General features: G+C 46.5%; 89 protein-coding genes, 1 pseudogene and 2 riboswitches (2 of these 92 only partly in view). Of the genes and pseudogenes, 81 read left to right on the plus strand and 9 right to left on the minus strand.

Annotation, left to right across the window (positions count from 1 at the left end):
• Positions 1-1,034, minus strand: the 5' portion of a protein-coding gene (locus V8Q34_RS06745) for a helix-turn-helix domain-containing protein (protein ID WP_335835111.1). It extends 169 nt beyond the left edge of the window; 1,034 of the gene's 1,203 nt are visible here — the first part of the coding sequence; it begins with the start codon at positions 1,032-1,034; its stop codon lies beyond the left edge, outside the window.
• Between the two features lie 194 nt (positions 1,035-1,228).
• Between V8Q34_RS06745 and V8Q34_RS06750 the strand changes: the two genes are divergently transcribed.
• The 7 genes from V8Q34_RS06750 to V8Q34_RS06780 all read left to right on the plus strand — a co-directional run bounded on the left by V8Q34_RS06750 (position 1,229) and on the right by V8Q34_RS06780 (position 9,932).
• Positions 1,229-3,505 carry a glycoside hydrolase family 3 C-terminal domain-containing protein gene (locus V8Q34_RS06750; RefSeq protein ID WP_335835112.1) on the plus strand — a complete coding sequence of 759 codons (2,277 nt, stop codon included), beginning with the start codon at positions 1,229-1,231 and terminating at the stop codon, positions 3,503-3,505.
• Positions 3,506-3,647: 142 nt separating this feature from the next.
• The gene (locus V8Q34_RS06755; RefSeq protein WP_227209904.1) at positions 3,648-4,631 is read left to right on the plus strand and encodes a Gfo/Idh/MocA family protein; all 984 of its coding nucleotides are present in this window, start codon (positions 3,648-3,650) and stop codon (positions 4,629-4,631) included.
• 26 nt (positions 4,632-4,657) lie between these two features.
• Complete coding sequence (locus V8Q34_RS06760) at positions 4,658-5,764, plus strand: lactonase family protein (RefSeq protein ID WP_335835113.1); 1,107 nt, start codon at positions 4,658-4,660, stop codon at positions 5,762-5,764.
• A 95-nt stretch (positions 5,765-5,859) separates the two neighbouring features.
• The gene (locus V8Q34_RS06765; protein ID WP_335835114.1) at positions 5,860-7,215 is read left to right on the plus strand and encodes an MATE family efflux transporter; all 1,356 of its coding nucleotides are present in this window, start codon (positions 5,860-5,862) and stop codon (positions 7,213-7,215) included.
• A 16-nt stretch (positions 7,216-7,231) separates the two neighbouring features.
• On the plus strand, positions 7,232-7,747 hold the full coding sequence (locus tag V8Q34_RS06770) for an O-acetyl-ADP-ribose deacetylase (protein ID WP_335835115.1): 516 nt from the start codon (positions 7,232-7,234) through the stop codon (positions 7,745-7,747).
• A gap of 185 nt (positions 7,748-7,932) precedes the next feature.
• Entirely contained in the window at positions 7,933-9,060 is a 1,128-nt protein-coding gene (locus V8Q34_RS06775; protein WP_103731448.1) for a ComEC/Rec2 family competence protein, read from the plus strand.
• Positions 9,061-9,296: 236 nt separating this feature from the next.
• A complete protein-coding gene (locus tag V8Q34_RS06780) occupies positions 9,297-9,932 on the plus strand; it encodes a GNAT family N-acetyltransferase (RefSeq protein ID WP_335835204.1) in 636 nt (211 codons plus the stop codon).
• 302 nt (positions 9,933-10,234) lie between these two features.
• On the opposite strand, the gene V8Q34_RS06785 is transcribed toward V8Q34_RS06780, so the two are convergent.
• Complete coding sequence (locus V8Q34_RS06785) at positions 10,235-11,590, minus strand: putative ABC transporter permease (RefSeq protein ID WP_335835116.1); 1,356 nt, start codon at positions 11,588-11,590, stop codon at positions 10,235-10,237.
• Positions 11,591-12,117: 527 nt separating this feature from the next.
• Here V8Q34_RS06785 and spoIIID point away from each other — a divergent pair.
• The 13 genes from spoIIID to V8Q34_RS06850 all read left to right on the plus strand — a co-directional run bounded on the left by spoIIID (position 12,118) and on the right by V8Q34_RS06850 (position 25,771).
• Entirely contained in the window at positions 12,118-12,375 is a 258-nt protein-coding gene (spoIIID, locus tag V8Q34_RS06790) for a sporulation transcriptional regulator SpoIIID (protein WP_033139152.1), read from the plus strand.
• Positions 12,376-12,459: 84 nt separating this feature from the next.
• Entirely contained in the window at positions 12,460-13,794 is a 1,335-nt protein-coding gene (locus tag V8Q34_RS06795) for an MATE family efflux transporter (RefSeq protein ID WP_052098778.1), read from the plus strand.
• Positions 13,795-13,867: 73 nt separating this feature from the next.
• On the plus strand, positions 13,868-15,169 hold the full coding sequence (gene guaA / locus V8Q34_RS06800; protein ID WP_335835117.1) for a glutamine-hydrolyzing GMP synthase: 1,302 nt from the start codon (positions 13,868-13,870) through the stop codon (positions 15,167-15,169).
• Positions 15,170-15,248: 79 nt separating this feature from the next.
• Positions 15,249-15,926 (plus strand): pentapeptide repeat-containing protein, encoded by a 678-nt coding sequence (locus tag V8Q34_RS06805; RefSeq protein WP_054350520.1) that lies wholly within the window; start codon positions 15,249-15,251, stop codon positions 15,924-15,926.
• Between the two features lie 75 nt (positions 15,927-16,001).
• Positions 16,002-16,096: riboswitch (NiCo riboswitch) on the plus strand.
• Between the two features lie 114 nt (positions 16,097-16,210).
• A complete protein-coding gene (locus V8Q34_RS06810) occupies positions 16,211-17,113 on the plus strand; it encodes a cation diffusion facilitator family transporter (RefSeq protein WP_033139148.1) in 903 nt (300 codons plus the stop codon).
• 165 nt (positions 17,114-17,278) lie between these two features.
• On the plus strand, positions 17,279-18,823 hold the full coding sequence (guaA, locus tag V8Q34_RS06815; protein WP_033139147.1) for a glutamine-hydrolyzing GMP synthase: 1,545 nt from the start codon (positions 17,279-17,281) through the stop codon (positions 18,821-18,823).
• Between the two features lie 1,132 nt (positions 18,824-19,955).
• Positions 19,956-20,402 carry a MarR family winged helix-turn-helix transcriptional regulator gene (locus V8Q34_RS06820; protein WP_335835118.1) on the plus strand — a complete coding sequence of 149 codons (447 nt, stop codon included), beginning with the start codon at positions 19,956-19,958 and terminating at the stop codon, positions 20,400-20,402.
• A gap of 3 nt (positions 20,403-20,405) precedes the next feature.
• Complete coding sequence (locus tag V8Q34_RS06825) at positions 20,406-22,361, plus strand: MATE family efflux transporter (RefSeq protein WP_335835119.1); 1,956 nt, start codon at positions 20,406-20,408, stop codon at positions 22,359-22,361.
• 33 nt (positions 22,362-22,394) lie between these two features.
• Positions 22,395-22,853, plus strand: a complete 459-nt coding sequence (locus tag V8Q34_RS06830) for a GNAT family N-acetyltransferase (protein ID WP_335835120.1) — start codon at positions 22,395-22,397, stop codon at positions 22,851-22,853.
• Positions 22,854-22,936: 83 nt separating this feature from the next.
• Positions 22,937-23,635 carry a gamma-glutamyl-gamma-aminobutyrate hydrolase family protein gene (locus tag V8Q34_RS06835; RefSeq protein WP_335835121.1) on the plus strand — a complete coding sequence of 233 codons (699 nt, stop codon included), beginning with the start codon at positions 22,937-22,939 and terminating at the stop codon, positions 23,633-23,635.
• Between the two features lie 164 nt (positions 23,636-23,799).
• Positions 23,800-24,213, plus strand: coding sequence for a hypothetical protein (locus V8Q34_RS06840; protein ID WP_335835122.1), 414 nt, complete (start codon positions 23,800-23,802; stop codon positions 24,211-24,213).
• 192 nt (positions 24,214-24,405) lie between these two features.
• Positions 24,406-24,627 carry a hypothetical protein gene (locus tag V8Q34_RS06845; protein WP_118743370.1) on the plus strand — a complete coding sequence of 74 codons (222 nt, stop codon included), beginning with the start codon at positions 24,406-24,408 and terminating at the stop codon, positions 24,625-24,627.
• Positions 24,628-24,934: 307 nt separating this feature from the next.
• A complete protein-coding gene (locus V8Q34_RS06850; RefSeq protein ID WP_335835123.1) occupies positions 24,935-25,771 on the plus strand; it encodes an MBL fold metallo-hydrolase in 837 nt (278 codons plus the stop codon).
• A 62-nt stretch (positions 25,772-25,833) separates the two neighbouring features.
• On the opposite strand, the gene V8Q34_RS06855 is transcribed toward V8Q34_RS06850, so the two are convergent.
• Positions 25,834-27,312, minus strand: a complete 1,479-nt coding sequence (locus V8Q34_RS06855) for a helix-turn-helix domain-containing protein (RefSeq protein WP_335835124.1) — start codon at positions 27,310-27,312, stop codon at positions 25,834-25,836.
• 6 nt (positions 27,313-27,318) lie between these two features.
• Entirely contained in the window at positions 27,319-29,112 is a 1,794-nt protein-coding gene (locus V8Q34_RS06860; RefSeq protein ID WP_335835125.1) for a sensor histidine kinase, read from the minus strand.
• A 276-nt stretch (positions 29,113-29,388) separates the two neighbouring features.
• On the opposite strand from V8Q34_RS06860, the gene V8Q34_RS06865 reads away from it, so the two are divergent.
• The 22 genes and pseudogenes from V8Q34_RS06865 (at position 29,389) to V8Q34_RS06965 (ending at position 60,887) form a co-directional block, all read left to right on the plus strand.
• Positions 29,389-30,324: a sugar phosphate isomerase/epimerase family protein gene (locus V8Q34_RS06865; RefSeq protein WP_335835126.1), complete on the plus strand. Its 936-nt coding sequence runs from the start codon at positions 29,389-29,391 to the stop codon at positions 30,322-30,324.
• 251 nt (positions 30,325-30,575) lie between these two features.
• Positions 30,576-31,484 (plus strand): carbohydrate ABC transporter permease, encoded by a 909-nt coding sequence (locus V8Q34_RS06870; protein WP_052098771.1) that lies wholly within the window; start codon positions 30,576-30,578, stop codon positions 31,482-31,484.
• A 12-nt stretch (positions 31,485-31,496) separates the two neighbouring features.
• Complete coding sequence (locus V8Q34_RS06875; protein ID WP_335835127.1) at positions 31,497-32,336, plus strand: carbohydrate ABC transporter permease; 840 nt, start codon at positions 31,497-31,499, stop codon at positions 32,334-32,336.
• Between the two features lie 22 nt (positions 32,337-32,358).
• Positions 32,359-33,693, plus strand: coding sequence for an ABC transporter substrate-binding protein (locus V8Q34_RS06880; RefSeq protein ID WP_103732628.1), 1,335 nt, complete (start codon positions 32,359-32,361; stop codon positions 33,691-33,693).
• 9 nt (positions 33,694-33,702) lie between these two features.
• On the plus strand, positions 33,703-34,944 hold the full coding sequence (locus tag V8Q34_RS06885) for an MFS transporter (protein ID WP_335835128.1): 1,242 nt from the start codon (positions 33,703-33,705) through the stop codon (positions 34,942-34,944).
• 242 nt (positions 34,945-35,186) lie between these two features.
• Positions 35,187-38,300, plus strand: coding sequence for an alpha-mannosidase (locus tag V8Q34_RS06890; protein WP_335835129.1), 3,114 nt, complete (start codon positions 35,187-35,189; stop codon positions 38,298-38,300).
• 250 nt (positions 38,301-38,550) lie between these two features.
• A pseudogene (locus V8Q34_RS27520) lies at positions 38,551-38,760 on the plus strand (DUF3786 domain-containing protein); the annotation flags it as partial.
• A gap of 240 nt (positions 38,761-39,000) precedes the next feature.
• Complete coding sequence (locus V8Q34_RS06895) at positions 39,001-39,624, plus strand: TetR/AcrR family transcriptional regulator (protein WP_158587253.1); 624 nt, start codon at positions 39,001-39,003, stop codon at positions 39,622-39,624.
• A 178-nt stretch (positions 39,625-39,802) separates the two neighbouring features.
• A complete protein-coding gene (locus V8Q34_RS06900; RefSeq protein ID WP_335835130.1) occupies positions 39,803-41,131 on the plus strand; it encodes an MFS transporter in 1,329 nt (442 codons plus the stop codon).
• A 56-nt stretch (positions 41,132-41,187) separates the two neighbouring features.
• Entirely contained in the window at positions 41,188-42,606 is a 1,419-nt protein-coding gene (locus tag V8Q34_RS06905; RefSeq protein ID WP_081960101.1) for a sodium:solute symporter family protein, read from the plus strand.
• Positions 42,607-42,732: 126 nt separating this feature from the next.
• Complete coding sequence (locus tag V8Q34_RS06910) at positions 42,733-43,671, plus strand: sugar phosphate isomerase/epimerase family protein (RefSeq protein ID WP_033139132.1); 939 nt, start codon at positions 42,733-42,735, stop codon at positions 43,669-43,671.
• A gap of 60 nt (positions 43,672-43,731) precedes the next feature.
• On the plus strand, positions 43,732-45,132 hold the full coding sequence (locus tag V8Q34_RS06915) for a trimethylamine methyltransferase family protein (protein ID WP_335835131.1): 1,401 nt from the start codon (positions 43,732-43,734) through the stop codon (positions 45,130-45,132).
• A gap of 207 nt (positions 45,133-45,339) precedes the next feature.
• Positions 45,340-47,121 carry a sensor histidine kinase gene (locus V8Q34_RS06920; protein WP_335835132.1) on the plus strand — a complete coding sequence of 594 codons (1,782 nt, stop codon included), beginning with the start codon at positions 45,340-45,342 and terminating at the stop codon, positions 47,119-47,121.
• Positions 47,093-47,839, plus strand: coding sequence for a response regulator transcription factor (locus V8Q34_RS06925; protein ID WP_291597833.1), 747 nt, complete (start codon positions 47,093-47,095; stop codon positions 47,837-47,839). The genes V8Q34_RS06920 and V8Q34_RS06925 overlap by 29 nt, the downstream gene beginning before the upstream one ends.
• A 214-nt stretch (positions 47,840-48,053) precedes the next feature.
• Positions 48,054-49,346, plus strand: coding sequence for a sugar ABC transporter substrate-binding protein (locus V8Q34_RS06930; protein WP_033139130.1), 1,293 nt, complete (start codon positions 48,054-48,056; stop codon positions 49,344-49,346).
• A gap of 118 nt (positions 49,347-49,464) precedes the next feature.
• On the plus strand, positions 49,465-50,370 hold the full coding sequence (locus V8Q34_RS06935; RefSeq protein WP_033139129.1) for a carbohydrate ABC transporter permease: 906 nt from the start codon (positions 49,465-49,467) through the stop codon (positions 50,368-50,370).
• A gap of 2 nt (positions 50,371-50,372) precedes the next feature.
• Positions 50,373-51,215 carry a carbohydrate ABC transporter permease gene (locus tag V8Q34_RS06940; protein ID WP_033139128.1) on the plus strand — a complete coding sequence of 281 codons (843 nt, stop codon included), beginning with the start codon at positions 50,373-50,375 and terminating at the stop codon, positions 51,213-51,215.
• A 37-nt stretch (positions 51,216-51,252) separates the two neighbouring features.
• Positions 51,253-53,298 carry a glycoside hydrolase family 31 protein gene (locus tag V8Q34_RS06945; protein WP_335835133.1) on the plus strand — a complete coding sequence of 682 codons (2,046 nt, stop codon included), beginning with the start codon at positions 51,253-51,255 and terminating at the stop codon, positions 53,296-53,298.
• Complete coding sequence (locus V8Q34_RS06950) at positions 53,286-55,235, plus strand: glycoside hydrolase family 127 protein (protein ID WP_306800658.1); 1,950 nt, start codon at positions 53,286-53,288, stop codon at positions 55,233-55,235. Before V8Q34_RS06945 ends, V8Q34_RS06950 begins: the two co-directional genes overlap by 13 nt.
• Positions 55,236-55,604: 369 nt before the next feature.
• Positions 55,605-58,880, plus strand: a complete 3,276-nt coding sequence (locus V8Q34_RS06955; RefSeq protein WP_335835134.1) for a UvrD-helicase domain-containing protein — start codon at positions 55,605-55,607, stop codon at positions 58,878-58,880.
• A 25-nt stretch (positions 58,881-58,905) separates the two neighbouring features.
• Complete coding sequence (locus V8Q34_RS06960; RefSeq protein ID WP_118743381.1) at positions 58,906-60,381, plus strand: bifunctional metallophosphatase/5'-nucleotidase; 1,476 nt, start codon at positions 58,906-58,908, stop codon at positions 60,379-60,381.
• 17 nt (positions 60,382-60,398) lie between these two features.
• Positions 60,399-60,887 carry a GNAT family N-acetyltransferase gene (locus tag V8Q34_RS06965; RefSeq protein ID WP_033139124.1) on the plus strand — a complete coding sequence of 163 codons (489 nt, stop codon included), beginning with the start codon at positions 60,399-60,401 and terminating at the stop codon, positions 60,885-60,887.
• A gap of 5 nt (positions 60,888-60,892) precedes the next feature.
• Here V8Q34_RS06965 and V8Q34_RS06970 read toward each other — a convergent pair whose 3' ends face one another.
• Positions 60,893-62,245 carry an MATE family efflux transporter gene (locus tag V8Q34_RS06970; RefSeq protein WP_033139179.1) on the minus strand — a complete coding sequence of 451 codons (1,353 nt, stop codon included), beginning with the start codon at positions 62,243-62,245 and terminating at the stop codon, positions 60,893-60,895.
• A 164-nt stretch (positions 62,246-62,409) separates the two neighbouring features.
• Here V8Q34_RS06970 and V8Q34_RS06975 point away from each other — a divergent pair, with 164 nt between their 5' ends.
• From V8Q34_RS06975 to V8Q34_RS07125, 31 genes are all read left to right on the plus strand, one after another.
• Entirely contained in the window at positions 62,410-63,063 is a 654-nt protein-coding gene (locus V8Q34_RS06975) for a TetR/AcrR family transcriptional regulator (RefSeq protein ID WP_335835135.1), read from the plus strand.
• 91 nt (positions 63,064-63,154) lie between these two features.
• Positions 63,155-63,871 (plus strand): ABC transporter ATP-binding protein, encoded by a 717-nt coding sequence (locus tag V8Q34_RS06980; RefSeq protein WP_033139122.1) that lies wholly within the window; start codon positions 63,155-63,157, stop codon positions 63,869-63,871.
• Complete coding sequence (locus V8Q34_RS06985; protein ID WP_335835136.1) at positions 63,868-64,584, plus strand: ABC transporter permease; 717 nt, start codon at positions 63,868-63,870, stop codon at positions 64,582-64,584. Before V8Q34_RS06980 ends, V8Q34_RS06985 begins: the two co-directional genes overlap by 4 nt.
• A gap of 3 nt (positions 64,585-64,587) precedes the next feature.
• Entirely contained in the window at positions 64,588-65,871 is a 1,284-nt protein-coding gene (locus V8Q34_RS06990) for an MFS transporter (RefSeq protein WP_335835137.1), read from the plus strand.
• 20 nt (positions 65,872-65,891) lie between these two features.
• Positions 65,892-66,719: an alpha/beta fold hydrolase gene (locus V8Q34_RS06995; RefSeq protein ID WP_118743387.1), complete on the plus strand. Its 828-nt coding sequence runs from the start codon at positions 65,892-65,894 to the stop codon at positions 66,717-66,719.
• Positions 66,720-66,850: 131 nt separating this feature from the next.
• A complete protein-coding gene (locus tag V8Q34_RS07000) occupies positions 66,851-68,770 on the plus strand; it encodes a sensor domain-containing diguanylate cyclase (protein ID WP_118743388.1) in 1,920 nt (639 codons plus the stop codon).
• Between the two features lie 36 nt (positions 68,771-68,806).
• Positions 68,807-69,139 carry a nucleotide pyrophosphohydrolase gene (locus V8Q34_RS07005; protein ID WP_033139117.1) on the plus strand — a complete coding sequence of 111 codons (333 nt, stop codon included), beginning with the start codon at positions 68,807-68,809 and terminating at the stop codon, positions 69,137-69,139.
• A gap of 18 nt (positions 69,140-69,157) precedes the next feature.
• Positions 69,158-69,985, plus strand: a complete 828-nt coding sequence (locus V8Q34_RS07010; protein WP_335835138.1) for an HAD-IIB family hydrolase — start codon at positions 69,158-69,160, stop codon at positions 69,983-69,985.
• Positions 69,986-69,999: 14 nt separating this feature from the next.
• Positions 70,000-70,524, plus strand: coding sequence for a ribonuclease domain-containing protein (locus tag V8Q34_RS07015; protein WP_054350652.1), 525 nt, complete (start codon positions 70,000-70,002; stop codon positions 70,522-70,524).
• On the plus strand, positions 70,521-70,769 hold the full coding sequence (locus V8Q34_RS07020) for a barstar family protein (protein WP_054350653.1): 249 nt from the start codon (positions 70,521-70,523) through the stop codon (positions 70,767-70,769). Before V8Q34_RS07015 ends, V8Q34_RS07020 begins: the two co-directional genes overlap by 4 nt.
• Positions 70,770-70,790: 21 nt before the next feature.
• Entirely contained in the window at positions 70,791-71,558 is a 768-nt protein-coding gene (locus V8Q34_RS07025; protein ID WP_033139113.1) for a hypothetical protein, read from the plus strand.
• 352 nt (positions 71,559-71,910) lie between these two features.
• Entirely contained in the window at positions 71,911-78,441 is a 6,531-nt protein-coding gene (locus tag V8Q34_RS07030; protein ID WP_335835139.1) for a discoidin domain-containing protein, read from the plus strand.
• A 40-nt stretch (positions 78,442-78,481) separates the two neighbouring features.
• Positions 78,482-79,282 carry an LPXTG cell wall anchor domain-containing protein gene (locus V8Q34_RS07035; protein ID WP_335835140.1) on the plus strand — a complete coding sequence of 267 codons (801 nt, stop codon included), beginning with the start codon at positions 78,482-78,484 and terminating at the stop codon, positions 79,280-79,282.
• Between the two features lie 132 nt (positions 79,283-79,414).
• Positions 79,415-79,951: an RNA polymerase sigma factor gene (locus V8Q34_RS07040; RefSeq protein WP_054350661.1), complete on the plus strand. Its 537-nt coding sequence runs from the start codon at positions 79,415-79,417 to the stop codon at positions 79,949-79,951.
• Positions 79,938-80,717 carry a hypothetical protein gene (locus V8Q34_RS07045; protein WP_335835141.1) on the plus strand — a complete coding sequence of 260 codons (780 nt, stop codon included), beginning with the start codon at positions 79,938-79,940 and terminating at the stop codon, positions 80,715-80,717. The genes V8Q34_RS07040 and V8Q34_RS07045 overlap by 14 nt, the downstream gene beginning before the upstream one ends.
• A gap of 11 nt (positions 80,718-80,728) precedes the next feature.
• Entirely contained in the window at positions 80,729-81,619 is an 891-nt protein-coding gene (locus V8Q34_RS07050) for an ABC transporter ATP-binding protein (protein WP_335835142.1), read from the plus strand.
• Complete coding sequence (locus V8Q34_RS07055) at positions 81,620-82,867, plus strand: ABC transporter permease (RefSeq protein ID WP_118743394.1); 1,248 nt, start codon at positions 81,620-81,622, stop codon at positions 82,865-82,867.
• A gap of 177 nt (positions 82,868-83,044) precedes the next feature.
• A complete protein-coding gene (locus V8Q34_RS07060) occupies positions 83,045-84,427 on the plus strand; it encodes an extracellular solute-binding protein (protein WP_103731841.1) in 1,383 nt (460 codons plus the stop codon).
• Between the two features lie 125 nt (positions 84,428-84,552).
• On the plus strand, positions 84,553-85,917 hold the full coding sequence (locus V8Q34_RS07065; protein ID WP_033139105.1) for an extracellular solute-binding protein: 1,365 nt from the start codon (positions 84,553-84,555) through the stop codon (positions 85,915-85,917).
• Positions 85,918-86,102: 185 nt separating this feature from the next.
• Complete coding sequence (locus V8Q34_RS07070) at positions 86,103-87,005, plus strand: carbohydrate ABC transporter permease (protein ID WP_033139104.1); 903 nt, start codon at positions 86,103-86,105, stop codon at positions 87,003-87,005.
• A 4-nt stretch (positions 87,006-87,009) separates the two neighbouring features.
• Positions 87,010-87,858, plus strand: a complete 849-nt coding sequence (locus tag V8Q34_RS07075; RefSeq protein WP_033139103.1) for a carbohydrate ABC transporter permease — start codon at positions 87,010-87,012, stop codon at positions 87,856-87,858.
• Between the two features lie 170 nt (positions 87,859-88,028).
• A complete protein-coding gene (locus V8Q34_RS07080; RefSeq protein WP_054350665.1) occupies positions 88,029-89,819 on the plus strand; it encodes a sensor histidine kinase in 1,791 nt (596 codons plus the stop codon).
• Entirely contained in the window at positions 89,812-91,377 is a 1,566-nt protein-coding gene (locus tag V8Q34_RS07085) for a response regulator transcription factor (protein ID WP_033139101.1), read from the plus strand. The genes V8Q34_RS07080 and V8Q34_RS07085 overlap by 8 nt, the downstream gene beginning before the upstream one ends.
• 345 nt (positions 91,378-91,722) lie before the next feature.
• The gene (locus V8Q34_RS07090; protein WP_335835143.1) at positions 91,723-93,843 is read left to right on the plus strand and encodes a glycoside hydrolase family 3 C-terminal domain-containing protein; all 2,121 of its coding nucleotides are present in this window, start codon (positions 91,723-91,725) and stop codon (positions 93,841-93,843) included.
• Positions 93,844-93,859: 16 nt separating this feature from the next.
• On the plus strand, positions 93,860-94,906 hold the full coding sequence (locus tag V8Q34_RS07095; protein ID WP_335835144.1) for a DUF4340 domain-containing protein: 1,047 nt from the start codon (positions 93,860-93,862) through the stop codon (positions 94,904-94,906).
• Positions 94,907-95,114: 208 nt separating this feature from the next.
• A complete protein-coding gene (locus tag V8Q34_RS07100; RefSeq protein ID WP_335835145.1) occupies positions 95,115-95,660 on the plus strand; it encodes an RNA 2'-phosphotransferase in 546 nt (181 codons plus the stop codon).
• A gap of 119 nt (positions 95,661-95,779) precedes the next feature.
• Positions 95,780-97,348, plus strand: coding sequence for a serine/threonine-protein kinase (locus V8Q34_RS07105; RefSeq protein ID WP_227209971.1), 1,569 nt, complete (start codon positions 95,780-95,782; stop codon positions 97,346-97,348).
• Between the two features lie 34 nt (positions 97,349-97,382).
• The gene (locus V8Q34_RS07110) at positions 97,383-97,529 is read left to right on the plus strand and encodes a hypothetical protein (protein WP_158587252.1); all 147 of its coding nucleotides are present in this window, start codon (positions 97,383-97,385) and stop codon (positions 97,527-97,529) included.
• Positions 97,526-98,083 (plus strand): hypothetical protein, encoded by a 558-nt coding sequence (locus V8Q34_RS07115; protein ID WP_033139097.1) that lies wholly within the window; start codon positions 97,526-97,528, stop codon positions 98,081-98,083. The genes V8Q34_RS07110 and V8Q34_RS07115 overlap by 4 nt, the downstream gene beginning before the upstream one ends.
• A 17-nt stretch (positions 98,084-98,100) precedes the next feature.
• Entirely contained in the window at positions 98,101-98,748 is a 648-nt protein-coding gene (locus V8Q34_RS07120) for a response regulator transcription factor (protein ID WP_033139096.1), read from the plus strand.
• Position 98,749: 1 nt separating this feature from the next.
• A complete protein-coding gene (locus V8Q34_RS07125) occupies positions 98,750-99,853 on the plus strand; it encodes a sensor histidine kinase (RefSeq protein WP_033139095.1) in 1,104 nt (367 codons plus the stop codon).
• A 74-nt stretch (positions 99,854-99,927) separates the two neighbouring features.
• Here V8Q34_RS07125 and gloA2 read toward each other — a convergent pair whose 3' ends face one another.
• The gene (gloA2, locus tag V8Q34_RS07130) at positions 99,928-100,308 is read right to left on the minus strand and encodes an SMU1112c/YaeR family gloxylase I-like metalloprotein (RefSeq protein ID WP_335835146.1); all 381 of its coding nucleotides are present in this window, start codon (positions 100,306-100,308) and stop codon (positions 99,928-99,930) included.
• A 214-nt stretch (positions 100,309-100,522) separates the two neighbouring features.
• Here gloA2 and V8Q34_RS07135 point away from each other — a divergent pair, with 214 nt between their 5' ends.
• Together V8Q34_RS07135 and V8Q34_RS07140 are read left to right on the plus strand one after the other, a co-directional pair.
• Complete coding sequence (locus tag V8Q34_RS07135) at positions 100,523-101,164, plus strand: putative ABC transporter permease (protein WP_081960097.1); 642 nt, start codon at positions 100,523-100,525, stop codon at positions 101,162-101,164.
• A gap of 247 nt (positions 101,165-101,411) precedes the next feature.
• A complete protein-coding gene (locus tag V8Q34_RS07140) occupies positions 101,412-102,065 on the plus strand; it encodes a CatA-like O-acetyltransferase (protein WP_033139093.1) in 654 nt (217 codons plus the stop codon).
• 84 nt (positions 102,066-102,149) lie between these two features.
• Here the strand turns inward: V8Q34_RS07140 and V8Q34_RS07145 are convergent, their stop codons facing one another.
• Positions 102,150-103,724, minus strand: coding sequence for a glycoside hydrolase family 43 protein (locus tag V8Q34_RS07145; protein WP_103733029.1), 1,575 nt, complete (start codon positions 103,722-103,724; stop codon positions 102,150-102,152).
• Between the two features lie 191 nt (positions 103,725-103,915).
• Here V8Q34_RS07145 and V8Q34_RS07150 point away from each other — a divergent pair, with 191 nt between their 5' ends.
• From V8Q34_RS07150 to pdxT, 6 genes are all read left to right on the plus strand, one after another.
• Entirely contained in the window at positions 103,916-104,479 is a 564-nt protein-coding gene (locus V8Q34_RS07150) for a manganese efflux pump MntP (RefSeq protein WP_033139092.1), read from the plus strand.
• Between the two features lie 32 nt (positions 104,480-104,511).
• Positions 104,512-105,702 carry a dicarboxylate/amino acid:cation symporter gene (locus V8Q34_RS07155; protein ID WP_033139091.1) on the plus strand — a complete coding sequence of 397 codons (1,191 nt, stop codon included), beginning with the start codon at positions 104,512-104,514 and terminating at the stop codon, positions 105,700-105,702.
• A 216-nt stretch (positions 105,703-105,918) separates the two neighbouring features.
• A riboswitch (glycine riboswitch) is annotated at positions 105,919-106,013 on the plus strand.
• A gap of 117 nt (positions 106,014-106,130) precedes the next feature.
• Positions 106,131-107,585 carry an alanine/glycine:cation symporter family protein gene (locus tag V8Q34_RS07160; RefSeq protein ID WP_033139175.1) on the plus strand — a complete coding sequence of 485 codons (1,455 nt, stop codon included), beginning with the start codon at positions 106,131-106,133 and terminating at the stop codon, positions 107,583-107,585.
• Positions 107,586-107,834: 249 nt separating this feature from the next.
• Positions 107,835-108,962, plus strand: coding sequence for a polysaccharide deacetylase family protein (locus tag V8Q34_RS07165; protein ID WP_033139090.1), 1,128 nt, complete (start codon positions 107,835-107,837; stop codon positions 108,960-108,962).
• Between the two features lie 208 nt (positions 108,963-109,170).
• Positions 109,171-110,043: a pyridoxal 5'-phosphate synthase lyase subunit PdxS gene (gene pdxS, locus V8Q34_RS07170; RefSeq protein WP_033139089.1), complete on the plus strand. Its 873-nt coding sequence runs from the start codon at positions 109,171-109,173 to the stop codon at positions 110,041-110,043.
• On the plus strand, positions 110,043-110,609 hold the full coding sequence (gene pdxT / locus V8Q34_RS07175; protein WP_103732503.1) for a pyridoxal 5'-phosphate synthase glutaminase subunit PdxT: 567 nt from the start codon (positions 110,043-110,045) through the stop codon (positions 110,607-110,609). Before pdxS ends, pdxT begins: the two co-directional genes overlap by 1 nt.
• 67 nt (positions 110,610-110,676) lie before the next feature.
• Here the strand turns inward: pdxT and adhE are convergent, their stop codons facing one another.
• Positions 110,677-113,295, minus strand: coding sequence for a bifunctional acetaldehyde-CoA/alcohol dehydrogenase (gene adhE, locus V8Q34_RS07180; RefSeq protein WP_103732501.1), 2,619 nt, complete (start codon positions 113,293-113,295; stop codon positions 110,677-110,679).
• Between the two features lie 247 nt (positions 113,296-113,542).
• Positions 113,543-115,343 carry the 3' portion of a translational GTPase TypA gene (gene typA / locus V8Q34_RS07185; protein ID WP_033139087.1) on the minus strand. It continues 29 nt past the right edge of the window, so only the last 1,801 of its 1,830 coding nucleotides appear in the window; the start codon falls outside the window, past its right edge; the stop codon is at positions 113,543-113,545.

Consider the following 115,343-nt stretch of genomic DNA (forward strand, 5'->3'; position numbering starts at 1 on the left):
TCCATAGGGCTCATGTCCATTTCCTCCCGAAAGAGGTGGGAGAAGCGGTCCCTGCTCAGACCGGCGGCGCAGGCAATGTCAGAGAGGTATACTTTTTCCTGCTGATGGTCATTCATGTAATTGATGGCTCTGCGGATGGCAGGGGAATGACTGGTCAGGCCTCTGGCCTTTGCCGCGGCAGCCGTAAATTCTCCGGTGGCCTGGTCCCGCAGGGAGAGAAGGCGTGTGACAGAGGTGCATTTTTCAGATGCCTGGATATAACTGTCACTCATAGCATAAGCCATATCTTCCTCCACTCCTGCCTCCATTGCGGCTCTGGTGATCTGAGTAATGTGAGCGATGAAAAGATTCTGGGCATGGCGCAGCGGGTTGAGGGAAAGGATTCCCGGTTTTCCTGTGAGGCTTAACTCGTTCATACATTCTTTTGCACGTATAACATCTCCTGAGCGCACCGCGTCCAGGAGATTTTTTTCGTATGAATAGGGTGTATGAAATGCGGCGGATTCTCTTCTGTGAAACAGGGTCTTCTGAACCGCTGCGGGAATAGGAGCAGACATTTTCAGATGATTTGCCTCCAGAATCTCTTCGGTATGAACTTTTTCCCGGAAGAACAGGCTGCAGGCCAGGGAAAGGAAATTGTAAAAGTATTCCTGTTCCATGACAGGCAGCGCTGACATGAGAGGAAAACGCATGTCAGGAGGCAGCACGGAGAAATCCGGAAAGCTCTGTTTAAACTCCCTGTCGGAGAGCCGGGAAAAGAGGCAGGGGCCGAAATAAAGGGTAAAATCTCTGTCGATCAATGCAAGGGGAAGAGCTGCACTGTAATATGCGTTGTTTTCCATGAAGAGAACAGGCAGGGGTACTGTATTTTTATGGGGCAGACTTTCCGGCAGCAGGGGGAAAGGGAAACGCTCCATGCCCTCCAGGTGCGGGAAGGTAAAACATATGCTGCTGTCAGGTGACAGGCAGCGTATGGGAATCTGTGTTAAATGATAAAGCAGACGGCAGTTATGGCGGATGCTCCGGATGTCCATTTTAAGTTCTCCTTCCATGGCAGCAGACAGTTTTTTTCAGTATACCAGAAAAAGAAAGTAGTGACAAGAAATTGATATAAACAGCATGATTTTGATATTCTCCGGAGCATATACGTGGTATTTTAAGGGTATAGCTCATCATGCGGCACAGCCGTTGGAGAGCATGATGAATTTATGCAAAGGAGCGAATAAGCATGAAACGTGATGTGAAAGCAATTGTAAAACAGATGACACTGGAAGAGAAGGCGGGGATGTGTTCCGGTAAGGATTTCTGGCATTTGAAAAGTGTGGAAAGGCTGGGGATTCCTGAGGTGATGGTCAGCGACGGACCTCACGGACTCAGAAAGCAGGATAAGGAGGCAGACCATCTCGGAGCAAATGAGAGTATCAAAGCCGTGTGTTTTCCTACTGCCTGTGCGACTGCCTGTTCATTTGACCGGGAGCTTTTAGAGACTTTAGGTGAGACGCTGGGAGACGAATGTCAGGCGGAGAATCTGTCTGTCATTTTAGGCCCGGCAGTAAATATTAAGAGGTCACCGCTGTGCGGAAGGAACTTTGAATATTTTTCAGAAGACCCGTATCTGGCTTCACAGATGGCTGCAGCGCATATAAAGGGTGTGCAGTCGAAAAATGTGGGAACATCCATCAAACATTTTGCGGCAAATAATCAGGAGCACAGAAGAATGTCATGTTCCTCTGAAATAGATGAGAGAACTTTCCGGGAGATTTATCTGGCAGCTTTTGAGGCCGCAGTGAAGGAGAGCAGACCCGATACCGTGATGTGCTCTTATAATAAGATTAACGGAACATTTGCGTCTGAGAACCACAGACTGCTCACGGAAATTCTGAGAGATGAGTGGGGATTTGAAGGATACGTTATGTCTGACTGGGGTGCAGTGAACGACAGGGTAAAAGGACTGGAAGCAGGTCTTGACCTGGAAATGCCGGCAAGCGGCGGACATACGGATGCGGAGATTGTGGAAGCTGTGAAAACAGGTGTGCTTGATGAAGCGGTTCTGGATACAGCGGTTGAGAGAATCCTAAATATTATCTTCAAATTCTCAGATAACCGTCAGCCCGGCAAATTTGATAAGGAAGCAGATCACAATCTGGCAGCCAGAATCGCGAGAGAGTCCATGGTGCTTTTGAAAAATGATGGAATCCTGCCTCTGAAGGGAGAAGGACAGAAGATTGCGTTTATCGGAAAATTTGCAGAGAAGCCCCGGTTCCAGGGAGGCGGAAGTTCTCATATCAACTCCTTTAAGGTGACAAGCGCGCTGGATGCAGTCAAGAAATACGCGGATGTGTCTTATGCACAGGGATATGACGTGAAAGAGGACAAAGTGGATGAAGCCATGTTTGCTGAGGCAGTGGAGACGGCTGAACATGCGGATATCGCTGTGGTATTTGCAGGTCTTCCGGATGCGTTTGAGTCTGAGGGGTATGACAGGGAGCATATGAGAATGCCGGAGTGCCAGAACAGGCTAATCGCGGAAATCGTAAAAGTACAGCCGAATACAGTGGTGGTTCTTCACAATGGTTCCCCTGTGGAAATGCCGTGGGCAGATGATGTGAGAGGAATCCTGGAGTCTTATCTCTGTGGACAGGCGGTGGGAGAGGCCCAGGCGGATATTCTCTTCGGCAGAGCCAATCCATGCGGTAAGCTGGCAGAGACCGTTCCCTATAAATTATCCGACAACCCGTCTTATCTGAACTTCCCGGGTGATGGGAAGACCGTGGAGTACAGAGAAGGAGTATTTGTGGGATACCGCTATTATGATACCAAGGAAATGGCAGTGCGTTATCCTTTTGGCTATGGACTTAGCTATACTACATTTGAGTACAGCGATCTGAAGCTGTCAGCAAAGGAGATAAAGGATACGGACACTCTGACGGTTTCACTTAAGGTTAAGAATACCGGAAGTATGGCCGGCAAGGAGATTGTACAGCTTTATGTGACAGATAAGACCAACGCTGCCAGCAGACCGGTTAAGGAATTGAAGAATTTTGCCAAGGTAGAGCTGGCGCCCGGCGAGGAAAAGGTTGTTGCTATGGAGCTGGATAAGAGAAGCTTTGCATGGTACAATACGGAAATTTCTGACTGGTATGCAGCCACCGGCACATATGAGATTCTTGTGGGAAGTTCCTCCAGGGATATTCTTTTAAAAGATGCGGTGCAGCTTACTTCTACAACGAAGATTCCTGTGAAAATCCACATGAACACCACCGTTGCGGAATTGCTCGCAGAGCCGAAGGCAAGAGAGATCATGAGCGGCCTGCTGAAAACCATGATGGCAAATATAGGTGCCGGTGATGAGGAAGGCAGTGCGGCAAGTGAAGCTATCTCACCTGAAATGTCTTTGAAAATGATGGAGAATTCACCACTCAGGACATTCAGAAGCTTTGCGGGAGTGAGCACACAGGAAGTGCAGGCACTGATTGAGAAGCTCCAGGCAGCCGTGGATCAGTGATGTGAGAACAGCAGCAAATATGAATTATAATTTTAACGGACAGGCGGGAAAGTATATTCCCGGCTGTCCGTTTGTGGTATACTGTATGTGGCATAATTATTGAGAAAAATAGCGGCAGTTAAACGGATGAGGAGGAATCAATATGTTTCGATGGGGAATTATGGGCGGCGGTTTTATATCATCCCAGTTCGCAAAAGGGCTGGAAGAAGTAGCGGATATGCAGGTGGAGGTACTGGCCTCCCGGTCCGGAAGGAATGATTACGGGATACAGGCAAAGAAATACTGCTGTTCCTATGAAGAACTGGTAAATGACAAAGATGTGGATGCTGTTTATGTGGGGACCATTCATCCTCAGCATCTGGCGTGCGTCAAAGCCTGCTTAAAAGCAAAGAAACCCGTGTTGTGTGAAAAACCGGTGACAATGAATGCCCGGGAACTGGAAGAGATCCTTGAGCTGGCAAAAGAGAATCATACCTTTTTTATGGAAGCTATGTGGACAAGATTTATCCCTGCAATGAGAGAGCTGAAAAAGGAAATACAGGCAGGTGTGTACGGAAAAGTGCATAATATGCATTTTACATTTGGCGGGCCGGCTAAGCCGGAGACAAGGCGTCTGTTTGAAGCTGAACTGGGAGGCGGTGCTCTTCTCGATGTGGGTGTTTATGGTGTAAGCATTGCACAGTATCTTCTGGGAGAAACACCCGATGTGATACACGCATGGTCTGAAAAGAATGCGGAGACAGTGGATTTGAATACCTGTATCCAGATGACTTATCCCTGCGGATGTCTGGCGGATATGGTATTTTCCATCAATAGAAAAGTGGACAACCGGGCAGTGATCATCACGGATAAGGCTGAACTGGAAATTCCGTATTTCTGGCGTCCCAATACGGTCTATCTGTTTGAACCAAATGAGGATTTCCGCACGGATACGCTGAAAGAAAAAAGAGTCGTCGAAGTGGCCGGAAACGGATACCATTACGAGGCACTGGAGGTAGAAAAAATGTTGAAAGAGGGCAGGACAGAGAGTCCGGTTATGCCCTGGGCGGAAAGCCTCCGGATCATGAGGGAACTGGATGAAATCAGAAGGATCTGCGGGATCTGCTATCCTCAGGATGCCAAGTAAAGTGAGCAAAAAGGAGAAGAGACAGGATGTCAGAAGAGAGACAGAAGTTTTTGATCGGTACATATACGGAAACCGTTATATTCGGTGACGGAAGCCGTTTTAACGGCAACGGACAGGGGATATATCTGGCTGAAATAGATATGACAGCAGGAAAAATGAAACAGGATCAGCTGATAGAAGGGATAAAGAATCCCTCCTATGTCTGTGCAGATAAAGCAGGAAAAAGGATTTACGCGGTGAGTGAGCTGGAAGAGTATGAAGGACTTGAAAGCGGAGCTGTCAGTGTTTATGAAACCGGGAAGGACGGCATGATGAGGCTGGTGGACAGAAAACCTTCCATGGGAACCAATCCCTGTCATCTTTATCTGGATGAGGAGGAGAGGATATTATATATCAGTAATTATGGCAGCGGTTCTGCCTGCGCATACAGGATAGGGGAAGACGGGCATTTCCGGGAACCGGCAATGGTGATACAGCATCAGGGACATTCCGTTGATGAGGAGCGGCAGGAGGGACCTCACGTACATTCTATCCATCCATGCCGTTTTGCGGAAGGTGTGCTTGTGTGTGATTTGGGGCTGGACAAAATAAGCCGTTGTGTGGTGCGGGAACAGAAGGGTGAATGGACTTTTACAGAGGTGGAGAGCTGGATGACAAAGCCCGGATATGGTCCGAGAATGCTGGTATACCATCCGTTTCTTCCCATGTTTTATGTAGTGCAGGAGATGGGAAACAGGGTTCTTGTATATGACTATGGAAGCGGCACACTTCAAGAAGTACAGGATGTTTCCAGCCTCATGGAGAAGGACAGAAAAATACCGAATACAGCGGCGGAAATCCGCATTAATTCTGCCGGGACAAAGTTATATGTTTCCAACAGGGGAGCTGACAATATCAGTGTATATGATGTGGACCGTGAGGGAAGGCTTGCGCTCACAGGCAGTATCTCCTCCGGAGGAAAGACACCGCGCTGCTTTGCAGCGGCAGAGGACAGAGATTCGGGGATTACATATCTGGTCATTGCAAACCAGGATTCCAATGAGATCATTTCGGTGAAGCATATGGATTTCAAAGAGGCGGCAGCAGAAGACAGTATGCAGGTGGGTAGTCCTGTTTGTATCTGGCTTCTGTAAGAAATGATGTCTGACGCAGTACGGCAGATTTAAAATTGTTTTGGTTTAAAACAGAGAGTAAGGCGGCAGAATTCCGCCTTAGAAGGAAGAGGAAAATGAAGAAGTCATACGAAATAGATATGTGCAACGGGCCGCTTTGGAGAAAGCTGCTGCTGTTTTCTGTGCCGCTTATTTTATCCGGTATTCTGCAGCTTTTGTTTAATGCGGCAGATATTGTGGTTGTGGGAAGGTTTTCTGGAAATCATGCTCTGGCAGCCGTGGGGTCTACCAGTTCTCTGATACAGCTTTTTGTCAATGTATTTATTGGGTGTTCCATTGGGACAAATGTTTTGGTCGGAAGGTTCTGCGGGGCGAAGGATTCTAAAAATGTAAGCGAGACAGTACATACATCTATTTTGTTCAGTATTGTCTGCGGCTGTATTCTTATATTTCTGGGTGTAGCGTTTGCCAGGCCAATGCTGGAGTGGATGGCAACACCTCCGGAGGTTCTGGGGCAGGCAGTGCTCTATATGAGGATTTTCTTTGTAGGGATGCCGGCTATGATGCTCTATAATTTCGGTGCAGCGGTGCTGAGAGCTACAGGAGATACCCAGAGGCCTCTTTATTATCTGCTTCTGGCCGGAGTCATCAATGTGGTGCTGAATCTGTTCTTTGTTATTGTCTGCGGTCTTGGCGTGGCGGGTGTGGCGCTTGCCACGATCATTTCTCAGGCAGTGTCAGCACTTTTGATTCTGCGCTGCCTTATGCATACAGAGGGAATGTGCAGGCTGGAACTTAGAAAGCTGAAAATACATAAAGACAAGTTAAAACACATTGTCCGCATTGGTCTTCCGGCAGGGATGCAGAGTGCCATTTTTTCCATATCCAATGTATTGATCCAGTCCTCTGTAAACTCTTTCGGAGCCATTGCCATGGCAGGAAATACAGCAGCATCCAATCTGGAGGGGTTTGTATATACCTCCATGAACTCTATTTACCAGGCTGCATTGAGTTTCACCAGCCAGAATATGGGGGCCGGTAATCAGAAACGGATTAGTCAGATTTTATGGAGGTGTCTGGTGCTTGTGACGGTCATCGGAGGAATCTTCGGATGTCTGATGGTATTATTTTCACCGCATCTTCTTGGAATCTACTCCTCGGATGCAGAGGTGATCGCTTACGGAATACAGAGGCTTAAAATCATATGTCTTCCCTATTTTCTCTGTGGTATCATGGAGGTGCTGGTGGGAAGTCTGCGCGGTATGGGATATTCGGTTCTGCCTATGCTGGTGTCCCTGACAGGGGCCTGCGGGCTTAGGATTGTCTGGATATTTACCATATTTGTATGGCAGCACAGTCTGTTTGTCTTATATCTGTCGTACCCTATAACCTGGGTGATCACTGCAGCGGCACACATGGTCTGCTGGTGCAAACTGCGGCAGATGATGAAAAAACGGCAGATGGCAGGATAGGAAAGGAGAGGTCAGTATGGGGATTTTTAAAATTGAAACAGGCGATATTACAACGTATCATGTGGATGCCATTGCAAACGCTGCAAATTGTTCTCTTCTGGGCGGCGGTGGTGTTGACGGGGCCATCCACAGAGCGGCGGGACCGGGGCTTTTGAATGAATGCAGAGCACTTGGCGGATGTGAGACCGGACAGGCAAAGATAACAAAAGGGTATCAGCTTCCTGCAAAATATGTGATTCATACTCCGGGGCCTGTCTGGAACGGCGGCGCTTTCGGAGAGGCGGAACTGTTGAAAAGCTGTTATGAAAACTGTATCCGGTTAGCTCATGAAAATGGCTGCAGGACTGTGGCATTTCCATCAATCAGCACAGGGATTTACGGATATCCTCTGGAGCAGGCGGCTGAGATCGCAGTGAAGACGATTTACGAGGGACTGGAAAAGTATCCTGATATAGAAGAGATTATTATGGTATGTTTTAGTGAGAGGGTGGAGAAGGCTTATAAAAAAGCGTGTTATGATTCAGCCGGTTGAATTGTTATGTGGATCAGCCCATTAAAATTGTTGTTTGATGGGGGATGTCCTGTTGCTGCTTTTTCGCACAGCCTGTGCAGGAAATGCGCAGAACTGATTGGATAGTTGCAAAAAACGTATGTATTGTGGAGAAAACAGACAGGTGAACAGGCACCAGGGATAAGACGGGAAAGGAATTAAGGGAAATGAAGAAATGGAAAAATTTATTAGCCGGGCTGGTGGTTCTGGCATTACTTTTGGTAGGATGCAGCTCCGTGGGGCAGACGGCGGATGGGAGCCAGCCGGAGGTCGGTGGTCAGCCTATAGGCGAAGCAGAAGGCAGCGGCCGGCTGAACGTACATTATCTGGATGTTGGGCAGGGAAATGCAGCGCTTCTGGAATCTGAAGGGCACTATATGCTCATAGACGGAGGAAACAGGAAAGCATCCTCCTTTGTGGTAAGTTATCTGAAGCGTCAGAATGTGGAGTCTTTGGATTACATATTGATATCCCACTTTGATGAGGACCACCTGGCGGGAGCTATTGGTGCGCTCTACCAGTTTCCGGCAGGAAAAGTCATCACGGCTGATTATGAGACAGATTCTTCCATTTATAAGTCCTATCAGGATGCCATGGAGAAACAGGGGTACGAGGAGACGCATCCGTCCCAGGGCGATGTCTTTTCCCTTGGAAGTGCTTCCGTGAGGGTCATTTCTCCGATTTCTTATGGCCACGAGGACGAGAATGAGGATTCAGTGGGAGTGATTGTGGAAAATGGGGATAATCGTTTCTTTTTTGGCGGTGATATGGGGAAAACCGGTGAGAAACAGGTAATGGAATCCGGTGCAGATATTGCGGCAGATGTATTTCTTTTAAACCACCACGGTTCCTACCTGAGCAGCAGATTTCTGGAACAGATTTCCCCTTCCTATGCAGTGATAAGCTGCGGAGACGGCAACAGCTACGGACATCCCAGGCAGGATACCATAAAGCTGTTGGAGGATGATGGGATTCCCGTATTCCGTACGGACAAACAGGGAACGATCATTCTCCACAGTGATGGAAAAACAATATCCTGGGAACAGGAACCCTGCAACGATTATACACCCGGTACCAGGACTGCGAGCGGCGATAAAGAAGAGCCGTATGTGGAGGAAAATAACAGTGACGCAGAGCACTGCGACTATGTTTTGAACACACATACAAAGAAGATTCACCTGCCTTCCTGCTCGTCGCTGAAAGGAATGAAGGAAGACAATAAAGCTTATTATAAAGGCAGCAAAGACGAGCTGATAGATAACGGATATGAGGCATGCGGGAATTGTAAGCCATGAGGCTGATAAAACAGTGTTGATTTCGGTATACTATAGACATTAATTTTACGGAAAATGTGCATGAATACAAGTGATTTTTTGTATGTGCAGATGGACAAGGTAATTAAATGCTGTTTAATCACTGTAAAAATGTCAGTTTGCAAGAAGTATTGAAATGTATGTCTGCAATAGGACCGCAGTGATGTTTTTAAACCGAAGATTGAAACAGTAATGGGCAGAGAAGGAGAGCAAAAGGCATAATGCAGATAAGAAATGAATTGCAATCTGATTACAGAGAAGTAGAGGAATTAACCCGTAAGGCGTTTTGGAATTTGCATTCCCCGGGATGTAATGAACACTATCTCGTGCACGTGATGCGTAACCATAAAGATTTTATACCAGAATTAGATTTTGTGGCAGAATTGGACCATTCCATTATTGCAAATATTATGTATACGAAAGCAATGCTTAAGGATGAAAACGGACGTGAAAAAAATATTTTGACATTTGGACCGCTAAGTGTACTTCCCGAATACCAGAGAAAAGGCTACGGCAAAATGTTATTGGAACACTCTTTCAAAAAGGCTGCAGAACTCGGTTATGACACAATTGTAATATTTGGAAACCCGGAAAATTATATAAGCAGTGGTTTCAAGAGCTGCAAACATTATAATATCTGCGTTGGTGATAATATTTTTCCGACAGCTTTATTAGTAAAGGAACTATGTTCAGGGGCTGTTCCTAAGGGCAGATGGACTTTTCACGAAAGTCGTGTTTATGAAATGGATAACCAGGCTGCGGAAGAATTTGATAAAACATTTGAACCCTGTGCAAAAGAGTATAGACAGAGTCAAGAACTTTTCTATATCTATAGCCACTCTCAAGTGTTTTGACAAAAGTTATTGGGAGCTGGTATAGGATGTTTTATCGGCTTAATCTGCGGATGAGAATAAGGGCAGTTTAAAATTCCCATCTACTCATATGGAGACGGTTTGTTATCCGGCCGGACTAAGTTTTTCGAAGCTCAGTATCATTCTCAAAGAGGTTATAGGCTGGTGCGGATATCGGGCAAAAAGTATAAGCATTGCTGTGGTAAGAAAAAAATAAAACGATGTTCCTTCAAGAATATAAGAAAGACAAGATGCGGAGGCAGTATCCCGAATCTTGTCTTTTTCTTTAGGCATTTATGGTGGGTTTAGTCATCGACTAATATAGCATTTGGATAGATATGTTCCATACGTTCATCGGTAAAATGTTTATCCAGAAAACGTGTAACTGCATTTTCGGCAGACGATATATTGGAGTGGCGTTCCGTGTACCGGTTAAGCGCAAGGCCTGACATGATCATGTTGAATACCATGAACAAGATCATAAGCCATGTGATGGGAACTCCGGCTTTTTTCGGGATTTTTTCTATCAGTGCGGACAGCCGCGGGTAAAGAATTTTCAGCCAGATGACTGCGGCAATGCCCCAGAAAAAACAGTAAAGCAGGTTGATACGGCCTCCCAGATTAAAAGGAATGTCACTGTAATCCCAGAACACAGTACCGAAAACCAGCTCTGTAAACACACTGCATATGTATTCATAAGCTCCGCCTAATACGGTACCGAAGATAAAAATATAACTGTCACTGCGATTGCGGTATTGATACAAAATAGCAGTCAGCAGTACACATCCCAGGCCCCATACAATGCTGAACGGTCCGTAAACGACACTGCTGCGGCTCATTAATTTACCGGTAGTTGCAAGGCAGAAAATGGTTTCCGTGATATCTCCAAGAAAAGCTCCGAGGAAAAACAGACAGACCAGCTTGTAGAACGAACAGCCGACGGCAAATACACCGGCGCGCTCTTTTGCTGCCTCAAGCTGTCGTTCCTTTTCCTGTCTGGCAGCTAATAATTCTTTCGCCTCCAGGTTGGGATAAGCCTTAGCCATATGCTTCTGTACCCATCCGGTCAGCCCTTCACCCATCATATCTGCAGCCTTTTGCAGATTTTCAGATACATCCTCAATGATAGAGAGTTTTCGCAGCCTGGAATGAACGGCTTTGATAGCCATAATCGTTCCTGCCAGATCGAGACAGAGAACCACGTACAGGACAATTAACAATATGGTTCCCAGGTTGGAGGGAATCAAGACAAGCAGTTCCTTCAGGGATGGGTTGATAAAGGAAATACAGACTACGGCGGAGATTCCCCACACAACCGTGTATGGCAGGTTGACATAACCTCCAAACTGAAATCTTTTCCGTGAGTAATCCCACCATTTCCGGTGGAATATTTTCTCCAGAACAAAACCGGTAGAAAACGTGATAACAGATGAAAGAATCACCCCGCCCAGAAAAAGAAAGAACAGGTGATTTCTGAGTTCGGGCAGAAAGACCGCAAACGCCACTGCCCCGAAACCATAAGCCGGACAATAGGGACCGAATAAAAAACCTACGTCAATGAACCGATGCTCCCTGACCGCCGCAACCGACGTACCGATTGCCCAGCCAATGAAAGAATAGAGTAAATAAAACCATAGAAGTTGGTATAGTGTGTAGTTCAAGTTATGCCTCCTTTTGGGTGATGCCGGATGATGAGGGTTTTAGTATACCATAAACGCGGGGGGAAGGGATGTCAAGTGTAAGTGGAGGGAGAATTTCCGGTGTGGATTGAGAGGGAGCATGGATTTATTGGGAGATTCGCACTTGTAGTGGGGCTGAAAATGGGGAGAAGGGTTGGTGGGGAGTGAGAGGAATCGGTGGAAATTAATTGTAAATATGAGGATAATGTGATATTATATACAAGATGTAGTGAGGATGTTTGTGTATTTTTGCTATCGCTGCCTGCGCGGTGGCGTGGATTGAAATAGGTTGACGTTAAAGACACCGGCATTGGAACCGTATCGCTGCTTGCACGGCAGCGTAGATTGAGTTAAACCTGCCCCCCCCCGGTGCCGATGTCCATATATGATCGCCCCTACGGCGAAATACAATCAAATAGCCTACACTACATTAACTAATAATTTGCATTGACATACAACCAAATTTCCCGGCATACATTGTAAAAACAACGTTTCCGGGAGATTTTTCCTTGAAAAGTTATATAGAAGAACGTGCTATATCCATAGCCAACTACATCATTGAAAACAACGCAACAGTCCGCCAGACCGCCAGGGAGTTCAAGGTGAGCAAGAGTACAGTTCACAAGGACGTAACCGAGCGTCTGCTGCAGCTTAATCCTTCACTGGCAAAGTGTGCCCGCAAGGTCCTTGACGTGAACAAGCAGGAGCGTCATATCCGGGGTGGAATGGCTACCCGGGAAAAATATCTGCACAAGGTGCAAAATTAACAAAAGAGACTCTTGTTTTGACAAAAATATGGGCGTATAATTGTTCCTATCAAAATACAAAAGCTTATTGTGAGGGGAAAACAAATGAATCGATTCTTTTCAAATGCGGATTTGCGGAAGCTGATCATACCGCTGATTATCGACCAGTTTCTGCAGGCGTTTGTAGGACTTGCCGATTCTATCATGGTGGCCAGCGTAGGCGAGGCTGCCGTGTCAGGTGTATCCTTGATCGATACGGTTATGGTATTGATCATCAACATTTTTACAGCACTGGCTACAGGAGGAGCCGTTATCGCAGGACAGTTCATCGGGAAAAAGAAAGCTGAGCATGCCTGCCTGGCAACCAACCAGCTGCTGTCCTTTACCCTGAAAGCATCCTGCATCATTATGGTGCTTGGATATCTTGGGAAGAACCTTATTATCAACGGAGTGTTCGGCAGGATTGAAGCAGACGTTATGTATAACTGCAATGTGTATCTGCTGATCGTATTTGCGTCTGTGCCCATGATTGCCCTGTACAATGCAGGTGCGTCTATTTTCCGTGCCATGGGAAATTCAACCATTGCAATGAAGACGTCCCTGCTTATGAACGCCATCAATCTGGGCGGAAATGCGCTGCTCATCTACGGATTCCACAGAGGTGTGGAGGGTGTGGCAATTCCCACACTTGTATCAAGAGGGGTTGCCTGTGTGGTAATGCTCTGTCTTTTAAATAATCAGAGCAGGATTCTGCATATCCACCATCCGTTTTCATTCAAAACAGACTGGATGCTTCTGAAGAAAATATTATACATTGGTATACCAAACGGTCTGGAAAACAGTATGTTCCAGCTTGGAAAAATTTTGGTGCTCAGTATTGTTACGGGATTCGGAACCGCGTCCATTGCGGCAAATGCTGTGTCCAACAATGTGGCTACATTTGCAGTCCTGCCGGGAATGTCCATAGGATTTGCGCTGCTCACAGTGGGAGCACAGTGTGTGGGAGCCAATGATTTTGAGCAGGTACATTATTATACGAAGAAATTGATGAAGGTCGCCTATATTTCCCTGATTGGAATCAATATACTGCTCATGCTTGTAATGCCCTTTATCATCAGGGCTTACGGACTGTCAGCGGAGGCCAGCGGCTACGCTTATAAAATACTGATATATCATTCCATATGCGTAGTGACCATATGGCCGTTGTCTTTTTCGCTGCCAAACACTCTGCGTGCAGCGGCAGATGTGCGTTTTACCATGCTTTTGGCCATTGTTTCCATGTGGATTTTTCGTATCGGATTCTCAGTGCTGCTGGGTGTAAAGCTTCACTGGGGCGTATTTGGCGTGTGGGTGGCTATGACGATTGACTGGCTGTTCCGCGCTGTCTGCTTTACCATTCGATATATCAGAGGAAAATGGCAGCATCAGTCACTTGTCTGAAGATATACATCTGTTTCGGATGCATTCATCCGCGGCAGTGTAATATATGAAAATACAAAAGGAGAAAATATCGATGAAACAGGATATGATTGTCATTCTTGACCTGGGAAGCACAGAGAACACCGTACTGGCGAGAGAAATCCGTGCTATGGGTGTTTACAGTGAGATTTATCCCCATGATATTACAAAAGAAGAGCTGGAAAAGCTCCCGAATGTGAAAGGTATTATCATTTACGGCGGGCCAAACCATATAGTTGACGGCGTTCGCATTGATGTAAGACAGGAGATTTATGAAGCTGGCAGTCCGGTAATGGCAATTGACCATGAACCGGCGGCCTGCAGTGAGAAATATCAGGACCTGAGCGAGGAACAGAGGGCTGAGATCCTGAAAAAGTTCGTTTTTGATACCTGTAAAGCGGAAGCAAACTGGAATATGAAAAATTTCGTCGCTGACCAGATCGAGATCGTCAGAGAACAGGTTGGCAATAAAAAAGTTCTTCTGGCATTATCCGGCGGTGTGGACAGTTCTGTAGTTGCAGCACTTCTGATCAAGGCTATTGGCAAACAGCTTACATGTGTCCATGTAAACCACGGCCTTATGCGCAAAGGAGAATCTGAGAGCGTAGTGGAAGTATTCAAAGACCAGATGGATGCGAATCTGGTTTATGTGGATGCCTCTGAGCGTTTCCTGACAAAGCTTGAAAATGTAGATGATCCGGAGCAGAAGCGTAAGATTATTGGTGCTGAATTTATCCGTGTCTTTGAGGAAGAGGCGAGAAAGCTGGAAGGTATTGAGTTCCTGGGACAGGGAACCATCTATCCTGATATTGTTGAGAGCGGAACCAAAACGGCTAAAATGGTGAAATCCCATCACAATGTAGGCGGCCTGCCGGAAGATTTACAGTTTAAGCTGGTAGAGCCTTTGAAACAGTTATTCAAAGATGAAGTGCGCGCATGCGGCATTGAGCTGGGACTTCCGGAAGAAATGGTGTACAGACAGCCGTTCCCGGGTCCGGGACTGGGCGTGAGATGTCTGGGCGCGATTACCAGGGAACGTCTGGAAGCAGTACGTGAATCCGATGCGATCCTTCGTGAAGAATTCAAAAATGCAGGACTGGATAAAAAAGTCTGGCAGTATTTTACAGTGGTTCCTGATTTCAAATCCGTCGGTGTGCGTGACAATGCCAGATGTTTTGAATATCCGGTAATCATCCGTGCAGTCAACACTGTGGATGCCATGACTGCTACCATTGAGGAAGTTGACTGGAAGGTACTTCTGAAGATCACAGACCGTATCATGAAGGAAGTTAAAAACGTAAACCGTGTCTGCTATGATATGAGTCCAAAGCCGAACGCTACGATTGAATGGGAATAATCCAAAACGCTGAGGTCAAATGTGGAGATATTTGTGGTTAAACTTACAAATTAAAACGAAAGAGAAATGTGGGTAAAATATGAACAGTAAAATGTTTCAAGAACCAAAGGCTCCTGTAAAACTGCCGGTCATGGAAGACGTGTCTTCTGTACTGGAAGCTGCGAAGGTTTCTGAGGAAGAAATTACAGGCTGCTGTTTTAAAGGAGTGTTTATCACTAAGTTTGATGGGAAACTGCTTCGTTTCAAAAGGGTAGCTTTTGAAAACTGTAAGTTTATCGGCTGTTTTTTCGATGAGGCCAGTTTCACTGATGTACGTTTTAAAAACTGCGATTTTTCCAACACCAGCCTCACGGATGTCTATTTTAAGAGATGTTCCTTTCAGTCCTGCAAGGCAGTTGGAGCTGATTTTTACGGCAGCCTTATGCGGCATGTGTCATTTCTGGAATGTAATCTTTCAGATATGAATCTGGACGCATCCAGAATGAGCTATGTTAAAATAAAGGACACGAATATGGAAGAGTCAAGCCTGAGCAAATGTGGGCTGGACAACATGGACTTACATCAGGTAAAGTTTGCCGGCACCAGCTTTTTCAAGACTGCGCTCAAGGGCGTGGATATGTCTGACTGTGATATGGACAAAATCATCATATCCGACGGCAAGGAGGAACTGAGAGGTGCTGTGCTCAATATGTCGCAGGCCATAGTCTGCGCAAAGCGGATGGGAATTGTGATCAAAGAATTCGAGACAGAAAACTAAATAAAAAATTAGCATTGACTAATGGGCCTGCTCTGGCATAAAATAACATAAACTTCTTTGCACTGCATTTATACTACAGTACAAACTGAGCAGGCACGGATGCTGGGCATCCGTATAGCCGGGTCACTTTTAGTGACAGCAGATGAGCATAGGGCATCTGTGGGACAGTAGATTACTTTATTGTTCCGCAGGTGCTTTTTAAATGGTTGGAAACAGCCCGGGTATTAAGAAGCAGCAGAGAAAGTTATGCAGTATCAAAGAAACAATACCGGGGAGGATTTAAAATGGAACAGGTAAGGAAAGAATTCGTTACGGATGAAAAGGCAAAGAAAATTGCACTTCATGTATCCGGAGTCAGTGTGGCAGGTAATGTGCTGCTCTCTCTCTTTAAACTGCTTGCAGGTATTATCGGTCATTCCGGTGCTATGATCTCTGATGCGGTACATTCTGCTTCCGATGTATTTGGAACTATCATCGCAGTTCTTGGAATCAGCATTTCCAAAAGAAAATCAGATGCCAACCATCAGTACGGACACGACAGACTGGAGTGTGTGGCTGCCATTGTGCTGGCTGTGATCCTGCTGGCCACGGGGCTTGGAATCGGGATCAGCGGTGTGGAAAAAATCATAAAGGGAAACAGTAAAGGGGCAGCGATACCGGGCGTTATCGCACTTGTGGCAGCTGTCGTTTCCATTGTGTTCAAGGAGTGGATGTATTGGTATACCAGAGCAGCAGCCAAGAAGATCAATTCCGGCGCTTTGATGGCAGAAGCCTGGCATCACCGTTCCGACGCGCTTTCTTCTGTCGGAGCATTTGCCGGTATTTTGGGCGCAAGATTGGGTTATCCTATTTTAGATCCCATTGCCAGTGTGATTATATGTTTATTTATAGGAAAAGCGGCTTATGATATATTTAAGGATGCCATAGATAAGATGGTGGATAAATCCTGTGATGATGAGACTCTGGAACAGATGCGCGGCATTATTTCAAAACAGGCCGGCGTGCTGCATATTGATATGCTGCATACGAGGCTTTTCGGAGCAAAAATGTATGTGGATATTGAAATTTCCGCGGATGGCACGCTTTCCCTTGAGGAAGGACATGAGATAGCCCAGAAGGTACATGATGCCGTTGAAAAGGAGTTTCCGCTGGTAAAACACTGTATGGTTCACGTAAATCCCGTATAAAATACAGTTAAGTAAGGTTCACGAAGAATGCGGCTTTGCAGGGGCGATTTTTGTCAGATATTCTGTTTTTAAGATATGGAAGGGAAAATTTCTTGTAAATTGAAGCGGGATATTTTATAATGAAATCTAGTTTTGAGGAATGCAAAAGAACAGGAGGGCACTTTTTTGAAGAGAGAAACCGTAATTGTACTTGATTTTGGCGGCCAGTATAACCAGTTGATAGCAAGACGTGTTCGGGAATGCAATGTATACTGTGAGATCTATTCTTACAAGACAGATATTGAGAAAATAAAAGAAATCCAGCCTAAGGGAATTATTTTTACCGGAGGTCCTAACAGCGTGTATCTGGAGGATTCTCCCACATATACAAAAGAAATCTTTGAGCTGGGAATTCCGGTTCTGGGAATCTGTTATGGTGCGCAGCTTATGATGCATCTGTTAGGCGGTCAGGTAGGCACAGCGCCTGTCAGGGAATATGGAAAGATCGAGGTTACGGTGGAACAGTCTTCCAAGATGTTTGAGAACGTGTCCGAGAAGACAATTTGCTGGATGAGTCACAATGACTATATTGCGAAAGAAGCACCGGGATTTGAGATCATTGCCCATACATCGGACTGTCCGGTTGCAGCAGTGCAGAATCCGGAAAAGAACCTGTACGCGGTTCAGTTCCATCCGGAAGTGCTGCATACACAGGAAGGGAAGAAAATGCTTTCCAATTTTGTTTATAATGTGTGTCAATGCTCCGGTGACTGGAAGATGGATTCCTTTGTGGAGGAGAGCATCAATGCCATCCGTCAGAAGGTTGGAGACGGCAAAGTGCTGTGCGCGCTTTCCGGCGGTGTGGACTCCTCTGTTGCAGCGGTTATGCTGTCAAAGGCAGTTGGAAATCAGCTTACCTGTGTGTTTGTGGACCATGGTCTTTTAAGGAAGAATGAGGGCGATGAGGTTGAGGCGGTATTCGGACCGGAAGGCCCTTATAACCTGAATTTCATCAGAGTAAATGCGCAGGAACGTTTTTATGAGAGATTAAAAGGTGTGGAAGAGCCGGAAGATAAGCGGAAAATTATCGGTGAAGAGTTTATCCGCGTATTTGAGGAAGAGGCGAAGAAGATCGGTGCGGTTGATTTCCTGGTGCAGGGAACGATTTATCCGGATGTTGTGGAGAGCGGAGTGGGCGGAGAGTCCACTGTGATCAAATCTCACCATAATGTGGGCGGCCTGCCGGATTACGTTGATTTTAAGGAGATTATCGAGCCGCTCCGTGACCTGTTTAAAGATGAGGTGCGCAAGGCCGGCCTTGAACTGGGGATTCCGGAGTATCTGGTGTTCCGTCAGCCGTTTCCGGGCCCGGGTCTTGGTATCAGGATCATTGGAGAGGTAACTGCGGAAAAAGTGGAAATGGTGCAGGAGGCTGATGCCATCTGGCGTGAGGAAATCGCCAATGCAGGACTGGATAAGGAGATTGGACAGTATTTCGCAGCATTGACGAATATGAAATCAGTGGGCGTTATGGGGGATGAGAGAACCTATGACTATGCAGTGGCGCTGAGAGCGGTTACTACTACGGATTTCATGACAGCTGAGAGCGCAGAGATTCCCTGGGATGTGATTGGGAAGGCGACAAGCAGGATTGTGAATGAAGTGAAGCATATTAACAGGGTTATGTATGATTGTACGGGGAAACCGCCGGCTACGATTGAGTTCGAATAGAGGGTTTGTTCTGATGTAACTTCTGTTATCCTGTTTGGGGCAAAAAACGTTAGCCTGATATAATAAGAAGAAAAAAGTCTCGAATCTTTAGAGAGAATCTAAAGTTCGGGGCTTTTTTGTTACGGCAAAAAGCTCCACAAACCCAGTAAATACGGGGGTTGTGACGAAAGTCGTTACGAACCTTCGAGACGAGATATGCTGGGAGAGGGATGGGGGTAGTAAGGGGTAAGGGAGAGGATGTAGAGGATGATGGAATTTACACATTGGAGGATAATGGGGAGTGCATGGGAACAGGGTTTGTTTTCGGGCAAAGGTGATTATCCTGTTTGGGGCAAAAAACGTTAGCCTGGTATAAAATAAGAAAAAAGTCTCGAATCTTTAGAGAGAATCTAAAGTTCGGGGCTTTTTTAGTTACAGCGAAAAGCGCTATAATCCTTGTAGAATCAGTATTTGTGGCGGGTATAAGTGCAACAAATTGAAGAACCCAGCCTTTATGCGGGTTTGAGGCATCTTGAAAAGTGGTTTGATAAGAAAATGATAACACTTTGCTAAATCTATTTGTTTAGGAAAAGCAAGTGGTTTTTAATAAAAAGTAACAATGCACACTCATCAGGTTTACAGATTTTCAGCTTTAACAAAGATGTGATTCCTGGCATGGTTTCATCAAGGCTATTTAAATATTTTACTATAGCATCCATATCCGAAAGGGAATGATGCATAATAAATGGTTTGGCACGTATGCTGCCATCTGAACGCTTCAAGGTCCATTCATATTTGCTAGTTAAACAGGAGCAGATAAACTGTCATAATTTGCTGAATCGAATGCAGGAATATGAAGGCTGGCTAACACATTTATCTTCGGGCGTGGTATCCCAATTTGAAATTCTGTTAGACAATCGCCTTCAATATAAAAGAAAAGTGAAGGCAGTTAAAACCCTCACTTATATATTACGAATTTGAATTTCACGAATTGCTGATATAGCGGACAGATATTCTTTTATGGCATAAAAACAGTCGTTGCGGTGTAAATCCAAAGAGGATGTTTTTGTTTGTAATATTTTTTACAAATCTATTGCAAGCAATAGATTTTTACAGTATAATCCCATTTGGGATTTGGATGGAGGTGTTGTTTATGAAAAATAAATCACTAAATCTTATCAATGATATTAACAGGGCAATTATTCAAATCCGTGGTATTTATTCTGCATGGTCTGCTGAGCATGGAATCAGCTATCACGAAATGCTTGTGATATACACCATTCGGGAGTTTGGATTTTGCACGCAAAAACAAATATGCGACAGTTATCTGCTTCCTCGCCAGACCATAAATAACGTCATAACCGGATTGCGAAAAAAAGGAGTGCTGGTATACAGTCGTGAACACTCAATCGGACGTGAAAAGGCCTTTATGCTCTCAGAAAAGGGAGAAGAATATGTGACACCGTTACTAGCTTCGCTGGATGCGATGGAATCCGGCGCTTTAGCACAGTTCGGCAGTGAAAAGCTGTCTGCTCTGACACATCTTTTGTTAGAATATAACAAAGCTTTGTATAAAACTATGGATGAAACGAAGGAATAAAATATGGATACAATTGAATTATACAAAAAAGAAAAAATCAGCAGAATCCTTCTGAAATTGGCACCTCCTGTAATGCTGGCACAGTTGATTCAGGCACTGTATAACATCATAGACAGTCTGTTCATCAGTAGATTCTCCGACAGTGGCTTAACGGCACTGTCCATCATTTATCCGCTTCAGCTGTTGATGATCGCTCTTGCGGTGGGAACCGGTGTGGGTATCAACACTGTCATTGCGGCTAAGCTGGGCGAAGGTCGGGAAAAAGAAGCCGATGAATATGCCGGTGTTGGAATGCCTCTTGCGATTCTGCTATGGTTTCTGTTTGCTCTGATTTCATGGCTCGTCATGCCTACCTATGCGAGAATGTCCACCGAATCTGAAGCAGTCATCCAGGATGTGATTGCTTATGGAAGAATTGTCTGCGTGTTCAGCTTTGGTTTGTTTTTGGAAAGCATCTGGACAAAGATTTTGCAGGCGGGCAGCGATATGAAAACGCCTATGGTGGCGCAGATTGCAGGAGCTGTGACAAATATCGTAATCGACTCGCTGTTAATCTTCGGTATGTTTGGTCTGCCCCGGATGGGCATCGCCGGTGCTGCGGTTGCCACTGTTGCAGGACAGATTGTTGCGGCGCTAATCGTTATGAAAAAAGGTTTTCATCCATCTCCGGCAAAAGAAGTCTATCCCCGCTATAGTGCAAGGATCTTCCGTTTGGGAACGCCCAATATCCTTATGCAATCCGCATACACCTTTTACATATTGGGGTTGAATTTGATTCTTGCAGGATTTTCTGATCAGGCCGTTACGGTATTAGGACTTTACTATAAGTGGCAGACCTTCTTTTTTATTCCTCTTAACGCAATGCAGACCTGTATCGTGCCCGTGATTAGCTTTAACTATGCCGCCAGAAATATTGACCGCTGCAAAAAGACCCTGACAACGTCTATTGGTTGCGGTCTTGCGTTTATGGCGTTGGGGGTACTGTGCTTTATGTCTATTCCGGAATCTCTATTGAGCGTGTTCACTTCGGATGCACTGGTCATTGAAATTGGGCGTGTTAGTTTTCGCATCATCGCAATCAGCTTTCTTCCGTTGGTCACTTCGCTGATTTTTCCGGTATTTTTTCAGGCGGTGGGTTATAGTCTGAAAAGCTCAGCGTTGACTGTGCTTCGTACCATGATACTGTTTGTGCCGTTGGGATATGTATTTTCACGATTTGGACTCAACTGGTTTTGGCTCACCTTCCCGGTTACGGAAATAGTCACAAGCATTGTTGGTTTTATTTTCTATCGACAGTTCCTGGAAGCAGACTATGTGAAGAACAGAAAGCCGGAGCTTCCTGTTCTCGGTTCTGTTCCAGCTTTGCAACCCTCCAGACCAGGGGTTATAATCACCATAGCAAGGCAGCATGGTTCCTCTGGCAAGCAGATTGGCAAGTTGGTAGCGCAGCAACTTCATATTCCTTTCTATTACAAAGAAATGATTGCCTTAGCAGCCCACGAAAGTGGATTGGATACGGAGTTTATTTCTGATATTCACAAGAATTCGCCAGATGTGCTTCGAGACTTGTACCTCAGCACCGGTGCAGTTCTTCATGCCATCGACGCACAGAGGAAAATCATTCGAAAGATTGCGGATAATGGCAGTTGTGTGATTGTTGGCAGAGCTGCTGACTATGTCCTATGGGACTATGACAATGTGATTCGTGTGTTTATACATGCACCGAAAGAATATCGCATTAAGCGAGTTATGGGGATATACAGCGATACCCCGGCAGAAGCAAAGCGAAATGTCAATCGTTCGGATAAGGCCAGAGGTGCCTATTATCGTCATATTTCCGGCAAACGTTGGGGTGATGGGAAAAACTATCAGCTTGTTCTGGATTCATCCGTTGGCATCGACAAGACGGTGGAAATGATTGTGAATTGTGTTGACAAACACACATCTGATAAAATGTAAAGCAAAATTGAAGTTGTGGAGGATAAGATCGTTTTGAGAATAGCTAATGGGATTGATTATATAGAACAAGTAAAAAATAAAATAGCAGAATATTCAACACATCTAGGCAGAGATTTATCATTTCAACATATTGATGAAGAACTTAGTAATCCAGCGATAAAGTATGCGCCACCACAAGGCGAACTTCTCGTTGCATTAGATGATGATGGGCAGGTAATCGGAATGGTTGCTTATCATAAACATACCGGTGAGAGATGTGAAATGAAAAGATTGTATGTTTCACCACAATACAGGGAAATGAAACTAGGACATAAACTTGTTGTTGCTATTCTTAAACATGCAAAGGATGCTGGATTTAAAGAAATGGTTTTAGATACTATTACACCATTACAAGCAGCAATTCATTTATATAAAAAAGTGGGATTTGAAGAATGTGAAGCATATTATGATAATCCTATGGATGATGTTATTTATATGAAGCGGTCATTATAGTTTTTCATTTGATAAGATGAATATGCACAGATAAGCATCAAACTTGTCGAGTTGGAAGATTGGATTTTTGAGGAGAAGATGTAATGAGAAAAACAGTTGGCATCATGCCACTTTATGATGATGAAAAAGAAAGCTATTGGATGCTGCCGGGGTATATGAAAATGCTGGAGGCAGAAAATGCGATACCGATGATGCTCCCCCTGACATCCAATGTGGAGGAATTGGATTATTTCCTTGAGATTTGCGGTGGCTTTCTGCTGACAGGAGGTCACGATGTTTCACCGAATTTTTATCATTGTGAGAAGAAAACTTGGTGCGGTGAATGCTGCGAATTACGAGATCAGATGGAGCATTATATCTTAACGAAAGCTGTGGAGCAAAATAAATCCGTTTTGGGGATTTGTCGTGGCATTCAATTTATGAATGCCTGTTATGAGGGAACCTTGTATCAGGATTTAGAAACTGAATATGCAAGCAATATCGACCACTATATGAAACCACCGTATGATAGGGCAGCGCATCAGGTTTTGATACAAAAGGACACTCCGCTATTCGATATTACGCACAAAGAAGAAATCGGGGTAAACAGTTACCACCATCAAGCTATTCATAGACTGTCGCCTGAGTTTCAGGTAACAGCAGTTTCCGAGGACGGTTTGATTGAAGGAATTTATATGCCTACTCACAAATTTGTGCTTGGCGTTCAGTGGCATCCTGAATTTTCTTATGAGAAAGACGATAATAGCAAAAGTTTAATACGGGCATTTGCGACTTCTATTTGACACTTTGTATTTTTTCAAAATAATAGTAAAATAAGACATAGTATGATAAAATTTATTATAACAAGCAGCAAATCAGAGTTCTGCCATCTCAAGATATTGAATTAAAAGCAATGTAGTTTAGGCTGCCCCAATTGGTCGCAGCGGTAGATAAGAAGGGAATTATAATGGAAATAAATAATAGAAAAAATCATATATCCTGTATTATAGTCTCTTTCATTACGCTTCTTTTTGCCATATGTTTTACTATGAATGTATTCTTTGGTGGTGCTGATAACCTATGTAAATTATTGGATAAAACAACTGCAATTGAGACATGGGCAATTTCAAAAGATATCGCTGCCAATGAAGATGGTGATAATACTACATATCTTAACGTTTCATATTTGAACGAAAATAATTCTTTTAATGAAACTATAACGAAGCATATATGTACAATACCCACGATTGCAGTTATCCCCAAAGGATTCAGCCTGCATCTGGTTCTTGTTATAGCTTTTCTCTTTTTCTTTTTAACCTTATTTAAGGCGTTACCGGATGAATGGACATTAGTTGATCAGAAGGTACGTTTGGACAATTGAATCAATTTCTTTCCCCTCGAACAAAGTATATATACTATCACAAGAATCCTTTACTGCAAGTGTGATAGTGTTCATAAGTCATTTTAAGATTCAAGGAATGGCTTTCTTTTTGTATGCAAACAGATGACCAATATAAATCGAATATTTATTGTGAGATTAAAGGAAAGCAGAGATTGAATTGGGGGAATGTAATTGAAAGAAAAATTATATAAATTATTTCTTGCCATAATGGTAAGCCTGTCCTTAACTTCAGGTCCCATAGCCCAAAATGAGATAGCTAAGATGCTTGAAGCTCTTTCAGGAACGAGTGATGCACAGGTCCGGGAACTGGATGAAGTAGGAAAAGAGTCTGAAGAAATAAAAAGAAGAAAATTCCAATACAAAATAATCTTCCGGTTTTTCCGTGGAAGATAAAGGAAAATTGGGTGAAGTCCAGGAACCAGGAAATTTTGGGTTCCCGGACTTTTTTATACACCATGACATTGGTATGCGATAAGCTTTTTTCATAAAGAGGTATATGATCATATGGGACGGTTCATCAGACAATCACATAAGTTGATAAAAAATGATAGAAATTTGATACAAAAGATATGTTTTATAAAGGCATGAATTGTTATACTTAAAACATGATGCAGGAGACAAAAAGTGTTATGATTTTTTTATAAGTATAAAAGCAAACATTTTAACTCAGGCATAAAACAATGTAAAGGAGAAGGAATCCATGAAAATTAAATATCTAGGTACCGCAGCAGCAGAGGGCATCCCGGCCTTATTTTGCAATTGTCCGATATGTACATATGCAAGAGAACACCGGAAGAAAGAAGTGAGAACGAGATCCCAGGCATTGATTGATGATAAGCTGCTCATTGATTTTCCGGCAGACAGTTATAAACATGCATTGGAAAATGAAATAGATTTGTCGGCAATTTCACATCTTTTGATAACCCATTCACATGATGATCATTTTTATCCTATGGATTTATTCATGCGTCATCCGGAATATGGAAAGAAATGGGGAGCTGAGCAGCTTCATATTTATGGAAACAGTGCGGTGATCTGTCTTTTAAAGGAGATGGCAGAAAGATTTTCCGTTGAAGACATATGGGAATATATTGTTCCCCACGAAATTAAACCATTTGACGTTCTGGAAATAGAAAATTACAGGATCACAGCATTGCCTGCCAGGCATATGCAGACAGAAGAGGCGTTATTGTTTTTGATTGAAAAAGAAGATACAGCCTTTTTATATGGCAATGATACCGGAATTCCGGGCGAGGAATTTTGGAAGGGATTAAAAGGCACAAAGTTAAATGGTGCCAGTATGGATTGCACGATGGGGAAGGAAAAATCAAAATACCATGGACATATGGGTTTTGGGGATATACTGGAAGTAAAGGAAAGAATGGAAAAAGAAGGGGCTGCCGATCAGGAGACTGCATGGGTAGTGACACATTTTTCACATAATGGCGGCTGGACATATGAAAGGATGATAGAAGACCTGAAAGATACTGTATTTCAGGCGGCTTTTGATGGTATGTGTATAGAAATAGGTAAGTAAAGCCAGGGTATTTCAGACAGGAAGTCTCAGATTTTATTCTGAGGCTTTCTGTCTGTAATGAATCAGGAATTATTACGAAAATGATTCGGAGAAACGCCGTACTGGGATTTGAATGCTCTTGAAAAATTAAACGCGTTTTCATACCCTACATTTGCTGCGATTTGCTGAATGGAGAGATTGGGATTCTTCAAAAACTCCAGTGCATGTTCCATACGGACCATACGCAGATATTCCTGAAACGGCATATGGAATGTCTTATGAAAAGACTTGCTCAAATAGGAATAACTCATAAAGAAACGGTCAGCTAAAGCTGAAAGCGTCAGTTCTTCCATGTAATGCGTATCCACATAATTCTTTACCATATCCAAAGAATTGGAAGACTCAGGATGCTGGGAAATTTGCTGTGAATACCTGATCAGTTTATTATGAAGGTAGTTTTCCAGACTCTCATAATCCGCAAAAGAAGAGAGAGGAGGACAGCGCTGGCTCAGTTCAAAATAGTTTAGTGTGGATAAGGCTGCACCCAGTACCTCGTTAAAGTAATGATAGAAAATGTTCAAATCTGGTATGGTGAGCTCTTCGATCTTTTTAAAAAAAGTAATGCGCTGTGCACTGTTGGCAATCAGGGAAGGTGTTTGGATAAACTGATTCATCATATGTTTAAGCTTTTGAGGAATACCCTGTTTTGCCATTGGCGTCATATCTGTAAAGAGATGTCCGTATCCCAGGGGAAGACGCAGACAGATATATTCCTGTGCCCTCTGAAAGTGCCGGGCAATACCGGAAATGTCGGAAGGAGACATCAGACACCCCACGCAGGAATCTTTGTTTGCATCAATAGTACCCAGAAGAAAATTTCTGAGGGGTTCATAACTTTCGGCAGCGCAGATCATAACAATTTCAAACTGTGATAACGTATTGCATAAAACATGGCCGATGGTATCATAAACCGCATTGATCTTATGATTCATTGCATCATAGGTCTGAGGGGAACGAAAAGCCAATATGGCAATACAACAGTTATCTTCAATTCCTTCATTGGCAAGACCGTCAAGAAAAGATGCGGGAGGAGTGCTGTTAGCGGGAAGCTGTGTCAGCTTTTGCAAAAGGTTTTCCGAAAGATGAAAAAGATTTTCCCGGAATTTGTGAGGTACATGAGGATAGCTTTGAAAAGCGGAGAAAGCTTTTGTGAGAACTTTGCACAGACTATCATTGAGAATCGGTTTTAGGAGATAGTCCATAGCCCCGTTTTGAAAAGCGCCTCTTACATAATCAAAATCATCATACCCACTGAGCACAATAAACTGAACGGGATGAAGTTTTTTGCTCAAAGCATGAATCAGGCTGATACCATCCATGCCGTTCATTTTGATATCAGTAAATACAATCTGAGGTTTGTAGGTACGGCAAATTTCCAAGGCATCTTCCCCGCTCAGGCAGGTTCGGATTTCGCCGGCTTCCGGAAAATTGAGCAGGCGAATCTTGTTATGCAGGCCCTCGCAGATATAATATTCGTCATCGACAATCAGGATATTGTACATAGTTCATTACTCCTCCTTTATTACGTCAGCCGGAATATGAATCATTATAGTAGTCCCATGGTGTTCCCGGCTTTCAATTGTAAGCTGAGCACGTTGGCTGTAAAAAAGTTTCAGTCGTCTATAGATGTTCTGCAGGCCGATAAAAGTACCGTTGGAAGAATCCAGTAAAGTTTCAGAAGGATGTTCCAGGCTGTATAATACCTCTGATAATCGGTCCGGTGACATGCCGTCTCCATCATCGCAAACCTTTATTTCCATAAAATCAGCCATTGGTTTAATGGAAATATGTATATGCAGGGAAGTGTTAGGCGATACCAATCCGTGTAGAATGGAATTTTCCAAAAGAGGCTGCAGTAAAAATTTAATAATCTGTATCTTTTGAACGGATTCAGGAACGTCCGTAGTCAAACGTAATTGATTAAAATAGCGGATATTGTACACGTTGATCAAAGAGACAGCGGTGCGAAGTTCAGATTCAATCGTCGCGTACAATCCGTCATTTTTTATGTTGTATCGGAGGATCTGTCCAAAAGATGCAATGGATTCTGCAAGTATTTCCTGGCCATGCTGGGAAGCGTATCCGGAAAAAATACTCAGTGTGTTATAGATAAAATGCGGATTGATCTGATATTGCAGAGCTTTTAGCTGAGCCTGAGTCTGAGTGGTTTCTTTCTCTACGGTTTCCTGTATCAGGGAATTTATCTTATCCAGTAAAATATTGTATCTGTGGGCAATCATACCGATTTCATCAGAACGCGTTTCCGGAATCTTTTCTTTAAACCCATGGGCAATGATTGCATCCATCAGATTCAGATCGGTGTGAAGCTGATGAAAAGATTTTCGGATAAAAATTGTTAACAGTATAAACTGAAGTACAGCAAATGAGGCCAGTACCAGGGAAAGACTGAACACAGGGCGGTTACTGGAATAAAAAGTAAGCGGCTGCGTGTTCATGATTATAATGTCAAAATGCTCCATCATACAGCAGATGTATTGTTCTTTGCCGGAGTTTATGAAAAACGGAGCGGAATTTGCATCATCATTAAGAAGCTCCTCCAGGTTTTGGGGTGGTTCTGCCCCGTAACCTTTTTGCGAGTCCTGAAACCAGGCAAAATAATTTCCGTTTTGCGAAGGACGAAACAGAGTCGGAAATATTTTGGACGGGGAGCATTCAAAAACAATATATCCCATACAGGAACCCTGGTATTCTGTATTGATTTTTTGTATGACCAGGATGATATTTTTGTCTGCAGAACTTGTGGAGTATCCGCAGGTATCATGAAAAACTTCAGTTTGTTTCGTATCGAGATAAAAAAGGCCAAATTCGCTTTCTGCTTCCTGAAACTGTTGAAAAAAATCCAGATTTACAAGCCGGTCTGCAGACCAGAAATAGCTGCCTTCCTCCTCCAGAGGAGTTGTTGTAAAAATGTTGGCTGTGTTGACACCCAGATTTCTGTATTTTAAAGAATATTTGATGGAAGCAATGATTTCGCCCAGATATTTTTCAGACCATACAGGAAATTTATTCAGCCCCATACGATAATGTTTTCCGAGATAATTATTCAGGGGTTGTGAGTAGGCAATATCTCTTGAAAGGTCTGAAATAGAAGTAAGAATATTATCCAGTGTTTTCGTTGTCTGTTCGATCGCTATGCCCTGTTCATGAATCAACTGTGTGTGTAATTCCCGTGTTTGTTTTTTATACAGATAGAAGGAAAAAAACAGTGTGGGAATCGTCAAAAAGAGCAGGGATAATATACATATTTTTTGAACCAGTGTTCGTTTGGTGAAAAGGCTCATAGGCACCTCCAATATATTGGAATAATGTAATAAATGATATAATTACTTCTAATATGTGGACATTATAACATAAGGCTTTTAATTTGTATGCATATCTATACCAAATGAACAAAAGAAGATATTCAATAGCAAAAGATGATATGTAGATTAAGAAAGAAAGATGCTATACTTCAAATATAAATTTTAGAATATAAACAATTGCAGTTGGATGTGCAAAAGCTAAGTCCAATTGCACAAAAAAGGCGCAGGCCAAAACAGCAGCTGGGGGAAAGATATATGTTGGAAACATCGGTTAATACAGACTATAACAATGACTTGCATGATTGGGCAAGTATGGAACATCAGATATGTTGTCTGGCGGAGGCGGGTTTTACGCATACACAGTGGATCCATGACTGGTCGGATGAATATATGTACAGTAAAAGTGAAATGCTTCAGGCAGGAGCAGTTCTGAAACATTACGGAGTAAAGGGACATTCTGTTCATGCAACGGAGGGGGGAAGCCGAAAAGATTACACAAACGCAAATGAGTATTTGCGGCTGGCGGGAGCAGACCTTTTAAAAAACAGGATTGATCTGTGTACGCATATTGGAGCAAATGTAATGGTTTTACATATGCAGCTTCCATTTCGGGAATTTGAGAAAAATGAAAGTAATATGAAAGATTATTACCGGCAGGTGTACCGTTCCTTCGATGAGATACAGGGCTATGCGAAAGCGGCGGGGGTAAAAATTGCTCTGGAGAATCTTCTTCTGACACCTATGAAGTACCAGATTGATAAGTATGAGAGAATATTTGACAGGTATGATGATGATTTTATAGGATTGTGTTATGATTCCGGTCATGCCAGTATTATGAGCCAGGATAACTATTATGTATTCCTGGAAAAATATTATGACCGTCTCTATGCGACACACCTTCAGGATACAGATTCCATTGCACCCGAAAAGTTGAATGACGAGCGGGCGGTGGTGATGGCAGATGCTCACAGAGTACCATTTACCGGAGTGCTGGATTGGAATCAGATTGCCCGCTGGGTGGCAAAAGCTCCAATAGATCTTCCTGCGGATTTTGAGGTAGGGCTGAAATATGGAGAAGCATTTGAGTCCCATGAGGAAGAGATAAGTCTGCTGAAAGACTGTCATGAGAGAGCTCTCAGATTTCATCAAATGGTACTGGATGCAAAAGCTTCGGAAAGTGTTTATGATTGATAAGAGAATTTGAAGGGACGGCGGGAACTGTATTAAAAAAGCAGTTTCTGCCGCCCTTTTGTTTTGTGTCAATCGGATATGAATTGTATAAAAATACCATATGGTATGGAGCGGGTCCCACATATGCCTGTACGAGATGAACAAAAGAAGACATTCATTGGCAAATAAAGATATGTAAATTGAATAATGCGGATGCTACAATTCAGATATGAATTTGAGTATGAACAGAAAAGGGAAAGGAAAGTGAAAATATGCAGAAAGAGGGAAAAAGAAAAGTAAAAGTGCATTATTCACGGAAAGAGAATCTCACAGGGGTTATGTTTGTGGTGCCGGCGTTGATTCCGCTGCTTATCTTTTGGGTAATACCGGTAGTATGGTCCGGTGGGCTCAGCTTTACGGACTGGGATATGATGTCCGAAAATATCAACTTCATGGGTCTTAAGAATTTTGCCAGTCTGTTGAGGGACCCTAAATTTGGGGACGTACTGTGGAATACACTGGTTTTTGCAGTGGGGAGCACCGTTCCGACGATTGTCTTAGGTTTATTGGTAGCACTGCTGATGAATGGTGCAAGAAAAGGAACCGGGGTGTATCGTACCGTGATCTTCGCACCATATATCACACCTATGGTTGCAGTCAGTGTTGTATGGTCCTGGATCTTTGAACCACGTGTGGGAATTTTGAACTATATTCTGGGTCTCTTTGGACTTCCCGGCAGTCAGTGGACACAAAGCAGCAGTACAGCGATGCTCAGTGTTTTGATTGTGACTGTATGGAAGGGTATCGGTTGGACCATGATCTTTTATATGGAAGCGCTTCGGAAGGTTCCGCAGAGTCTGAAGGAGGCAGCAGCCATTGATGGCGCCAATGGATTTCAGCAGTTTTGGAAAGTTACGCTTCCAATGATATCTCCTACAACATTTTTCCTGGTTATCATGTCCAGTATCAGTTCACTTCAGGCCTATGACCAGATACAGGTACTGACACAGGGAGGTCCGGCAGGTTCCACCCGTACACTGCTGTATTATTACTATCAGGAAGCGTTCAGAAATTTTGAAACCGGAAAAGCCTCAGCGGTGGCAGTGGTGCTGGTGCTTATAACTGTGGTTCTTTCCTGGGCTGAGACTGAAATTTCCAAGAAAACCGTATTCTATAACTAGGAGGTGACAACAGTGACGAGAAAAAAAGGAATAAAGAATAGTCTGGTTCATGTGATTCTGGTTTTGACAAGTTTTTTAATAGCATTTCCATTTCTATGGATGTTCACCAATTCCATAAAGACGAAAAATGAAATCTGGGAAGTCCCGCCAAAGGTTTTTCCATCAGTGGCTCAGTGGATCAACTACGGAGATGCTCTGGCAGACGGAACATTTTTTAAATATATGTGGAATAGTGCTTACACAGCGGTTATTATTACAGCAGTGATCTTAATTAATTCAGCAATGTTTGCATATGCGCTGGTTCATATCCATTTCCGCGGAAAAAATATTTTGATCGCATTGATCATGATTACATACATTATGCCGGCCAGTACAACTTATGTGCCATCATATGTGATTTTATCAAAATTAGGATTGATGAATACCCACGCCGGCTATGTTTTTTCCAGTTGTGCCAGCATTTTTAATATCTTTTTCTTAAGAACGGTATTTACACAAATCAGTCCCGGTATTGTGGAAGCGGCACGTATTGACGGGGCAGGCCATTGGAAGATTCTATGGAAGGTAGTTGCCCCCATGTCAGTTTCATCATTTGTTACCCTGGGATTACTTTCCTTCCTGGGCAGTTATAATAGTTTTATGTGGCCTTCCTTATTGATTCACGATAAGGAAAAATACCTGGTGAGCATGGGACTGCAGGCATTCTTTACATCAGAGGGTGCTTATGGATTAAAGTGGGGAACTATTATGGCAGCATGTTGTGTGATCGTATTTCCATTGTTGTTACTGTTCTTTTTCGGACAACGTTGGATTTTAAACGGAATTACCAGTGATGCTGCGGTAAAAGAATAAAAAAGTTAAGGAGAAAACGAAAATGAAAAAACGAACAATTGCACTGACACTGGCAATGCTGACAATGGTATCAGCAGTCGGATGCGGAAAGAATGATTCCGGAAGTACAGCAAAGGGCGGAAACGAAAGCGCTTCAGGCCCGGTGGAAATTGAATTCTGGTACGGGCTGGGGGGAACTCTGGGTGAGACTATGGAAGAGATGATTGTTGCCTTTAATGAGTCACAGGATGAGGTTGTTGTGAAAGGTGTGGTTCAGTCGAGCTATGAGGAGACCAGTAAGATGCTGCAGGCGGCAATTGCATCCGGAGAGGTTCCGGCCTGTTATTTGGGAAGCCACATAGATTCCACTACGTTTGCGGAAAAAGGGGTATTGGAATATATGGATGATTATATTGCTGCAGATCCTGAGTTTGACAAAGATGACATTATAGAAGCCTTCATGGATTATTGCCGTGACAGTGAAGGCCATGTGTACAGCCTTCCGGTATGGGGAACTACACAGGTAGTTTACTACAGAAAAGATATGTTTGAAGAAGTGGGTCTGGATCCGGATGAAGTATTTGCTACCTGGCAGAATGTTGCTGATGCAGCACGTACGCTGCAGGAACATTATAAAACAGAGGAACCCAATTTCTTCGGATTTGAGCCAATGTCCGGACCTGACTGTCTGGTTGACATTGCATGCAGTAATGCAGGAACCATTGTAAGTGAGGACGAGAAAACCGTTACCTTTAACAGTGACGCATTTGTGGAAGCAATGGAATCTGCCCGCAAATGGATCAATGAAGAGAAAATCATGGGAATCCACTTTGGCGGAGACGGCTGGGAATATTGGTATAAGACCATTGATGATGTAATGCAGGGAAGGGCCGGAGGATATATAGGTTCCAGCGGTGACCAGGGAGATCTGGATTTTAATATTATTGCGGCTCATGTGCAGCCCGGATTTAACGACAACCCGCCAAAACCTTATGTAGACCCCATTACAGCGGCTATTGTGAAGAAAGCACCGGATGTTGAAAAACAGGCAGCTTTCAAATTCCTCACCTATCTTAATAAAGTGGGAACAAAAAACTTCTCTATGAGTGCAGGATATGTACCGGTACGCAGCTCAGTTAAAGAAGATGAAGAATATAAAGCATATTTGGAAAAGAATCCACAGGCACTTGTGCCGATCGAACAGGCTGAACTTGGACGCAGAAAGTGGCATGATATTACCGGTGGTGATGTAATGACCGCATTGTCAGATGCATGTGACCTGATCGAGATTGAAAATGTACCGGCAAAAGAAGCGCTGGATGACGCGGCAGTCATTGCACAGCAGGCATTGGATGAATACTGGGCAAATCAGGAATAAATAAAAATTATGAAAAATGCAGGAAAAAACAGTGCAGCAGCATTGGGTATGGTATGTTGGATCGTATATTTTTCTATCTATCTTGGACGTTTGAATTTTTCTGCAAGTATGGGTGATATGACTCAGACAGGATTGTGGGGGAAAACAGAGCTGGGAAGTGTTGCGGCGGCATTTTATCTGGCATACGGACTGGCTCAGATTCCCTGTGGCATTCTGGGAGACAAAATCTCGCCTAAGAAACTGGTTTCCATTGGTCTGATTGGGACTACAGCGGCCAATTTATTATTTCCGTTTGTTGACAGTGTTACAGGAATGCAGATTCTGTGGTTTCTAAATGGTGTATCCCAGGCCATGATCTGGCCGCCGGTGGTAAAGATGGTGATAAATCTGACTTACGGACAGCAGTCGGTAAATATTATCTTAATGTTGTCATTTACAGCTCCGGCGGGAATGCTGGCGGCATATCTTCTGGATGCAGTTATGCTAAAGGCAGCAAACTGGAGATACTGTTTCTGGAGTGCCGGGATCTGGCTTGCTGCAGTTGTTTTGTTGTGGCAGATTGCAATTCCGATCATTGAGAAAAAAATTGAAAAAGTTCAGAAGCCAATTCAGAATACACAGCCCGGCAAAAGGCAGGTAAATAAAAAGGAAATATCTCTGGCAGCTTCCGGGGTTTTGTGGATGCTTGCTGCTACGTTTATCCATGGCGTATTAAAAGATGGACTGACAACCTGGATACCTACTTATCTGATAGAAAGATTTACCATCAGTTCGTCATTATCGGTTATTATTTCTATGGTGATTCCCATAGTGAATCTGTCCGGTGTCTATATGGCAGGATATGGGAACCGGACGCTTTTTAAGAATGAAACCAAGACCGGAGCAGTTTTCTTTGGGGTTTCTGTTGTATGTATTGTTTTGATGATGACAGGACTTTCCCTTCCGGGAAGTATGGTGGTATTTGCAGTGGTTACCAGTATGATGACAGGAGTAAATACATTGTTTGTCAGTTTACTGCCCATGCATTTCCGTGGTGAAGGTAAAGTATCTACCGCAACCGGGGTTTTAAATGCCATTACCCACCTGGGAAGTGCAGCTGCCAGTATCCTGTTCGGCGTGCTGACAGAAAAGTTTGGTTGGGGCGGAACAGAATTTGCCTGGTGTCTGTGTGGAATTGCCGGGATGTTCTGCTGTATAATCCCTATAAAACGCTGGGGGATAAACAGAAAGAATATTTATACGGAATACTGATAACAGTCCGATTAAAATTATGAGGAATCAGGAATAAAAAATTAAGGTGTACAGATCTGTGATAAAAATCTGTACACCTTTTTATCGGTGCAAGAGAGGAATGGAAAAAGCCACATAATACGGAGATAAATATTAAAATTTACACATAAAATTCACAGAAACACAAGACAAAAAGGAAGTTTTTGTTTAAAGTATAAATAAAAGAGTTGAGATAAACGAAATTCTATAAGGAGGAACAACAGATGTTTTTGACACTGGACAAGTTTGAAAGAAGAGTAAGCGAACTGGGCCGGCGCAGATACTTTAGCCATCAGTGCATCGCGCCGTTCATATCTATGGAGGGAAATCTTCCAAAAGACGAGAGCTATTGCGGGCTGCCGGAGAAAATAGAGGGTCCGGAGTTCGGAATCAACGATTCCTTTGTGGGAAGAGACCGTTATCTGTGGATCGAAAAAGAAGTGAAATTGCCGGAAGCAAAAGAAGGCTGTGAAGTAGTTGGTTTATTTGACTTTGGTGAGACCGGAGGCGGATACAACAGCGGATTTGAGTCCCTGCTGTATGTGGATGGACATCCTTATCAGGGTGTGGACACCAACCACAATGAAGTTATTTTCCGGGGGGAGGAGGGAAAAGCGGTACGTCTCACATTCCTTCTCTGGACCGGATTGGAAGGGGGCGGCGCGCACCGCACCTTTTTCCATCAGTGTAAACAGGCGGATGTGGCGTATCTGCATAAGACCACAGATGAGCTGTATTATTTTGCAAAAGCCATCACCGGTACACTGCGGCTGATGCCGGAGGACAACGAGCAGTATGTGAAGCTGAAAGCCGCTCTGGACCGGGTGCTTCAGTTTATCAACTGGGATGAGGAATATTTCTATGAGACAGTGGAGACCGCCTATGAGGTTCTGATGACTGAGCTTGACCAGATGGAGAAGCATACCGATGTGACAGTCAGCGTAGTAGGACATACCCATATTGACGTGGCATGGCTGTGGCGTCTGAAGCACACCAGAGAGAAAGCACAGCGATCTTTTTCTACTGTGCTCCGCCTGATGGAACTGTATGATGAGTTTATTTTCCTTCAGACCCAGCCTCAGCTTTACAAATATATCAAAGAGGACTGCCCGGAACTGTATACCAAGATCAAAGAAAAAGTGGCGGAAGGCAAATGGGAACCCGACGGCGGCATGTGGGTGGAAGCTGACTGTAACATTTCCTCCGGTGAAGCACTGGTGCGCCAGTTCCTCCACGGGACCCGCTTTATGGAAAAGGAGTTTGGAAAAAAATGTGAGTATCTGTGGCTGCCTGACGTATTCGGTTACAGCTGGGCGCTGCCTCAGATTCTGAAACAGTGTGAGATAGATACATTTATGACTACCAAGATCAGTTGGAACCAGTTTAACAGTATTCCTGATGACTTGTTCCGATGGAGGGGGATTGACGGCAGCGAGGTGCTGACTTACTTTGTAAATACTCCCAGTGAGGGACAGGACTCAGACACCAGATATGCCACATATAACGGAATGGTGACACCTCATGCAGTGATCGGAAGCTGGAAGAAATTTAAGAACAAGGAACTGAGCAGCGAGACGCTGATCTCCTATGGTTACGGCGACGGAGGCGGCGGTGTTACCAGGGATATGCTGGAACTGAGAAGAGCCATGGACGTGATTCCTGGTCTGCCGAAAGTAAAGGCTGTACAGGCGAAAGATTTCTTCCGCAGGATGCATGAGAATGTGGACAAAACGGATCGCTACGTCCACACCTGGGATGGCGAACTGTATCTGGAATACCACAGAGGAACGTATACATCCCAGGCATACAATAAGAAAACAAACCGCCGTCTGGAAAACAAACTGGCCCGGACAGAATGGCTGTCCTCTCTGTCTTACATCCTGGGCGGAAATTACGCACAGCAGGAACTGAATAAAAGCTGGGAGTGCGTGCTGCTTCACCAGTTCCATGATATTATCCCGGGCTCTTCCATCCATGAAGTTTATGAGGATTCCCATGTCAACTATGGTATCGCGGAGGAGAGGGCAGACCGGATAACAGATGATGTGCTTAAAATTGTTACAAAACCGGAAGCGCATATGTACAGTGTATATACCACCAATAGCTTTGGCGGAAAAGAGCTGGTTCTGATTCCTGAAGAAGGGACAGGAAGATTTGTGGATGAAAAGGGACAAAAGCTGGAAGCCCAGAAGACTGCGGGCGGATACGAAGTTCTGGTAGAAGCGGAACATTTTGGGGCGGCTGCCGTGAAGTTTGAGCCTGCCGAAGATGTGCATTTTGAAGCGGAAGATACTTCCGGCGACAGCTTTTCATTTGACGGAAATACACTGGAAACCCCAATCTACACCATTTCCTGGAATGAGGACGGACAGTTGACCGAGATTTTCGATAAAGAGGCGGACAGGTCTGTGCTGAAAGAGGGACAGCCCGGAAATGTACTGGAAATCTATGAGGATAAGCCCATTAATTACGATGCCTGGGATATTGATATTTTCTATACTCAGAAAAAAGAAACCGCAAAGCTGGCAGAAGCTGTAGAACTGGTGGAAAAGGGAGAGTTAAAAGCAGTGGTACGCTTTGTATTTAAGTACCACAAGTCCACCATCCGGCAGGATATGACAGTGTATAAAGATTCCCGAAGAATTGATTTTGTCACTCAGGCAGACTGGCAGGAGACCCAGAGACTGCTGAAAACTGCATTTTACACCAATATCCGTTCCACAAAGGCAGTCTATGATATCCAGTTCGGACATGCGGAGTGCCCCACCCACTGGAACACCAGCTGGGACTGGGCAAGATACGAAGTCTGCGGACATAAATGGGCAGACCTTTCAGAAAACGGATATGGTGTCAGCCTGTTGAATGATTGTAAATATGGATACAGCATCAAAGACAATGCTGTAAAGCTAAGCCTGTTGAAGAGCGCAGTTTATCCGGACACCACGGCGGATAAGGGGGTGCATGAATTTATTTATTCTCTGTATCCCCATATTGGAAATGTGACAGAAGGCGGGACCATCGAAGCTGCCAATCAGCTGAACCTGCCTGCACAGGTTGTTTCCGGTGTATTTACGGATTGGAGAAAGCTTGTGGAAGTGTCTTCGGACTGTGTGCAGATTGATGCAGTGAAGAAGGCGGAGGAGGAAGACTGCCTGATTGTAAGGCTGCATGAGTGCAGGGGCGGAAGAAGAAAAGTGACCCTTACTTCCCAGTTTGATGTAAAACGTATCGTGCCCTGTAATTTACTGGAGCATGACACCGGAGAGTCAGTGGAAGGCTCCAAAGTATCCTTTGAGGTTACGCCGTTTATGATCAAGACCTTTAAACTGTATCTGTAAAAGTGGAGAAAAAGGATTGTGAAAAACAATATATCTAACTATGAAAAGATGAAAAACCGTATGGCAGGCGTATTTTTGCAGTATGAACAGGAGAGAAGAAAAGGCAGATTATAATGAAGTCATGACCATATATGATGTGCTTTGTTATTCCAAGGAGAACTGTCATCTTGCGGATGAATGGGCAACAGTATTTTGACGGAAAAATAAATAAACTGGCCCGTGCCTGTGAGAAACTTGGGGGAAGAAAAATAAAAAAGGAAATGTAGGTTATGAACTTGCATTGTTTCCTTTTCTTCCCCTGTCCTTGTGTTTCTGGGAATCTGATGAGGACTTTCCCGTCAGTCTGCAGATTCTGACAGATAAGAATATCCTTGATTATATGCATTACGAAATGCTGATGTTTGCGATTACACATATGCTCAATTGCTGGAAAGAAGAATGTGAGCAGCATTTAATATAACAAAACATATAAAACTCTTGACAAAAATTGTAAACGCGTTTACAATCTAAATAAAAGTAAACACGTTCGCATTTTAAAAGAAAAACAATATTCCTTGACGCCCACCCCAAAGTAAGTTACTATTCATTATGAGTTAATGCGTTCACAATTTTAACTACAATGATATATCTGCAATTACAGAAAAATACATACGATATGGCTGTTTATGAAAAAGGTTATGAAACAAAGAGACGTTTGATCATGTCAATGTACAACAAATTAAAGGTACAGGATGCATCAGAAATTACTGTACGTGAGATCGCGAAGGAGAATCAATGTTCCCCGGCTGCGTTGTACCGGCATTTTGAAAGTCTGGAATATTTGATCATCCTTGGCTCCATGAGATTTTTTATCGACTACATGGTTGAATACGGTCATCTGATGGATTCCAACAATAATCTGATGGATTCCTACATTAAAGGATGGAAATTATTCAACAAGTATGCATTTGAGAGGCCCGATCTGTATTACCGTCTATTGTGGGGGCAGTATAACGCCATGTTTTCCGATGCGTTGGTGGAATACTTTGAGTTGTTTCCGGTGTCAGGTTCGGAACGGTATCCTGCGTATTTTTATACGCTGCTTTTTACTGAGGATATCATAGAGCGTGATTTTCTGATGCTGAGGCGGGCCGTGAATTATAATTTGTTATCTTATGAAGATGCTGTTTATTTCAGTAAATCCAATACACTGATCGTCAAGGGAATGCTTGAGATGTATATGGGGCGTGATTTGGAAAGCAGAAGGCAGGGAGAGCAGGAGTGCAATGAACTCCTTCTGAAAAATCTTGAAAAGGTTTATGTTCCATCTGAACATGGACTTTAAATGCGGGGAGGGATAAGAGTATTGATTTTAATTGCAGGCAGGTGAACGCATTGGCTATTTTTTTGAAATAAAAAGTGAACACATTTACAATTTATGGCGAACTGAGAATATCCTGTATAAATATTCGGTTGAAATGTAATGGGGAATACAGGCTTTAGGGAAAAAGGAGGAGGTTTCTATGGTAATTACAGGTAAGAAACGATGGTTTGTGCTGGTGATAGTATCTCTGATGGCGGGTGTTATGGTGTACGTGCCGTTTTTGCGCTACAGTTATTATGATCAGATGGTTATGCTGTTTTCTGAATATAAATCGGTTGCGTCTGCAGCCAACGTAAATGAATTTATCGGTGATTTTAGTTTCTGGTTTGGCCTTGTCTGTACGATCGGATATCCGATAGGCGGGATTCTGGTAGATAAGTTTGGTGAAAAATGGCTGCTGATCATCGGTTCCGTCATGATGGGGGCATGTTCTTTCTGGTTTGGTCTGGTCCCAGATAAACTGTCTATTATAATTATCCATGTGTTATATGGTGTGGGCACCAGCTTCTTCATCTGGAATGCTTATCTGAAGACCACACGTAAGATGGGAAATGCGTCCGAGCAGGGTTCCATGTTCTCGACTTCTGAATTTGTCAGAGCGATCATGGGCATGCTCCTCGGTTTTCTGGGTGTTGCCCTGTTAAACCGAGCGATTATGCCGGGCAATACAACAGACCTTCAGGTGCTGGGGGCACAGTGGAGAAATATGCTGTTTTTCAACGGCGCTCTGTTTTTAGTATTGGCTGTCATCGTATTTTTTGTGGTTCCCAATAACATTATTGGAGCAGAGGACGCGGAACTTGCCGCCTCCGGAAAAGCTGCGCTGACACAGGAGAAACTGACTGCGGCGTCTGTTCTCAAAGTGCTGAAAATGCCCGGTACATGGCTGTTGTCGCTGCTGATCTTTTTCTGCTTTTCTTTTACCTCAGCGGCAAACGGATACCTTGGTTCCTATACGGTAAATGTCCTCGGTATATCCCAGACACAGGCGAGTACATTTGCAGTTGTCCGAAACTACATCATCGCAGGTCTTGCAACTCTTGCCATCGGATTTATCGCGGATAAGATTGGGTCAAAAGTTAAAACACTGGGGTATTATCTTGCCATTGCGACTGTACTGACTGTGGCGGTTCTCGTTACCAAAAACGCTGCATTTCTATGCATTGGAGTTACCTTTGTATTCGCCGTTGTTTATACGGGCATGCGCGGTATTTATTTTGCGACTCTTGGCGAAGTTGGAATACCGCTGTCTCTTACAGGGGTTGCAACCGGGGTGATCTCGCTGATCTGTTATCTGCCGGATGTGTACTTTGCTAAACTGGCCGGTATCTGGCTGGATAAATACGGGAAGTTTGGCTATGACCTGATTTGGTATTGGGTGATTGGCTGTGGAATCCTGGGTATTCTGGTTGCGTTTATTTCGGTTCGTTATTCTAAGAAGCTGAAAGCAGAAGGAAAGGTTCAGTAATTTGGAAAGCGTATATCAGGAAATCAATAAAGTAAACTCATGAAAGGACGATACTTATGAGTACGACGCAAATGATTTTAGCGGGAGCTTTGATCGTCATTGACCTTCTGGTCTGTATGACAATCGGTATAAAAACGAGGGGCAAGGCGAAAAACGCTGAGGATTACTTTATTGGCGGGAAGAGGACAGGTACTTTTTTGCTTTTTCTTACTGCATGGGCAAGTTTCAGCGGTGCCGGTAATTTTATAGGTCAGGCCGGAAGGGGAGCATTGGAGGGAATCAGCGCTTACTGGCTTTGGCTTGGCGAAGGGCTGATGGGCGGAATCATCATGGGGTATATTCTGGCGCCTTATCTGGCCAGATTTAAATATCTGTCCATGCCTCATTTTGTGTCCGGCTATCTCTTTGGCGGGGACCACTATATCCGCAGGGTGGGCGGCCTGGCGGCTCTGATGCCCAATGTGGTCTGGCCCGGCGCACAGATTATGGGAGTGTCCTATGTTCTGGAGCAGGTGTTTGGGATAGATTACCGGATCGCGGTTATCGTGTGCGGAATTGTCTTTATCTTTTACACGGTAAGCGGCGGTCTGGAAGCTGTTATTTATGCGGATGCGCTCCATGGGACCATTCAGATGATCTTTGCTGTGGTCGTGATCTTCTTTGGTTTAAAGCTGTTTCATTTTGATTTCGGATATCTGCAGGATCAGATCATGCAGGTTGATCCTGCAAAATGGGATCTGTTCGCAGAGAAACCCACTGTTATTGTGACAGGATTTCTGACGGGTCTTGTGGGGGCTGTTTCCAATCCTATTTTCTGGAACCGTGCATTTGCTGCAAAAGATGTGCAGACGGCAAAACGCTCCTATGGGATTACTTTTTTTATGAATATCATTATGGTCTTTATTATGATCACCATTGGAATCGCTTCTCTCATGTATACCAATGCCGGAGACCAGGCACTTGTCTGGGTGATTTTAAATAAAATGCCGCCTGTCTGCGGTATCATCCTGGCGGAGAGTGTACTGGCTGCCTGTATGTCCTGCGCAGATACACATTTGAACTGCGCGGCAGCAAATGTGGTCTCTGATATCATAGATCCGGACTCGAAACTGGACGGGGAAAAGAGTATCAAATATGCGAAGGCAGCCACATTGGCAGCGGGAATTGTGGCCATTTTATCGGGACTGTATGCACCGTTTATTTACGCTTTGGGTACCTACGGATATACAGTCTGCGGCGGGGTTTTGATTCCCCTGTTTGTGATGGGATTAATATTCCGGGACCGTAAATCAGAAGAATTCAGTTCCAGACTCAGCATTAAGGCTGCCAGGATCGGTGTCACTCTGGGGATTGCCGCGGCAGTTGCATTTGAGGTGATACCTCCTCTTGCTGCAGTATTCGGAGGCGGTGTGATACCTGCTATTGCAGCAACGGTACTGGGTACTTTGATACCCAATGCTTTTATAAAAGAATGAAGTGTATGATGATTTATGCAGAAACGGAGGTGTATGTCAAAAAAAGTAAACTTGTTTGCAATAATGTGGTTTAATAAGAAAATGTTTTGACAGATTCAGAACAAAGAATAAAAGGAGAGTGGAAATATGACTGACAGGAACAGACCTTTAAGACTGGGAATGCATACCTATACGCTTCATTTCTTCGGTCTGGGAGAAAGCTGGGGATTTGGAAAGGATTATTATTTTGAGCAGACAATGTCTCTGTATGAACTGATGGATAAAGCAGTGAAATGGGAACTGGACGGGCTTCAGATCACAAAAGTGGACCTTTTAACAACTGCTGAAAAAGACCCATTTGGAACTGAGAATCTGAAAAAGGTGGCGCAGGCAGCCAAAGAGCACGGGCTGTTTTTGGAATTTAATTCATCCTTTCAGGCAGGGAGTGATTCCCGAGTGAACTGTACGGCAGAGGAAGCTCTTCGGATAGGGCATGATCTTGACGCAGAGCTGGTAAAATTCAGTCTTGATATTATACGGCCAAGAGAACTTTACGGCTCCTGTATGCACCCGGATGTTATGCGCCAGATGGCTGACCGGTACGATGAATTTAAAAGGACTATTCCCTTGATCGAAGAGTTCGGTATGCAGATCGCAATTGAAAATCATACGGATACCTTTGCAGACGAGATTCTATGGATCGTGGATAAGCTGAACCATCCGCTTATAGGTACCTGTGTAGATACCATGAATCCGCTCCAGGTTATAGAAAACCCGTATTATGCCATGGAACGTATGCTGCCCAAGGCATACTGCTGCCATTTCAGTGATGATATTATTGTCGTGGACCCATTGGGTGTACATGATATCGGAGCTGCGCACGGACAGGGCTCCATGGATTGTCCGAAGATGGTTTCCCAGATACGGGAGAAGTCACCAATGGATAAGATTATCTTTGAAAATGAGATTGCATTCAGGAGTATGGAGGAACCCATCGAGGAGGCCAGGGCAAGGGAACTGCAGGCCTGTGAGGAAAGCGTTCGGTACCTTCGGGATGTATTAAAACTGGGCGTAAGAAACAGATAAACATTCAATATAAAATATGGCGGGACAGAAGTTGTCCGTCAAAATTCAGGAGGAAATTATATGTCAAGAGAGCAGATGATACATGATGCGGCTATGGAAATTATGCGTGATGTGGGTGTGAGGATTCACAATCCGAAGGCAGTTGAAATCTTCAGGGAAAACGGAATCAGGGTGGAAGATAATACGGTATATTTTACAGAAGAACAGGTTATGCACTGGGTTAAAATGGCTCCGGAATCATTCACTCTTTATGCAAGAAATCCCAAATACAACATGACAGTAGGCGGGAATCATATCAATCCGGCTCCCACATACGGATGTGCATTTATTGATGACTGGAGCGGCCAGCGCCGCAGAGGAACCATGGAGGACTATATCAAATGCTTAAAACTTGTCCAGGCAGAGGAGAGTTATTCCATTAACGGCGGTATTATGATTCAGCCCAGTGATGTGCAGGAGGAGACCGCAGCAATAGAAATGTTTTATGCAACGCTTATGTATTCTGACAAAGCGATCATGCTGCCCACTGGTTTTAAAAACGAGATGGAGCTCATATTTGAGGCAGCCTGTGAACTCTTTGGAAGCAAAGAAAACATGGTTGAAAAACCGGGAATGATCGCGCTGATCAACACCGTATCTCCTCTGTCTCTGGATGAGAGAATGCTGGACTGCCTGATGCTGTTGGCGGAGTACGGACAGCCTGCCATTCTCTGCCCTGCCACAATGCTGGGCGCAACAGGATCACTCTCCATGGCGGGGACTCTTGCCAGCGGAACAGCGGAAAATCTTGCCGGCATTGCCCTTGCGCAGATGATTCGTCCCGGCACACCGGTGGTCTTTGGAATCCAGTCGACAGCCGCGGACATGAGAGGCGGTATTACCTTTGCCTGTGCAGCTCCGGAGGGAACTCTTATGCAGGGATTCGGAGCAAATATGGCCAGATTTTACGGGCTGCCGTCCAGAGGCGGCGGATGCCAGACCGATGCCCCGGTTATCAACTGTCAGGCCGGATATGAATCCATGCTGACGTTTGCTTCCGCTTATCGCCACGGTATCAATCTGGTTATGGAGGCAGGTGGTGTTATGGACAGTGTCAATGCCACTTCCTTTGAAAAAATGGTGATTGATTTTGAGATAATCCGCCAGGTCAAAGCCTCCTTTGCACCTATTGAGGTGAATGAGGAGACGCTGAATCTCGAAGAGATCAAGGAGATCGGGCATGACGGCAGCTTTGTGACTTCAGATTATACGCTGGAAAACTACAGGGATCTGTACTCCCCCCGCATCGGAGAGCGCAATGCCAAGAACGCGGATTACTTTAAGGAGAGCATTGACAAAGAGATTGCCAGACTGCTGAAAACTTATGACGACAGCCGTCCGGAGGCAGACGCGGAGACTATGGATAGAGTGAGAGCAGTGCTGGAGAAGTCGGGGACAGATATGAGTTATTTTAAGAAATGACACCAGGCTGTACTGGACTTAAAAGTTTCAGTATGCTTAATTTAAGAGAATGGAATATATAGGAAAAGTGGCATAAACACTGGGTTTATGTCATTTTTCTTTTTACCATGGAAACTATATTAAATATCTTGCCCTTCTCGGCATAAATGTCTATAATATTCATCAAAGCCCCCCAAAACACTACAAAATACAAAGGAAATCAACAAAATGCCCATACAAAAAAAGTTCCATAAAATATCCTGGACAAGACGTATGATCATAGCCCTGATCGTTGCCACCGTCATGCCTGCAGTCATTATTTCCTCTATAATTTTTAATGTGGCGGCAAAGAATCTTGAAAAACAGGCCTACGAGCTGACTGATTATAAGATCACCCAGCGTGTCCGTTTTCTTGAACTGGACCTGCGGCAGGTGTTTGATCTGATTTACCAGACAGTAGTGGACCCTGCGGTGGCAGGAGCCATGGACAGCCTCAACCGTGGCAGAGAGCCGGTGGAGAGCAAAACAACCCTGCGCAGTAAGTTCATATCCTATGGCCAGATGCTGGAGGCAGTCCAGAGTATGACATACATAGATAACCAGGGAGAAAACTACTATACCTACGAGAAATTCAACAGTGTCTATGACAATAATATGTGGTCTGACAAAAAGCGGCGTCTGGGACTGTGCAGTCAGACAAAAGAATCGGAATCAGCCGTATTTTTGCCCACAATCCAGGAAGAACTTGCCGGGGGCAGGCAGATCGATCTGTTTTATATAGCCATACCTGTTCAGGATTATGTTGCTGACAGTAATGTGGGAGTGCTTGTCATGGGAATCGGCATGGAATTTTTTCAGAACCTGGATACCGGCGATGATGAAGAGTCCCAGTGGAACGATATGGTGGAAGTTATAGACCCCCGGGGAAGAATCATATATTCCCAGGAGAAAGACAGAATAGGAAAAATATCGGAAGGCATTGATAAATCGGACAAGAACCAGTTGATAAAGGAAAATCAGATTGAAAAATCAAACTGGACACTGCGGTCTTATGTAAACCTTAAAGAAATAAAACAAAATCTATACGGTTTCCGGCAGGTGACTATATTGATTGGTATTATTTTCATTGTACCGTTTATCGCAGTGGTCTGGGCACTGAGCAAATACTTTACAAGAAATCTCAGCATGCTCTCCATGAACCTGAAGAAAATAGGGGAAGGGCAGGTGGGTATGCAGCTTGATGCCACCATTGAAGATGAGTTTTATCCCGTCATACAGCAATTTAACCAGATGTCAAAAAGTATTGAACGCCTGATAAAGCGGCTGAAACGGGAGCGCGCCCAGACAGAGGAGGCGGTGACGAGGCAGAAACAGGCAGAACTTCGCGCCCTGGAATCCCAGATTAACCCACATTTTCTCTATAATACCCTGGACAGTATTAACTGGAGGGCTATTGAAAATGAGGAATATGAAATCAGTGAGATGATTTCCTGCCTTGCGGATCTGCTCAGATACAGTATTACGGATATAGACGGGATGGTGCAGGTGAGAGAAGAAAAACAATGGCTGAACAAGTATCTTTTTCTGCAGCAGAAACGTTTTTCGGATAAATTCACCTTTATCATCCGTATACCCGAGGAGGCGGAAGATATCCTGATACATAAAATGCTGCTGCAGCCTATTATTGAAAATTGTGTGGTGCATGGCATTAATGAAATGAAAAAAGATGGAAAGATCACAGTTGAAGCAACCATGGAGGAGGGGAATCGGCTGCGGTTTGTTATTAAGGATAATGGAAAGGGAATAGGGGAAACGACGCTGGCAAGGCTTAACCGTAAGGACAGCAGAGGGGATATCGGCACGGATAATGTACGGGCAAGACTGGAGAGCTATTACGGGGGAGATGCGTTCATACGTTACTATAGTTCAGAGACGTCAGGAACAGTGGTAACTGTGGAAATACCTTATGGAGATGAAGTATATGCTAAAAGTAGTGATTGTGGAGGATGAATATATGGCCCAGACAGGACTGGGGCATCTGATTGAGAAGATCAATCCGGAATATCATATTGCAGGTTATGCAGATAACGGCTGTGACGGAATGGTCCTGGTTAAAGAGGTGAAACCTGACATCGTTATCACGGATATTAAGATGCCCAGGATGAATGGACTGGAAATGATTGAAAGCCTGAGGAAGATTCATATGGACTGTTTGTTCGTGATCCTGAGCGGTTATGCAGAATTTTCCTATGCGCAGCAGGGCATTTCTCTGGGCGTGACGGATTATCTGTTGAAGCCGGTGACTGTGCAGAAGATCAAAGATTTGATGGAGCGGCTGGAGAAAAAACTGAAGCCTGCCTGCCAGGAGACAAAAAAGGAGGAGGCGGTTTATTCTCTTCTTGTCACAAAGGTGATCGGATATATACATGAACACTATCAGGATAAACTGACACTGGATGATCTGGCAGAGAAGTATAAGGTAACACCTGAATATTTGAGCCGTATGTTTTCCAGGGAGGTTGGCCGTCCTTTTGTCAATTATCTGAAAGAGTACAGGATTGGCAAGGCCAAGGAAATGCTTCAGAAGGGAAACAGGAAAATTTATGAGATTGCTTTTGAAGCGGGATATTCGGATGTGAAATATTTCTGCAGGGTATTTAAAGAGGTTACGGGCGTATCCCCGAAAAAATATCTTCAGTATGGTGAAAACGGAGACAAAACAGAATAATTTGAAATTGGATAAAATGACCGGATATACATGGCGGGACGTGTATATTTGGTCATTTTTTTGTGCAAAAGAATCCACTTTTGTTAAAATCGTATAATTTTGCCTGAAAATGAAAACTGATATAATAAAATCATCTTAAAGAGAGCAGTAAAAATACCGGTATTTCAAAAAGTCAACAAGTTGTAACAAAAATACAGATTATTGGAGGAAAGAAATGAAAAAAAGATTTTTGGCGATGGCACTGACAGGAATAATGACGGCAGGTCTGCTGGCAGGCTGCGGAAGTTCAGGTGATACCCAGGCGGACACAGCAAAAGACGCAAAGGATGAAAAAACAGCAGATACAGGAAAAGATTCTGATGGTGGGGGAAAAACGGAGGTTGTACTGTGGCATAGTATGGTATCTCCTGAGGTAGAGCCATTCCAGGAGATGATAGATAATTTTAATGCACAGAGCGAAAAGGCAACTGTTGTGACAGAATGGGTTGCCAGGGATGAGCAGACAAAGCAGCTCACGATCGGCAATATGGCAGGTGAACTGCCGGATATGGTATTTGTGGACAACCCGGAAGTGATCAATTATGGAGAGATGGGGGTATTCCAGGATATCAAGAAACAGTTTGACGGATGGGATGAAAACCAGTTCCTGGACAGTATCACAAACTCCTGTGTATATGAAGGCAAAATGTACGGTGTTCCTTATATCGGTAATAATCTTGCCCTGTTTTATGATAAGGATATGCTGGCTGCCGCAGGCGTGGAAGCGCCGACTACCTGGGATGAACTGGTGGATGCAGCCCAAAAGACTACAAAAGATGGTGTCTACGGCCTGGGATTTTCAGCGATCAAAAATGCGGAGTGTACATTCCAGTTTATGCCGTTCCTCTGGTCAGCAGAGGGGGACTGGACGGATATGGGATCGGATGACAGCATAAAGGCCATGACTTATTACTCTGATTTCGTGAAAAACGGATTGGCCAATAAAGAAGTTTTAAACTGGTCACAGGCTGACGTGTGCAAACAATTTGCCTCCGGCAACTGTGCAATGATGGTAAACGGATCCTGGAACGTGGGGACACTCAGAAATGATGCGCCGGATAAGAACTGGGGAGTTGTACCCATTCCGCAGGACAAAGTACCTGCATCCTGTCTGGGAGGTGAAGCTCTTTGTATCACAAAAAATGCCGATGCTGACGCCTGCTTTGAGTTTATTGAATATCTTTGCGGAAAGGAAATTTCTGCTCCGTACGCAAAGAGCGTAGCAAAATTCTCTCCCCGTTCTGATGTGGATATTGATAAAGAGTTTGCAGATGATCCGGAGATGAAGGTATTTGCTGAACAGATGGAAAATACAAAACCACGCGGGCCCTATCCAAAATGGACAGAGGTGGACAATGTTATCATTGAAGCCTGCCAGAGTGCGCTGACAGAGGCAAAGACGCCGGAACAGGCATGCAAGGATGCCGCCGCAGCGATTGCGGATATTGAGGAATCGTTAAAAAAATAAAATGTTGCATTTGCCGGTAACAGGCAACTGACATTACCAGGAGTCTGCCGGGTTTTTCGGTCTTAAGAAATCCCGGCAGACTTTTTGACTCTAAATACCCTGAAAAGGAGCGGACATTATGGGCAGTAAATATTCCAGAAACAGCAGGCGGGAAATACGAAACGGATATGCATATATTATGCCGGCACTGATTTTCATGGTCGCCATGATCGGATTTCCCATTCTGTATAATTTTTATATCAGTTTTTTTGACATGACAGCACAAAGCGTAGGCATGGGTCATGCGGAATTCATCGGACTTAAGAACTATGAGGCGATTTTCAGTGACCCGACCATGTGGAAGGCTATTAAAAATACATTTTTCTATACGATTTTTTGTATTGTATTTCAGTTTATAATCGGATTTGCTTTTGCAATGTTTTTCAGCAAAAAATTTAAGGCCGCAAGGTATCTGAAGGGCCTTATGGTAATCAGCTATATGCTTCCCATGACAGTGGTAGGACTTATGTTTAAGTTCATGCTGAGCCCTACAAACGGTGTTATCAATGATATTCTTATGAATCTGCATCTTGTGAAAGCGCCCGTGGAATGGCTGCTGAACGAGAAAACAGTTATTTGGGGGCTTATCATAGCCAATACCTGGGTGGGAATTCCTTTTAATATGCTTCTGTTATCAACCGGTCTTGACAATGTCCCCCAGGACGTCTACGAGAGTGCATCTATTGACGGGGCAAATTCCGTACAGAGGTTTTTCTATATTACTGTGCCCATGATCAAGCAGTCTATTCTTTCTGTTTTGATATTGGGATTTGTATATACGTTTAAAGTCTTTGATTTGGTCTATGTAACTACAGGAGGTGGGCCGGTGGATGCCTCAGAGGTTCTTTCCACTTACTCGTACCGTCTTTCCTTTAAGACTTATTATTTCGGACAGGGGGCGGCTGTGGCAAATGTACTGTTCCTCTGTCTGTTTGTGGTGGCATTGGTATATTTGAAATTGATCGGAAAAGATGAGGTGAGTTGACTATGATGAAGCAGCGGACAAAAAATATAATCGATACCATAATAGCAGTTGTAATAGCGGCAATATTTCTTTTTCCCATGTATTGGATCATTATCAGTTCCCTGAAATCCGATACTGAGATTTTTGCGCAGGTGCAGACATGGTTTCCAAGGGAGATCCATTGGGAGAATTACATAGACCAGTTCCAGAATAAATCCAATACAGCTAACATTTTCGTCCAGTTTAAGAATAGCTGGATCATAGCTATAGGTTCCATGGTTCTCTCACTTGTCCTGTCTATTCCCGCCGGATATGGACTGTCAAGATTTAAGATTCCGGGGAAGAAACCGATTCTGATGATCTTTCTGACAACACAGATGCTTCCCTGTTCCCTGGTGCTGACGCCTCTGTTCCTGATCTATAACAAAGCGGGACTTTTGAATACATATCTTGCGCCTATCCTGGCTACAGCTACAATATCCATTCCATTTGTGATCATGGTGCTCAGGCCTATTTTCATGGAATGCCCCAAGGAGATAGAGGAGGCGGCAAGAATTGACGGGTGTAATTACTTTACGGCATTTCTCAGAGTTACACTGCCGATATGTAAGAGCGGTATCATAACGGCGGCGGCATTTTCTTTTATTTTTGCATGGAATGATTTGGTTTATTCCATAACCTTTAACAACAAAGGCGATCTGCTTCCCATGACATCCGGGATCTATCAGTTTCTCGATGCATACGGAACAAAATGGAATATGATCATGGCATATGGTGTGATCATTGTGCTGCCAATCGTGGTGTTGTTTGTATGCCTGCAGAAGTATATTGTGGGCGGACTCGTGGGCGGTGCCGTGAAGGGCTGATAGTTCAGGTGATTTTTGGAAAGGAGAGACACATCGGATGAAAGGTATTGTAAAAGGTGAACAGGAGCGCTTAAGCTGGCGGTATGATGATGAACTGCTGTACATTGAGGCATGGGGCAGGGACAGCCTGCGGGTCAGAAGTACACATTTGGAGAAAATGCCGGAAAAGGACTGGGCTTTGGAACCACAGGGTGAAGTGAAGCCCATCATTAAAATCTCAGAGGATTCTGCCAGTATAACAAATGGTAAAATATGCGCAAGAATCAATACATACGGTTATATTACTTTCTATAATGAGAAGAACGAGGAAATCCTGAAGGAACGCTGGGAAACCAGGGAGGTTCCGGTGGATATGATGGCTACGGAGAATTATGCACGCGTCCTGAAAGAGTGGGGCGGCACCGTACCGAAGGCGGTTATGACTTTTGAGTCAAATAAAAACGAAAAAATTTACGGCATGGGCCAATATCAGATGGAATATCTGGACTTAAAGGGATGTGAGCTTGAACTCTGTCATAAAAATTCTCAGACAAGTATTCCTTTTTACATTTCAAATAAAGGGTATGGCTTTTTATGGAACAATCCGGCAGTGGGAACTGTTAATTTCGCGAAGAACCTGACCCGATGGACAGCAGAGGCGTCCTGCGTAATTGATTATTGGATTACGGCAGGGGAGACACCAGCCGAAATTTTGGAAAATTATACGGCAGTTTCAGGGCGGCCGGGGGAATTTCCGAAGTGGGCGTCCGGCTTCTGGCAGAGTAAGCTGCGGTATCACAACCAGGAGGAGGTACTTGAAACTGCCAGGGAATATAAGAGAAGAGGACTTCCCTTATCTGTGATAGTTATAGATTTTTTTCACTGGAAACATCAGGGGGACTGGTCATTTGACCCGGAATATTTTCCTGATCCACAAGCAATGGTGGATGAGCTGAAAGAGATGGGCGTTGAACTCATGGTATCTGTATGGCCTACAGTGGAGCCGTACAGTGAGAATTATGCCAGGCTGAAGCAATTGGGATTTTTGACCAGGGCGGACCGGGGGGTGAGGACACAGTATCATTGTCTGGGCGCTCAGGTATTTTTTGATCCAACAACACAGGGAGCAAGAGAGTTTTTATATGAAAAGCTGAAAGAGAACTATGGGAAATACGGTATCCGCATTTTCTGGCTGGATGAGGCAGAACCGGAATATCAGCAGTTTGATTATGATATTTACCGTTACCAGGCTGGCTCTGCCAGAGAAATCGGCGGCATATATCCGCTTTGTTACAGTCAGGCCATCTATGACGGAATGAAAAAAGACGGGATTGAAGACCCCATGAATCTTACCCGAAGTGCATGGGCAGGCAGTCAGAAATTCGGGACACTTTTGTGGTCCGGTGATATATATTCCAGTTTCCGTTCCTTCCGTATGCAGATTCGGGCGGGGTTAAATGCCGGTATGGCCGGAATTGCATGGTGGACAAGTGATATCGGCGGTTTCTGGGGCGGAGATCCGGAGAGTGAAGAATTCCGTGAACTTCTTGTCAGATGGTTCCAGTTTGGCGTGTTCAGTCCAATATGCCGGCTTCACGGTCATCGCCGCCCCTCAGGAACCCTGCCGGAAGTTGTGGACAGCGGGATGTTCGACTTTAATACCTGCGGACCAAATGAGGTATGGAGTTACGGAGAGAAAAATTATGGGATTCTAAAAGAGCTGTTGATGCTGCGGGAGAGAATGCGTCCCTATGTGGAGGAAACAGCAGCCGAGGCCTCCGAAACAGGACTGCCCATGCTCAGAACCCTGTTCTTTAACTATCCGGAAGATGAAAACTGCTGGGAGACTGAAGATGAAATTATGTTGGGAAGGGATCTTCTGGCAGCACCGGTCACGTATCCGGGGATGACTTCCAGAGAGGTATATCTGCCAAAAGGAGACAGATGGATTGATTATTATAATGGGAAAGTGTATGAAGGCGGGCAGACATTGATGTACCCTACACCTCTGGAAGTGATACCGTTTTTTATCAGAGAGGGATCCGGGCAGTATGAGAAAATCAGGGGACAGGCAGAGGGAGGCTTATGCGGATGGAAAAATTAGATTCGCCAAAGCTGTCAGATGTGAAGATAGAGGACAGATTTTGGAGCAGATATATTAAACTGGTGCGGGAGAAGATGCTGCCGTATCAATGGGAAGTATTGAATGACAGGGTAAACGATGCGGCGAAAAGCCACTGTATTGAGAACTTTAAAATCGCAGCAAAGGAGAGTACAGGAAAGTATTACGGAATGGTTTTCCAGGATACGGATGTGGCAAAATGGCTGGAAGCCCTGGCCTACAGCCTGGAAGGGGAGAAGAACGGCGAACTGGAAAAAGAGGCTGATGAAGTTATAGATTTGATCGGAAGGGCCCAGCAGCAGGACGGATATCTGGACACATATTATACCATTCAGGAGCCTCTGGGAAGATGGAGCAATTTAAGGGAAGGACATGAATTATATACTGCCGGGCATATGATCGAGGCTGCAGCGGCATATTATCAGGCTACGGGGAAGGACAGTTTTTTAAAGATCGTATGCAGACTGGCAGACTGTATCTGTGATACCTTTGGCCCGGATGAAGGAAAGATCCACGGATGTCCCGGGCATCCTGAGATCGAGCTGGCACTTGTTAAGCTTTACCGTCTGACAAAAGATGAAAAGTATCTGAATATGGCAAAGTATTTCCTGGATATCAGGGGCAGTCAGAGTCCCAGCCACTTTGAGGAAGAGCAGAAGATGGACGGGTTCCATCACATTTTTCCTGAGTTTGAGCATCTGGGATATAATAATATACAGGCGCATAAGCCGATACGGAAGCAGAAGAAGGCGGACGGACATGCAGTCAGGGCTTTATATTTGTATTCAGCTATGGCTGATGTGGGATACGAATGCAGAGATGAGTCTTTATTGGATGCCTGCAGAATACTATTTGATAATATTACCGGCGCGCAGATGTTTATCACCGGCAGTGTAGGGGCAGCGGCTGACGGGGAATGTTTTACCTGTGATTATGACCTTCCTAACAATTATAACTATTCGGAGACGTGTGCTTCTGTAGCGCTTGCCATGTTCTCACTGAGAATGTTCCAGGTAGAGAGAGACGGAAAATACATGGATATCGCCGAGAGGGCGCTTTATAATACAGTTCTTGGCGGTATGTCGTTAAACGGGACAGAATTTTTTTACGTGAATCCTCTGGAAGTGGTACCGGAACAGTTAAAGGCAAACAGAACCCTTCATCATGTACTTCCCTCCCGGAGAAAGTGGCTTGGTGTTGCCTGCTGCCCTCCGAATATTGCCCGTACACTTACCGGCCTTGGGAATTATATTTATTCTGAAAATGAGGATACTCTGTTTGTCAATCTTTTTATCGCCGGAAAGTGCTCAGTAAAATTAAAGGAAGGCACCATATCTGTGTCTGTCCAGACAGATTATCCCTATGACGGCAAGGTGAAAATAACAGTGGAAAACCATGAAGGAATTCCGTTTTCCCTGGCAGTACGCGAGCCTGGATGGACAAAAGTAGAGCAGATGATCAGTAAGAGCGGAAAAGAAGTTTCAGTCAGACGGGAGAAGGGATATCTGTATACTGAAAAAACAGTTTGGGAGAGCCAAGCAGAGTTTATTTTTGAGATACCTTTAAAACCTGTCCTGATGTGTGCCCATCCCCGCGTTGCTTCGGATGCAGGGAAGGCGGCAATCGTACGGGGACCGTTGGTGTATTGTCTGGAGGAAGCCGATAACGGAAAAAATCTGGGAGCTGTCGTACTGGATGCCGGCGGCAGTATAGAACCGGTATTTCAGGAGGATTTACTGGGAGGGACTACCGCTGTTTTAGCGGATGCCTGGCGTGTTAGTGAAAAGGGATGGGAAGGGAAATTATATCAGCCTGTGACGGAGCGATTGGAGAAATGCAGGGTTAAGGCTGTGCCGTACTGTATGTGGAATAACAGGGGGGAGGGGGAAATGCGTGTGTGGCTGCGGGTACGTGAGTGACAAACCTGAAAGCCGGATGTGAGTATGTGCATTGAAAAAAGGATGGCGGACACCTATAGGGTATCTGTCATCTTTTTGTTACTGTTCACGGCCAATGTTCCGGGAGGTGTTTTCCCCAAGGGGATGCTGCGCGATGCGAAGCAAAATCCCGAGGCAGCCAGCGCGATATGGAGCGGAATGCTCCATATCTGTGCATCGCGAAGCGTGTTGCTGGGCACGCAGTGAACAGTAACATCCTTTTTACATCCATGAATAATAAGAAAAGGATATTATTGAAAGTTGAAAATTCAACTGATAAAATGTTATACTAATTGATACATGATAATCGTTATGACTTTTCAACATCAAAAAGGATAAGGTGATAAAAAAATGTACATCGCAGATTTACACATCCATTCCCGCTATTCCCGCGCCACCAGCAGGGACTGCACACCGGAATATCTGGATCTCTGGGCGCGCAGAAAGGGGATTCAGATAGTCGGCACAGGTGACTTCACACATCCTGCCTGGAGGGAGGAACTTCAGGAAAAGCTGGAACCGGCGGAGGATGGGCTGTATGTGCTGAAGGAAGAATACAGAATACAGGATTCCACAGCGGCCGCAGCTATGCAGCCGCGTTTTGTCATTACAGGGGAAATCAGCTCCATTTATAAGAAAAAGGATAAAGTCCGTAAAGTACACAGTCTGATTCTCCTGCCGGGACTGGAGGAGGCGGAAATTATATCCAAAAAGCTGGAAAGCATCGGCAATATCCATTCCGACGGACGTCCCATATTGGGATTAGACTGCAGGGACCTGCTGGAAATACTGTTGGAGCTGTGTCCCAATGCCGTCTATGTGCCGGCGCATATCTGGACACCTCATTTTTCTTTATTCGGGGCTTTTTCCGGTTTCGATACAGTGGAGGAATGCTTTGATGATTTATCACCATACATTCGGGCCATGGAGACAGGACTTTCCTCAGATCCCCCTATGAACTGGAGGATATCTGCCCTTGATAAATACCAGCTTATATCAAATTCCGACGCGCATTCTCCTGCAAAGCTGGGCAGGGAGGCCAATCTGCTGGACATAGAACTTTCCTATGAGGGGTTAAAAAATGCCATTCAGGAAGGAATCGGATTGGCAGGAACCATAGAGTTTTTTCCGGAAGAAGGAAAATATCACTTTGACGGACACAGAAAATGCCATCTCTGTTTAAGTCCGGCGGAGGCTGAGAAATACAATGGTAAATGCCCTGTCTGTGGAAGGAAACTCACGATCGGAGTGTCTCACAGAGTGGAACAGTTAGCTGACCGCCCGGAAGGATTTCTAAGAGCCGATGCGAAAGCCTTTGAAAGCCTTGTACCGCTGCCGGAAGTTATCGGCGCTTCTGTGGGCTATTCCTCGGCAAGCAGAAAAGTTGTAAGACAGTATGAGGAAATGCTCCGGAAACTGGGACCTGAATTTGAAATACTGCGGGTAATGCCGCTGGAAGAAATCAGAAACGTTTCCGGGCATTTGATCACTGAGGGAATCCAGAGGCTGCGGGAAGGAAAAGTGGAGAGAGTCCCCGGTTTTGACGGAGAGTATGGCACCATAAAATTATTTGAGCAGACAGAAATAGAAAACCTGGATGGACAGTTGAGCCTTTTTGACAACACGGGCAGCATCCAGAATACGAATAAAATATCAGGCAATACAGGAACTGTACAGAGAAATAGACAGCCAGATGATGTACAGGAAAACCCCCTTCCCCCTCTACCTGCCCCGCAGGCTCTGAACCCCAGGCAGCAGCAGGCCGTCCAGTCCATAGACCGGGCAGTGGCAGTCATAGCAGGTCCGGGTACCGGGAAGACTAAGACACTCATATCCCGTATCCTCTATCTTCTGGAAACCAGAAAGGTAAAGCCCTCGGAGATAACCGCAGTAACGTTCACGAATAAAGCTGCCGCCGAGATGCAGGAGCGACTGAAGCAGCAGCTGGGAAAAGGCAGATCAGCCAGGCTGATCCAGGTAGGAACCTTCCACTCCATCTGCCTTGATCTGCTGAAAAAACAAGGTATGCAGTTTACCCTTGCCGACGAGACGGAAACCCTGGATATCGCTGCAGATATAGTAAAGAGCAGGAATCTGGGAATAAAGCCCAGACAGTTCCTCCAGAAAGTATCCCGGATCAAAACAAACAGTGATGTGTTCTCAGACCTTTCAGACGACAGGAGTGAAGAGAAAGCTCCGTCAGACCATACACCGTTCATCGCCCTTGGCATAACAGAATCCGAATATGCCGCGTACATTGAATATTGTCAGATATTAAGATCCCTGCATATCCTTGACTTTGACGACCTGCTTACGGAAACTCTGAACCTCATAAAATCTGATCCAACCATTCCGGCACAGTGTTTCAGTTACCTACACGTGGACGAATTTCAGGATATCAGCCCAATCCAGTACCGGCTGATCATAGAGTGGACAAAGCAGGGCAGAGAGCTTTTTGTCATCGGTGATCCGGATCAGTCTATTTACGGCTTCCGCGGTTCGGATGACAAATGTTTTGAACATTTAAAAAATGATTTTACAGACCTGAGCATCATCCGCCTGACCGAAAATTACCGCTCAACACCTCAGGTGATATCCGGCGCGGTCAAGGTTATTTCCCAAAATCCCGGCATGGAGAGGGTTATCCATCCCAATCGGCCGGACAGCACACCTATCCGTCTCGTTACAGCCGGAAGTGAGATGGGGGAGGCTGTCTTTACCGCCAAAGAGATCAACCGCCTGATCGGCGGGATTGATATGCTGGATGTGCAGCAAACACAGGAAACGCAGAAAATGCATACAGAGCATAAGACAAGAAGCTTTGCCGATATTGCAGTCTTGTACCGAACACACCGCCAGGCTGAACTTTTAGAAAAATGTCTGCAGAGGGAAGGCATTCCATATGTGATCGCCGGACGCGAGGATTATCTTGCGGAAAAGACCGTCCGGGGATGTCTCTGTTTTTTCCGCTGTCTGACAGATCAGACAGACACAGTGAACAGAGATATTTGCCTGAAATTACTGTGGGACCTGGAACCCAACCAGATAAGCGGCAGTATTTTTGAAACCATGCAGGAAAAATATATTTCATTCCTGAAAAAAGGAAAACCCCAGAAAGTCCTGGCACAATGGATAGAAGATATGAATCTTACAGATGATATAGCTGTAAATAAGCTTCTCGGAATGGCCGTATTCTATAAATCCATGCAGGAATTCATGGATGCCGTCAGTCTTGGCGTGGAAAGTGATCTGAAACGCTGCGGCGGCAGGCAGTATACAGCCGACTGTGTCACACTTATGACACTCCACGGCTCAAAAGGCCTGGAATTTCCGGTGACGATCATCTATGGCGTCAGAAAAGGCGCTATACCCTTTGAGAGGGAATCCCATCCAAAGAAAGAAAACAGCTCTGGTATCCGGGAGACTTTCATCACGGACATAGAGGAAGAACGCCGGCTCTTCTACGTGGGAATGACCAGAGCAAAAGAGGAACTGATACTCACCACGTCCGGTGATCCCTCTGTCTTTCTGGAGGATCTGCCGGAGGAATCGCTGCTCAGGGAAAGCGCTGATAAAAGAAAGCAAAACGACGGGGGAGAGCAGTTAAACCTTTTCGACTTCCTGTAAAAGAAGCAGACTGAGAGGAAAAAGAATGGCACAAAAGAATTTAAAACATCTTACGCTCCTGCATTCCAATGACATGCACGGCGATTTTCTGGCAGAAGAAATTGATAATGAGCTGGTGGGAGGTGTCTCCCTGCTTTCGGGTTATGTAAACCAGGTCAGGAGAGATACCCCCAATACCCTTTACATGATCGCAGGGGACATGTTCAGAGGCTCTCTTATAGATACGGAATTCAAGGGAATCTCCACCATAGAGATTATGAATGTCCTGGGGCCTGATATTGTCTCCCTGGGAAACCACGAACTGGATTACGGCATTGCACATCTGCTCTTTTTGGAGCGCTGCTGCAAATTCCCCATTGTAAACGCCAATATCTACATCAGACCCACAGGCATGCGTCTGTTTCAGTCCCACAGGATTCTTCACGTGGACGGCATGAAGATCCTTGTCATGGGACTTTTGACGGAAGATATCATGAGCAAGGCAAAATCAGACATGCTTCTGGGGACTTTCGTGGATCTGTCCGACGCAGCCAGGGAAGTGGGAATTATCTGCAACAGCTATAAAAATGTGGACATTGACTTTACAATTCTTCTGACACACATCGGATTTGCGGAGGATTTAAAGCTTGCCGAACAGCTTGACCCCAAATGGGGTGTGGATGTTATCATCGGCGGCCACAGCCACACCTATCTGGATGAACCGGCAGAGGTGAACAATATCCTCATTGTACAGGCCGGAATCGGAACAGACCAGATTGGCCGCTTCGAGATAGAGGTGAACACAGATACCAATTCTGTGGACAGCTATACCTGGGAGACAGTCCCCATCGATGACGCACACTGTGAGAAAAATGAAGAACTGGAACACCTCATCTATGATTTTAAGAGAGTGACAGATGAAAAATACGGGGCGATCCTCACCAGCATGGTGAGAAAGGCGACACATCCCAGCCGCTATCAGTCAACAAGCGCAGGCAATCTGTTCTGCGATGCATTGAAAATGCAGTTCGAACTGGATATTGTCATGCTTGGCTCCGGAAGCCTGCGTGCGGAGGAAATCGGGCCGATCATCACCGTAGGGGATCTGCTCAACATGTATCCCTATGACGAGACCCTGGTACGCATTGAACTGACGGGAAAAGAACTGAAAAAGGGAATTCTCCACGCTATGAAAAAAAGTGTCAGCGTGGATGGCAGTGATTCGGAATATTACCAGTTCAGCAAAGGCGTCCGCATGGTCTATTCCACAGGCCGGCAGGTGCTGGCGGATGCAGTGTTTAACGGAGAGGAGATTCGGGACCAGGACGTATTTGCAGTGGGCCTGGAATTGTTCCATTACAATAACATTGACAGCTTTCTGGGGCTTGACCGGGAGATCATCGAACAGCGGAAACCATCCCGGACCGTAACGGGAAATATCCGCACAGCCATTGAGGAATACTTCAGGGAACACAACGCGCTGCGCCCTGTATATGAAAAAAGAACCATAACAACAGATTGAGAAAGGGAGACTATAAAATGCAGATAATCATAAGAAACGCACGGCCGGGGGAGGGAGAAACCCTGGCTCTCATTGAGGCGGCCTGCTTTCCGGCAGCGGAAGCAGCCAGCGCGGAGGCCATAAAAGAGCGCCTGAACGCATTTCCGGAGAAGTTTTTTGTAGCGGAAACAGAGGGAAAAGCAGTGGGATTTGTAAACGGAGGCGTGACAGACGAACCTCATCTGCCGGATGAAATGTATCACGATATAAGTTTACATAATCCAGACGGAGCCTACCAGACCGTATTCGGACTGAATGTTCTGCCTCAGTACAGAAGACAGGGAATCGCGGAAATGCTCATGAAAGCCCTGATCCAGTCTGCCCGGCAGGAGGGGAAAAAGGGAGTGATCCTTACCTGTAAGGACCATATGATCCATTATTACGAAAAGTTTGGCTTTGTCTGCCACGGCAGAGCGGATTCCTGCCATGGCAATGCAGTCTGGAATGATATGCGGCTGATTTTTTGACAAGACTAAGCACGCTCAAACCCATGTATCCAGTCTGCTTTCTTATAATACAGCACAAATACCACGGAGCTTAAAAACCACGTCAGAGGATAAGCCCAGAAGATGACATTGATGGACGGTATGTATTTAACGATCACAGATATGTATGACACACGCACAATGCACCAGAACACCAGCATGACCAGCATAGGCACAGAGGCCCGTCCGGAACCGCGCAGGATAGCCGCAATGCAGTGGGAGAGCGCAAGAAGGAAGTAAAACAAAGTGACAGTCCGCGCCTGGGCGGTTCCGAACCGGATCACATGGGCTTCATTGTTGAAGGCGGCAATGAGAACCGGGGCAAAGGTATAGATGAGCACCCCGATGGCCTCGGCGATCAGCATGGAGCAGAGCAGGCCGAACCTGGCCCCCTTTTTTGCCCTGTCATATTCCTTTGCCCCGAGATTCTGGCTGACAAATGTGGTCAGCGCCAGGGTAAAGCAGTTGATAGGCAGGAAGACAAACCCCTCAATCTTGGAGTAAGCGCCGCACCCGGCCACTGCCATTTTTCCGAAGGCATTGATGTTAGTCTGGACGATCACGTTGGCGAAGGCAATGATAGAATTTTGAAATCCGGCCGGAAGCCCGTTTTTGATAATACGGCTGAACATGGTTCTGTCGAATCGTATCTTATTTATGTAAACCCGATAGTCCTCCGGGCAACGTCTGAGCTTTCCGAAACACAGCACAGCGCTTAAAAACTGGGAGATGATCGTGGCAAGAGCAGCGGAGCCTACCCCCATGTGCAGGATAAGGATAAAAAATAAATCCAGCACGACATTTACCACAGAGGAGATGATCAGGTAAACCAGCGGGTGCCTGCTGTCTCCCACAGACTGCAGGATTCCCACGAACACATTGTACATAACAAACCCCAGGGAACCGGCAAAATAGATGCGGAAATATGTGGTGGACTGGGGAAGTACATCCGCGGGTGTTCCCATCCAGATCAGGATCTGAGGGGCCAGCACAACTCCCGCAAGAGTGAGCACAGCGCTTGCGGCAAGGCCGAGGGCTATGGTGGTGTGGATAGCTTTTTGAAGGCTTTCAATATTTCTGGCGCCGTAATATCTGGCAATCACCACGCCGGCGCCCATGGCAATGCCGTTGAAGAAGCCCACCATGAGGAAAATGAGATTCCCCGAGGAGCTTACCGCGGCCAGTGCATTGCTGTCCAGGAAATTTCCCACGATCAGGGAGTCTGCAGTGTTGTAGAGCTGCTGAAAGAGATTCCCCAGAAAAAGCGGGAGAGCGAACAGTATGATTTTTTTCCATATGGGACCTGAGGTCATCAGGGTTTTGGATTCTGCTGTATTCATGATAAGATAACTCCATTTATATTCAGTAAGAAAGTAAGGCCCGATAAACGGCCCTTTCATTATTTTACTCCTCATGTGGAAAAAAGCAACCGGAAAAGCTATTGACAAACATACCGTTGGTATGTTAACGTAAAGATAATCCAATGAAAATATGGAGGTATATTATGGCACGGAATAAATATCCGGAAGAGACAGTGAATCTGATCCTGGAGACTGCAGGCCGTCTTTTTGTGGAGAAGGGATATGAGCGGACATCTATCCAGGATATCGTGGATAATCTGGGAGGACTCAGCAAAGGCGCTATTTACCACCACTTTAAGTCCAAGGAGGAAATCCTTTCGGCTGTGACAGACCGCATGACAGAGGAATCAGAGGTTTTGTTAAGCCGGATAAGAGATGATAACACGCTCACGGGGAAGGAAAAGCTCAGGAAACTTTTCTATGAATCCCTCAACCGTCCGGAACAGAAGGATATGTTCCGTTCTGCACCGCGTCTCGGAGAGAATCCGCAGTTATTGGCCATGGTAATGCGGGAAACCATTGATATCACGGCACCTATTTATCTGACTCCGATCATGGAGGAGGGGATAAAGGACGGCACTATCCATACCAAGTATCCGAAAGAGTTGGGCGAAGTCCTGCTTCTGCTTGGAAATGTATGGCTGAATCCCATGACAATGGATTCCACACCGGAGGAGACATACAGGAAATGCCTGTGTTTTAAGGAAATCCTGGATGCCATGGGGCTTGATATTGTGGGAGAGGAAACTGTTGAGAAACTGCAGGAACTGACAGAGATTTATAATGACCATAAATGATTTTCGGCTGCCCGGCAGCATAGTCTGAACCGGCAGCCCATTTTTTTATCATTATACATACCTACGGTCGGTATTAAAAAGGAGAAAGACAATGGACGCAGTAATAGAAATCAGAGAAGTGTCAAAAAGCTTCCAGGGGCAGAGTGTGCTGGAGCGCTGTTCCCTGAATCTGCAAAAAGGAGAGATTTACGGTCTTCTGGGTGTCAATGGAGCAGGCAAGACCACACTGATGAAGATAACCGGAGGTTTTCAGCAGCCGGATGAAGGAGAGGCCCGGATAGACGGCAGGGACAGTTGGGAGCACAGGGAAAAGATCCAGAGCAGAATAGGTTCTCTGATCGAGACACCTATATTTTATGAACACCTGTCAGCCCGTGAGAATCTGGAGATCCATATGGCATATATGGGGCAGAACAGGGATATCACAGGTGCACTGGAACAGGTAGGGCTTTCCCGGACCGGCAGAAAGCCCGTGGCGAAATTCTCCATGGGAATGAAGCAGAGGCTGGGGATTGCAAGGGCCATGCTCCATAACCCGGACTGTCTGCTGCTGGATGAACCCATTAACGGCCTGGACCCTGTGGGGATACAGGAGGTGAGGGATATCCTGCTGGCCCTGGCAGAGAGAGGCACTGCAATCCTGATATCCAGCCATATTTTAAGCGAGATGGAACAGCTTGCACACAGAGTGGGAATCCTGGCACAGGGGAAAATCGTGGAAGAGTTCTCTCCCTCCATGATGAGAGCACAGTACGGAGAAGACTTTGAAAAGTATGTCATTGACATTATGAGGAGGAAACAGGTATGAAGCTGATCAAACTGGAATTAAAAAGAACGGATTTTAAGGGCTACCTTCTGGCAGCCGCGGGCATATCGGCCTTTTGTCTGATCATGGCCTTTGCCTTTCCCCTGATTCCCAAGATGGAAGAGAGAAGTGTGACCGGCGATGACGCGCTGCTGTTTGCCACGTGGAGAGGGCTGCTTCTTCCTGTCTCCGGTCTGATCATGTCCTGTTTTGCAGTCATGGGCGGAGCCATGGCAGCCAGAGTGGTGGTGACAGAATATACCGGAAAGAACGCACTTCTGCTGTTCTCCTACCCGGTGAAAAGAAAAGCTATTTTGAAGGCGAAATGTATCCTTATATGGGGATTTGTCTTCACAGCGACCTTCTTATGTGAGACGGTCTCCTTCCTAGTGGTGGGAGTCGCTGCCAATCTGTTTCATTTCGTTCCCGAGACCTTTGGTCCGGCGGAAATGGGAAGAGTGCTGGCAGCCGGCGCGGTTTTGGGAGTGATGGCAGCATCCATCGGGCAGATCTCCATGCGGGTCGGATTCTGGAAGAAATCACTGGTGGCGTCCGTGGTGGCTGCTGTCATTTTGATCTGCCCTGTGACGAACCTTTTTATGCTGGGGGCCGAAAGCGGGATGTGGGTCATGGTGGGAATCATGGTCATCACTCTGGCAGGCGGCATCGGATGTTACACGGGACTTGCAAATAAAATAGAAAATATGGAGGTATAAATAATGAAGAAAAACGGGTTTTCCAGAGATTTTACACTGGTAGTCATCGGGCAGATCATCTCTCTGTTCGGCAATGCGGTAGTCAGATTTGCCCTGCCGCTCCATCTGCTGAATATTTCCCAGTCCCCTGCTTTATACGGTCTGGTGTCAGCGCTGGCGTTTCTGCCGCTGCTTATCATGTCGCCGCTGGGCGGTGTGATCGCGGACCGGGTGAATAAGAGGAACATAATGGTGGTTCTGGATTTTACCACGGCGGGTATCATTCTCCTGTTTCTTCTGCTTTCCCGGCAGGTGAACCTTGTGGCTCTCATTCTTGTGACCCTGATTCTGCTGTTCAGTATATCCGGCCTCTATCAGCCGTCTGTACAGGCAAGTATGCCGTTCCTGGTGCCGGAGGAGAAGCTGGTGCAGGCAAATGCCATGATCAATACCGTGTCTTCCCTGGCCGGTCTGCTGGGACCTGTGCTGGGCGGCATTTTCTACAGTATGAAGGGGATTCATGTGGTGCTTGCGATCAGCATGGTCTGTTTTTTCCTCTCCGCTATGATGGAGATCTTCATCAGAATCCCCTTTGTGAAAAGGGAGACAGACAGGGGCGCATTCCGCATTATCTTCGGAGACCTGAAGGAGAGTGTGCGTTTTATTGCCAAGAGCCAGAAAGTGATAGGCAAAGTTACGGTCATTATTGCGTTTGTAAACCTATTCATCTCGTCCCTGCTGATCATCGGGCTTCCGGTTCTCTGTACACAGGTGCTGGAATTTCGGGGGGCTGACCCGAATCAGATGTATGGATATCTGTCGGGGATCATGGCCTTCGGCGGCATAGCAGGGGGAATTTCTGCCGGTGTCCTTGGCAGCAGGATCAAGATCGGGGATACCTGGAAGCTCATTCTGGGGGTGGCCCTGCTCATGTTCCCTATGGGCGGAATCCTGTCTTCCGCGGTACCGGATATGGGTAAATATATGGTATTGGCAGCAGGCGCATTTCTGATGATGCTGTGTGCGACTCTGTTCACGGTGCAGACCATGTCCTTCATCCAGATAAAAACACCGGGACATTTGATCGGAAAGGTGATCTCCTGGGTCATGGCCATTGCTACCTGTTCTCAGCCTCTGGGCCAGGCCGTATACGGTGTGGTCTTTGAACAGGCCAGGGGACAGGAATGGGCGATTTTCGCAGCAGCCGGTATCGCCAGTATAATCGTCAGTCTGTATCTGAGAAAAGTATGGATTGCGGAAGAAATGCTGGACGGGGGAACAGAGGTCGTGTCCGGTGCATATAAATAAAGAAAAAAGCAGATTTCTCTATGTTCTATGTAAGATCCAATGACGGCACCAGAATTGCTGTCTATGAATGCAACAAGGGCTGTCCGAAAACCGTGTTTCTGGTTCACGGATGGCCCCTTTCACACAAGATTTATGAATATCAGATCGAACTGCTTACAAGGTGCGGGTATCATGTGGTGGCAGTTGATCTGAGAGGATTCGGCGAGTCTGACACACCGGCCTGTGGTTATGGGTATGACCAGATGGCAGCGGATATTTACCATGTGGTAAAATCCATGGGACTGAAAAAATTTATTCTCACAGGATTTTCCATGGGAGGGGCCATTGTGCTGCGCTATATGCGGCTGTTCTGCGGCTATGGCGTGGAGAAGCTGATTCTTCTGGCAGCGGCTGCACCGTCCTGGACACAGCGGGAGGGATATCCCTATGGTCTTACCAGGAAATATGTGGATAGCTTGATCTGTCTGGCTGAGACGGACAGACCGCAGCTTGCCTGTAACTTCAGCTATGAACAGCTCTTCGCTGCGCCTCACAGAGAACCGGTGAAACAATGGTTTCGGGATATAGCTCTCTCGGCATCCGGATTAGGTACTGTCAGAAGCGCAATGGCACTCAGGGATGAGGATGGGCGCTGTGACCTTCCCTGTGTCCATGTTCCCACATGGATCATCCACGGGGGAAAGGATGTGGTGGTATCCAATGACCTGGCCCGTATCCAGAAGGAGGGAATCCCCTGTTCCTGTCTGGTAACCCTTGAAAACAGCGGACACGGTATCATGTATGATGAGCTGGCCCTGTTTAACAGGATATTTTTGCGGGCAGTCAGAACCAATCCCCAGGAACGATAGAGAAACGTTCGCATGGTTTTTAACCGCATGTCAGAAATGGCATGCGGTTTGTGCGTTTATATGCTATAATAGCTAAAAAAGCGTGAGGCCGCTTCCGAGGGCGGCGTACAGTTGAGGAAAGGGGAAATTTTGTGCAGAAAATTTTTACCAGGTACATCAGCTATGTTGTCGCTGTGGCTCTTCTGGCTATTTTAGTATTGAACTGGGGGCTGCAGGGGCGAAATGCCAGGAGCCAGATGGTACAGAACTCTACGCTCAAACTGGGACAGATATCGCAGACCATTGACAATAATGAGGTGGAGCTGCTGAACCTGAAGGAGAGCCTCAGTGAGGATTATTTGACAAGAGCCTATGCTTTCGCCTATATTATAGAACAGAATCCCAGTGTACTGGACAGCCAGCAGGAACTGGAGCGGATCGCGGAGCTGCTCAATGTGGATGAGCTTCATGTGATCGATGAAAACGGGATTCTCTTTGCAGGCAGTATTCCGAAATATTTCGGCATGGACTTCCATACCACGGACCAGACAGAAGAATTTCTCAGTATTTTAGATGATCCGAGTTCCTATCTGGTGCAGGATATAAGACCGAACGGCTACGAACAGAAGGTGTTCCAGTATATCGGTGTGGCGCGCCAGGATAAGAAGGGAATCGTACAGGTGGGAATGGCGCCGACCAGGATGCTGGAGGCCCAGAAGAGAAACCAGCTCGACTACATATTCTCCAGAGTTCCTGTGGATGCAGGGGGTGTGCTTTTTGCCATAGATAAGGAGAGTGGTGAAGTGCTGGCCCATTCTGATGAGAGTATGGCCGGCAGCAGTATGAAGAATCTGGGATTGACGGAGGAAGAAATCGCAGACTGCAGAGACGGCGGATTTATCCATCAGGAGGGGAAAAAGATATTTTGTGTCAGCCTGGAGAAGGATAACCTGATACTGGTTTCAGGTGAAAATGAGAAGGAGCTTTATGAGGAACGGAATACGCAGACGATCCTTACTTTTTGTTATCTGGTTCTGGTGTATCTGGTGACCATTCTGGTCATTAACCGTCTTCTGAAGCATCAGATCGTGGACGGGATACATACCATCATGGATGATCTGCATGATATTACAGACGGTGATCTGGATACTGTGGTGAAGGTGGACAGCAATCCGGAATTCAGGCAGCTCAGCCAGGGAATCAATAAAATGGTGCAGGGAATTCTGGATGCCACGGTCAAGATCTCAAAGGTCATTGACACGCTGGACCTGCCCATAGGTGTGTTTGAATTCAATGAGGACAGCGAAAAGGTAATGGCCACAGAACGTTTCCGGCTTGTGCTTGACTGGACAGAGGAGGAGATGAACCGGGCCTGCCGGGACAGGAATATCTTCCGGGTCATGCTGGAGAAGACTCTGAGGGCAGCTTTTGACAAGAGAGGCAGTGATTTTAAGATCAGGGAAAATCCCGAGAAGTGGGTCCGTATCTTTACCACCACGGAAAACGGAAGCACTTTTGGAATCATCTCAGATGTGACGGGAGAGGTACAGGAAAAGAAACGGCTGGAGCACGAGAGGGACTACGACTCCCTTACCGGGCTATGCAATCTGGATACCTTCAGAAAAGAAGTGGAGAATATCCTTACGGGCCGTGACATTGGTGAGTGTGCCATGGTCATGATGGATCTTGACAGCTTCAAGGGGATCAATGACCATTTTGGACATGACTGGGGCGATGAATATCTGCGCGTCTGTGCAGGATTTTTGACAGAGTTCAACGGAGAAAAGGGAATCGCGGCCAGGCGTTCCGGGGATGAGTTCTGCCTCTTTCTGCATCACTATAAGACAAAGCAGGAGATTGCCAATGATATGGAGGAATTTTACAGCAGGCTGCAGCAGAACCCTGTGGTATTTCCGGATAAGAGCAGCAGAATGCTGGAGATATCTTCAGGTCTTGCCTGGTACGGCGGCGGTCTGAAGGAGTTCCAGACACTTTTAAAAGCAGCGGATTATGCCCTGTATGATGCAAAGAACAGCGGAAAGGGAATCATGAAACAGTATTCCCTGAACTGACACTAATCATAAAGAGAAAGAGAGGAGACAGACAATATGGATAAAGATACAACTGTGGCGGACTTAAAAAGCAGAGTATTCGATTTTTGCGAGGAGAGGCATTGGAACAAATCCCATAATCCTAAGGATTTGTCCATCGGTATTTCCACAGAGGCCAATGAACTGATGGATTTGTTCCGTTTCAAGTCAAATGACCAGATGAAAGAAATGATGAAAGATAAGAAGAAGAGGGAGCGCATAGGGGAGGAGCTGGCAGATACCCTGATTTTTTCCTTGCGTTTTGCCCAGATGTATGCGTTTGACATTGACGATATCATCCGTGATAAGATGGTGAAAAATGCGGTGAAATATCCTAAGCCTGAGAAATAACGGCGGGAAGGAGTACGGATGGAGATCAGATGTATTGCCCTTGATCTGGACAGGACGACCCTAGACGGGGACGGATATCTGCCGGAGGAAAACAGAAAGGCCCTGGAGGAAGTTATGGAAAAGGGCGTGCAGGTAGTGGTGGCCAGCGGAAGGGCCCTTTCCACGCTGCCGGCGGCGATCAGGGAGATGGAAGGGATACGGTATGCCATTACATCAAACGGAGCCGCAGTATATGAACTCCACACAGGAAAATGCCTGAAACAATATAAGATGACAGAGGAGTCAGTGCGCCGCATTTTGACGCTCACAAGGAATTTTCCTGTGACCTATGAAGCATTTGTGGATGGCGAGGCTTATGCACCCAGGGCTTATGTGGAAAGCCCTGTGCAATTCGGCGCCAGTGTCCGGGCCATTCCTTATATCCAGGGAACCAGAAGGCCGGTGGAGGATATTCGGGCATTTATCTGTGACCATGCCTCTGTACTGGACGGCATGGACGTCATAACAGGGGACCGGGAGCTGAAGACCAGGCTGTGGCAGCTTCTGAACGCGGAGGGCCGGGATGTGTATATCACTTCTTCGGTGGCACAGCTTTTGGAAATTTCTTATAAAGATGCAGGGAAACATACAGGGGCAGCCTTTCTTCTGGACTATCTCGGACTGTGCAGGGAGGAGCTTGCGGCTTTCGGGGATGGAGATAACGATGCGGAACTTCTGGCGTTTGCGGGAATTGGGATCGCGATGGAGAATGCATCCGTAAAATGTAAGGAATCTGCAGACTGTATCACCCTGTCCAATGAGGCGTGCGGGGTTGCCCACGGCATCAGGAACATACTGAAATTATAAGAGAGGCAAAAAATATGATTCAAAATTGGAAACACAAGTTCAGATATATTGGCGGCATTCTGATACTGCTGCTCTGCCTGCTCACCGGATGCACCGGAACTGCGGACGGCACGGCAGGCCGGACAGAACAGGATTCTGCCAGGACAGTGCAGCAGGAGGAACAGGATGCAGAGGCATCGGCGCTGGAGGAATCGGGAACTTATACCTCGAAAGAGGATGTGGCAACTTATATCCATCGGTTTGGTCATCTTCCGGATAATTTTATTACCAAGAAGGAGGCCAAGAACGCCGGATGGGTCAGCAGTAAGGGGAACCTGTCTGAAGCCGCCCCGGGCAAGAGCATCGGCGGAGACAGATTCGGCAACTATGAGGGAATCCTGCCGGAAAAAGAGGGGCGGCAGTATTATGAATGTGACATTGACAGCGATGGAGGCTATCGGGGGGCAAAGCGGATCGTCTATTCCGATGACGGTCTTGTGTATTACACAGAGGACCACTACGAAACCTTTGAGCTTTTGTATGGAGAGGAGAATCCATGAGGATAGTCCTGGACGCGTTATGTATGGAAGAGAAGGAGACAGCACATACATATCTGAAAGAAAAACTGCGGCTGCCGGATTATTATGGGGGCAATCTGGACGCGTTGTACGACTGTCTTACAGATGAGGAAGAGATGGAGATAGAGGTGGAGAACAGAGAGCAGGCGGGGAAATATTTTCTGCGGATATGGAACGTTCTGCTGGATGCCGCCGAAGAAAATGAAGGTCTTCAGTTGATTGGCTAGTAAAAACACAGGAGAAAGAGTATGGGTAAAATGCAGAAAGACAGCAAAAAAGCATCTAAGAAATGGATATGGATTCTTCTGGCAGTTATAGCCGTAATATTGGCAGCAGCAGTTGTGATCTTCATGAAGGGCAGAACAGAGAAAGAAGTATTTTCCGTTGACGGACAGCCGGTCTACAGGGAAGAAGTGGCATGTATCGTCAATAAGATCAAATTATACCAGAGAGAAAAAACAGCAGAGAAGGCCGGGATTGATGTGTCAGAATTTACCTGGGAGACAGAGGCCGATGGAAAGACGGGATATGAATACCTGGCTGATGCAGTGGTGGAGGAGCTTAAAGAAATTAAGACCATGCAGAAAGAGGCCATGGATAACGGCCTTGCAGATGCGATTGATTATCCGTCCCTGATGAAGGCAATGGAAAAAGAAAACAAGGACAGGGGAGAGAAAAAGGGGAACAATGAAACCGTATTCGGAGTGACCCGGTACACGGCGGACCAGTTCTATGATTACTTCAACGAAAATCTGTCCCTTCAGAATAAACGGGAGCTGACCAATAAAGATGTACTTACCGCATCCGATGAGGAGGCAAGGGCTGTTTATGATGCAGACCCGGAATACTTTGACAATGAGGATTATGAGAATGTAAAGACATCTGCCCAAAATCTTGTGTTAGAGAACAAGTATCAGGAGCATTTAAAAGAAATGGCGGAAGGGGCCAAAGTAGAGATACCGGATGAACAGGCACTGTTACAGGCTGTGAAGGACGCACTGGAAGGAAAATCGTAAAACAAAGGTGATCAATCACTGTGCATATACTGCGCTGACCGTAAGAAAACATTTAACAGATAGATAAAAAGAGAGCTGTTTACACAGAAAGCTGGAAGTGTGAACAGCTCTTTTTTACCGGGAAAATGCCCCTAGTTTGTTTTATCTGTCATTTTTTTTGTATTATTAGTTTGCGATAAAATATAAATGGTCGAAAATGACGAAAAATAAGTAGAAATCGTAAAAATTTATGTATATATGTGGACTATAATAGAAGACACGGCAATGCAACACCTGTCAAAATGACGGAAGCGGATCAGCGCAGCGTGTTGAAGCTCATTGCGTAAATATTCTTTTGGAAGGAGAGCAATGTATGAAATCATGGAAGCGATGGAACAGGGCGTTTGGTGTTACTCTGGCGACGGCTCTTGTCTGTACTTCAGTTAATTTCCCGGTTTATGTGCAGGCAGCCACAGATAACCAGGGAAGTATACCTGAAGCAGCCACGGAGAGTATCCCGGAAGTATCCGGCACGGTCTACCATGTGGACAGCGAGAACGGCAGTGATGAGAATGGGGATGGATCGATCAGTAATCCGTTCAAAACCTTGGATAAGGTGAACACCATTGAATTACAGCCGGGAGACGGCATCAGCCTGAAGAAAGGCAGCATTTTTGACAACCAGCAGCTTGCACCGAAAGGCACCGGAACGGAGGAGAAACCCATTGTAATTGATACATATGGTGAGGGAAACATGCCTGTGATCAATGCAGGAGGATTCAGAAGAACCGGTGAAAAAAATGATGACGGCACACCTGAATATGCAGGCTACAAAGAAGCAGTCCTGATTCAGAACATGGAGTATACCTATGTGACTGGTCTGGAAGTTACAAATGACGACGCATTTAACGAGACAAGTGAAGCAAATGACCAGAACAACCTGAACTCCGGAAGTGATGATGTGATCCCGAGACGTCTCGGTATCCATGTTACCATTGACGAGAGAGAGACAGTTAACAAAACTCTGGAGGGTGACAGAGAATACAACACAGTTGTCATCGACGGCTGTTATGTACATGATGTGGACGGAAATGAGAACCGCGGTGTGAACAAAGTAGACGGCGGTATCGGCGTTGAGGTTATCTTCAGCTCAAAAGCAGGGGTATATCCTTACTTCAACGGCGTGACCATCCAGAACAACAGAATTGACCAGTGTGACCGTACAGGAATCAAGGCAATCCGCCTTTCTGACCTGGACAACTTCAGAAACAACACACCGGGTACTGACAATTATGACCCGAATAATGATGCGGATTATAATGGGGCCAATGATGGTGTGCGCCATGACAATATCCGTTATAAAGACCAGGCACAGAGAGGCCTTCATATTGTAGGAAACTATCTGAGCGATATCGGCGGTGACGGTATCCTTGTCTGCGAATCACAGGGCGCTTTGGTAGAGCACAATGTGGTGAACGGACAGGCCATGCGTGCGAAAGGCGCCAATGCAGGTATCTGGGCATGGAACTCTTTTGATACCTTATTCCGCTATAATGAGAGCTTTGACGGTCCTGCTTATAACCAGGATGGCTGCTCTTACGACAGTGATTACTGGTGTGCAGGTACTACCTTTGAGTACAACTACAGCCACGATACACCTATGGGCTTTATGCTTATGATGGGCAATAACAATACAGATATTATCCGTTATAATGTGAGCCAGAATGACGGCCTTGCATGGCGCCACGGGGCAGGAAATACCAGTTCAGAGAGCTACATTTATAATAATGTATTTTATTATGATGGTGCGGACTGGGTATTCAACCACAGCAACGGCGGCGGTTCTGCATTAGGTGATGCATACAACTGGTGTATGTATAACAACATTTACTATAACTACAATACAGAAGTTCCCAGTAAATGGGGCAGTGCTGAGACAACGGCTGAGAGCTGGAACAACTCTTACCTGAAACAGGCAGGAAACCTGGTATATGAAGCCAGCGGCATCCATGACCCGGGTGAGATTCCCAATGCCATCCAGGCAGATCCGCTCTTTGAAAATCCGGGCGGCGGCGAGAGTGCCACGATCAGTGAAGACGGAATGACAGCCACCTCCAACTGGGAATCTTTGAAGGCTTACGCCCTGAAAGAAGGTTCTGCAGCAATCGGTAATGGTGTGTATGTCAATGTCGTTCCTGCATCCAGTCCGGAAAATAAAGGACTCTGGGACTACACTTCAGACAGAAATGCCAAGACAGATTTCTTCGGCAATGCTCTTTACGACGGAGCACCTGATATCGGTATTATGGAGATGACAGGTGTGAAAGGTGCAGAATTTGCACTGGAGAGCAACGCGGCTTATAAAGTATACGATCCGGAATGCGGAGAATATCTTGCAAGCGGAGAAAACAGTCTGGAAGTAAATGCATCCGGAAGCCAGTTCGTAATGGAGAATGCAGGCGACGGATACAAAGTGAAGATCTGGGATACAGAGAACAATGCTTATCTGTACCTGAATGCCGACGGCGACAATGCGGTTCTGTCAGAGAAAGACACAACTGTATGGTCAGCCGTTGATATGAAGAACGGACTTCATCAGCTCAAATCAGGAGACAAATTCCTTGTCTGCAATAATGACGGAACGCTTTCTCTTGGCACAGCAGGTACTGACTGGCAGTTTGTCCTTCAGGAGCACTCCAAGTCCTATAATGTGGGCGGAGATGTCATCGACGGATTCAGCGCAGACCAGGCTTATGATGAAAATAAGAAATTATCCGGCTATGTTGGTGAGTACAGCAAGCTGACAGGAAGCGGCAGCGGTGTATACGCAACAGGTGTTACTGCCGACACGATTGAGTACAAGATCTATGCATCAGACGCTGCCCACAATCTGAAACTCTATGTTTCTGAGATGGAAAACGCTGCCGGACGTACATTTGACGTTCTGGTAAACGGTGAGGTGGCAAAAGAGAGATATACCTTAACAGGTGATACAGATGTGATTGAAATCGGTTCTGTATATCCGGCAGGTGGTGTCATTACTGTAAAACTGCAGAGTGCATACAGCGAGGAAGCCGGAACAATGACCAATCCGATTCTAAATGGTATTGCAGCAGACATGGCTGTTATGTCAGAAGTGAATATGAGACTGGATGCCGGTAATTCCGACACATCCAATATGGGCAACCATGACGGCCTGTTCGAGGATGCGGAATTTGAAGTTACAGGAAGCGGATGGTACGCAAACGGTGATACAGCCACTGAGGAGATCAACAGTTCTCTCGGCGGACAGAAACCGGTGCCGGATGCAGGCCTGGGAACCGCGCTGAAGAGCGGACGTGCAGGTGAGGACTTTGGCTATAAGTTCAAAGTTGCACCGGGACTTTACAGAGTGAAACTGTACTTCAATGACACAAGCGCAGATGATTTTACACCGGGAACATTTGATGTGAGCGTAAACGGTTCTGTAGTGGAAGAAGGATTTGCCATTCCGGAACAGAACAAAGCTTACGATATCACAGTTACCGCAGAGGCAAAAGACGGTCTGATCGATATCGGACTGAAAGCCACAGAGGGCAAAGCGATTGTCAATGCAGTTCTTGTTGAGCCTTATCAGGAGATCACAGGTGAGAATCTGGCACTGAATAAGACAACAGATACAAGCGGACAGGAAGCAGAGTCCATGGCAGCAAAATACGCAGTTGACGGCAGCCAGTCCACACGTTACAGCAGCGGTATGGGACAGAACCAGTGGATATCCGTAGATTTGGATAAGAAATACATGGTAGACACTGTAGCAGTTGACTGGACACCGGGTGCCTACGCTGCAGATTATGAAGTGCAGGTATCTGCAGACGGAGAGACATGGAATACTGTTAAAACGGTTAACAGTGCATATCCGGGACTTAACCTGGTTAAATTCGAGCCAGCCGAGGCACAGTTCGTAGCAATTGTTTCTATTAACAATGCAAACGAATGGGGAATGTCCATGACAGAACTGGGCGTATATGGTGAGGAGATCACAGGAAGCCCGGCAGCAACTGTCAATACTGAGGATAAAGGAAACCATAACTATCAGGTAAATGTAGGTCTTGAGAATATCTACAACAAGTACAGAAACACAGTTGTGGAGTATACCTATGACCCGTCTCAGATCACCTTGAACACAGACAGCGCAGCAGCAAATGAAGACGCACTTCTGAAGACTGTAGAGCCGACTGTGACAGATAATGAAGACGGAACACAGACCGTGCGTTTCACCTATGGAATCAAGAAACAGGATGCATTCAAGAAGGCTGCGGAACTTATGAATGTAACCTTTACGGCAGAAGAGGGAGCAACAAGGAAACCGGTAACTGTCAATGTATCCTTCAGCAACGCAGAGGGACATGTGACGAATCTGGAAAAAGTGATCACCTATGTACCGAATAACTTTACATATGAAGATTTAGGCGCTTTGATCCAGGATGCAGAAGCACAGATGAATGCAGCAGTGGTAGGACCGAAACCGGGCGAATACACCCAGGAAGCAGTCGATACCTTCAAAGCTGCTGTTGACGAAGCAAAAGCAGTTCCGGAAGGAAAAGACGCGGCAGAATACGAAGCCGCATATGTAAAACTGGAAGCAGCGATGAAGGCCTTCACCGAGGCAGTCAATGTGGCCCAGTACAACACTTATTATGAAGATTTTGCAGCAGCAGAGGAGATGAACTTTGATCTCAGCAATGCGTCCGGACAGCTTACGCAGGACGGCCTGTTATTATCTGTAAATGCAGGCGGAATCGCTAAGGACATGAACGCTGCAGCAATCAGCCAGGGTGTTTTCCGCATCCGCTTCAGCACAGACAGCGTGGAAGATCAGACACTGTTTACCGTTGGTAACGGAATCATGTTCGGATATGATGCAGGCGGCGGAAACTGGTTCTACGATAAGACGGCAGACGGAGGCTGGGGCAACTTTACTTACGGCTATGAGCTGACAGCTAACGAAGAGCATGAGATTATCTTTAAGTTTATGCCGAGTGCCGGCAGGGCAGCAGGGGCATATGACCTGACCTTATGGTATGACGGAACAGAACTCGGTCATGCTGAGGATGTTCTTTACAGCACAGAGCCGGGCCAGTATACACTGCAGACCAGAAGAAACGCACACAATATTACAGTAAAAGAAGTATACTACGGTGATGAGGTTCCGACACACACCGTAACAGTAACCGCCGGCGAAAACGGAACTGTCAGCCAGACAGGCGACGTATCTGTTTACAGCGAGACGAACAAAACATTTGTAATCAAACCGGATAAAGGCTATACTGTAGATACCGTAATGCTTGACGGTGCACCGGCAGTAGTCGAGAACAACAGAGTAACTCTTGAATATGTGATCGAAGACCATACACTGGACGTTACCTTCAAGAAGATCGAGACCTCCAGTCTGGAAGCACTCATCAATGAGATGAAGGAAATAACGGCTGACGGTTATACACCGGAAAGCTATCAGAAATTCCAGGATGCAATCGCGGCAGCGGAAGCTGTTATGGAAAATGCAACATCCCAGAAGGAGATCACCGATGCGATCGTAGCCCTGGGCAATGCAAAAGATGTTCTGGTTAAGATCCAGTTGGAAAGCATCACAGTCGATACAGAGAATGCCAAGAAGGAATATCTGTTAGGCGAAGAATTCAGCGCAGAAGGAATTCAGGTATTTGCTGTATACAATGACGGCAGCACCACAGAGCTGAGCACAGACGATTACACAATTACCGGATTTGATTCCAGTGTGATCGGACCAAAGGAGATCACAGTTACCTATACCGAAGGTGAGCTTGAGAAGACAGCAGTATTTACCGTACAGGTTAAGCTGACTGTAGATACTACAAGTCTGGAATTGGCCATCACAATGGCTGAAAAACTGGCAGACGGAAGCCAGTCCTTCTCACCGGAGAGCTGGGCAGCCGTGGAAGAGGCTCTGAACGAAGCAAACGCGCTTCTGACAACTCTTGAAACAACACAGGGACAGGTAGACGATGCGTTTACAAAACTCATCAATGCCATTGTTGACCTGAAACCGGGCGTACAGAAATACGGTCTGGAAGCGGCAATCGCGGGAGCAGAGGCAATCCTCGCAGATCCTGTGACAGAAGAACGCTATACGGAAGGCAGTGTGCAGGCAGTCAAAGATGCATTAGAGGCAGCCAAGACTGTATATGATACCGTGTACGGCGAAGATGAAGTAGAAGAAGGACAGAAAGCTGTCAATGAGGCAACCACAAACCTGCTTACTGCAGTATCCCAGATGTTAGATAAGGATTTTGCCCGTCTGCACGCGATCATTGCACAGGCAGAAGCAATCCTTCAGGATGCCGACAAGTACACAAGTGAGTCCGTGGAGAACCTTAAGACTGTACTGAGTGCAGCCAAAGAGACAGCAGCCAACACGGAACTGACAGGCCAGGAAGCAAGAGACGCCTATGCAGCTCTGGCAGAAGCCATTACAGGCCTTACATTCAAGGGAAATAAGGCGGAACTGGAATCTGTTATGGCAAAAGCACAGGAGATCCTGGATAATTCGGGCAGATATCTGGCAGCCAGCATTGACGGTCTGAAGGAAGCTCTTGACAGCGCAAAGGTAATTTACGACAAACCGGATGCAGTTCAGGATGAGATCAATGCAGCGATTGCTGCACTTGTGAAAGAATGTGAAGAAGTAAGGCTTCTGGGTGATGTGGACCTGAACGGCGTTGTGAATGCAGCCGACAGTGCACTGCTGCTGAAATACAGTGTAGGTCTCACAGAGCTGACAGAGGAGCAGATCCTGATCGGTGATGTGAATGTTGACAACCAGACCAACACAACTGACGCAACCAAGATCCTGCAGATGGCAGCAGAGAAGATCACCACATTTTAAATATCAGAGGAAAATCTAGGAGAACAGGCAGGTAACCTATATGAAAAAGAGAACCGGAAAAATTGCAATGTTATGTATGAGTGCACTTCTGTTTGTACAGGCAATGCCTGTCTGGGCCGCAGGTGAAACAGAAATAGCATTAAACCCAGGTAAGGCCCAGGAGGGCGGTCAGGTTCAGGTGGCCTGTGAGATCACGGATGGCCGGGAAGTGACCAATGGAAAAATCCGTATCCATTACGATGCATCTAAAATTACCCTCACTGCGGACAGCGCCGGAGGGGCGCTGTCCGGGGCCCTGTGTGAAGTCAACGACTGTCTGACAGGCAACAAGGAGGAAGGCGAGATTGTAGCGGCCTTTGCCTCATCATCACCACTTACGGAGGATGGCAGTCTGCTCGATATGACGTTCCAGCTTGCAGACGGTGTAAAAGCCGGCGATACAGCGGACATTCAGGTGGATATTGAGGAACTGGCAGGTGACAGCGGCGACATCGGTCACAATGAGACCCATGCAGCAGCTATCACAGTGGAAGCAAAGGGCGAGAATCCGGACCCTGGCGGAGACGACAAGGATCCGAGCGGAGATGACAACAAGAACCCCGGCGGAGATGACAATAAGACTCCGGGCGGTGACAAAAATGATGGTACGGATGGCGATGGTAATAAAGGAACCACACCAACCCCGACACCGGCTAAGAACAAAAAGTCCGGAACCACCACAACTTCAAAATCAGCAAAGACAGGCGATGATACGAATATGGTATTCCCGCTTCTCGGCGCTGGCGCAGCAGTAGCAGTGATCGCTGCAGTCACAGCTGCGAAAAAGAAAAAAGAATCATAACTGTAAGGGTAATGCCGGTCTGTATGAGAAATCATGCAGACCGGTTTTTTTGGTTATAATTAAAAATATGAAATCATTTTCCATATCCCGATACGTTATATAGAGTAGGGGACGCCCTGTAGGAGGAGTATCTTGACGCGTGAAGACAAACTGATAGAAAAACTGGAAAATGGAGATATGAGCGCCCTGGATGAGCTGATATCCCTGTATTACACAGACATTCTGCGGTACTGTATCTGCCACACAGCGGACAGGCAGACCGCGGAGGATGCCGTGCAGGAGACATTTCTGAAGACCGTGCGGTATCTGGACAGGTATATACACAAGGGGAAATTCCGCGCTTTTTTATACCAGGTGGCAGCGAATACGTGTGTGGACATGTGGAGAAAGAAACATCAGGAGGAGCAGATACCGGACACTCTGGAATGCCTGGAGCGGGGATTTCAAAGGGCTGAGACGGAGACAGACTTCATGCTGCTGGTCAGGGAACTTCCGGCAGAACAAAGGGAGATCATCTACCTGCGGTTTGCCCATGACCTGACGTTAAGGGAAATCGGGCAGATTTTGAACCAGCCGCTGAGGACAGTCCAGTCCAGGCTGCGGGCAGCACTGAAAACCATAAAAAAGGATTTGGAGAGAGGGGGGATTTCATCATATGAAGAAATCTGAGATAGAAAGCGGCCTCAGGAAGTGTTTTTCGGAGAATACCGTGCCGGATGCGGTCAGGGGAGGAAGAGAGAAGCTGATTCTGACAGCCAGGCAGACATACCGCACCGCTGTAAGAGAAAAAAGGATTTCCTTTTGGCAGTTTGTGTTATATCAGATCAAATTTACAGGCCGGAGTATATGGGGAACGCAGATCGCTGTGCTGGCAGCTATCTATCTGACACTCTATATTACTGTCAATGGGGATTTTGCTTACCTGTGGAACAGACGCCTTCCCGTGCTTTTATGTTTCAGCAGTGTGTTTCTTCTGTTGCCGGCCCTGCCCGCAATTGCAAGGTCTCTGCGTTATGGAATGGCAGAGCTGGAGCAGGCGTCCAGGTTTTCCTCGATCCATCTGCTGACTGCCCGGCTGGTGATCATCAGTGCCGGGGATATCCTGATGCTGGCTGTGCTGACTGCAGGCATTGTACTGGGAATGGGCCAGAGCCTGGGGGCCGTAGTCTTATACCTGCTGGTGCCCTTTTTTTTACTGGGCAGTATCTATATTACCATAGCTCTGCACGTGGATGTACAGCATGTACTTAAAATCTGTCTGGCTGTGGGAATGGGGGCAGCGCTGCTGTTCTGGCTGCTATTCCAGTATCATTACGGGTTTTACGAACATTCCTTTCAGACGGGCTGGGCAGCAGTCTGTGCGGCGGCTGTGATATGTGATATCATTCAGCTTCGCAGAGCGGAAAGAAAAGGAACAGCAAAAGCACTGTTGTGAGGAGGAGTAAAATGGAGCTTATAATAGACGATTTATCAAAAAAATTTAAAGACAAGGAAGCCGTCAGCCATGTGAGCTTGAAACTGACACCGGGGGTCTGGGGACTTCTGGGAGCCAACGGTGCCGGCAAGACCACTCTTATGCGAATGCTGGGCGGAACACTGAAACCTACGGGAGGCAGGGTTCTGTACGACGGCATCTCTATCCAGGTACTGGGGGAGAAGTACAGGGATATCTTTGGGTATCTGCCTCAGGAGTTTGGATTTTATCCTGAATTTACGGTCCGGGATTACCTGGAATATATGGCAGTGCTGAAAGGCCTGCCGAAAAGGAGAAGTAAGGAGAAGATAGAAGAACTTCTGGAGAGAATGACCCTTTTGGATGTGAGAAAGAAAAAGATTGCGAAGCTCTCAGGCGGAATGAAGCGCAGGGTGGGAATCGCCCAGGCCCTTCTCAATGAGCCGGAGGTGCTGATTCTGGATGAGCCTACCAGCGGTCTTGACCCGGGGGAGCGCGTCAGATTCCGTAATCTGCTCTCAGAGTTTGCCTCACACGACAGGATTGTGCTCATATCCACCCATATTGTCTCAGATGTGGAGTACATTGCAACCTGCAATGCGGTGATGAAGGGCGGTAAGATCCAGGCTGTGGGGACAACGGAAGAGCTGGTCACCCTAGTGAATGGGAAGGTCTGGAACGGTACGATTCCTGCCGGACAGCTTGCTGAGTATGAGAACAGACTGCAGATCGTGAACCTGAGAAATGAGGCGGACGGCCGCATCTCTGTGCGGTATCTCGCCGAGAAACCCGGGATCGAGGATTCTGTACCTGCTGTGCCGAGACTGGAAGACCTTTATCTCTGGATGTTCCCGGAGAGCCGGTTTGATAAGGAGGCGGATTAAATGAGACTTTTAAAACTGGAATTTAAGAGAATCCTGAAAACAAGATCTACCTGGGTTTTTCTGGGGGCAGCACTGTTTTTATCTGTTCTCATGGCCTGTATTCCCAGGACATTTGTACAATATTCCTACATGGATGACAGCGGTAAACAGATCACCATAAGCGGCAGTAAGGCCATGGAGATCATAAATGAGAAACAGGCGCCCTATGCCGGAGAGGTGACACCGGATAAAGTGCAGACCGCTTTGGAGACATATCAGGCATGCATCGCGGAATACGGGCCGACCAACAGCGAGGATTTCCCTCTGAATGTATATAATGAAAAGATTCTGCCTATTCAGCCTTATATCCACCTTTTACGTGAAGTGTATGCGGACAGCAGAACAGGTACTGCGGCTGACCTCATGAAGCTTGGTCCTGAAGATGCCGGCCGTATCTATGAACAGTGCAGAGAGCATCTGGACAGCCTCATGAAAATGGAGCAGAAGGACTACCCGGATGCGCAGAATAAAGCGGCTGCTTACTTTGCAAAAGTGGAGCAGCCATATGAGTATTATCCCGGCTATAATAAGGACGCAACCGATTATCTGGTCCTTTATCTGCTTCTTCTGGAGTTCATCTGCGTGCTTCTGGCTGCTCCGGTCTTTTCCTCTGACTACCAGACAAAGGCGGATGATATTCAGCGCTGTACCAGGCATGGAAGAATCAGGCTGGCGGCTGTCAGGACAGCAGTTATGCTGATTCTGGCCTCTGTTATAGTGGCAGCGGGTTCCGGCATTTTTCTGCTTCTGACAAGGGCTCTGTTCGGGGAAGAGTGTATGGGAAGTTCCATGCAGATGCTCTATTCGGCAGTGAGCTTATCTGATCTGGATTTGTGGCACCTGCTTTTAGCCGGGGCGGGTACCGGGTTTCTGACCATAACCGCTGCGGTTCTGTGTACACTTATGATATCGTCCCGATGCAGAAGTGTCACTGTGACAGCGATTTTTGGCATGGTGCTGTGTCTGCTGCCTGTCATCATCGGACAGGTGGGCAGCGGGAATCTTGCCGGCTGGATTCGCTGTATCCTGCCGACAGGAGGGCTGGGGCTTGGAAACTGCTTCCTGTACGAACTGTTTGATTTTAAATTCCTTCATCTGGGAGGACGATCCTTTTGGGTGCCCCATGCGATGCTTGCGGCGCTGGCCGTGGAGATTCCTCTCTTTTGGGGACTGACGGTTTGTTTCTATAATAGACATATGGCAAAATAACAGATTGCGGAGAGTGTATGAATCAGGCGCTCTCTGCAGTTGCCTTATAGGTAAAATGCACAAGAAGTAAGAAAATTATAGAAGGAGAACACTTTTTTTTATAGGTATTTCCCACAGAGAATGCTACTATTAATCCATAATCTTAGTTCATATTAAATAACATAAGGAGGAAAGAATATGAAAAAAAGAATGATGAAACTGGCGGCAATCTCTATGTCTGTGCTTATGGCGGCTTCCCTTGGTGCGTGCGGCTCCGGCGGCGGGGATGACAAAAGCAGCGGAAGTGATGACAGCAAAAAAGAAGAGAGCACAGCATCCGCAGATGAGAGCAAAGGCGGGGACAAGGAAATTGTAATGTGGGCCAACGGTACGGAAGATCCAGATAAAAGTATCTGGAATTATGCCATTGACAAGTATAATGAAGGTAAGGGAAAAGAGACAGGCTATCAGGTAAGCTATGTTCCCACACAGAATGATACTTACAAAGAGAAGCTGGTGGTTGCTGTCAGCTCAGGGGAATGCCCGGATATCTATCAGACCTGGTCCGGAGGTCCTATGATCGAATACGTGGAGGCAGGATTCGGCCAGCCTCTTGACGAATATATTGATAAGTACAATCTGAAGGATGTGCTCATGGACGCGGCCCTGGAACAGGGTACCTACAACGGCAAGGTGTACGGCCTTCCCGTGCTGAATGTGGCAATCTCAGGTATTTACTATAACAAAGAGATGTTTGAACAGTATAATCTGGAAGTTCCCACAACCATAAGCGATCTGGAGAAAGTCTGCGATACATTAGTGGAGAACGGCATCACTCCGTTTGCGCTTGCCAATGCCTCCAAATGGACAGGTTCCATGTATTTCATGAATCTGGCTACCCGTTACGGCGGACTGGAGCCTTTCCAGAAGGCAGTTTCCGGGGAGGGTACTTTTGAGGATGAGAGCTTTGTCTATGCCGGAGAAAAGATTCAGGAATGGGTGAAAAAGGGCTATTTCCCGGAGGGCGTGAACTCTCTGAGTGAGGATGACGGACAGGGCAAACAGCTTCTGTACCAGGATAAGGCAGCCATGACCTGTATCGGCTCCTGGTATACAGGCACGATCAAACAGGACAGTGAAGAATTCTACAACAAATTGGGCTGGTTCCCATTCCCGGCAGTTGACGGTTCCTCCGCAGATGCTTCCATTATCATCGGAACCATCGGTGACGGATTCCTGACCTTCAATTGTACAGGCGAGAAGCTGGATGCTGCATTTGAGATGGCAAGCTACTATTTCGATGATGAAGAGCTGGATTTCATGGTAGAAAACGGCAAGATTCCTCCTGTTAAAAAAGCAAAAGAGATGATCACTGATCCGGTAAGCCAGCAGATCCTGGAAGCTGCAACGAATGCGTCCTCTGTACAGCTCTGGTACGATCAGTATCTGCCGCCGGTAGTATCTGAGGCACATAAAGATACCTGCCAGGAATTATTTGGCCTTACCATGACACCGGAGGAGGCGAATAAAGAACTGCAGAAGGCAATGGATGAATACAACAGCAGCCACAATGAAGAATGATCATTTTATCTCCAGGTAAGAAAATTATATAATGTAGACACTTTATTTTATGGTTATCAGACAGAAAAAAATATATGATATCAGGGATAAAGTAAAAGCATATATATTATTTCAGGAGGAAAAGTATGAAAAAAAGGATGGCAAAACTGGTCGCTCTTTCCATGACAGCTCTCATGGCAGCGTCATTGGCCGCATGTGGCGGTGACAGCGGAAACGCAAGTTCAAGTGAAACCTCAGGAGAAGACAAATCAGCAAAAAAAGAAGCCGGTGATGATGGAAGCAAGGAAATTGTTTACTGGAACATCGGTACAGAAAGCCCGGACAAGGATGTTATTGCAAAGGCTGTTGACAAATTCAATTCCGAGACAGAATCAGGCTATACCGTTACGGTTGTGCCTACACAGAATGATACGTACAAAGAGAAACTGGTAGTTGCCATGAGTTCAGGCGAATGCCCGGATATGTATTCCAACTGGTCCGGCGGTCCTATGTACGAGTACATAGATTCCGGATTCGGTCAGCCCATTGATGATCTGTTCAATGCGTCTGAGATCAAGGACAAACTTATGGATGCAGCCGTTGCACAGGCTACATACAATGACCATGTATATGCGGTTCCTTACCAGAACGTTTCTCTTGCAGGTATATTCTACAACAAGGAAATGTTTGAGAAATACGGTCTCTCAGAGCCGAAGACACTTGCGGATCTGGAGAATATCTGTAAGACATTAAAGGACAACGGCATTACACCATTTGCCCTGGCAAACGGTTCCAAATGGACAGGTTCCATGTATTTCATGAGCCTTGCGGCACGCTACGGCGGACTGGAGCCATTCCAGAAAGCAGTTGCAGGCGAAGGCAAATTTACAGATGACTGCTTCATCAAAGCCGGTGAAAAAATCCAGGAATGGGTGAATGCAGGTTACTTCCCGGAGGGTGTAAACTCTCTGAGTGAGGATGACGGACAGGCAAAACAGCTCATGTATCAGGAGTCAGCAGGTATGCTTCTGTGTGGATCCTGGTATACAGGTACTTTCTCCTCTGACAGTGAAGAATTTTATCAGAAGATAGACTGGTTCCCATTCCCGGCTATCGAAGGTTCTGACGCAGATGCTTCTATCCAGATCGGTACCGTAGGTGACCAGTTCATCACATTCAACTGTGAAGGCGACAAACTGGCAGCAGCGTTTGAGTGTGCAGAGGCACATCTCTCTGATGAAGTTATAGATTTTGAGATTGAAAAAGGCAAGATTCCGCCAGTCAAGGGAATCGAAGAGAAGATCACAGACCCGGTTGCCAAGAAGATCGTGGAGACCGCCAACAGTGCTCCGGAAATCCAGCTTTGGTATGACCAGTATCTGCCGCCGGCAGTTGCAACTGCTCACCTTGACGGATTACAGGAAGTGTTTGGTCTGACCATGACTCCTCAGGAGGCACAGGATTCCATGCAGGCAGCAATGGATGACTATTTAAGCACAAAGGCCGAGTAAGGATCACAGATGAAAATACGCTCTGTCCCCTGGGACAGGGCGTTTTTTTCTATATTTTTCTGCGCTTTAAAAGACAAATATTTATAGATAATGCGTAGATTGTTCTATGTCCTTTCAGAAGTCTGTTTGTTAGTATATATAATAAGAAAAGAAAGGATTCAGAAACAAAAAGGAGGGCTTCTATTATGAAGGAAAATGGTATTTCTCTTGCCCAGATGAGGCAGAGGAACACACGGAAAGTTGCGGCGCTTTTCCTGGCACCGGTCACTGTTTTAATGGTGATATTTATTTTCTATCCCATTGTGGATACATTTATCACAAGCGGCTATCAGTGGAACGGAATTTCCGCAGCTAAGAAATTTATCGGAATCGGCAACTGGAAAAAACTGATTGCTGACACCAATTTTTGGATCGCGTTTAAGAACAATGTTCTCATTATGATCCTGTCTATCTGTATTCAGATTCCCATCGGTCTTGCACTGGCAACATTCCTGGATTTCGGAGGAAAGAAACTGACACCTTTTAAGGTGGTCTGGTTTATTCCCCTGCTGATGTCATCTGTTGCGATTGGCTTCCTTTTTACATATGCGCTGGCAACAAACGGCGGCCTGGTCAGCACCATCTCAGGCTGGTTCGGAGGCGGCAACATCGACCTTCTGGGCAATCCGAAAACTGCCCTATTGACGGTTATCATGGTTATCTGCTGGCAGTTCACCCCGTTCTACATGGTGTACTTCATGGCGGCATTTACCAATATTCCTTACGATGTATTTGAAGCGGCAAGGATAGACGGTGCCACCAGAGGCCAGTATTTCTGGAGAATAGCACTTCCCCTTCTGGTTCCTTCCATGAAAAGCGCGGCAATCCTCTCCATGGTTGGTTCTCTGAAATACTTTGACTTGATCTATGTTATGACCGGCGGCGGTCCCGGAACATCTACGGAATTGATGGCAACCTACATGTACAAACAGTCCTTTAAGACATTCAACATGGGATATGGTTCTGCAGTGGCCGGCGGCATGTTTATCCTCATCAGTATGGTATCCCTGATCACCATGAAGCTGTTAAATGGAAAGAAGGAGGACTGAAATAATGGATAATTATAAGAAGAGTAAAGCAAAAAGCATCACAGCCTGGACCGTTGCCTTTATCCTGGCAATCTTCTGGTTGGTAGTATCCTTTATGCCTTTCGTATTTATGGTTCTGAACTCCTTTAAAGAGAAGTTTGAGATGCTGACAAAAGGCGTGTTCCAGCTTCCGGACAGTCTGAACTGGAACAACTACACAGAAGTGTTAAAAGGCGGATTCGGCACTTACTTCAAGAACAGTGTGATCGTTCTTGGCATCTCCCTGATACTTCTGCTGTTTATCGCTGCCTGCGCGTCTTATCCGCTGGCAAGATTTAAGTTTAAACTGGCGAACCCCATCTATGCGCTGATCGTGGCATGTATGTCCATACCGGTTCATATCACCTTGATCCCGGTGTTCAAGATGGCAAAAAGCACAGGTCTGTATGACAGTATCTGGGCATTGATTGGTCCTTATATTGCCTTTGCGGTACCGATTTCCGTGTTCATTCTGACCAGCTTCATGAAAGAGATTCCGCGGGAGATTGAAGAGTCTGCCGAGATAGATGGCTGCGGCAAGATTCAGATGTTTTTCTCCATGATCCTTCCTCTGGCAAAACCCGGCCTGGCCACACTGGCGATCTACAACGGTGTAAATATGTGGAATGAGTTCTCCTTTGCCTACACACTGACACAGTCATCCGCAAACCGTACCCTGCCTCTGGCAATCTGGGAATTCCAGGGCCAGTATTCCATGAATACGCCCATGATCATGGCAGTCCTGACGCTGACACTTCTTCCCATGATCATTATGTTCATTATCTTCCAGGATAAACTGGTAAAAGGTATGACAGCCGGAGCCGTAAAAGGCTGAGTTTGCGTCACCGTACAGCTTGTCTGAACAGTAACGGGGTTACTGTGATTTTAGAGCTGCTGCCGGATTTATATCCAGGCGGCAGCTTTTTCCAACTGATAAAAATTGCCGCACTGCTGCATGGCATGGTATGATAGAGAGCAGAAAACAGAAGAAGGGCGGGAACATTTATGAGAAAGTGGATGGAGAAAGTAAGCCGATGGAAGTTTGACAAAAAAATGCAGCTCCTTGTGACAGTGTCCATTATAGCCACCACCCTTATTGTGCTGGTGGTATCCACCATATCCTCTGTCACATCCATGAAGCAGCAGTCCATAGAGCTTCTGCAGGCACAGAACAGCACAACTGCGGAAAACTTTAAAAGCTCCCTGGACAATTACAAAACCCTTGCCATTGCTACGGTCATGGATACTTCCATACAACAGTACCTGAAGGCAGTCAATTATAACAAAGAGGCAGGCGGGCTGAAGAGCAGTGCCTTCAACATTCTGGCAAGCATATCTAACATGCATTCGGATATGAATTTCATCGCTGTTGTGGGAAAATCCCCGGATGACTACATATACAAGGGGCAGATCGCCATCTCAGCCGCACAGTTCTCCCAGGTATATACTTTTGATGCCCAACAGTGCAAGACCGTGCAGGACAGCTCCATTAAGATGTGTTTTAACAATGCGTATTTCAACGGCAGCAAATACACCCTGAACATCTATTTCCCCATCTACGACACCAACCGTGTACTGGGAGAACTGGGGCTTCTCTGCATGAACTTTACGGACCCGAGCCTGCTGCAGATCCTGGAATACGACAGCTCCAATAAGCTGGAATCCATGGTAGTTGACACAGACGGCATGATGATTTCTGCCAGGGATAAGGATAAGATCGGAACCAATGTGGACTTTATTCCCAAGATGAAAGAAAAATCAGGCACCTTCAGCATGGGCGGCAGGCTGTACATTTACCAGAAGGTTTCTGACTGGCGGTTCTATGTGGTGAGCAGTGTACCTATGATGGAGCTTTACAAATCCAGCATCCGGACGATCTTCCTCATGGCATTTATCCTGCTGTTCCTGCTCACCATCAGCCTTCTGGTGGTCAAGCGCATCATCAGCAAAGTCTACCGCCCTCTGGACAAGGTGGTGCGGAAGATGGATGATGTGGCTTCAGGTTCCCTGAAAACCCGCATCAACGTGGAACACATGGGAGAGGATTTCACAAAACTGGCAGTCGGTTTCAACTCCATGATGGAGGAGATCCTGGTGCTCATGGAGCAGGTGAAAATGGAACAGCATCAGATTGAGCAGATTCGTTTCAATGCCCTGCAGTCCCAGATACAGCCCCATTTTCTGTATAATACCCTGGAGTGTATCCACTGGCAGGCCATGGTGGACGGCAACGGGGAGATATCCACGCTTGTGAAGGCACTGGCCAAGTATTACCGCATCTGCCTCAGCGGCGGCCATGATGTGATTCCGCTGAAAATGGAGCTGGAACATGTGCGGAATTATCTGATCATCCAGAATATGCGGTACGATGACATTATCGGAAGTGAGTTTGACGTGGAGGAGGCAGCATCAGATGTAATGATTCCGAAGCTGACCCTGCAGCCCTTGGTGGAGAATTCCATCTATCACGGAATCAAGGTGAAGGAGGGTAAGACGGGAAGTCTGTTCCTGAAGGTGAGAAAGCGCAGCAGTGATGTTCTGATCACTCTGGCAGATACGGGAACCGGTATGAGCCAGCAGCAGATTGATGAGATGAACCAGCATCTCTCAGAGTACGACGATTCTTTTGGCTACGGTGTGAGGAATGTAAATAAGAGAATAGAGCTTCTCTACGGTGAGGAGTTCGGGCTTTATTACCTGAGAAATGAATCAGGCGGCGTAACCGTGGAGATACGCCTGCCTTACGTGACACAAGTGGAAGACGGTATCATACGGGGAGAGATGATTCATGTATAAAATATTGATTGTAGATGACGAGAAAATGATCCGCCTGGGCATGAAAAAAGTTCTGCCCTGGGAGAGTCTTGGAATCAGTGAAGTTTACGACGCGGCTTCAGGCAGGGAGGCCCTTGGGATCATCCGGGAGAAAAAGCCGGAGATCATGATCTCTGATATTCAGATGACAGAGATGACAGGCCTTGAGCTCATTGAGGCGGCCCGGAAGATTGTGCCGGAACTCAGAGTCATTGTGCTGACCGGATACGATAATTTTGAGTATGCAAGGCAGAGCCTCCGTCTGCAGGTACAGGACTTTTTTCTGAAGCCCATCGAGGAGGAGGAGCTTGCCCGGGCTGTGAGCAAGCAGGTGAATTACCTGGAGGAGCTGAAAGCGGAGGAAAAGAATCTGAGGCTTCTCCAGAGGACCCAGGGAACCGCGGAACAGACAGAGCTGGAGCATTATATGAGAAATCTGGTGCACAAGCGGGAGGACAAGGGACAGCTTTTGAGCAATCTGAAGGAGTATTACCACTTTGATATAGAGCGTGACTTAAAGCTCATGCTGATCGTGCCCACCCTGTACATGAACCAGCAGCCCACAGAGGAGAATTTTCAGGCCATGTCCGTGAAGAATGTGTGTATGAGCATGGTGGACGCCCAGGAGAGGGGGATTACCTTCTCCGATGATGACGGAACCATTGCCATTACCTGGTTCGAGGCAGAGACCGGGGATGTGGTGCTGGATGCCATTGAGGAGCTGTCTGATATTCTGAAGGATGAATTTGACGCAAAGCCCAAGATGGTGGTGGGAAGTACCGTGCACGGGTTTTCCAATCTGTTTATCTCCTACAATGATGCCCGTTACCTGCTGGACAATGAAAAAGAGGGAATACGCGATATTGTACAGACCTTTGGTGCCCAGAACAAGGCGGATATTTTCCGCGACATCTATGCGGAGTTAAAGGGCATCATGTGTGCCAATGTGGGGAATACAGACTATGTCATGAAGGCGTTCAATACATTTTCAAAAGCTACGCAGTCCTATAATCTGTCCCCGGCCATGGTGCGCAGAAACTGCTTTGAGATCGCTTCAGCTCTCTATTTTTCCTATCTGGGAGATTCCGGGGAGGTGGAGTCCGGACGTCTTGATTCCCTTTCCAAAAGTCTGATCTGTGCGGACAGGGAGGAAGCGTGTGATGTAACACGCATGTTTATCTCTCAGCTTTTGGGCAGCGAGGAGGAGAATGTCCACGAGATCATTACAAAGGCAAAGCATTACATCGACGAACATCTGACGGAGGAGCTGTCTGTATCCAATATTGCGGCAAGCCTGTACATTACGCCAAACTACTTTTCCAGGCTTTTCAAGCGCGTGACAAAGGAAGGGTGCAACGAGTACATTGTGAGAAAGCGCATTGAGAAGGCGAAATCCCTGCTGGAGACCACCAGCATGAAGACCGGTAAGATCGCCATGATGGTGGGATATCGGGACACCAATTATTTCTCTCTGGCATTTAAGAAACATACAGGGAAATCCCCCACAAAATACAGGGAGGAGATACAGCATTCCGTATAAACAGCATTCCGGCATGCGGCTGTCACGGGATTTCCCTGTAATTGCATGGCACACCCCGCGGGACAGCAGAAAGCGGAATCGCAGCGTGACATTTACAAAAGGAAGAATTTTATAGAAGGAAGTAACTTTTTTTTATTACGGTTGGAATGCAGGTATGGTACACTATGCTTAAAGGTATAAGTACCATACCTTTTTGCTGTGGATCCGCAGGTAAAAACGCAAAAATTGAGGAGGAAACAGCAAGGAAATACATGCGCATCAGGCAGGTATGGTGTAAGATAAAAGCAGAAAACGGGAAACTGTGAAAACAGTTCCGGAAAATAGAAAATAAAAGGAGAAAAACGGATGAGAGACCACAAAAAAGAGAGGGCGGCAGCCAGAGAAAAAGCAAAAGAGCTGGTATCCAAAATGACACTGATGGAAAAGGCATCCCAGTTAAAATACGATGCATCTCCGGTAGAACGCCTGGATGTGCCGACTTATAATTACTGGAATGAAGCCCTGCACGGCGTGGCAAGGGCCGGTGTGGCTACCATGTTCCCCCAGGCTATCGGTATGGCTGCGGCTTTCGACGATGAGGAAATGAAAAAGGTGGGCGATATCATAGCCACAGAAGGCCGCGCAAAGTACAATGAGTATTCCAAACATGGAGACAGGGATATTTACAAAGGACTGACTTTCTGGTCTCCCAATGTGAATATTTTCCGTGACCCCCGCTGGGGAAGAGGCCATGAGACTTACGGTGAGGACCCGTATCTGACCTCCAGACTCGGTGTGAAATTCGTGGAGGGCATACAGGGTGACGGGGAAGTGATGAAAGCAGCGGCCTGCGCCAAACACTATGCTGTGCACAGCGGCCCGGAATCTATCCGTCACGAGTTCGACGCTGAGGTGACCATGAAGGATATGTGGGAGACATATCTGCCGGCTTTTGAGGCTTTGGTCACAGAGGCTGATGTGGAATCCGTCATGGGTGCCTACAACAGAACAAACGGAGAGCCATGCTGCGGCCATACCTATCTGATGGAGGAGGTCCTCAGAGGAAAATGGAACTTTGAAGGGCATTTTACCTCTGACTGCTGGGCAATCAAGGATTTCCATGAAAACCACAGGGTTACGAAAAATGCCAGGGAGTCCGCTGCCCTTGCCCTGAAAAAGGGATGTGACGTAAACTGCGGCAATACTTATCTGCACCTGCTGGGAGCCATTGAGGACGGCCTGATCACAGAGGAAGACATTACACTGGCGGCTGAGAGGCTGTTCACCACCCGTTTCCTGCTGGGCCTTTTTGACGGAAGCGAGTACGACAGCATTCCATACGAAGTGGTTGAGTGTAGGGAGCATGTGGAGAAAGCCCTGGATATGGCCAGAAAAGGCTGTGTCCTTTTAAAGAACGACGGTGTTCTGCCGCTTGACAAATCCAAATTGAAGACCATCGGTGTCATCGGACCAAACGCAGACAGCCGTGCTGCCCTGATCGGAAACTACCACGGAACCTCTTCCAGATATATTACGGTTCTGGAAGGCATCCAGGATGAGGTGGGAGAGGATGTGCGTGTGCTCTATTCCGAGGGCTGCCATCTGTATAAAGATAAAGTGGAAAGTCTAGCCTGGAACCAGGACAGAATCTCCGAAGCTGTCATCACGGCAGAGCACAGCGATGTGGTAGTTCTCTGCGTGGGCCTTGACGAGACGCTGGAAGGCGAAGAGGGAGATACGGGAAATAGTGACGCATCCGGTGATAAACACGACCTTCATCTGCCAAAAGCACAGGAAGAGCTCATTGAGAAGGTAGCTGCTGTGGGCAAACCCACCGTTGTGGTCCTCATGGCAGGCAGTGCCATTGACATGAACTATGCAGATGAAAACTGCAATGGAATCCTGCTCGCATGGTATCCGGGAGCAAGGGGAGGAAAAGCAGTGGCAGACCTGCTGTTCGGAAAGGTTTCACCTTCAGGAAAGCTTCCCATCACATTCTACAGGGATTTGGAGGGAATGCCTGCGTTTACAGATTACAGCATGAAGAACCGTACATACCGTTATATGGAAAAAGAGGCACTCTATCCCTTCGGCTACGGACTGACATACGGTGACGTGAAGGTCACAGATGCAGAGCTTACAGGCAAAGTAGATGCCCAGTCAGATTTGGAAGTGAAGGTCACAGTCAAAAATGAGGGCAGCGCAGCCACAGAGGATGTGGTAGAAATCTACATCAAGGACATGGAATCACCTCTGGCAGTGCGCAACTACAGCCTGTGTGCATTCAAACGTGTCTTCCTGGAAGCAGGGGAGAGTAAAACCATAACTATGACAGTCTCAAACGCAGCAATGTGTGTGGTGGACGAGGCAGGTGAGCGCCATATTGACAGCAGACATTTCAAACTGTTTGCAGGAACCTCCCAGCCGGATAGCAGAAGTGAGAAGCTGACAGGTGCAAAACCGGTGGAGCTGGATGTGATCTTATAAGACAGGAGAGATGAATATGAGGAAAATTTTACGGAAACTGATGCTTTTGGGTATTGTCACGTCCCTGACGGCCGGGGGGCTCTCCGGCTGCGGCCAGGAGACGAAAGCGGAGGCCGAATCCCAGGAAAAGATGGAAAAAGCAGAGACGGAAAAGGGAAAAAGTGAAGCAGAACCGGCGGAAGATAAACCGACAGCAGCAGTGACGGAACATCCTCAGTTCATCCCGGACGGTGTCCGCAGGCTTGTGCTGACAGAGGACGGCAGCGAGATCTTCGACCTGTCCAAAGAGCCTGCTGACTACAAGATGGATTTTGATTATTGGGAGATCTTAAACCCCTATGATGAGATCGTTACAGTCAATACAGAGACCATGTATACGCTGTTTGATATGCTGAAAGAAATGGATCTCACCACTCCGGCGGCAGTGGAGGACGGTGTTGATACAGGAGTGGCGGACACCACCACCACAATGACCATTGATTTTGTAAACACCCAGGATGCGGATACCGCAAAACAGACAAAGTATGCGGACAGTACGGCAACTCTTTTGATCGGCAGCGCCGACGGGCAGGGCAGCCGTTACGTGGCAGTCAAGGGATATGAGGATGCTGTGTACAAAATTCCCTCCGCTTTGCTGGACGCTGTTTACGGGCTGAATCCCTTTGACTATATTCTGAAAATTCCTGCTCTTATCAACATTGATACGGTTAAGAGCGTGGAGATCCAATCCGGTGGGAAGACATACACCATGGAGCCGGATGGGGACCGGTATAAAATGAATGGAAAGAAGGCGGAAAAAGAGGATTTCACCGCTGTCTACCAGGCGCTTTTAAATGTAATGCTGGATTCTGAGATAGAGGAAGGCAGCCTTCCGGAAGGTGACAGGGAGGAGAAACTGCGCGTTGTCTATAAGAGAAACACGGACGATGCCCCTGAGGTAGAGCTGGTATATTATCCTTATGACGATACCTATGACAGTGTTTCCATAAACGGCAGGGAGCGTTTCCTGGTGAAAGCGGCGGATGTGGATGCATTGACAGAACAGATACAGAAGGCATTTTAACAGAGAGGAAGGATCATACTGCAGACAGATGCGGTGTGGTCCTTTTTTGGTTACTGTTCACACACCCTTGTCCCGCGAAGCGTGTTACTGGGCACGCAGTGAACAGTAACCTTTTTGAACGGTCAAAGAAAAATAAACTTCGGATTTAAATTCTGTATAATAAAAGTAATCAGTATTTTCTAATATTATCATGAGGGAGAAGGAGAATATGACGAAAGAACAGATGAGCCGGAAGCTATCCTATCTGCTTCGGCATGATGAACAGATGATCAATGAGTATGGATGGGCTGATGTATCAGAGATTATCAGGAAAATGCAGGAAGATGTTCCCGCGTTTGACAAAACGCTTCTTTCGGAGATTATAGCGGAAGACAAAAAAAAGAGATACAGTTACGGGGCTGATAAACGGACTATACGGGCAAATCAAGGGCATTCCGTGCCAGTGAAAGTGGAAATGAGGGAAGCCGCTCCGCCGGACTTTCTTTACCATGGAACCGCGCAGGGATTTCTGCCTCGGATTTTTACGGAAGGACTCACACCGCAGAAGCGCAACTTTGTACATTTATCAAAGGATATAAAAACTGCCGGGAGTGTAGGTGCACGTCATAAAAAAGAAGGGGATACAGTGATACTTCGGGTAGGTACAGGAAGTATGTACCGGGACGGGTTTAAATTCTGGATTTCTGAAAATGAAATCTGGCAGGTAAAACACGTGCCTCGTGAATATCTTTCCGTGGCATCCTGGCTTCTTTGACAAAGTATTTTCCTGTAATAACCCGGCAGCATGGGAAACTAAAAAATCCTGCTAAAAGTTAAATTTTTATTGTATAATAAATCTGACATACTCTAGACTTAAAAAAGAGGTGAACCGGAATGTGGGAAGAAAATATCTGCAGCAGTGAAACGGGTGAATTAAAACCCGGGACTATTTTAAATTTCAAATATATCATTAAAAAAACCATTGGCAGCGGAGGCTTTGGCATTACATACCAGGGGTGGGATACCATTCTCAACATGCCGGTGGCTGTAAAAGAATATAGATGTCAGATGTATACTTCAGAAAAAGAAAAACAAAATTTTTGGAATGAAGCCAGAACCATGGCTAAATTTTCAGGCAACGAAGGCATCGTAAATGTAAGGGATTTTTTTGAAGAAAATAAGACGGTGTATATCGTTATGGAATATCTGGAGGGTATTACCCTGAATCAATATATTGAAGCAAACGGAAAGCTGTCCCCATATGAAACATTTACCTATATGAAACCGGTTATGGAGGTATTGAGCAAAATACATAAAGAAGGATTCATACACCGGGATATCAGCCCTGACAATATTATGATGGTGAAAGAGGGGAAAATAAAGCTGCTGGATTTTGGAGCAGCGAGAGATGTCAAAAATACTGATGGGACGATTACCGTTATCTTAAAACAAGGATATGCGCCCGAAGAACAATATTGCAGGGAAAATAACCAGGGACCATGGACAGATGTCTATGCCGTCTGCGCCACTATATATAAATGCATAACAGGAAAAACGCCGGATATCAGTCTGCACCGCCTGAGCGTTGACAACCTCAAAAAGCCATCGGAAATGGGAATCCCCGTTTCGCAGGAGTTTGAGCAGGTATTGACGGCCGGACTGGAGGTGCACAGACAAAACCGTATTCAATCTATTGACGAACTCATAAGAAGAATGGAGTTTGCATTAGAATGGGGGAATGACGGATATCGGAGAACAGATAGCAGACATATAGTAAAAGAAGCTTTATTCCTCCGGGGCAGAAGTAAAGGAGTGACACCTCTGATTGGGAGAGATGAAGTGCTGCCGGCAGTGAAGAGGAAAGTTTTTACCACTACCGCCGATAATCAGAATTTTCTGGAATTCTGTGTGGTAAAAGAGACCGCCCCTTTTGCGTCGGAGTATCTTATGGTCAGAAAATTTCGAGTGTATGGAATAAGACCAAAGAAACGGGAAGTTCCCAGAATAGAAGTGACATTTTATATAGATGAGCAAAAACATCTCGAAGTAAAAGCCATGGATCTGGAAACCAACAGGCGTCTGTATATTCAGGATTTATTCCGCCGTGACAGGCCTCAAAATACAGGAAAGCATGCAAGCCGTACATTGTCCCTGGAGACAAGCGGTGGAGTGGCTACACCTGTTATCAGAAAAGGAGAAGTGCTGCCTGCCGTTAAAAAGCAGATTTTTTCCACTGCAGCGGATAATCAAACAGCAGTTGATTTATGTATTTACCTGGGGGAAGGGGCTTATGTAAAAGAGAATGAACTTGCCGGACAATTCAGGCTGGATAAGATTTCGCCGGCAAAGGCAGGGGAGCCACAGATAGAGGTTCTGTTTGAGATGGACAGGGATGAAAAAATAAAAGTAAGCGCCAAAAACCTGGATAGCGGAGAGATGCAGAGTATAACTATAATAAAGTAATCAGCATTTTATAATATTGATGTGGGATACGGTGATGATTCGGACAGAAACAGAAAGATTTAACAAAAAATTTTCCTGTAATAACTCTGCAACATGGGGAGCTTATGCTGTAGCTGTAAAAGAGAAACGGCTGGCAGCTATTTGTGCCGGCAGCTTTCAGGAAGAGGAGGAACAGTTATGATGCGGAAAAAGTTAAAACAGCATAAGGCAGCAGCAGTGGCTGCTGCAGTTACTCTGTGTATCACCGCGGCAGCGGGAACCATGGCGGTTTACGGACAGAACGCAGCGGAGAAGCAGGTGAAGGAGGCAGCAGAGGAGAAGCTGTCCCGGGATGAGACGGTGTCCTACATGCCCTGGGATGAAGACACACTGTACAAAGAGGTGGTGGAAAATCAGGATATTGTAAAGCAGGTATGCGAAAAATACGGCCTGGATTACGACAGCGCTGCCATGAAAGATGTGACCCGGGAGATGAGAAATTATGAGGAGGCACTCTGGCTCCTTGACGAGATGGGGGATAAACCGCTTCTGTCTGCAAAGGGAGAGGGAATGGATTCTCTGGAAACGTATATCTGTGATATTTACGCCTTTGAAGGCGGTAAGCAGGTGATTGAGTCCTATTGCCGGGAACACGGAGTGGACGCGGGCAGTGCCAGCATAAAGGATTTGACAGCGGAGGATCTGACAGCTATAGGAGAGAATGCCTATCAAACCTCAGACCATCCGAAAAACTGACAGAAAGGCAGATACAAATGGCAGATATTTTGATAGTGGAAGATGAGCCGTCCATAAATGAATTGATGAAGAGAACCCTCACCATGACAGGTCACAGATGCTGTCAGGCATATACCGGCCGGGAGGCCCTGAGAGCGGCAAAGCAGGAAAGGCCCGACATCGTCCTTCTGGACATTAACCTTCCGGATATGGACGGATTTCAGGTGATGGCACAGATCGGTACGATACCGGTCATCTACGTGACAGCCAGGGATGAAGTGACTGACCGGGTAAGGGGCCTGAACAGCGGGGCAGAGGATTATATTGTGAAGCCCTTTGCCATGGAGGAGCTGGTTGCCAGGGTTCAGGTGGTGCTCAGAAGATTTCACAGGGAAGAGAAGATATTTGCCATTGACGACGTGAGAGTGGATGTGGAGAGACACCGGGTCACCAGAGCAGGGGAGGACGTGGAGCTTACCAACCGGGAGTTTGAGCTTCTGCGTGTGCTGCTGGTCAACCGGAATATAGCCCTTTCCAGAACCCAGCTTCTGGACCTGGCCTGGGGGATGGACTTCTTCGGGGATGACAGGACTGTGGATGTCCATATTCAGAGAATACGGAAGAAGCTGGGCCTGGAGAATTATATCAGAACCGTTTTCAAATACGGATACAGACTGGAGATATAGTATGCAGCTTTGGAAGAAAAATTATCTGGCAGCGTATATTCTGTTTCTGGTGATTCTCAACCTGTCTCTGCTTCTCTTGTCCACCATGGGATTTAAGAACGACCTGGAAACCCGTATGGATGAAGTGATAAAGAGGCAGCAGCAGTTAGCCTATACGGTGGAAGGCCTAAACGGCACAGAGGACGGGGAAGACAAGCTGCGTTATCTGGGACAGGGATATTACAGGAGCAGAATTTTCATCAATGTGAGCCATGGCGGCAAAACCATTGTGAATCACCTTCCGACAGGAGTGGGGATTTCCGGAAACGCGGATATCGTGAAGTATAAAGGGGAACATTATGCTGCCGTTATCGGCCGGGCGGGGAACGGGGACGAGATATGCGAAGTGGTGTATATGGAGAATATCCAGGATCTGTACCGGGCACAGAACAGAAGACTGTTCTCCTTCTTGGCTACGGGCCTGCTCCTGGAGGCTGTGATCGGCACCATGCTTTATATGACCATGAAGAAGATATACATGCCGGTCAATAACATTGCCCATGAGCTGCGGAATCCACTGACGGTACTGCAGGGATACGGCCAGTATATCCAGATGGGAAATATTACGGAGGAGGACCGTTTCTTCGCAGGGGAACAGATTGTAAAGGAAGCCGGGAGCCTGAGGGAGACTGTGGACAGACTGCTGGTCATGGGAAATCTGAGAGAAGGAAATGTGAAATACCAGCGGTTAGATGTGCAGGAACTGTTTGCGGAGATGAAAAAATTATATCCCGGCATTCATGTGGAAAATCATATGGATGCCATAGAGGGAGACGCGTCTCTGGTCAGGTGCCTTTTTAAGAACCTGCTTGGCAATGCGGTGAAGGCAGGAAGCCATGTGACAGTGACAGCCTCTGACAACTGCGTGAGCATTTGGAATGACGGGAAATACATAGAGAAACAGAAACTGAACTATCTGAACCGGAACCATGAATTTCCCAGGGCGAAAGCAGAGCGGAACGGCTACGGGATCGGCCTCTGCTATGAGATCGTAAAGCTTCACGGATGGAAAATGGACTATGCGTCCTCTGAGGAGAAGGGTACAACCGTTAAAATAAGAATATGACAGGGTATTTTCATAAAAGGAACCGATCCGGCGTCTGTACAGGGCCGGATAGGTTCCTTTTTGTATGGTATAAACTATTCGTGCAGTTCCAGCGGAAGGCCGTCCGGGTCGAAGAAGAAGGTCATTTTCTTTCCGGTAAAATCATCGGTGCGTACAGGCTCCGTCTCGATTCCTTTTGCGCTCAGCCACGCAACAGCCTCTTCCATATTTTCAACTGTAAAGGCCAGATGGCGGAGTCCGCAGGCTTCCGGGCGGTTTACACGGGCCGGCGGGTTCTTTACTCCGAATATCTCCAGCTCACAGTCACCCAGCCGCAGGTCCAGCTTCCAGTCATCCCGCTCAGCCCGGTAATTTTCGCGGATGATCTCAAATTCCAATTGGTTTACATAAAAATCTTTGGATTTTTCATAGTCAGATACAATAACGGCTACGTGATGTATTTTATTAAGCTTCATGCAAAGGCTCCTCCTCAATGTTAAAGTGAAATACAGTCCGGTCCGGACTGATTTTCGCCGGACCTGATGCTGGAATTATACCATAGATGCAGAAACATTTGGAATTTTTAAATAATATCTTTATAATTTCTTTCGGAATTTTACAATTGCTTCTTATTTTTTCGTTGGTAAGATAAAGCCATAATAAAGAAGAGGAAAGAAGGAGGGGAAAGATATGGCTAGAGACATGGTAGTAAGGATTTCAGAAGGTGTGAGAAGACAGTTTGCGCAGGAAAGATACCTGGAAGCAGAATATGACAGGGCCTATTCCCTGACCAGTTTGATCTTATTTTTCTTTTCTGCATCAACCGTCGGATGGCTTTGGGAAGTATTTCTTCATATTTTTATGGACGGAGCACTCATCAACAGAGGCACCACATGGGGACCGTGGCTTCCCATTTACGGTGTGGGCGGTGTGATGACACTGGTTCTGCTCAGAAAGTTTGCCGACAAGCCGGCTCATGTATTTGCATTTGCATATCTGGGAAGCGGTATTCTGGAATATACGACAGGCTGGGCACTGGAACAGTTCAGAGGTGTAAAATACTGGGATTACAGCGAAAGCCTGTTTAACATAAACGGCCGTGTATGTCTGGAAGTCCTGGCACTGTTTGCTGTGGGCGCATGCTTTATCCTTTACATAGCGGCACCTGCCATGGATAACCTGTACAGAAAAATCCCGCAGACAGCGAAAGTGGTTTTGTGTGTGGTACTGATCACCCTGTTTGCAGCGGATCTTGTATTCTCTGCCTTATATCCTAAGATGGGGCCTGGTATTACCATGGATGTTTCGGAAACTACAAAATGGATATTTTAACGCCGGGGGCGTAGACTAATAGATTTGACAAAAGGAGAGGGCTTTCACCCTTGCGAAAATTCGGCATAGTTGGATAAATTCCGGCTGTGCCGATTTTTCTGTATATGTCCTGTCATGCCGTGTGTTGTGTGATTGTAAGTGCGATTAAAATCGTTTATAATATGATACATAGGATGCGCAGTTTCCGGCGAAAACAGTCTGAATGAGCTGCGCTGTACAAATAAGTGCGGACTGTAAGGAGGAAATTATGTTTCATACGATCGATTACGAAAAGTGGGAGAGAAAAGAAATATTCGAACGTTTTGCAGGATATACCTATAATCTCACCGCAGAAGTTGATGTTACACAGTTTTTGGAAAGGATTCATGGAAATGGATATAAATTTTACCCGTCTGTCTGCTGGTGTATTGCCGATACGGTAAACAGTGATAGGGATTTCCGCTATGCAAAAGTGGACGGAGCCATAGGATATTATGAGAAGCTGAACCCCTGCTATACACTTATGCGGAAAGGGGAAGGAAATCTGTTCACTCATATGGTCACAGATTTCAGCAAAGATTTTGACTGCTTCTATAAGACTTTTCTGGAAGATAAGGAGAAAGCGGAAAACGGCAGCTCTCTGTATTATTACGGAAACCCTGTTCCGGGGTGTGTGGACATTACCATCCTGCCGAACACTGCATACCAGTCCATATGTTACGTGCGTCCGGCTTCTTTTGTAAATCCGGAATCGGGCAGCGAGAGCTACATACCCTTCATCACTGTGGGAAAATACCGGGAGATTGATGGAAGAATGAAAATGGCGGTGACAGGAAACTTTAACCATGCGGCAAATGACGGATATCATGCGGAAAAATTCTTCCGCCTGCTTCAGGAGAAACTGGATGCATTTTCCGCATAATGACAGGAAAGGACTGTAAAAATAAAGAAATCAGGCCGGGGTGCAGATCAATGCGCCCCGGCCTGTGTCTTTGATAATATAAAACTATTCTCCCTGATACTGGAACCAGTCAAAGTCAGCGCAGCCGCTGCCTGCCTGGTGGTTGGAGCTGGCATACATTCCTATGTAGACGCCGGTAAAGCCGTTGTTTATAACAGAGCTTAGAAGTGAGGCATCCACACCGGACAGGAAAGGTATCATCTCAGATTCCCTGTATCCATAGTAAAAATCATAGTCCGTGGTATTCCCCTGAACACTTAAATAAAGGCGTCTGCAGTCCTTTATCTCTGTTTCCTTTACCAGAGTGCGGCATCCGTTCTCTGTTTTGTAGAACTGCAGGTAAGGTGTGCTGCCCTTTTTCCTCATGACCATCAGATAATGGAAGCGGTCATCTTGTACCAGCGCGATTCCGGCCTCCTCATAGTCTGCGGCCGGACAGAATTCCATGGCCGTTTTAGCCAGAAAACTCTTATGGCGCTGTCTGCGGCCCACGAAAGAAGGGGTACAAATCTCCTCCATGACCTGCGGCCTTGTCATAAGGCGCAGATATCCGGGACGCTCCGTGAGGGAATAGAAAGGCTCAACCGGCGGATGAATGGTGTTCCACTGCATCTGAAGCGTGTCATCCTCAAAGTTGTCCCATTCCGGCATGAGCGGATATATGGTGCGGGGCAGGTTCGGAAGGCGTTCTTCCTCCTGTACAAGCCCGGTCTCATTGTCGATCATCGGCCAGCCGTCCTCTGCCCATACAAATGGTACCATGAAGGTCTCACGGCCCAGGTTGTAGTGTCCCCCTTTATAAGGGCGCACTGCCAGCAGTACCATCCACCATTCTCCGTTCTGTGTCTCCACAATATCGGCGTGTCCGGTAACTGAAATGGGATTGAGAAGAGGCATATGCCTGTGCGTCACAATGGGATTTCTGGGGCATATCTCGTAATCCCCGTCAATGGTACGGCAGCGGGCCATCTGTACACTGTGGGTGACAAAGGTACCGCCCTCTGCCACTAACAGATAGTAATAACCGTCCTTTTTGTAAATGTGGGGTGCTTCGATCCACTTACTTCTTGTCTTCTTTCCGTCCCAGATGACAGTTCTGGGGCCTTTGAACTGCAGTGTTTCAGGGTCCAGCTCATTTAAGTAAATGCCATGGTGTCCTTCGTAGAGCTTCTCCTCACTGATAAAGTTACCCACGTACCATACAGAACCGTCGTCATCGAAAAACAGACTGGAGTCAATGCCGTCAGCGCCCTCCACAACTACAGGGTCACTCCACGGGCCGGCAGGATTTTTGGCTGTAATGATATAATTATCGCGTTTTGCTTCACGTCCTTCGGATACGAACGTATTAATAATATAAAAGGTCCCTTCATGGTAACGGATGCTGGGTGCCCACAGCCCCTCGCTGGTTTCGCAGTTTTTGTAGTTAAGCTGTCCGGGTCTGTGGATGCCGTGGCCAATCTGCTCCCAGTGAACCAGATCTCTGCTGTGGAACACGGGCAGTCCGGGATAATATACAAAAGATGAGGTTACCATGTAATAGTCATCTCCCACACGGCAGATAGATGGGTCCGGATAAAAACCGGGAAGAAGCGGATTGTGAAAAGTGTCTTTTGTCATATCATATTCTCCTTTACAAAATTTCTCCATTTTCTCCATTATAGGCAGAGAATCCGTATTGGTAAATAGAAAAAAACGCCTTTTCCCTGGAAAAAAACATGATAAAAACATTTTTACAAAACCTGCTCCGTATAGTATAATGGGCAATGCAATGAAAAGCACAACACAATACATAGGAACAGGAGAAAACTATGGATTTATTTACATTATTTACACTGGCGGTTGGCCTGTCCATGGATGCGTTTGCTGTCTCCATCTGCAAAGGGCTTTCCATGGAGAAGCTGAGTATAAAGAACATGGCAGTGGTAGGTCTCTGGTTTGGGGGATTCCAGGCTCTGATGCCGGTCATCGGCTATCTGCTGGGAGTACAGTTCAAGGATAAAATAACTGCAATTGACCACTGGATCGCATTCATCCTGCTGGGATTTATCGGTGTCAATATGATTCGGGAATCCCTGGATAAAGAGGAATCCTGCCCCGTGGCAGGAGTGGATGCAAAGACCATGTTTCCTCTGGCTGTGGCAACCAGCATTGATGCACTGGCGGTGGGGATCACCTTCGCCTTTTTGGATGTGGCGATTGTGCCGGCGGCCAGCTTCATCGGTATTGTCACATTTGTCTGTTCCGTCTTTGGGGTAAAGGCAGGAAATGTCTTCGGCATGAAGTACAAATCCAAAGCGGAACTTGCCGGTGGTATTATCCTGGTACTTCTGGGGCTCAAAATACTGCTGGAGCATCTGGGAATACTGGGGTAAACAAAAAAGGAAAAAGAGAGAGGAGAAATGAGATGAAAAAATTATTCAAAAGCCTTCCTGTGCGTCTGCTGATCGGAGTAGTCCTGGGTATGGTCATCGGCCTTATTGCCAATGAGGCTGTCATGAATGTGGTGGTAACTGTCAAATACATTCTGGGGCAGGTCATCACCTTCTGTGTACCGCTGATCATCATCGGATTTATTGCGCCTTCCATTACCAAGATGGGAAACAATGCCTCCAAAATGCTGGGGGTGGCACTGGCAATCGCCTATATTTCCTCCATCGGAGCCGCGTTTATGGCTATGGGAGCGGGATACGGGCTGATTCCCCATCTGTCCATACAGTCTGAGGTGGAAGGACTGAAGGATCTGCCCGGCGTGGTGTTTCAGCTTGATATCCCGCAGATCATGCCGGTTATGAGCGCGCTGGTGTTCTCCATTATGCTGGGACTGGCGGCAGCGTGGACGAAAGCCCGCTACACAACGGCCATTCTGGATGAATTCCAGAAGATCGTGCTGAAGATTGTAACCAAATTTATTATCCCCATTCTGCCGTTCTTCATCGCTTCAACCTTCTGCGGACTGGCATATGAAGGGACGATCACAAAACAGCTCCCTGTTTTCCTGAAGGTCATAGTCATCGTTATGGCAGGACATTACATCTGGCTTACACTGCTGTACGTCATAGCCGGTGCATATTCGGGAAAAAATCCGCTGGAAGTGCTGAAATATTACGGCCCCGCGTATCTGACTGCCGTAGGTACCATGTCAAGCGCAGCTACTCTTGCAGTAGCGCTTGAGGGTGCCAGAAAATCAAAGGTTCTCAGAAAAGATATGGTGAACTTCGGTATTCCGCTATTTGCCAATATCCATCTGTGCGGCTCTGTCCTGACCGAGGTGTTCTTTGTCATGACAGTGTCAAAAATACTCTACGGCGAGCTGCCGTCTGTGGGTATGATGGTTCTGTTCTGTATGCTTCTGGGCGTATTCGCCATCGGAGCACCGGGTGTGCCGGGCGGTACGGTTATGGCGTCCCTGGGACTGATCACAGGTGTCCTTCTCTTTGACGAGACAGGTACCGCGCTGATGCTCACCATCTTTGCTCTGCAGGACAGCTTCGGAACCGCCTGCAATGTAACAGGCGACGGTGCCCTGACCCTGTTTTTGACAGGATACGCTGAGAAACACCATGTGGAGGAGCAGGAGCTGAATATAGAATTCTGATAAGTATCTCCCCGGAAAAAATCCGGTTCTGCGCGCGGGCTGTATATCATGCAGTCCGGCGCATGAAACCCCGGAGAAAGCAGAAAGGACTGCAGTCGCCGCATAGTACATGCAGTTCAGGTACTGTACTGAAAAAAACACATAGAAACGGATGTCTTTTCGGAAAAAACACTTGTGTTTGCAGGGCGAATATGATAAAGTATAAAACGTTGTGAAAGCAACGGCTCTGGAGAGTCTCAGTAAGAGCGCCGAAGGTGTACAGCAGTTTCATCAGCTGCCAATCTCTCAGGCAAAAGGACAGAGTATACACAGATAATATCTTGTATATGTTTTGTCGTACTCTTATGGAGACTGTGGGAAGCCACAGTCTTTTTTTGTTTCGTTATAAACGGAAGAAAACAGAAAAAAAAGAGAGGACGGAAGAAAAAATGTTACAGGTAATTTTGCAGGAATTGAATCGCTTTATCACTTGGTTTGATCAGGTAGTGTGGGGACCGCCACTGATCATTTTGATCCTCAGCACAGGTATCTATCTGTCTGTGAGGATGGGTTTTTTACAGATTCGCCATCTGGGAAAAGCACTGAAATTCATGGTTAAGAATGAGAATGGCGGAAACGGCGAGGTGACCAGCTTTGGTGCTCTCTGTACAGCCATGTCAGCTACTATCGGAACAGGAAATATTGTAGGAGTGGCAACAGCTCTTGCGGCAGGCGGGCCGGGGGCACTTTTCTGGATGGTACTGGCAGCCTTTTTCGGAATGGCAACCAAATACGCGGAGGGTGTGCTTGCCATCAAATACCGCACCATTGACGGGGACGGCCATGTGCTGGGCGGACCATTTTATTATATAGAAAACGGCATGGGAGTCAAATGGAGGTGGCTGGCCAAAATCTTCGCGTTCTTCGGAGCCGGCGTGGGCCTTCTGGGGATTGGTACCTTTACCCAGGTAAACGGTATATCCTCTGCTGTGTGCAACTTTTTTGACCCGGAGAAAACAAACACCATATCTGTATTCGGCGGCAGTTATTCCATAGCAACCGTCATTGCAGGGCTGATCCTGACCGTGTGCGTTGGTCTGGTGATCATCGGCGGGCTGAAAAGGATCGCGCAGGTTTCGCAGATTGTAGTGCCTTTTATGGCTGTATTGTATTTTGGATTTGCATTCATTATCCTTGTGACACATCTGGGAGCAATCCCGGCGGCGGTTGTGTCCATTGTGAAAAGCGCCTTTTCCGGCAGTGCGCTGGCAGGGGGAGCCATGGGTACCATGATCGTTGCCATGCAGAAGGGAATCGCCAGGGGTATCTTCTCCAACGAGGCAGGCCTCGGAAGCGCGCCTATAGCTGCAGCGGCAGCACAGACAAAATCACCGGTGCGCCAGGGTCTTGTATCCATGACAGGTACCTTTATTGACACCATTGTAATATGCACCATGACAGGTCTTTCCATCGTTGTGACCGGAACCTGGAACACCGGACTGGAAGGGGTAGCGATCACAACAGCGGCATTCCAGAAGGGGCTGCCGTTTCCGCCGGTTGTGGCGTCAGTGGTCCTCATGGTATGTCTGGTATTCTTTGCGTTTACCACCATCCTGGGCTGGAATTATTATGGGGAACGCTGTATTGAGTATCTCTTTAACAGAAACAGAAAAGTAGTCCGGGGATACCGCTGGCTGTATATCCTGGCAATCTTTATCGGGCCTTACATGACTGTGCAGGCTGTGTGGAATATTGCGGATATATTCAATGCCCTCATGGCCTTCCCGAATCTGATTGCGCTGGCGGCTCTGAGCCGTGTGGTGTTCGCGGAGACAAAGGCTTATTTCGGAAATGCAGATGATGTAAAAGAAGATTTGACGCCGGAGGTGCCGGCAGAATCATAACATAATCCGGAGGAAAAAACAGGTGCCCGCTGCTCAGGCAGGCATGATTTTTTTCCTCCGGACTTTTTATACAAAATAATTGGATAAAAATAGTAAAGATTAGGCTATGCAAACTCACAGAAATGTATTATAATAAGAACAAGATGATTTATCCGGTTTAAGGAAAATTAAGAGATTTGCTGTTGCAACTTGTCGAGAAAAAAGGTATCATGAAATGGAATATCTAGTGTAAGTGGAGATGGGAGTATAATGATGGAAGACGAAAGAGATCTGGAGTACGAGCGGCGGAGACAGGAACGCATGCGCAGACGAAGACTCGAAAAGAAACGGCAGATGCGCAGAAGAAGGATCATGCGCCTGGTAGCCATGGCAGCAGTGCTGGTGTTGGTGATCGGACTTGTGGGAACGGGCATACATAAGCTGATTTCGGGCAAGACAGGGGTACCGAAAGAGGGAACAGTGGAGGTGAAAGCCCAGACTACCACCCAGGAAGACACATCAGCGGCAACGAAACAGCCGGTCATGAGCGCGGCAGATTTGTCGAAGATGACATCCTCCGGTGTGATGGGCTGGCAGCAGGATGACAAGGGCTGGTGGTACCGCGACACGGACGGAACCTTTTTCAAGAACGGCTGGAAGGAGATTGACGGTTCCAAGTATTATTTTGATGAAAACGGCTACATGAAGACCGGATGGCTGGAACTTGACGGGGAAGACTACTTTTTTGATGACAGCGGAAAATACGACGAGACTAAGAAGCGTCCCATGGTGGCTCTGACTTTTGATGACGGTCCGGGGGAATATACGGAAGCCCTGCTGGATTGTCTCACAAAAAACAATGCGAAAGCTACCTTTTTCATGCTGGGGCCTCAGGCGCAGGCATATCCTGAGATTGTGAAGGATTTAAAGGATGCCGGAATGGAGCTGGGCAACCACACATGGAGCCATGAGAATCTGACTACCTTAGGCGCCAGCGGGGTAACAGAGGAAGTGACAAAGACCAATGAGGCGATCAAAAACGCAGCAGGAGAATCTGCAACGGTTATGCGTCCGCCGGGAGGCGCGTATAATGAGGAAGTCCAGGCTGCCATCGGAATGCCTCTTATCATGTGGAGCATAGATACAAAAGACTGGGCAACCAAGAGCGAGGACCAGACGTATCAGGTGACTGTGGACAATGTAAAGGACGGCTCTGTAGTCCTGATGCATGATATCCATGAATGGTCTGTGAACGCGGCAATCCGCGCGATTCCGGAACTGGTGGAACAGGGCTACAAGCTGGTGACCGTAAGCGAACTGGCAGAGGCTAAAGGCGTGAAACTGGAAAACGGTGCGGCTCATTACTTCTTTGGGGAAGGCGAGCAGCAGGTAGAGTGATACATAACCTCTCAGGCAGTAATGTCTGGGAGGTATTTTTTTCTCTTTTGACAAAACTGGTATGGTTAAAAATATTAAAACTGGCATTTGTAAAAAGGACAGATGACGGCTATAATTCATAACAACATAAATTTACAAAAGGTTTTCCCGAAAAGCAGCATAAAAGGCTGTCAGGATACTCTGTGGGAAGACGGAAAGGGAGTTAAAAATGGAAGACAGATACCAGTTAAATAAGGAGCTTGCACAGATGCTGAAGGGCGGTGTCATCATGGATGTGACCACACCGGAGCAGGCAGAGATTGCGGAGAAGGCAGGGGCCTGTGCTGTCATGGCGCTGGAAAAGATACCTGCGGATATCAGAGCAGCAGGCGGTGTGGCAAGGATGAGTGATCCCAAGATGATCCGGGGAATCCAGGCCGCTGTATCCATACCGGTTATGGCAAAATGCAGAATCGGACATTTTGCGGAGGCACAGATTCTGGAGGCTATAGAGATTGACTACATAGATGAGAGTGAAGTCCTCTCCCCGGCAGATGATGTGTATCATATAGACAAGAGAAAGTTTAAGGTGCCTTTTGTGTGCGGGGCCAAGGATCTGGGTGAGGCACTGCGCAGAATCAATGAGGGCGCATCCATGATCCGCACCAAAGGAGAACCTGGCACAGGCGATATTATCCAGGCTGTGCGCCATATGCGCATGATGCAGTCAGAAATGCGCCGGATCACTTCCATGGAGGAGGATGAACTGTACGATAAGGCAAAGGAGCTGGCAGTTCCCTATGATCTGCTGATGTATGTGAGGGAGCATGGAAAACTGCCGGTAGTGAACTTCGCGGCAGGCGGTGTGGCAACTCCCGCGGATGCCGCGCTGATGATGCAGCTCGGCGCAGAGGGGGTATTCGTAGGTTCCGGTATCTTCAAGTCCGGCAATCCCGAGAAACGGGCAGCAGCCATTGTGAAGGCCGTCACAAATTATAAAGACGCAAAAATGATCGCGGAACTCTCCATGGATTTGGGCGAAGCCATGGTGGGAATCAATGAGCAGGAGATTGCGCTTCTCATGGCGGAGAGAGGCAAATGATGCGGGCAGGTATTCTGGCACTTCAGGGTGCCTTTGCAGAACATAGAAATATGCTGGAACGTCTCGGAGCAGACTGTGTGGAGATTCGGCAGCGGACTGACTTCCGTGAAAATCTGGATGCGCTGGTCCTTCCGGGAGGAGAGAGTACAGTCATGAAGAAACTGCTCACAGAGCTGGAGCTTCTGGAACCGATCAGGAAAAGCATAGAGGCTGGCATGCCTGTCATGGGGACCTGTGCCGGGCTGATTCTGTTGGCAGAAAACGTGGTGGGAGGGGAGCCCTGCTTCGGAACCATGCCGGTCACTGTCAGGCGGAACGCCTATGGCAGACAGTTGGGAAGCTTTCAGACAGTGGAGGAGATGAAGGGTGCAGGACAATTTCCCATGACCTTTATACGGGCGCCTTATATTGAAGAAGTCCGTGATGGTGTGGAGGTCCTTGCAGTCACAGGAGGTAAGATTGTGGCAGCCCGTTATGGCAGACAGTTAGGTCTGGCCTTTCATCCGGAACTTACCGACAACCCGGATATACACAGGTATTTTATAGAAGAGATCTGCAGAAAATAACATGCCTGCAGGGGAGTTTAGGAAGGGGAGGTCCGTTTGCGGACCTCCCTTGTAGATTCAGGATTTCTTATTCCCCGTAATAAGCCTTGAGATAGAGTTCTTTCATCTCAGACATCAGCGGATATCTGGGGTTGGCGCCGGTACACTGGTCATTGAAGGCGTCCTCCACCATTGCGTCCAGAGTGGCCAGGAAAGCTTTTTCTTCCACGCCGTATTCCCGGATCGTCCGTTTGATCCCGACTCTTTCTTTCAGCCGGGCAATGGCTTCGATGAAATTTTCAAACACTTCATCATCGTTTTTGCCCTTGATGCCGATGAAGCGGGCAACCTCGCAGTATCTCTCCTTTGCGTGAGGATAAGGATACTGGGAGAAGGTTCCCATCTTAACGGGAGCCGGGTCCGCGTTGTAGCGCATGACAAGCTCGATCAGCAGGGAGTTGGCGATGCCGTGCTGGATATGGTGGTAGGCACCAAGTTTATGCGCCATGGAGTGGCAGATGCCGAGAAATGCATTGGCAAAGGCCATACCTGCCAGGGTGGAGGCATTTGCCATCTTCTCCCTGGCCACCGGGTCGGCAGCGCCGTTCTCGTAAGCGGACGGCAGATAATCAAATATGAGCTGGACAGCTTTCAGTGCAATACCGTCCGTATAATCTGTAGCCATGATGGACGCGTATGCTTCCAGGGCATGGGTCAGCGCATCAATACCGGAGGAACTGGTCAGTCCCTTTGGCTGGCTCATCATGAAATCCACGTCTATGATCGCCATGTTGGGAAGAAGCTCATAGTCCGCGATGGGCCATTTGGTTCCGGTGGTCTTGTCTGTGATGATGGCAAAGGGTGTTACCTCTGAACCTGTACCTGAAGAGGTGGGGACAGACACCATCATTGCCTTTTCTCCCATTTTCGGGAATTCGTAGACTCTCTTGCGGATATCCATGAAATCCATAGCCAGATCCTCAAAGCTGCATTCCGGGTGTTCATACATAAGCCACATGATCTTGGCTGCGTCCATGGCAGAACCGCCGCCCAGGGCAATGATCACGTCAGGGCCGAAGGCATTTAACTGCTCCAGGCCTTTCTGGGCGCACTGCAGGGTGGGGTCAGGTGTTACATCGAAGAAGCAGCTGTAAGGAATGCCCATCTCATCCAGTTTGTCCGTAATGGGTTTTGTGTGGCCGTTCTGGTAGAGGAATGTATCAGTTACCAGGAAGGCTTTCTTTTTGCCGTATACATTCTTCAGCTCATCGAGAGCCACCGGCAGACAGCCTTTCTTGAAATATACCTTTTCCGGGACTCTGAACCAAAGCATGTTCTCTCTCCTTTCGGCAACGGTTTTGGTATTCAGCAGGTGCTTCACACCCACGTTTTCGGATACAGAGTTGCCGCCGTAGGAACCGCAGCCCAGGGTCAGGGACGGAGCCAGCTTGAAGTTGTAAAGGTCACCGATTCCTCCGTGTGAGGACGGGGTGTTGACCAGGATGCGGCAGGCCTTCATGCGGTCTGCGTGCTGTGCCATCTTCTCCGTCTGGGACGGATGGATGTACAGGGATGCAGTATGTCCATAGCCGCCGTCTTTGATCAGCTGGTCAGCCATGTCAAGTGCAGTATCAAAATCCTTTGCCTTATAGAGGGCAAGGACAGGTGATAATTTCTCATGTGCAAAAGGTTCTGAGACATCCACAGAAGTCACTTCGCCGATCAGGATCTTTGTCTCTTTCGGTACTGTGACACCTGCCATCTCAGCAATGACTGCCGCGGGCTGGCCCACAATCTTGGGGTTTACAGTCCCGGCTTCTGTCAGGATGATCTTGCGTACCTTGTCAAGGTCTGTCTTATTCAGTACATGGCAGCCTCTTTTAACAAATTCCTTCTTAACATCATCGTAAATGTCGGCAATCGCAGTGACAGACTGTTCGGATGCACAGATCATACCGTTGTCAAAGGTCTTGGAATGGATGACAGAATACACGGCAGTGGGGATGTCACAGGAACTGTCCATGATGACAGGTACATTGCCCGGGCCTACGCCGATTGCCGGTTTCCCTGAGGAATAGGCGGCTTTCACCATTCCGGGTCCGCCTGTGGCCAGAATAACATCCACGGATTTCATCAGTTCATTGGAGAGTTCAATGGTAGGTTCTTCAACCCAGCCGATAATGCCTTCCGGTGCCCCTGCTTTTACAGCGGCATCCAGCACGATCCTGGCGGCTTCAATGGTACACTTTTTGGCTCTCGGGTGGGGACTGATGATGATGGCATTTCTGGTTTTCAGACAGATCAGACATTTGAAGATAGCTGTGGATGTGGGGTTCGTGGTGGGGATGACCGCGCCTACGATACCGACAGGTTCAGCAATCTTTTTAATGCCGTATGAGGTGTCCTGTTCCACCACGCCGCATGTCTTTACCCGCTTATAGGTGTTGTAGGTATACTCCGCTGCGTAATGGTTTTTGATGACTTTGTCCTCCACAATGCCCATTCCGGTCTCGGCAACAGCCAGTTTTGCCAGCGGGATACGCTGTTTGTTCGCTGCCATGGCTGCCTCAAAAAAGATTCTGTCAACCTGCTCTTGTGTGAAGGCGGAAAACTTTTTCTGTGCTTCTTTCATGGAAGCGATTCGCTGCTGCAGTGCTTCCACGCTGTTGATGGGTTCCGGGGCTTTGTTCTCTGGTTTTTTTGCCATAGAAATCCTCCTTAAAATATTTGGTTTTTGGTTTGAGCCCTTACTCATTTTGAAGTACGTGAAGTTTTATGTTCCGTCTTGTCGGTTTGTGTAGATTATTTTACCATGAAATGGAAGATAAGACAACAAAAAAGAATTAGTATTTTGCATAAATTAATAAAAGTCTGAATATTACAGAATATTCTGAATAATAAAGACAAAAAAACACCGCCAATGCCCGTAAGGGAGATGGCGGTGTCTTCTGTTTTTATTTTTTATATCCTTCGCGTTTGCGCAGGCGGGAATCCAGGGTTTTCTTGCGGATTCTGAGGGACTTGGGAGTCACCTCAAGAAGTTCGTCTGTGTCAATGAACTCCAGAGCCTGCTCCAGACTCAGAACTTTGGGGGGAGTCAGCTTCAGGGCTTCGTCGGCGGAGGAGGAACGCGTGTTGGTCAGATGTTTCGTCTTACATACGTTCAGTTCGATATCCTCCGGTTTGGCGCTCTCACCGATTACCATACCGCTGTATACCTTCTCGCCGGCACCGACAAAAAGTGTACCTCTGTCCTGGGCGGAGAAGAGGCCGTAAGTAACGGTCTCGCCTGCCTCAAAGGCAATGAGGGAACCCAGCTTGCGGTAGAACATGTCGCCCTTATAAGGGGCATAGCCGTCGAAGGCAGTGTTCATGATTCCGGTGCCTTTTGTGGAGGTGAGGAAATCACCGCGGAAGCCGATCAGTCCTCTGGACGGGATATGGTATTCCAGACGGACGGTTCCGTCACTTGAGGGGCTCATGCCCTGCAGTTCACCTTTCCGTTCGTTTAATTTATTGATGATGGTTCCGGAGAATTCTTCGGGTACATCAATGTAGGCAATCTCGATAGGCTCCATCTTTTTGCCGCGCTCATCTTCATGGTAGATGACCTCTGCTTTGCTGACTGCGAATTCATAGCCCTCACGGCGCATGTTTTCAATCAGGACGGAGAGATGAAGCTCGCCTCGGCCTGATACTTTAAAGCAGTCAGTGCTGTCGGTATCCTCCACACGAAGGCTCACGTCAGTGTTCAGCTCGCGCATCAGGCGCTCCCTTAAATGGCGGGAAGTGATGAATTTACCTTCCTGACCTGCCAGGGGGCTGTCATTTACCAGGAAGTTCATGGAGATGGTCGGCTCGGAGATCTTCTGGAACGGAATGGCCTCAGGGTTTTCCGGTGAGCAGAGCGTATCGCCGATATGGATATCCGCAATACCGGAAATGGCTACAATGGAACCGATGCCGGCTTCTTTTACCTCTACCTTTCCGAGTCCGTCAAATTCATAGAGCTTGCTGATCTTTACTTTTTTCTTCTTGTCCGGGTCGTGGTGGTTTAAAAGGAGTACCTCCTGGTTCACGGAGATGGTACCGTTCTCCACCTTGCCCACGCCGATACGACCTACATATTCATTGTAATCAATGGTACTGATGAGTACCTGTGTGCCTGCGTCCGGGTCTCCGGTGGGAGCGGGGATGTATTTGAGAATCGTCTCAAATAACGGCTCCATATTCTCCGGTGAGTCGGATAAGTCCAGAACTGCATGGCCGGCTTTTGCGGAGGCATACAGGAACGGACAGTCGAGCTGGTCGTCTGAGGCATCCAAATCCATGAGAAGTTCCAGGACTTCATCAATGACTTCGTCAGGGCGTGCCTCCGGGCGGTCGATCTTATTGATACATACAATGACGTGCAGATCGAGCTCCAGAGCTTTTTTCAGTACGAATTTTGTCTGGGGCATGGCACCCTCGAAGGCATCCACCAGCAGGATAACGCCGTCCACCATTTTCAGGACACGCTCCACTTCGCCGCCGAAATCAGCATGGCCCGGTGTATCTATGATATTGATTTTTGTATCCTTATAGTAAATTGCTGTATTTTTAGAAAGTATCGTGATACCGCGCTCGCGTTCAATATCATTGGAGTCCATGACGCGATCCTGGACCTCCTGGTTTTCGCGGAAGACACCGCTCTGTTTCAGAAGCTGATCCACCAGCGTTGTTTTGCCGTGGTCAACATGGGCAATAATTGCTACA

It is taken from the genome of Blautia sp. JLR.GB0024, assembly GCF_037000545.1.
In the GTDB taxonomy this organism is placed as follows: domain Bacteria; phylum Bacillota; class Clostridia; order Lachnospirales; family Lachnospiraceae; genus Blautia; species Blautia celeris.

Excerpts from the sequence above, each read along its gene's own strand:
- V8Q34_RS07125 (WP_033139095.1), top strand. The coding sequence starts at position 98,750 with ATGCAGCTTTGGAAGAAAAATTATCTGGCAGCGTATATTCTGTTTCTG.
- V8Q34_RS07100 (WP_335835145.1), top strand. The coding sequence starts at position 95,115 with ATGACGAAAGAACAGATGAGCCGGAAGCTATCCTATCTGCTTCGGCAT.
- V8Q34_RS07085 (WP_033139101.1), top strand. The coding sequence starts at position 89,812 with ATGTATAAAATATTGATTGTAGATGACGAGAAAATGATCCGCCTGGGC.
- V8Q34_RS06980 (WP_033139122.1), top strand. The coding sequence starts at position 63,155 with ATGGACGCAGTAATAGAAATCAGAGAAGTGTCAAAAAGCTTCCAGGGG.
- V8Q34_RS06880 (WP_103732628.1), top strand. The coding sequence starts at position 32,359 with ATGAAAAAACGAACAATTGCACTGACACTGGCAATGCTGACAATGGTA.
- V8Q34_RS07035 (WP_335835140.1), top strand. The coding sequence starts at position 78,482 with ATGAAAAAGAGAACCGGAAAAATTGCAATGTTATGTATGAGTGCACTT.
- V8Q34_RS06920 (WP_335835132.1), top strand. The coding sequence starts at position 45,340 with ATGCCCATACAAAAAAAGTTCCATAAAATATCCTGGACAAGACGTATG.
- adhE (WP_103732501.1), bottom strand. The coding sequence starts at position 113,295 with ATGGCAAAAAAACCAGAGAACAAAGCCCCGGAACCCATCAACAGCGTG.
- V8Q34_RS06795 (WP_052098778.1), top strand. The coding sequence starts at position 12,460 with ATGAATCGATTCTTTTCAAATGCGGATTTGCGGAAGCTGATCATACCG.
- V8Q34_RS07135 (WP_081960097.1), top strand. The coding sequence starts at position 100,523 with ATGGCTAGAGACATGGTAGTAAGGATTTCAGAAGGTGTGAGAAGACAG.
- V8Q34_RS07060 (WP_103731841.1), top strand. The coding sequence starts at position 83,045 with ATGAAAAAAAGAATGATGAAACTGGCGGCAATCTCTATGTCTGTGCTT.
- V8Q34_RS07015 (WP_054350652.1), top strand. The coding sequence starts at position 70,000 with ATGATTCAAAATTGGAAACACAAGTTCAGATATATTGGCGGCATTCTG.
- V8Q34_RS06770 (WP_335835115.1), top strand. The coding sequence starts at position 7,232 with ATGGGGATTTTTAAAATTGAAACAGGCGATATTACAACGTATCATGTG.
- V8Q34_RS06910 (WP_033139132.1), top strand. The coding sequence starts at position 42,733 with ATGACTGACAGGAACAGACCTTTAAGACTGGGAATGCATACCTATACG.
- V8Q34_RS06835 (WP_335835121.1), top strand. The coding sequence starts at position 22,937 with ATGAGAAAAACAGTTGGCATCATGCCACTTTATGATGATGAAAAAGAA.
- V8Q34_RS06810 (WP_033139148.1), top strand. The coding sequence starts at position 16,211 with ATGGAACAGGTAAGGAAAGAATTCGTTACGGATGAAAAGGCAAAGAAA.
- V8Q34_RS07025 (WP_033139113.1), top strand. The coding sequence starts at position 70,791 with ATGGGTAAAATGCAGAAAGACAGCAAAAAAGCATCTAAGAAATGGATA.
- V8Q34_RS07075 (WP_033139103.1), top strand. The coding sequence starts at position 87,010 with ATGGATAATTATAAGAAGAGTAAAGCAAAAAGCATCACAGCCTGGACC.
- V8Q34_RS07110 (WP_158587252.1), top strand. The coding sequence starts at position 97,383 with ATGATTCGGACAGAAACAGAAAGATTTAACAAAAAATTTTCCTGTAAT.
- V8Q34_RS07105 (WP_227209971.1), top strand. The coding sequence starts at position 95,780 with ATGTGGGAAGAAAATATCTGCAGCAGTGAAACGGGTGAATTAAAACCC.
- V8Q34_RS06940 (WP_033139128.1), top strand. The coding sequence starts at position 50,373 with ATGATGAAGCAGCGGACAAAAAATATAATCGATACCATAATAGCAGTT.
- V8Q34_RS07070 (WP_033139104.1), top strand. The coding sequence starts at position 86,103 with ATGAAGGAAAATGGTATTTCTCTTGCCCAGATGAGGCAGAGGAACACA.
- V8Q34_RS06945 (WP_335835133.1), top strand. The coding sequence starts at position 51,253 with ATGAAAGGTATTGTAAAAGGTGAACAGGAGCGCTTAAGCTGGCGGTAT.
- V8Q34_RS06865 (WP_335835126.1), top strand. The coding sequence starts at position 29,389 with ATGTTGGAAACATCGGTTAATACAGACTATAACAATGACTTGCATGAT.
- V8Q34_RS07145 (WP_103733029.1), bottom strand. The coding sequence starts at position 103,724 with ATGACAAAAGACACTTTTCACAATCCGCTTCTTCCCGGTTTTTATCCG.
- pdxS (WP_033139089.1), top strand. The coding sequence starts at position 109,171 with ATGGAAGACAGATACCAGTTAAATAAGGAGCTTGCACAGATGCTGAAG.
- V8Q34_RS06970 (WP_033139179.1), bottom strand. The coding sequence starts at position 62,245 with ATGAATACAGCAGAATCCAAAACCCTGATGACCTCAGGTCCCATATGG.
- V8Q34_RS07010 (WP_335835138.1), top strand. The coding sequence starts at position 69,158 with ATGGAGATCAGATGTATTGCCCTTGATCTGGACAGGACGACCCTAGAC.
- V8Q34_RS07090 (WP_335835143.1), top strand. The coding sequence starts at position 91,723 with ATGAGAGACCACAAAAAAGAGAGGGCGGCAGCCAGAGAAAAAGCAAAA.
- V8Q34_RS07120 (WP_033139096.1), top strand. The coding sequence starts at position 98,101 with ATGGCAGATATTTTGATAGTGGAAGATGAGCCGTCCATAAATGAATTG.
- V8Q34_RS06760 (WP_335835113.1), top strand. The coding sequence starts at position 4,658 with ATGTCAGAAGAGAGACAGAAGTTTTTGATCGGTACATATACGGAAACC.
- V8Q34_RS07055 (WP_118743394.1), top strand. The coding sequence starts at position 81,620 with ATGAGACTTTTAAAACTGGAATTTAAGAGAATCCTGAAAACAAGATCT.
- V8Q34_RS06840 (WP_335835122.1), top strand. The coding sequence starts at position 23,800 with ATGGAAATAAATAATAGAAAAAATCATATATCCTGTATTATAGTCTCT.
- V8Q34_RS06850 (WP_335835123.1), top strand. The coding sequence starts at position 24,935 with ATGAAAATTAAATATCTAGGTACCGCAGCAGCAGAGGGCATCCCGGCC.
- V8Q34_RS06900 (WP_335835130.1), top strand. The coding sequence starts at position 39,803 with ATGGTAATTACAGGTAAGAAACGATGGTTTGTGCTGGTGATAGTATCT.
- V8Q34_RS07165 (WP_033139090.1), top strand. The coding sequence starts at position 107,835 with ATGATGGAAGACGAAAGAGATCTGGAGTACGAGCGGCGGAGACAGGAA.
- V8Q34_RS06985 (WP_335835136.1), top strand. The coding sequence starts at position 63,868 with ATGAAGCTGATCAAACTGGAATTAAAAAGAACGGATTTTAAGGGCTAC.
- V8Q34_RS06775 (WP_103731448.1), top strand. The coding sequence starts at position 7,933 with ATGAAGAAATGGAAAAATTTATTAGCCGGGCTGGTGGTTCTGGCATTA.
- V8Q34_RS06930 (WP_033139130.1), top strand. The coding sequence starts at position 48,054 with ATGAAAAAAAGATTTTTGGCGATGGCACTGACAGGAATAATGACGGCA.
- pdxT (WP_103732503.1), top strand. The coding sequence starts at position 110,043 with ATGCGGGCAGGTATTCTGGCACTTCAGGGTGCCTTTGCAGAACATAGA.
- V8Q34_RS07020 (WP_054350653.1), top strand. The coding sequence starts at position 70,521 with ATGAGGATAGTCCTGGACGCGTTATGTATGGAAGAGAAGGAGACAGCA.
- V8Q34_RS07155 (WP_033139091.1), top strand. The coding sequence starts at position 104,512 with ATGAAAAAATTATTCAAAAGCCTTCCTGTGCGTCTGCTGATCGGAGTA.
- V8Q34_RS06755 (WP_227209904.1), top strand. The coding sequence starts at position 3,648 with ATGTTTCGATGGGGAATTATGGGCGGCGGTTTTATATCATCCCAGTTC.
- V8Q34_RS06895 (WP_158587253.1), top strand. The coding sequence starts at position 39,001 with ATGTCAATGTACAACAAATTAAAGGTACAGGATGCATCAGAAATTACT.
- V8Q34_RS06995 (WP_118743387.1), top strand. The coding sequence starts at position 65,892 with ATGTTCTATGTAAGATCCAATGACGGCACCAGAATTGCTGTCTATGAA.
- V8Q34_RS06870 (WP_052098771.1), top strand. The coding sequence starts at position 30,576 with ATGCAGAAAGAGGGAAAAAGAAAAGTAAAAGTGCATTATTCACGGAAA.
- V8Q34_RS06990 (WP_335835137.1), top strand. The coding sequence starts at position 64,588 with ATGAAGAAAAACGGGTTTTCCAGAGATTTTACACTGGTAGTCATCGGG.
- V8Q34_RS07160 (WP_033139175.1), top strand. The coding sequence starts at position 106,131 with ATGTTACAGGTAATTTTGCAGGAATTGAATCGCTTTATCACTTGGTTT.
- V8Q34_RS07005 (WP_033139117.1), top strand. The coding sequence starts at position 68,807 with ATGGATAAAGATACAACTGTGGCGGACTTAAAAAGCAGAGTATTCGAT.
- V8Q34_RS07045 (WP_335835141.1), top strand. The coding sequence starts at position 79,938 with ATGAAGAAATCTGAGATAGAAAGCGGCCTCAGGAAGTGTTTTTCGGAG.
- gloA2 (WP_335835146.1), bottom strand. The coding sequence starts at position 100,308 with ATGAAGCTTAATAAAATACATCACGTAGCCGTTATTGTATCTGACTAT.
- V8Q34_RS07030 (WP_335835139.1), top strand. The coding sequence starts at position 71,911 with ATGAAATCATGGAAGCGATGGAACAGGGCGTTTGGTGTTACTCTGGCG.
- V8Q34_RS06805 (WP_054350520.1), top strand. The coding sequence starts at position 15,249 with ATGAACAGTAAAATGTTTCAAGAACCAAAGGCTCCTGTAAAACTGCCG.
- V8Q34_RS06915 (WP_335835131.1), top strand. The coding sequence starts at position 43,732 with ATGTCAAGAGAGCAGATGATACATGATGCGGCTATGGAAATTATGCGT.
- V8Q34_RS06860 (WP_335835125.1), bottom strand. The coding sequence starts at position 29,112 with ATGAGCCTTTTCACCAAACGAACACTGGTTCAAAAAATATGTATATTA.
- V8Q34_RS07050 (WP_335835142.1), top strand. The coding sequence starts at position 80,729 with ATGGAGCTTATAATAGACGATTTATCAAAAAAATTTAAAGACAAGGAA.
- guaA (WP_335835117.1), top strand. The coding sequence starts at position 13,868 with ATGAAACAGGATATGATTGTCATTCTTGACCTGGGAAGCACAGAGAAC.
- V8Q34_RS06975 (WP_335835135.1), top strand. The coding sequence starts at position 62,410 with ATGGCACGGAATAAATATCCGGAAGAGACAGTGAATCTGATCCTGGAG.
- V8Q34_RS07140 (WP_033139093.1), top strand. The coding sequence starts at position 101,412 with ATGTTTCATACGATCGATTACGAAAAGTGGGAGAGAAAAGAAATATTC.
- V8Q34_RS07115 (WP_033139097.1), top strand. The coding sequence starts at position 97,526 with ATGATGCGGAAAAAGTTAAAACAGCATAAGGCAGCAGCAGTGGCTGCT.
- V8Q34_RS06955 (WP_335835134.1), top strand. The coding sequence starts at position 55,605 with ATGTACATCGCAGATTTACACATCCATTCCCGCTATTCCCGCGCCACC.
- V8Q34_RS06960 (WP_118743381.1), top strand. The coding sequence starts at position 58,906 with ATGGCACAAAAGAATTTAAAACATCTTACGCTCCTGCATTCCAATGAC.
- V8Q34_RS06750 (WP_335835112.1), top strand. The coding sequence starts at position 1,229 with ATGAAACGTGATGTGAAAGCAATTGTAAAACAGATGACACTGGAAGAG.
- V8Q34_RS06950 (WP_306800658.1), top strand. The coding sequence starts at position 53,286 with ATGGAAAAATTAGATTCGCCAAAGCTGTCAGATGTGAAGATAGAGGAC.
- V8Q34_RS06925 (WP_291597833.1), top strand. The coding sequence starts at position 47,093 with ATGCTAAAAGTAGTGATTGTGGAGGATGAATATATGGCCCAGACAGGA.
- V8Q34_RS06905 (WP_081960101.1), top strand. The coding sequence starts at position 41,188 with ATGAGTACGACGCAAATGATTTTAGCGGGAGCTTTGATCGTCATTGAC.
- V8Q34_RS06825 (WP_335835119.1), top strand. The coding sequence starts at position 20,406 with ATGGATACAATTGAATTATACAAAAAAGAAAAAATCAGCAGAATCCTT.
- V8Q34_RS06765 (WP_335835114.1), top strand. The coding sequence starts at position 5,860 with ATGAAGAAGTCATACGAAATAGATATGTGCAACGGGCCGCTTTGGAGA.
- V8Q34_RS06820 (WP_335835118.1), top strand. The coding sequence starts at position 19,956 with ATGAAAAATAAATCACTAAATCTTATCAATGATATTAACAGGGCAATT.
- V8Q34_RS06855 (WP_335835124.1), bottom strand. The coding sequence starts at position 27,312 with ATGTACAATATCCTGATTGTCGATGACGAATATTATATCTGCGAGGGC.
- V8Q34_RS06890 (WP_335835129.1), top strand. The coding sequence starts at position 35,187 with ATGTTTTTGACACTGGACAAGTTTGAAAGAAGAGTAAGCGAACTGGGC.
- V8Q34_RS07150 (WP_033139092.1), top strand. The coding sequence starts at position 103,916 with ATGGATTTATTTACATTATTTACACTGGCGGTTGGCCTGTCCATGGAT.
- V8Q34_RS07080 (WP_054350665.1), top strand. The coding sequence starts at position 88,029 with ATGAGAAAGTGGATGGAGAAAGTAAGCCGATGGAAGTTTGACAAAAAA.
- V8Q34_RS06885 (WP_335835128.1), top strand. The coding sequence starts at position 33,703 with ATGAAAAATGCAGGAAAAAACAGTGCAGCAGCATTGGGTATGGTATGT.
- V8Q34_RS07065 (WP_033139105.1), top strand. The coding sequence starts at position 84,553 with ATGAAAAAAAGGATGGCAAAACTGGTCGCTCTTTCCATGACAGCTCTC.
- V8Q34_RS06965 (WP_033139124.1), top strand. The coding sequence starts at position 60,399 with ATGCAGATAATCATAAGAAACGCACGGCCGGGGGAGGGAGAAACCCTG.
- V8Q34_RS07095 (WP_335835144.1), top strand. The coding sequence starts at position 93,860 with ATGAGGAAAATTTTACGGAAACTGATGCTTTTGGGTATTGTCACGTCC.
- V8Q34_RS06935 (WP_033139129.1), top strand. The coding sequence starts at position 49,465 with ATGGGCAGTAAATATTCCAGAAACAGCAGGCGGGAAATACGAAACGGA.